Annotated in this window: 105 protein-coding genes, 7 tRNA genes, 3 rRNA genes and 1 riboswitch (2 of these 116 cut by a window edge); of the genes, 79 read left to right on the top strand and 36 right to left on the bottom strand. The window is 59.9% G+C overall.

Translation table 11 applies throughout. The annotated features are described in order from the left end of the window. Positions 1-92, bottom strand: partial view of an HIT family protein gene (locus CCANI_RS11755; protein ID WP_146324382.1) — the 5' end (the start) only. The gene continues 322 nt to the left of window position 1, outside the view; 92 of the gene's 414 nt are visible here — the first part of the coding sequence; the start codon lies at positions 90-92; its stop codon lies beyond the left edge, outside the window. Positions 93-662: 570 nt separating this feature from the next. Here CCANI_RS11755 and purD point away from each other — a divergent pair. From purD to dmpG, 13 genes are all read left to right on the top strand, one after another. Then, on the top strand, positions 663-1,925 hold the full coding sequence (purD, locus tag CCANI_RS11750) for a phosphoribosylamine--glycine ligase (protein WP_146324381.1): 1,263 nt from the start codon (positions 663-665) through the stop codon (positions 1,923-1,925). A 245-nt stretch (positions 1,926-2,170) separates the two neighbouring features. Then, entirely contained in the window at positions 2,171-4,579 is a 2,409-nt protein-coding gene (locus tag CCANI_RS11745) for a DUF5979 domain-containing protein (protein WP_146324380.1), read from the top strand. A 57-nt stretch (positions 4,580-4,636) separates the two neighbouring features. Continuing rightward, positions 4,637-5,152 carry a GNAT family N-acetyltransferase gene (locus CCANI_RS11740; RefSeq protein ID WP_146324379.1) on the top strand — a complete coding sequence of 172 codons (516 nt, stop codon included), beginning with the start codon at positions 4,637-4,639 and terminating at the stop codon, positions 5,150-5,152. A 416-nt stretch (positions 5,153-5,568) separates the two neighbouring features. Next, positions 5,569-8,187: a DUF5979 domain-containing protein gene (locus tag CCANI_RS11735; protein ID WP_146324378.1), complete on the top strand. Its 2,619-nt coding sequence runs from the start codon at positions 5,569-5,571 to the stop codon at positions 8,185-8,187. Between the two features lie 24 nt (positions 8,188-8,211). After that, positions 8,212-9,348, top strand: a complete 1,137-nt coding sequence (locus CCANI_RS11730) for a pyridoxal phosphate-dependent aminotransferase (protein WP_146324377.1) — start codon at positions 8,212-8,214, stop codon at positions 9,346-9,348. A gap of 109 nt (positions 9,349-9,457) precedes the next feature. Then, on the top strand, positions 9,458-10,888 hold the full coding sequence (purB, locus tag CCANI_RS11725; protein WP_146324376.1) for an adenylosuccinate lyase: 1,431 nt from the start codon (positions 9,458-9,460) through the stop codon (positions 10,886-10,888). Positions 10,889-11,263: 375 nt separating this feature from the next. After that, complete coding sequence (locus CCANI_RS11720; protein WP_146324375.1) at positions 11,264-12,157, top strand: phosphoribosylaminoimidazolesuccinocarboxamide synthase; 894 nt, start codon at positions 11,264-11,266, stop codon at positions 12,155-12,157. An 88-nt stretch (positions 12,158-12,245) separates the two neighbouring features. Continuing rightward, on the top strand, positions 12,246-14,348 hold the full coding sequence (locus CCANI_RS11715) for a S9 family peptidase (protein ID WP_146324374.1): 2,103 nt from the start codon (positions 12,246-12,248) through the stop codon (positions 14,346-14,348). Positions 14,349-14,504: 156 nt separating this feature from the next. Further along, the gene (locus CCANI_RS11710; protein WP_146324373.1) at positions 14,505-15,374 is read left to right on the top strand and encodes an alpha/beta fold hydrolase; all 870 of its coding nucleotides are present in this window, start codon (positions 14,505-14,507) and stop codon (positions 15,372-15,374) included. Between the two features lie 10 nt (positions 15,375-15,384). Continuing rightward, complete coding sequence (locus CCANI_RS11705) at positions 15,385-16,308, top strand: 3-carboxyethylcatechol 2,3-dioxygenase (protein WP_146324372.1); 924 nt, start codon at positions 15,385-15,387, stop codon at positions 16,306-16,308. After that, positions 16,305-17,081 (top strand): 2-keto-4-pentenoate hydratase, encoded by a 777-nt coding sequence (locus CCANI_RS11700; RefSeq protein ID WP_146324371.1) that lies wholly within the window; start codon positions 16,305-16,307, stop codon positions 17,079-17,081. Before CCANI_RS11705 ends, CCANI_RS11700 begins: the two co-directional genes overlap by 4 nt. Positions 17,082-17,101: 20 nt before the next feature. Beyond that, the gene (locus CCANI_RS11695) at positions 17,102-18,028 is read left to right on the top strand and encodes an acetaldehyde dehydrogenase (acetylating) (protein ID WP_146324370.1); all 927 of its coding nucleotides are present in this window, start codon (positions 17,102-17,104) and stop codon (positions 18,026-18,028) included. Next, the gene (dmpG, locus tag CCANI_RS11690) at positions 18,021-19,022 is read left to right on the top strand and encodes a 4-hydroxy-2-oxovalerate aldolase (RefSeq protein ID WP_146324369.1); all 1,002 of its coding nucleotides are present in this window, start codon (positions 18,021-18,023) and stop codon (positions 19,020-19,022) included. Before CCANI_RS11695 ends, dmpG begins: the two co-directional genes overlap by 8 nt. 153 nt (positions 19,023-19,175) lie before the next feature. Here the strand turns inward: dmpG and CCANI_RS11685 are convergent, their stop codons facing one another. After that, complete coding sequence (locus CCANI_RS11685) at positions 19,176-19,961, bottom strand: IclR family transcriptional regulator (protein WP_146324368.1); 786 nt, start codon at positions 19,959-19,961, stop codon at positions 19,176-19,178. A gap of 159 nt (positions 19,962-20,120) precedes the next feature. Between CCANI_RS11685 and CCANI_RS11680 the strand changes: the two genes are divergently transcribed. The 24 genes from CCANI_RS11680 to CCANI_RS11565 all read left to right on the top strand — a co-directional run bounded on the left by CCANI_RS11680 (position 20,121) and on the right by CCANI_RS11565 (position 43,667). Beyond that, the gene (locus CCANI_RS11680) at positions 20,121-20,672 is read left to right on the top strand and encodes a cysteine hydrolase family protein (protein ID WP_146324367.1); all 552 of its coding nucleotides are present in this window, start codon (positions 20,121-20,123) and stop codon (positions 20,670-20,672) included. Between the two features lie 84 nt (positions 20,673-20,756). Beyond that, the gene (locus tag CCANI_RS11675; protein WP_425457327.1) at positions 20,757-22,139 is read left to right on the top strand and encodes an aromatic ring-hydroxylating dioxygenase subunit alpha; all 1,383 of its coding nucleotides are present in this window, start codon (positions 20,757-20,759) and stop codon (positions 22,137-22,139) included. A 2-nt stretch (positions 22,140-22,141) separates the two neighbouring features. Beyond that, on the top strand, positions 22,142-22,483 hold the full coding sequence (locus CCANI_RS11670) for a non-heme iron oxygenase ferredoxin subunit (RefSeq protein ID WP_146324366.1): 342 nt from the start codon (positions 22,142-22,144) through the stop codon (positions 22,481-22,483). Between the two features lie 4 nt (positions 22,484-22,487). Next, positions 22,488-23,690 (top strand): NAD(P)/FAD-dependent oxidoreductase, encoded by a 1,203-nt coding sequence (locus CCANI_RS11665; protein WP_146324365.1) that lies wholly within the window; start codon positions 22,488-22,490, stop codon positions 23,688-23,690. A gap of 11 nt (positions 23,691-23,701) precedes the next feature. After that, complete coding sequence (locus tag CCANI_RS11660; protein WP_146324364.1) at positions 23,702-24,259, top strand: aromatic-ring-hydroxylating dioxygenase subunit beta; 558 nt, start codon at positions 23,702-23,704, stop codon at positions 24,257-24,259. Between the two features lie 11 nt (positions 24,260-24,270). Beyond that, positions 24,271-25,089, top strand: a complete 819-nt coding sequence (locus CCANI_RS11655) for an SDR family NAD(P)-dependent oxidoreductase (RefSeq protein WP_146324363.1) — start codon at positions 24,271-24,273, stop codon at positions 25,087-25,089. After that, a complete protein-coding gene (locus CCANI_RS11650) occupies positions 25,086-26,687 on the top strand; it encodes an acyl-CoA synthetase (protein ID WP_146324362.1) in 1,602 nt (533 codons plus the stop codon). Before CCANI_RS11655 ends, CCANI_RS11650 begins: the two co-directional genes overlap by 4 nt. Continuing rightward, on the top strand, positions 26,684-26,998 hold the full coding sequence (locus CCANI_RS11645; protein WP_146324361.1) for a hypothetical protein: 315 nt from the start codon (positions 26,684-26,686) through the stop codon (positions 26,996-26,998). The genes CCANI_RS11650 and CCANI_RS11645 overlap by 4 nt, the downstream gene beginning before the upstream one ends. Beyond that, the gene (locus CCANI_RS11640) at positions 26,995-27,411 is read left to right on the top strand and encodes a PaaI family thioesterase (RefSeq protein ID WP_146324360.1); all 417 of its coding nucleotides are present in this window, start codon (positions 26,995-26,997) and stop codon (positions 27,409-27,411) included. The genes CCANI_RS11645 and CCANI_RS11640 overlap by 4 nt, the downstream gene beginning before the upstream one ends. A 253-nt stretch (positions 27,412-27,664) precedes the next feature. Then, positions 27,665-29,014: an aromatic ring-hydroxylating oxygenase subunit alpha gene (locus CCANI_RS11635; protein WP_146324359.1), complete on the top strand. Its 1,350-nt coding sequence runs from the start codon at positions 27,665-27,667 to the stop codon at positions 29,012-29,014. An 11-nt stretch (positions 29,015-29,025) separates the two neighbouring features. Next, positions 29,026-29,559, top strand: a complete 534-nt coding sequence (locus CCANI_RS11630) for an aromatic-ring-hydroxylating dioxygenase subunit beta (protein ID WP_146324358.1) — start codon at positions 29,026-29,028, stop codon at positions 29,557-29,559. Positions 29,560-29,574: 15 nt separating this feature from the next. Beyond that, positions 29,575-30,546: a VOC family protein gene (locus CCANI_RS11625; RefSeq protein ID WP_146324357.1), complete on the top strand. Its 972-nt coding sequence runs from the start codon at positions 29,575-29,577 to the stop codon at positions 30,544-30,546. Continuing rightward, entirely contained in the window at positions 30,543-31,181 is a 639-nt protein-coding gene (locus CCANI_RS11620) for a putative quinol monooxygenase (RefSeq protein WP_146324356.1), read from the top strand. Before CCANI_RS11625 ends, CCANI_RS11620 begins: the two co-directional genes overlap by 4 nt. Before the next feature lie 19 nt (positions 31,182-31,200). Further along, positions 31,201-32,610 carry an MFS transporter gene (locus CCANI_RS11615; RefSeq protein ID WP_146324355.1) on the top strand — a complete coding sequence of 470 codons (1,410 nt, stop codon included), beginning with the start codon at positions 31,201-31,203 and terminating at the stop codon, positions 32,608-32,610. Positions 32,611-32,922: 312 nt separating this feature from the next. After that, positions 32,923-34,128 carry an AAA family ATPase gene (locus CCANI_RS11610; RefSeq protein WP_146324354.1) on the top strand — a complete coding sequence of 402 codons (1,206 nt, stop codon included), beginning with the start codon at positions 32,923-32,925 and terminating at the stop codon, positions 34,126-34,128. Between the two features lie 63 nt (positions 34,129-34,191). Continuing rightward, positions 34,192-34,812 carry a 5,6-dimethylbenzimidazole synthase gene (gene bluB, locus CCANI_RS11605; RefSeq protein ID WP_146324353.1) on the top strand — a complete coding sequence of 207 codons (621 nt, stop codon included), beginning with the start codon at positions 34,192-34,194 and terminating at the stop codon, positions 34,810-34,812. Positions 34,813-34,816: 4 nt separating this feature from the next. Continuing rightward, a complete protein-coding gene (locus CCANI_RS11600) occupies positions 34,817-35,293 on the top strand; it encodes a glutathione peroxidase (RefSeq protein WP_146324352.1) in 477 nt (158 codons plus the stop codon). Between the two features lie 206 nt (positions 35,294-35,499). Continuing rightward, positions 35,500-35,745: a phosphoribosylformylglycinamidine synthase subunit PurS gene (purS, locus tag CCANI_RS11595; RefSeq protein WP_146324351.1), complete on the top strand. Its 246-nt coding sequence runs from the start codon at positions 35,500-35,502 to the stop codon at positions 35,743-35,745. Next, positions 35,742-36,413, top strand: coding sequence for a phosphoribosylformylglycinamidine synthase subunit PurQ (purQ, locus tag CCANI_RS11590; protein ID WP_146324350.1), 672 nt, complete (start codon positions 35,742-35,744; stop codon positions 36,411-36,413). Before purS ends, purQ begins: the two co-directional genes overlap by 4 nt. A gap of 19 nt (positions 36,414-36,432) precedes the next feature. Further along, positions 36,433-38,709, top strand: coding sequence for a phosphoribosylformylglycinamidine synthase subunit PurL (gene purL, locus CCANI_RS11585; protein WP_146324349.1), 2,277 nt, complete (start codon positions 36,433-36,435; stop codon positions 38,707-38,709). Between the two features lie 266 nt (positions 38,710-38,975). Beyond that, on the top strand, positions 38,976-39,770 hold the full coding sequence (locus CCANI_RS11580) for a hypothetical protein (RefSeq protein ID WP_146324348.1): 795 nt from the start codon (positions 38,976-38,978) through the stop codon (positions 39,768-39,770). Between the two features lie 474 nt (positions 39,771-40,244). Beyond that, a complete protein-coding gene (locus CCANI_RS11575) occupies positions 40,245-42,557 on the top strand; it encodes an ABC transporter permease (protein WP_186750237.1) in 2,313 nt (770 codons plus the stop codon). Positions 42,558-42,684: 127 nt separating this feature from the next. Further along, complete coding sequence (gene trhA, locus CCANI_RS11570) at positions 42,685-43,380, top strand: PAQR family membrane homeostasis protein TrhA (protein ID WP_353959410.1); 696 nt, start codon at positions 42,685-42,687, stop codon at positions 43,378-43,380. Then, positions 43,377-43,667 carry a hypothetical protein gene (locus tag CCANI_RS11565; RefSeq protein WP_146324345.1) on the top strand — a complete coding sequence of 97 codons (291 nt, stop codon included), beginning with the start codon at positions 43,377-43,379 and terminating at the stop codon, positions 43,665-43,667. The genes trhA and CCANI_RS11565 overlap by 4 nt, the downstream gene beginning before the upstream one ends. On the opposite strand, the gene CCANI_RS11560 is transcribed toward CCANI_RS11565, so the two are convergent. Then, entirely contained in the window at positions 43,664-44,629 is a 966-nt protein-coding gene (locus CCANI_RS11560; protein WP_146324344.1) for an acyl-CoA thioesterase, read from the bottom strand. The two genes, CCANI_RS11565 and CCANI_RS11560, sit on opposite strands and share 4 nt — an antisense overlap. A gap of 54 nt (positions 44,630-44,683) precedes the next feature. Here CCANI_RS11560 and CCANI_RS11555 point away from each other — a divergent pair, with 54 nt between their 5' ends. Genes CCANI_RS11555 through purM form a run of 4 tightly spaced genes read left to right on the top strand, consistent with a single transcriptional unit; the run spans position 44,684 to position 48,535 of the window. Next, on the top strand, positions 44,684-45,070 hold the full coding sequence (locus CCANI_RS11555) for a sterol carrier family protein (protein ID WP_146324343.1): 387 nt from the start codon (positions 44,684-44,686) through the stop codon (positions 45,068-45,070). Between the two features lie 57 nt (positions 45,071-45,127). Further along, positions 45,128-45,847 carry a VIT1/CCC1 transporter family protein gene (locus CCANI_RS11550; protein ID WP_146324342.1) on the top strand — a complete coding sequence of 240 codons (720 nt, stop codon included), beginning with the start codon at positions 45,128-45,130 and terminating at the stop codon, positions 45,845-45,847. A 55-nt stretch (positions 45,848-45,902) separates the two neighbouring features. Next, entirely contained in the window at positions 45,903-47,417 is a 1,515-nt protein-coding gene (gene purF / locus CCANI_RS11545) for an amidophosphoribosyltransferase (RefSeq protein WP_246118219.1), read from the top strand. Between the two features lie 47 nt (positions 47,418-47,464). Next, positions 47,465-48,535: a phosphoribosylformylglycinamidine cyclo-ligase gene (purM, locus tag CCANI_RS11540; RefSeq protein ID WP_146324340.1), complete on the top strand. Its 1,071-nt coding sequence runs from the start codon at positions 47,465-47,467 to the stop codon at positions 48,533-48,535. Positions 48,536-48,741: 206 nt separating this feature from the next. On the opposite strand, the gene CCANI_RS11535 is transcribed toward purM, so the two are convergent. Both CCANI_RS11535 and ygfZ read right to left on the bottom strand, forming a co-directional pair. After that, the gene (locus tag CCANI_RS11535) at positions 48,742-48,945 is read right to left on the bottom strand and encodes a DUF3073 domain-containing protein (protein ID WP_146324410.1); all 204 of its coding nucleotides are present in this window, start codon (positions 48,943-48,945) and stop codon (positions 48,742-48,744) included. Between the two features lie 148 nt (positions 48,946-49,093). Further along, on the bottom strand, positions 49,094-50,104 hold the full coding sequence (ygfZ, locus tag CCANI_RS11530; protein ID WP_186750235.1) for a CAF17-like 4Fe-4S cluster assembly/insertion protein YgfZ: 1,011 nt from the start codon (positions 50,102-50,104) through the stop codon (positions 49,094-49,096). 21 nt (positions 50,105-50,125) lie between these two features. Between ygfZ and CCANI_RS11525 the strand changes: the two genes are divergently transcribed. Next, positions 50,126-51,007, top strand: a complete 882-nt coding sequence (locus CCANI_RS11525; protein WP_146324339.1) for an aminodeoxychorismate lyase — start codon at positions 50,126-50,128, stop codon at positions 51,005-51,007. A 568-nt stretch (positions 51,008-51,575) separates the two neighbouring features. Here CCANI_RS11525 and CCANI_RS11520 read toward each other — a convergent pair. Beyond that, complete coding sequence (locus CCANI_RS11520) at positions 51,576-52,217, bottom strand: heme-binding beta-barrel domain-containing protein (RefSeq protein ID WP_146324338.1); 642 nt, start codon at positions 52,215-52,217, stop codon at positions 51,576-51,578. 14 nt (positions 52,218-52,231) lie between these two features. After that, positions 52,232-52,930, bottom strand: a complete 699-nt coding sequence (locus tag CCANI_RS11515) for an LmeA family phospholipid-binding protein (protein WP_146324337.1) — start codon at positions 52,928-52,930, stop codon at positions 52,232-52,234. Positions 52,931-52,955: 25 nt separating this feature from the next. Here CCANI_RS11515 and mshD point away from each other — a divergent pair, with 25 nt between their 5' ends. Then, positions 52,956-53,825 (top strand): mycothiol synthase, encoded by an 870-nt coding sequence (mshD, locus tag CCANI_RS11510; RefSeq protein WP_146324336.1) that lies wholly within the window; start codon positions 52,956-52,958, stop codon positions 53,823-53,825. An 819-nt stretch (positions 53,826-54,644) separates the two neighbouring features. Here the strand turns inward: mshD and CCANI_RS11505 are convergent. The 7 genes from CCANI_RS11505 to dusB all read right to left on the bottom strand — a co-directional run bounded on the left by CCANI_RS11505 (position 54,645) and on the right by dusB (position 59,654). Further along, a complete protein-coding gene (locus CCANI_RS11505) occupies positions 54,645-55,259 on the bottom strand; it encodes a putative endonuclease domain-containing protein (RefSeq protein WP_146324335.1) in 615 nt (204 codons plus the stop codon). Positions 55,260-55,380: 121 nt separating this feature from the next. After that, the gene (locus tag CCANI_RS11500) at positions 55,381-56,295 is read right to left on the bottom strand and encodes an IS3 family transposase (protein WP_146325788.1); all 915 of its coding nucleotides are present in this window, start codon (positions 56,293-56,295) and stop codon (positions 55,381-55,383) included. Between the two features lie 14 nt (positions 56,296-56,309). Then, the gene (locus CCANI_RS11495) at positions 56,310-56,504 is read right to left on the bottom strand and encodes a hypothetical protein (RefSeq protein WP_290211245.1); all 195 of its coding nucleotides are present in this window, start codon (positions 56,502-56,504) and stop codon (positions 56,310-56,312) included. 59 nt (positions 56,505-56,563) lie between these two features. After that, positions 56,564-57,421, bottom strand: coding sequence for an IS3 family transposase (locus tag CCANI_RS11490; protein ID WP_246118325.1), 858 nt, complete (start codon positions 57,419-57,421; stop codon positions 56,564-56,566). 71 nt (positions 57,422-57,492) lie between these two features. After that, positions 57,493-57,783, bottom strand: a complete 291-nt coding sequence (locus tag CCANI_RS11485) for a transposase (RefSeq protein WP_290211243.1) — start codon at positions 57,781-57,783, stop codon at positions 57,493-57,495. Between the two features lie 204 nt (positions 57,784-57,987). Beyond that, positions 57,988-58,302 (bottom strand): hypothetical protein, encoded by a 315-nt coding sequence (locus tag CCANI_RS11480; RefSeq protein ID WP_146325642.1) that lies wholly within the window; start codon positions 58,300-58,302, stop codon positions 57,988-57,990. A gap of 206 nt (positions 58,303-58,508) precedes the next feature. Next, on the bottom strand, positions 58,509-59,654 hold the full coding sequence (gene dusB, locus CCANI_RS11475; RefSeq protein ID WP_146325643.1) for a tRNA dihydrouridine synthase DusB: 1,146 nt from the start codon (positions 59,652-59,654) through the stop codon (positions 58,509-58,511). A gap of 245 nt (positions 59,655-59,899) precedes the next feature. Between dusB and scpC the strand changes: the two genes are divergently transcribed. Beyond that, complete coding sequence (gene scpC, locus CCANI_RS11470) at positions 59,900-61,417, top strand: succinyl-CoA:acetate CoA-transferase ScpC (RefSeq protein WP_146325644.1); 1,518 nt, start codon at positions 59,900-59,902, stop codon at positions 61,415-61,417. A gap of 409 nt (positions 61,418-61,826) precedes the next feature. Further along, positions 61,827-61,899 (top strand) — tRNA-Lys (locus CCANI_RS11465). Between the two features lie 340 nt (positions 61,900-62,239). On the opposite strand, the gene CCANI_RS11460 is transcribed toward CCANI_RS11465, so the two are convergent. The 6 genes from CCANI_RS11460 to CCANI_RS11435 all read right to left on the bottom strand — a co-directional run bounded on the left by CCANI_RS11460 (position 62,240) and on the right by CCANI_RS11435 (position 69,620). After that, entirely contained in the window at positions 62,240-62,593 is a 354-nt protein-coding gene (locus CCANI_RS11460; protein WP_146325645.1) for a DUF6463 family protein, read from the bottom strand. Positions 62,594-62,933: 340 nt separating this feature from the next. After that, entirely contained in the window at positions 62,934-65,267 is a 2,334-nt protein-coding gene (locus CCANI_RS11455) for an alpha-amylase family glycosyl hydrolase (RefSeq protein WP_146325646.1), read from the bottom strand. A gap of 319 nt (positions 65,268-65,586) precedes the next feature. Continuing rightward, positions 65,587-66,330 carry an NAD-dependent deacylase gene (locus tag CCANI_RS11450; RefSeq protein ID WP_146325647.1) on the bottom strand — a complete coding sequence of 248 codons (744 nt, stop codon included), beginning with the start codon at positions 66,328-66,330 and terminating at the stop codon, positions 65,587-65,589. 1,022 nt (positions 66,331-67,352) lie between these two features. Then, a complete protein-coding gene (locus CCANI_RS11445; protein ID WP_146325648.1) occupies positions 67,353-68,054 on the bottom strand; it encodes a hypothetical protein in 702 nt (233 codons plus the stop codon). 124 nt (positions 68,055-68,178) lie between these two features. After that, on the bottom strand, positions 68,179-69,147 hold the full coding sequence (locus CCANI_RS11440) for a 2-dehydropantoate 2-reductase N-terminal domain-containing protein (protein WP_186750429.1): 969 nt from the start codon (positions 69,145-69,147) through the stop codon (positions 68,179-68,181). A gap of 38 nt (positions 69,148-69,185) precedes the next feature. Continuing rightward, a complete protein-coding gene (locus CCANI_RS11435; protein WP_186750432.1) occupies positions 69,186-69,620 on the bottom strand; it encodes a hypothetical protein in 435 nt (144 codons plus the stop codon). Between the two features lie 107 nt (positions 69,621-69,727). Between CCANI_RS11435 and CCANI_RS11430 the strand changes: the two genes are divergently transcribed. After that, a complete protein-coding gene (locus CCANI_RS11430; protein ID WP_146325650.1) occupies positions 69,728-70,288 on the top strand; it encodes a TetR/AcrR family transcriptional regulator in 561 nt (186 codons plus the stop codon). Positions 70,289-70,353: 65 nt separating this feature from the next. Here the strand turns inward: CCANI_RS11430 and CCANI_RS11425 are convergent, their stop codons facing one another. Both CCANI_RS11425 and CCANI_RS11420 read right to left on the bottom strand, forming a co-directional pair. Continuing rightward, the gene (locus tag CCANI_RS11425; protein ID WP_290211236.1) at positions 70,354-70,770 is read right to left on the bottom strand and encodes a CHAP domain-containing protein; all 417 of its coding nucleotides are present in this window, start codon (positions 70,768-70,770) and stop codon (positions 70,354-70,356) included. A gap of 174 nt (positions 70,771-70,944) precedes the next feature. Beyond that, on the bottom strand, positions 70,945-72,324 hold the full coding sequence (locus tag CCANI_RS11420) for an MFS transporter (protein WP_146325652.1): 1,380 nt from the start codon (positions 72,322-72,324) through the stop codon (positions 70,945-70,947). A 209-nt stretch (positions 72,325-72,533) separates the two neighbouring features. Here CCANI_RS11420 and CCANI_RS11415 point away from each other — a divergent pair, with 209 nt between their 5' ends. The 3 genes from CCANI_RS11415 to CCANI_RS11405 all read left to right on the top strand — a co-directional run bounded on the left by CCANI_RS11415 (position 72,534) and on the right by CCANI_RS11405 (position 73,460). Then, complete coding sequence (locus tag CCANI_RS11415; protein ID WP_146325653.1) at positions 72,534-73,190, top strand: GNAT family N-acetyltransferase; 657 nt, start codon at positions 72,534-72,536, stop codon at positions 73,188-73,190. A 95-nt stretch (positions 73,191-73,285) separates the two neighbouring features. Further along, positions 73,286-73,358 (top strand) — tRNA-Glu (locus tag CCANI_RS11410). Positions 73,359-73,386: 28 nt separating this feature from the next. Then, positions 73,387-73,460 (top strand) — tRNA-Asp (locus CCANI_RS11405). A gap of 96 nt (positions 73,461-73,556) precedes the next feature. Here CCANI_RS11405 and CCANI_RS11400 read toward each other — a convergent pair. Beyond that, on the bottom strand, positions 73,557-73,700 hold the full coding sequence (locus CCANI_RS11400) for an ATP-binding cassette domain-containing protein (RefSeq protein WP_146325654.1): 144 nt from the start codon (positions 73,698-73,700) through the stop codon (positions 73,557-73,559). A 199-nt stretch (positions 73,701-73,899) separates the two neighbouring features. Between CCANI_RS11400 and CCANI_RS11395 the strand changes: the two genes are divergently transcribed. From CCANI_RS11395 to CCANI_RS11385, 3 genes are all read left to right on the top strand, one after another. Then, a tRNA-Asp gene (locus CCANI_RS11395) sits at positions 73,900-73,973 on the top strand. Between the two features lie 19 nt (positions 73,974-73,992). Further along, positions 73,993-74,065 (top strand) — tRNA-Phe (locus CCANI_RS11390). Between the two features lie 166 nt (positions 74,066-74,231). Beyond that, positions 74,232-74,555, top strand: coding sequence for a GNAT family N-acetyltransferase (locus CCANI_RS11385; RefSeq protein WP_146325655.1), 324 nt, complete (start codon positions 74,232-74,234; stop codon positions 74,553-74,555). On the opposite strand, the gene CCANI_RS11380 is transcribed toward CCANI_RS11385, so the two are convergent. From CCANI_RS11380 to CCANI_RS11365, 4 genes are all read right to left on the bottom strand, one after another. After that, a complete protein-coding gene (locus tag CCANI_RS11380; RefSeq protein WP_146325656.1) occupies positions 74,552-75,232 on the bottom strand; it encodes a GNAT family N-acetyltransferase in 681 nt (226 codons plus the stop codon). The two genes, CCANI_RS11385 and CCANI_RS11380, sit on opposite strands and share 4 nt — an antisense overlap. Before the next feature lie 3 nt (positions 75,233-75,235). After that, positions 75,236-75,826 carry a serine O-acetyltransferase EpsC gene (gene epsC, locus CCANI_RS11375; RefSeq protein ID WP_146325657.1) on the bottom strand — a complete coding sequence of 197 codons (591 nt, stop codon included), beginning with the start codon at positions 75,824-75,826 and terminating at the stop codon, positions 75,236-75,238. A 100-nt stretch (positions 75,827-75,926) separates the two neighbouring features. Then, positions 75,927-76,862 carry a cysteine synthase A gene (cysK, locus tag CCANI_RS11370; RefSeq protein ID WP_146325658.1) on the bottom strand — a complete coding sequence of 312 codons (936 nt, stop codon included), beginning with the start codon at positions 76,860-76,862 and terminating at the stop codon, positions 75,927-75,929. Between the two features lie 328 nt (positions 76,863-77,190). Further along, positions 77,191-77,445 (bottom strand): hypothetical protein, encoded by a 255-nt coding sequence (locus CCANI_RS11365; protein ID WP_146325659.1) that lies wholly within the window; start codon positions 77,443-77,445, stop codon positions 77,191-77,193. A 44-nt stretch (positions 77,446-77,489) separates the two neighbouring features. On the opposite strand from CCANI_RS11365, the gene CCANI_RS11360 reads away from it, so the two are divergent. After that, positions 77,490-78,863, top strand: coding sequence for a helix-turn-helix domain-containing protein (locus tag CCANI_RS11360; RefSeq protein WP_146325786.1), 1,374 nt, complete (start codon positions 77,490-77,492; stop codon positions 78,861-78,863). 452 nt (positions 78,864-79,315) lie between these two features. On the opposite strand, the gene CCANI_RS11355 is transcribed toward CCANI_RS11360, so the two are convergent. Beyond that, on the bottom strand, positions 79,316-79,558 hold the full coding sequence (locus CCANI_RS11355; protein WP_146325771.1) for a hypothetical protein: 243 nt from the start codon (positions 79,556-79,558) through the stop codon (positions 79,316-79,318). A 124-nt stretch (positions 79,559-79,682) separates the two neighbouring features. Further along, positions 79,683-79,835: riboswitch (cobalamin riboswitch) on the bottom strand. Positions 79,836-80,490: 655 nt separating this feature from the next. Between CCANI_RS11355 and ramA the strand changes: the two genes are divergently transcribed. After that, on the top strand, positions 80,491-81,333 hold the full coding sequence (ramA, locus tag CCANI_RS11350; RefSeq protein WP_146325772.1) for an acetate metabolism transcriptional regulator RamA: 843 nt from the start codon (positions 80,491-80,493) through the stop codon (positions 81,331-81,333). Positions 81,334-81,379: 46 nt separating this feature from the next. Here ramA and CCANI_RS11345 read toward each other — a convergent pair whose 3' ends face one another. After that, a complete protein-coding gene (locus CCANI_RS11345; RefSeq protein WP_146325773.1) occupies positions 81,380-81,952 on the bottom strand; it encodes a cob(I)yrinic acid a,c-diamide adenosyltransferase in 573 nt (190 codons plus the stop codon). Between the two features lie 26 nt (positions 81,953-81,978). On the opposite strand from CCANI_RS11345, the gene murA reads away from it, so the two are divergent. After that, positions 81,979-83,229, top strand: a complete 1,251-nt coding sequence (gene murA, locus CCANI_RS11340; RefSeq protein WP_146325774.1) for a UDP-N-acetylglucosamine 1-carboxyvinyltransferase — start codon at positions 81,979-81,981, stop codon at positions 83,227-83,229. Between the two features lie 157 nt (positions 83,230-83,386). Here murA and CCANI_RS11335 read toward each other — a convergent pair whose 3' ends face one another. Beyond that, positions 83,387-83,593 carry a hypothetical protein gene (locus tag CCANI_RS11335; RefSeq protein ID WP_146325785.1) on the bottom strand — a complete coding sequence of 69 codons (207 nt, stop codon included), beginning with the start codon at positions 83,591-83,593 and terminating at the stop codon, positions 83,387-83,389. A 16-nt stretch (positions 83,594-83,609) separates the two neighbouring features. On the opposite strand from CCANI_RS11335, the gene CCANI_RS11330 reads away from it, so the two are divergent. The 4 genes from CCANI_RS11330 (at position 83,610) to CCANI_RS11315 (ending at position 91,009) form a co-directional block, all read left to right on the top strand. Further along, positions 83,610-85,154 (top strand): 16S ribosomal RNA (locus CCANI_RS11330). Positions 85,155-85,472: 318 nt separating this feature from the next. Beyond that, positions 85,473-88,602, top strand: a 23S ribosomal RNA gene (locus CCANI_RS11325). 56 nt (positions 88,603-88,658) lie between these two features. Then, positions 88,659-88,775 (top strand): 5S ribosomal RNA (gene rrf / locus CCANI_RS11320). The 16S, 23S and 5S rRNA genes sit together here, the layout of an rRNA operon. Before the next feature lie 1,838 nt (positions 88,776-90,613). Beyond that, a complete protein-coding gene (locus CCANI_RS11315; protein ID WP_146324413.1) occupies positions 90,614-91,009 on the top strand; it encodes a hypothetical protein in 396 nt (131 codons plus the stop codon). 56 nt (positions 91,010-91,065) lie between these two features. On the opposite strand, the gene CCANI_RS11310 is transcribed toward CCANI_RS11315, so the two are convergent. Continuing rightward, entirely contained in the window at positions 91,066-91,539 is a 474-nt protein-coding gene (locus tag CCANI_RS11310; RefSeq protein WP_146324414.1) for an SRPBCC family protein, read from the bottom strand. Positions 91,540-91,971: 432 nt separating this feature from the next. On the opposite strand from CCANI_RS11310, the gene CCANI_RS11305 reads away from it, so the two are divergent. The 4 genes from CCANI_RS11305 to CCANI_RS11290 all read left to right on the top strand — a co-directional run bounded on the left by CCANI_RS11305 (position 91,972) and on the right by CCANI_RS11290 (position 95,330). After that, the gene (locus tag CCANI_RS11305) at positions 91,972-92,217 is read left to right on the top strand and encodes a hypothetical protein (protein WP_146324415.1); all 246 of its coding nucleotides are present in this window, start codon (positions 91,972-91,974) and stop codon (positions 92,215-92,217) included. Positions 92,218-92,378: 161 nt separating this feature from the next. After that, on the top strand, positions 92,379-94,037 hold the full coding sequence (gene pgm, locus CCANI_RS11300) for a phosphoglucomutase (alpha-D-glucose-1,6-bisphosphate-dependent) (protein ID WP_146324416.1): 1,659 nt from the start codon (positions 92,379-92,381) through the stop codon (positions 94,035-94,037). A 69-nt stretch (positions 94,038-94,106) separates the two neighbouring features. Continuing rightward, positions 94,107-94,592 carry a MauE/DoxX family redox-associated membrane protein gene (locus CCANI_RS11295; RefSeq protein WP_246118220.1) on the top strand — a complete coding sequence of 162 codons (486 nt, stop codon included), beginning with the start codon at positions 94,107-94,109 and terminating at the stop codon, positions 94,590-94,592. An 18-nt stretch (positions 94,593-94,610) separates the two neighbouring features. Next, entirely contained in the window at positions 94,611-95,330 is a 720-nt protein-coding gene (locus tag CCANI_RS11290) for a DsbA family protein (protein ID WP_146324417.1), read from the top strand. Here CCANI_RS11290 and CCANI_RS11285 read toward each other — a convergent pair. Next, entirely contained in the window at positions 95,327-95,512 is a 186-nt protein-coding gene (locus tag CCANI_RS11285; protein ID WP_146324418.1) for a hypothetical protein, read from the bottom strand. The genes CCANI_RS11290 and CCANI_RS11285 overlap by 4 nt on opposite strands. A 10-nt stretch (positions 95,513-95,522) precedes the next feature. Here CCANI_RS11285 and CCANI_RS11280 point away from each other — a divergent pair. Both CCANI_RS11280 and CCANI_RS11275 read left to right on the top strand, forming a co-directional pair. Next, a tRNA-Ala gene (locus CCANI_RS11280) sits at positions 95,523-95,595 on the top strand. A 34-nt stretch (positions 95,596-95,629) separates the two neighbouring features. Beyond that, positions 95,630-95,705 (top strand) — tRNA-Ala (locus tag CCANI_RS11275). Positions 95,706-96,572: 867 nt separating this feature from the next. Here CCANI_RS11275 and CCANI_RS11270 read toward each other — a convergent pair. Then, the gene (locus tag CCANI_RS11270; protein ID WP_146324419.1) at positions 96,573-97,091 is read right to left on the bottom strand and encodes a flavodoxin family protein; all 519 of its coding nucleotides are present in this window, start codon (positions 97,089-97,091) and stop codon (positions 96,573-96,575) included. 65 nt (positions 97,092-97,156) lie between these two features. Here CCANI_RS11270 and CCANI_RS11265 point away from each other — a divergent pair, with 65 nt between their 5' ends. Next, a complete protein-coding gene (locus tag CCANI_RS11265; protein WP_146324420.1) occupies positions 97,157-98,011 on the top strand; it encodes a hypothetical protein in 855 nt (284 codons plus the stop codon). A 58-nt stretch (positions 98,012-98,069) separates the two neighbouring features. Further along, on the top strand, positions 98,070-98,492 hold the full coding sequence (locus tag CCANI_RS11260; protein WP_146324421.1) for a pyridoxamine 5'-phosphate oxidase family protein: 423 nt from the start codon (positions 98,070-98,072) through the stop codon (positions 98,490-98,492). A gap of 16 nt (positions 98,493-98,508) precedes the next feature. Here the strand turns inward: CCANI_RS11260 and nadE are convergent, their stop codons facing one another. Next, entirely contained in the window at positions 98,509-99,342 is an 834-nt protein-coding gene (gene nadE, locus CCANI_RS11255) for an NAD(+) synthase (RefSeq protein WP_146324422.1), read from the bottom strand. Positions 99,343-99,512: 170 nt separating this feature from the next. On the opposite strand from nadE, the gene ykgO reads away from it, so the two are divergent. The 5 genes from ykgO (at position 99,513) to nrdE (ending at position 104,122) form a co-directional block, all read left to right on the top strand. Next, the gene (gene ykgO, locus CCANI_RS11250; protein WP_005511141.1) at positions 99,513-99,635 is read left to right on the top strand and encodes a type B 50S ribosomal protein L36; all 123 of its coding nucleotides are present in this window, start codon (positions 99,513-99,515) and stop codon (positions 99,633-99,635) included. A gap of 507 nt (positions 99,636-100,142) precedes the next feature. Next, positions 100,143-100,376 carry a glutaredoxin-like protein NrdH gene (gene nrdH, locus CCANI_RS11245; RefSeq protein ID WP_027013567.1) on the top strand — a complete coding sequence of 78 codons (234 nt, stop codon included), beginning with the start codon at positions 100,143-100,145 and terminating at the stop codon, positions 100,374-100,376. 51 nt (positions 100,377-100,427) lie between these two features. Further along, a complete protein-coding gene (nrdI, locus tag CCANI_RS11240; RefSeq protein ID WP_146324423.1) occupies positions 100,428-100,877 on the top strand; it encodes a class Ib ribonucleoside-diphosphate reductase assembly flavoprotein NrdI in 450 nt (149 codons plus the stop codon). Positions 100,878-100,976: 99 nt separating this feature from the next. Next, entirely contained in the window at positions 100,977-101,885 is a 909-nt protein-coding gene (locus CCANI_RS11235; protein ID WP_146324424.1) for a carbohydrate kinase family protein, read from the top strand. Positions 101,886-101,965: 80 nt separating this feature from the next. Beyond that, positions 101,966-104,122: a class 1b ribonucleoside-diphosphate reductase subunit alpha gene (gene nrdE / locus CCANI_RS11230; RefSeq protein WP_146324425.1), complete on the top strand. Its 2,157-nt coding sequence runs from the start codon at positions 101,966-101,968 to the stop codon at positions 104,120-104,122. A 601-nt stretch (positions 104,123-104,723) separates the two neighbouring features. Here the strand turns inward: nrdE and CCANI_RS11225 are convergent. After that, complete coding sequence (locus tag CCANI_RS11225; protein WP_146324426.1) at positions 104,724-105,227, bottom strand: ferritin; 504 nt, start codon at positions 105,225-105,227, stop codon at positions 104,724-104,726. A 326-nt stretch (positions 105,228-105,553) separates the two neighbouring features. Here CCANI_RS11225 and nrdF point away from each other — a divergent pair, with 326 nt between their 5' ends. The 7 genes from nrdF (at position 105,554) to CCANI_RS11190 (ending at position 113,355) form a co-directional block, all read left to right on the top strand. Beyond that, entirely contained in the window at positions 105,554-106,567 is a 1,014-nt protein-coding gene (gene nrdF / locus CCANI_RS11220) for a class 1b ribonucleoside-diphosphate reductase subunit beta (protein WP_146324427.1), read from the top strand. 440 nt (positions 106,568-107,007) lie between these two features. Then, positions 107,008-108,702, top strand: coding sequence for an aa3-type cytochrome oxidase subunit I (ctaD, locus tag CCANI_RS11215; RefSeq protein ID WP_146324428.1), 1,695 nt, complete (start codon positions 107,008-107,010; stop codon positions 108,700-108,702). 119 nt (positions 108,703-108,821) lie between these two features. After that, complete coding sequence (gene serB, locus CCANI_RS11210) at positions 108,822-110,099, top strand: phosphoserine phosphatase SerB (protein ID WP_425457332.1); 1,278 nt, start codon at positions 108,822-108,824, stop codon at positions 110,097-110,099. After that, complete coding sequence (locus tag CCANI_RS11205; RefSeq protein WP_146324430.1) at positions 110,062-110,775, top strand: aminoacyl-tRNA hydrolase; 714 nt, start codon at positions 110,062-110,064, stop codon at positions 110,773-110,775. Before serB ends, CCANI_RS11205 begins: the two co-directional genes overlap by 38 nt. 58 nt (positions 110,776-110,833) lie before the next feature. After that, on the top strand, positions 110,834-111,706 hold the full coding sequence (locus CCANI_RS11200; RefSeq protein ID WP_146324431.1) for a hypothetical protein: 873 nt from the start codon (positions 110,834-110,836) through the stop codon (positions 111,704-111,706). 83 nt (positions 111,707-111,789) lie between these two features. Beyond that, a complete protein-coding gene (locus CCANI_RS11195) occupies positions 111,790-112,515 on the top strand; it encodes a hypothetical protein (protein ID WP_146324432.1) in 726 nt (241 codons plus the stop codon). A gap of 90 nt (positions 112,516-112,605) precedes the next feature. Next, positions 112,606-113,355, top strand: a complete 750-nt coding sequence (locus CCANI_RS11190; protein WP_146324433.1) for a YwiC-like family protein — start codon at positions 112,606-112,608, stop codon at positions 113,353-113,355. On the opposite strand, the gene CCANI_RS11185 is transcribed toward CCANI_RS11190, so the two are convergent. Beyond that, a protein-coding gene (locus tag CCANI_RS11185) for a class I adenylate-forming enzyme family protein (protein WP_146324434.1) crosses the window boundary here: on the bottom strand, positions 113,352-114,281 show its 3' portion. It continues 489 nt past the right edge of the window; only the last 930 of its 1,419 coding nucleotides appear in the window; its start codon lies beyond the right edge, outside the window; the stop codon is at positions 113,352-113,354. The genes CCANI_RS11190 and CCANI_RS11185 overlap by 4 nt on opposite strands.

Here is a 114,281-nt window from a genome sequence, read left to right as displayed (position 1 = left end):
TCGATGGTAAGGAAGGCGACTACATCGTCGGAACGGTACACGAACCGGCCGGGAAGTTCGCCGTTGATGATCTTGGTAAATATGGTGCTCATGACTCAAGAGTAATGGTGTAGGGCAAGAAACACAGGTAAAGCTAGCCGGAATAATCGCGGAGTATGCCTAGATGTGGGGGCCGAGCCGTCGGGTGGGCGTGTCGGCGGTGTGATGTGGAGGGGTTGAAGTGGCTGGCCGAGCTTCGCGCCCAGGCAGATTCGACATGTAGGCCGCTGCGCGGTGGTGTTTCCGCAGGACGCCGAATTCGAGCTGTCAGATCTGCCTGAGGCAGATCCGGTGGGGCCGATCGCTGGCAAAGGTTCAGTCTTTCACGCGCTTCGAGGCCTTGCCGGCAGCTTGCCTTGATAGGTTGTGTGCTACCGCTGACCTGCGATCGTCCGGAATTTCTTCATTGGGGTGTCCAACGAAGAATGGAAGGACGAGCTGCGGCGTTTTTGGGCCAGATTCGTCCGGAATTTCTTCGTAAGACCCCCGAATGAAGAATAGAAAGACCAGCCCCAGCTCGGCGGTTGCGCACAACCCTTCGGCGCAGGCGTGCGTAACGGGAGCGGCCGTGCGGCGTATCGGCGCTTCGGTACCGTGCGTCGAAGGTGTTTACACTAATGTGCATGCGCATACTTGTTATCGGTTCGGGCGCCCGTGAACACGCCCTGTTATTAGGACTCTCGCAGGATCCCAGCGTTTCCGAGCTGCACGTGGCCCCGGGAAACGCGGGCATGGAAGCCCTCGCCCGTCAGCACAAGGTGCAGGTGGATGACCCCGCGGCGGTGACCGAATTGGCCCAGGAATTGGGCGTTGACCTTGTGGTTATTGGCCCGGAGATTCCGTTGGTGGCTGGCGTCGCGGATGCGCTGCGGGCCGCGGGGATTGCGGTTTTCGGCCCGAACAAAGATGCGGCGCGCATTGAAGGTTCGAAAGCCTTTGCTAAGGATGTAATGGCGGCCGCCGGGGTGCGTACCGCGCACGCGGAGGCCATTGCGCCGGGCGCCGCCGATGCCGAGATCGAAGCTGTGCTCGATCGCTTTGGCCCCACTTGGGTGGTGAAAGACGACGGCCTAGCGGCGGGTAAGGGTGTAGTGGTAACCCCAGACCGCGCGGCCGCCCGAGCGCATATCGACGCAGTGCTCGCCGCCGGCAACCCCGTGCTGCTGGAAAGCTTCCTCGACGGCCCCGAGGTTTCCCTATTCTGCCTGGTTGACGGCGAAACGGTGGTTCCGCTGCTGCCCGCGCAGGATCACAAGCGTGTGCGAGACAACGACGAGGGCCCGAACACGGGCGGCATGGGGGCGTATTGCCCGCTGCCGTGGTTGCCGGCGGATGGCGTCCAGCGGATCGTCGAAGAGGTGTGTGTGCCGGTAGCCAAGGAGATGGTCGCGCGCGGTTGCGCGTACTCCGGCCTGCTCTATGCGGGTTTGGCGTGGGGCGCGGAGGGCCCGGCCGTGGTGGAGTTCAATTGCCGGTTCGGCGATCCGGAGACCCAAGCCGTGTTGGCGATGCTGAAAACCCCGCTGGCAACCTTGCTGAACGCGGTGGCCACGGGCACGCTGGCAGATCAGCCGCCGCTCGAATGGGAAGACGGTTACGCGCTTACCGTGGTGCTTGCCGCCTTTAATTACCCAGATTCTCCGCGCACCGGCGACGTGATTACGGGTGCCGAACACGCGTCCGTGCGTCACGCGGGAACCGCACGTAATGCCGACGGGGAGTTGGTGTCGGCGGGTGGCCGTGTGCTTAACGTTGTGGGCACCGGCGCAACGCTTGTCGACGCCCGCGACTCGGCGTACGCGGTAATCTCCGGCATCGAACTACCCGGCGGGCACTATCGAAGCGATATCGCATTGCCTGCGGTGGAGGGTCGAATCTCCGTGTAACCGCCTTGCGCCGAGATGGGCTGTGCGCAATCCGCCGATGCGGGTCGCGCACAGCCTTTTCGCTTTCTGGGGGTGTGTGCGCGGGTGGCGTGCGTTGGATTGTGCATGACACAAGCGGGGGTGCTCGACTTTCGCGTGACGTGAAGCTTATTGCTGTTTAAGTATCATCTTATTAAACTGATCGTGTCGAAGCTGCTATCGCTGGGTGCGCCTACTCTCAGCACAGCTGAAAGGAATTGAGTTTCATGCGATTAGATGGGGTCACGTGGAAAAAGGCGTGGGCGCTGGTCGTGGCGCTCGCCGTAACGTTGGCGCTCTGCGTCGTTCCGGACGCTAGGGCGCAAGATGATTCCGATGAGCAAAACGCGATCGATGCCGCCCCGCTGGTTGCCGCAAAGACTGTCGAATTCGGGGCGATTCAGATCTCTCGGGTGCTGGGCAATCCGGACGATTCGTTGCGGCAATGGGAATTCGCGGCCTTCGATTTCGATTGGAAGGCGCCCGAGGGCGTTATCAAAGGGCAGAAATTCACCGTCCGTTATCCCGATGGTTTCCATCTGTACGGCAATGAGATCTTTCAGCTCAAGAGCAAGGAAGGCGAAATCGGCGGCGATTGCCATGTGCGTGCCGATAATCAGTCGGTAACCTGCGTCTTTAACGACGAGTTCGAGGGGCGCCTCGACGTGTACGGCTCGCTGCACACGGAGGTTCAGGCGCAGAAAGCGACGTCGGAAAGCTACATTGATATGACCATCGACGGCGTCGGCTATCGTGTGGCCCTGCCGGGGGCGGGTGGCATCGTTGGCGTTGTGGATCATGCCGCCGGTGAGCTGCATAAACAAGGGTGGTACAACGACGATTACACCACGAGCGGGTGGCGCGTAGACATCCCAGGTTCTTTGCTTGTGGAGGCTGGCGGCGCCCGCGTCACCGTCACCGATTCCTTGAGCGGGCACCCGCACAGGTTTGATGCCAATCAATCGCCAAAGATCACGGCCCACACCGTTCGACAAAACGGCGATAGGCAGGAGGTGGACGCCCAGGTTGGGGAGCAGGCGGTGTTGGGCTATAAGGTGAGCGTCGACGGCAAGACCGCAACCTATGAGATCAGCCCGCCAAACGCCAGTGGGCAGTGGGAACCTGGCTTGCTGTACCGCGTGCGATACACGACGAAAACTGAGGACGGCAAACCCGCCCCGAAGGACGTGGGAACCACCAATACCGTCGTGATCAATAGCGGCAGCAAGGAGTTTATGGACCAAGAGACGATCAAGAACTGGCAGAGCAGCAGGGGCACCATCCATGGCGTGAAAAAGGCCTCCTACGAGGTGAAAAAGGCCCTCGCAGACCCCGAAATGGCGGAGCTGATTCCCGCGAACACCATGTTCACGGTCAAGGCGCACATTACAACCTCGGACGGCAAGCAGCGCGCAGAGGAGATTCAGGTTTCCCTCGACGGGAATACCAGCGGGCCCACCGAATTGCCGGAGGGTTCTATCGTTGAGCTGAGCGAGGTGAATACGCCTGAGATTCCGGGCGTCACTTTCGGCGAACCCCGGTTTTCCGCAGATGACGGCCAGAACGGCGCCGACCTTGAGCTTTTGGAAGGCGATACGAAGGTGCGCTTTACCACCGTTGCGTCCCGCAATATAAAGGTAATGCTCACAAACACCATTGCCGGCGCCAACGCTCCCTTTGCCGTGGTAAAGAAGGCCAGCGGCATTGACGACGCCGCCGAACACGAGTTCAAGTTCGCCTACAGCTGCAAGGTCGGCGACAAGGTTGAAACGGGCGAGGTCATGGCCAAGGGCAATGGCATCCCCGTGCTGAGCGACAAGGAATTCCCGGTAGGCACTGAGTGCGTGGTAACCGAAGACGTGAAGGCCGCAACCAAGGACGGGTACCGCCTGATCACGGAGCCGCAAAGCCTGAAGCGCACCGTCAAGATCGGCACTAAGGAAAACGTTGTACAAGCGAATTTTGTGAATACCTATGCGCGCATGGTCGGCGGCCTTGCCATTACTAAGGAAATGAGCACCGATGCCCTTGCCGAACTCATGGGTGATCAAGAGTTTTCCTTCGAGGCCACCTGGGAGCTTCACGGCACCACGGAGAAGCGACGTTTTACCCTGCGCGCCGGCGATGTGTTTTCAGACTTTCCGAAGTTGCCGCTGGGTACCAAGGTGACCGTGCGCGAATTGCTGCCGGAAGATAGCCCTTGGGAGACGCCGATTTTTAAGGGAAACGTCGGCGGCGCGGTGGAAGACCACGGCGATGGCAGCGCTACCATAACTGTTCTATCGCAGGACGCGGAATTATTGATCACCGTGATCAATAACACCGGGTCCGGGCTTGGCGGCTTCGGTTGGCTTTCGCTACTCAGTGTGATTCCACTGCTAGGTACCCTGACCTCCCCGAGCGCAGGATCGGTGGACTTGGCGCAAAAGGGAGCCGCCCCCGCCGGCGCGCCGCGCTCCCCGGGCGGGCCGCCGCCCGGCATGTCCCAAGAAGCCTCTGAGCAGCCAAAACGCAGCGCCGTGCGGAGCGATAGGCAGCTTGCCCAGACCGGTGCCAGCGTGCTTGGCATTGTGGTTATCGCGGTGATTGTCATTGCCGTGGGCGTGTATTTGATCCGTAACGGCCGCCGCAAATAACCCGTTTGTTGCGCACGTGTTTGCGGGCGCGCGCCTATCCCTGGTTAGGATGGCATCATGACTGAACCAAGGTTGGCCACGCCCGCCGATGTGCCGGAGATTCGAACGTTGGAGCGTGCCGCCGGTGAGGTGTTTCGTTCCGTCGGGCTCGCGCGCATTGCCGATCACGAGCCGCCACATAGCCAGGTGCTTTGCGACGCCGCGCGCGCTGGCGAGCTGTGGGTGATGGACGTCGATAAGCAACTTGCGGCGTGGGCGTGGTTTGTGCTGCGTGACGACGCCCTGCATATCGCCCAAGTCTCCGCCCATCCGCGTTATCGGGGGCAACGCTATGGCACGCGGTTAATCGAACATGCCTCCGAGGTTGCGGCTGGTCGGGGGATCGAGTTAGTTACGCTGACCACGTACACGGAGGTCCCGTGGAATGCGCCGTGGTATCGCACGTTGGGGTTTGCAGAATTCGCGCCACAGGAATTGTCGGCGTTTTTGGCGGAGATTCGGGAGCAGGAATTGCATGCCGGTTTGGACATCGCTCCGCGCTGCGCGATGTATAAAAAGGTTAAGAAGCTTTAAGTTATAGCGCAAAAATATAAGTGCCGCATTAATAGGCTGTGGCCCCTATTATGTGGGGCCTCGTATGGGTGGGTTGGTTCCTCTTAGGCGCGTCTTGGGCGCCATCGATGCGCCGGGAGGTTGGCGGCAATAGTTGGCTGACATGCAGATATAGGGGGTAGTGTTAAATCTACCCCTGTCGTGCTGGGTGTGGGTGCCCCCGAGGGTGGTAAATGTGCAGCTTGGAGCCAATTATACAAAAAGGTTATCTGTTTGAGATGTTGCAGCAACTTGTCGGGGCTTATCCTTTAAGAGTTAACTAATGGGCGCGTGAGTATTGAATCCGCTGTTCTCAGGCGTAGGTGTGTGCAGATGCTTCGGGGCTGCCGTGGCTACGACGTCGGGGCATGCGGAATTTTTGAAAGGAATGTCGTCGAATGCGACCAACTACGATTACCTGGAAGGCCGTCTGGGCCGTTCTTGCCGTAATCGCCGTGACGCTGGCCATTTTGGTTGTGCCCCGCGCCACGGCACAGGAGGCTGATCCAGCTTCGCCTCCAGCGAACTCTGAAACCACCGATCAACCAGCGGACACGTCGAACGGACGATCCGGCGAGGGGACCGATAACGCAGGCGGCACCCCTGCCGAGACCCAGCCTGAAAACCCCGCTGAGACCACGCAGCAGCAGACGGACCAAGCTCCCGCAGAGCAGAACGCCGGGGCGAACGCTGAAAAGACCGTAGAACTCTCCAACGTAAGGGTTACTAATGCCAGTGGCGGGCTGAAGCCGGACGACACCCTGAAACAATGGGGCCTAGCCAAGTTCGAGGTGGATTGGTTCGCGCCGAACGGGATAGTGAACGGCCAGCAGTTTAAGATTGTTTACCCGGAAACCTTTAGCTTGTATGCGAGCGAGAGCTTCCCGTTGTTAGATAAGGACAACAAAAAGGGTGGTACGTGCGTAGTGGAGCTCGGTCCGCGCACCATCACCTGTACTTTTGACGCTGCCTTCGAAGGTTTGGACGAAGTTGGCGGGACGCTGAAGACCACCGCCCAGGCGACCAAGGCATTGGAATCCCGTGAAGTCACCTTGCGGTTGAACGAGGTGGATACCAAGGCATTTCTCCCCGGTGAAGGCGTCGGCGTGATCGGTGTGCTTGACTCATTCCCGAATAGCGTGCGCAAATGGGGTTGGTACAACAAGGAAGGCAAAAAGGCGACTTGGACCATCAATATCCCCGGTAAACTCTTGGCGGAAAAGAGTGTGGGTACGCTCCACGTAACGGATACGCTGGGCGGGTACGCACACAAGTTCACTGGGGATGTTCCGCGAATTACCGAGTACCCTGTCACTCAAGAGAATGGCCAGAACATTGTCACCCCTGAGAATGAAAAGGCAAGCGTTAAGCAAGACGCAACCAACGTTGTACGTGATGGTAAGACCATCAAATTCGATGTAGATCCGCCGAATCCGGAAAAGCAGTGGAAGAGCGATCGTTTCTACCGTATTCACTATTGGACTGAAACCGAGAACGGGCAGATCGCTCCGTCCGTTGCCGTCACTCAAGCGGATGGCAAGACGGTGTACACCCCTGAGGACGGCGTTACCACCAATAAGGCGACCATTGATGGCGTTGATACAACGAACGAAGTGAAGCTGTACCGAAGCCAGCACAGCGAAGGCACGATCAGCGGTGTGAAATTTGGTTCCTACACCGTGGGTAAGTTCGTTGAAGGCGTGGACCCGAGCCTGATTCCAGCTGGAACGACGTTTAAGGTTCAGGCCGAGGTTTTCGATGCAGCTAACAAGAAGCTCGCCACCGAGGTAATTGATGTGCCTTTGAATGGCCGGGCCAGCGGTCCGAAGAGCTGGAAGGCTGGCACCACGGTGCAGCTTACTGAATTGGAGACCCCGACCATTCCTGGCGTGAAGTTTACCGGCCATCATTTCAAGGTCAGCGAGGGCGGCGACCCGAATAGCGTCGAGGTGCTTGATGGCGGCAAGTCTGTCAAATTCAAGACCATTAATAATACGAATATCTCGGTAGACCTGACGAATGTGGCCGAAATTCCGGAAGCTCCGTTTTCCATTGTGAAGCACACCGCGGGAATCGACGCTGTGAAGAACAAGGAATTCTGGTTCAATTACACCTGCCGCGTCCCCGGCAGCGATGAAGTTGTCACCGATGAGATTTCCGTCAAGGGCGATGGCGTTGCGGTGAAATCCACTAAGAAGTTCAAGGTGGGTACCAAGTGCGAAATCGTTGAAAACGCCGAAAAGGCCAAGATGGACGGTTACGACCTCGTGGCAAACCCCGTGGATTTCAAACGTGAAATCGAGATCAAGGCGGATCCTGATATCGCGGTAGCAGAGTTCACGAATGCCTACACTCGCATGACGGGCAGCCTGGCAGTAACCAAGAAGCTCGACAACGAGCGCGCCGACGAGGCGCTGCAAGATGAAGAGTTCAAGTTCGAGGCAACCTGGGAATTGGACGGCAAGACCGAAAAGCGTGAATTTACGCTGCGCCCGCGTGAGGCCTTCCCCGGTTTCCCGAAGCTTCCCTTGGGCACGAAGGTGACCGTCAAGGAGATCCTGCCCGAGGATTCGCCGTGGGCAACTCCGAAGTTCGAAGGCAATATCGAAGGTGCGGTGCACGATAATCGCGACGGTACCGCCACGGTCACCGTGGCTCCCGACGAGGTCGGCGTGCTGCTCACCGTAACCAATACGCTGAAGAGCCCGGACATGCCGCCCCCCGGCGGTTGGTTGGGATTGCTCGCCCTGGTCCCGTTCTTGGGCAGCTTCGGCTCCTCCGGTTCGAGTGGTAACACCACCCAGACGACTGCGCCGAACAGCCCGGCTGGAGCGCAGCAGTCGAACCAGGCGCAGCAAAACGGCGGTGCGCAGAACACCGGCGATACCACCGCTTCCAAGTCTTCCCCGCGCCAGTTGGCGCAAACCGGTGCCAGCGTAATCGGCCTGGTTGTCCTGGCGATCATTATCGCGGGCGTGGGTGTGTTCTTGGTACGGAGGTCCCGCCGCAACAACTAGTGCGAAGGCACTACGATAGCCACTATGAGCTATGTGAGCGCCCGTAGTCAGGTCCAACCATTTCGGGTCATGCAGATCCTTGCGGCCGCGCAACAGCGGCCCGGATCCATCATGATGTGCGTGGGGCAACCGGCTACGGGCGCTCCGCGTGCCGTGGTCGAACAGGCACAGCGCAGCCTCGCGGAACACCAGCTGGGCTACACCGCCACGCTGGGCACGCCGGAATTGCGGGAACGCATCGCGCGGTGGCATCGCGACACCTACGGTTCGAATACGCAGGCGGCCAATGTGGTGGTGACCACGGGCTCTTCCGGCGGGTTCGTGGCGCTCTTTCTCGCCGCTCTCGACCACGGGGATTGCATCGCCATGACCCGCCCCGGGTACCCAGCGTATCGGAACACGTTGCAGGCGCTGGGGGCACGCATTGTCGAAGTCCCGTGCGGCCCCGAAACCCGATTCCAACCCACCGTGGAACAATTGGAGAAATTGCCGGAACCACCGCGCGCACTCATTGTGACCAGCCCGGATAACCCGACCGGGACGATTATCGACGCCGCGGAATTAGCACGCATCGCCGAATGGTGCGAGGCCCGTAGCTGCTTGCTGATTTCCGATGAGATCTACCATGGGATCAGCTACGGCAGGCAATGCGCCACCGCGCGGAACTATTCCTCCCAAGCCGTGGTGGTAGGCAGCCTGAGCAAGTTCTTTTCCATGACGGGGTGGCGGCTCGGCTGGTTGATCGTCCCCGATGAGCTCGTGAAACCTTTGGAAAACCTGCAGGCAAACCTGGCGCTATGCCCGCCGGCGATCTCCCAATACGCGGCCTTGGCGGCGTTCGATGAGGAGGCGCAGTCCGAGGTAAGGGGGCACGTGGAGCGGTACGCGGCGTCGAGAAGCATGCTTTTGGAACGGCTGCCGCAATTGGGGCTGGATCGCTTCGCGCCGCCGGACGGGGGCTTCTACCTGTACGTGGATGTTTCGCACCTGACGGCGGATTCGGAGGTGTGGTGCCGCGAGGTGCTGGAAACCACCGGCGTTGCCTTCGCTCCGGGCGTGGATTTCGACCCCGTTGACGGGCACAAATACATTCGGATCAGCTTCTGCCTTCCGCTGGAGCAAATCGAAGAAGCGTGCGAGAGGATCGCAAAGATTTTATGAGCGCGGCGGCCGGCTGCGGGTGTGGAATTTCGCGTTAGGGCAGTACCGTAAAAGCCGCGGGAATCGTGTAGGCGCGTAACGCGCAACAGATTCGTGCGATAATCAATATGTGGCTGAAACCAACAATATCGCGAATGTCTTGTCCAATCGTTACGCTTCGGAAGAGCTGAATAGCTTCTGGAGCGCGGAATCGAAAATTATCCTCGAGCGACAGCTCTGGATCGCCGTGATGAAAGCCCAAAAGGACCTCGGGGTGGACATCCCAGTGGAAGCCATCGAAGCATACGAGGCCGTGATAGATAAGGTCGATCTCGCGTCCATCGCGGCGCGGGAGCGTGTTACCCGGCACGATGTAAAGGCGCGCATTGAGGAATTTAATGCGCTCGCCGGGTTTGAGCACATTCATAAAGGCATGACCAGCCGCGACCTGACGGAAAACGTGGAGCAACTCCAAGTGGTCCGCTCGCTCGAACTTATTCGCGATAAAGCGGTTGCCGTGGTGGCGCGCATCGGGGAACGCGCGGCCCAATACCAAACGGAGGTTATGGCGGGGCGTTCGCACAATGTTGCGGCGCAGGCCACCACCTTGGGCAAGCGTTTTGCCAGCGCCGCCGATGAAATGCTGGTGGCCATCGAACGCGTGGAGGAATTGCTGGGCCGCTACCCGCTGCGCGGCATCAAGGGGCCGATGGGGACCTCGCAGGACATGCTGGACCTGATGGGCGGCAATGAAATGAAGCTGGCCTCCCTGGAAACCCGCATCGCGGACCATCTTGGCTTCCATCGCGTGTTCGATTCCGTGGGTCAGGTGTATCCGCGGTCTTTGGATTTTGACGCCGTGTCTGCGCTGGTCCAGCTCGGCGCGGGGCCGTCCTCGCTCGCCACCACCATCCGGCTGATGGCGGGCAATGAGATTGTTACGGAAGGCTTTAAGGAGGGCCAGGTCGGGTCCTCGGCGATGCCGCACAAAATGAACGCCCGCTCTTGCGAACGCGTATGCGGTTTGCAGGTGGTGTTGCGGGGCTACCTGACCATGCTCGCCGACCTGTCCGGGCAGCAATGGAACGAGGGGGACGTGTTCTGCTCGGTGGTCCGCCGCGTGGCCCTGCCGGACGCCTTCTTTGCCATCGACGGAATGTTTGAAACCTTCCTTACGGTGCTGGAGGAATTCGGTGCCTTCCCCGCCATGATTTCCCGGGAGCTGGAACGCTACCTGCCCTTCCTGGCCACCACCCGCATCCTTATGGCGGCGGTGCGCGCGGGCGTGGGCCGCGAAACTGCGCACGAGGCAATCAAGGAAAACGCCGTGGCGGTGGCCTTGGACATGCGCGAAAAAGGCGCCGAACAGGACCTGATCCAGCGCCTGGCCAAAGACAAGCGCATTCCGCTGAACCGCAAGCAATTGGAGGAAGCGCTGGCGGACCGAAACGCCTTTATCGGTGCGGCGGAAACCCAAGTTTCGCGCGTGATCACCCGGATTCAAGAATTGGTGTACCGCCATCCGGAGGCGGCGGAGTACACGCCGGGCGAGATTTTATAGGGGCGGTGCGGGAGGTCGCGGCGTCGATAAGCGATGCCGTGAGCCTCAAGGAAAGCTGAGGCCCTCTCAGGTTGGTTGCGCGCAATTATTATGTCTTGTGCCGCGCCTTTCCGCGCGCTTGTGGGTGCGATCGCGCGGCTGCGTGACATAGGGCGTTTGCGCGGCCGCGGAGTGATCGAGACGACACCCTCCGAAAGGGGTGAGTCGGAGGGGCCCAAGTGTGTGGCTCGCCGCCGTTTACCTCGCGTTTTGGCGTTGTCTGAGGCGGCGCAATACACCGCGAAACATGTGGCTAATTTGCTGGGTTGCGCATTTCCGTTGCGGATGCCGGAGCTGAATGACATTGGGGTATCGGGAGGACTAGAATCTTTTCGTATGCGTCCAGAACTGTCCTCGTATAACCACCTTTCAGCAGGTAAGGTTCGCGAGATTTATGAAATCGACGATGAAACACTTCTCATGGTGGTTTCAGATCGCATCTCGGCATTCGATCACATTTTGGAAACCGAGATTCCCGACAAAGGTCGTGTCCTCACCGCGATGAGTATGTTTTTCTTTGACACGATCGATTTTCCCAACCACCTTGCCGGCCCGATCGATGACCCGCGCATCCCGGAGGAAGTGTTGGGGCGCGCCATGGTGTGCAAGAAACTCGATATGGTGCCGTTCGAATGTGTGGCCCGCGGCTACCTGACCGGCTCGGGGTTGGCGGAGTACAAGGAAACGGGTGCGGTGTGCGGGGTGGAATTGCCCGCTGGGTTGCGTGAAGCCTCCAAACTTGCGCAACCTATTTTTACGCCCGCGACAAAGGCGGAGCTCGGCGACCATGATGAGAACGTGAGTTTCGACGCCGTGGTGGAAAAGCTCGGCGAAGCGCGCGCCGAAGAGCTGCGCAAGGCGACGCTTGATATTTATTCCCAGGCGGCGGAAATCGCCTTGGAACACGGCTTGATTTTGGCCGATACGAAATTTGAATTTGGGTTGGATAGCAACGGCACCTTGGTGCTCGCCGATGAGGTGCTCACCCCGGATTCTTCGCGGTACTGGCCCGCGGACGGCTATGCGGAGGGGCGGGTGCAACCAAGTTTTGACAAGCAATATGTGCGGAATTGGTTGTTGAGTTCTAAATCCGGGTGGGATAAAAACGGTGCTACCCCGCCGCCCCCATTGCCGGGTGCCGTGGTGGAAGCGACCCGGGAACGCTATTTGGAAGCGTACGAACGCATTTCCGGCCGAAAGTTTTCGGAATGGATCGGGTGCTGCGTGTAGCGCACTTTGTTGGGTATCGCGCGGAGGCGTTGTGTATCGCGCGGAGGCGATGTGCCAGCGGTGACGCCGCTGGGTACCATCGGGTTGCATGACTGAACGCGCAACCCCGCCCACGGCGAAAAAGATCCCGTTTGTCCGCAGCCATCACGGCAAGGAATTCATAGACAACTACGAATGGTTGCGGGACAAGGAATCGCCGGAAACCATCGCCTATTTGGAGGCGGAAAACTCATACACCGCAGCCCGCACCGCGCACCTCGGCGAGCTGCAGGAACATGTGTTCCAAGAGATCAAAGGTCGGGTGAAGGAGACGGACATGTCCGTTCCCGCTCGTTCGGGGGACTGGTGGTACTTTGTGCGCACCGAGGAAGGCAAAAGCTATAGCTTGAGCTGCCGGGTGCCCGCCCAGGATTGGAATCCGCCGGAGGTTACCGCGGAGCCTTTGCCCGGCGAGCAAGTCATCCTAGATTCGAATGCGCTAGCGGAAGGCCACGAGTTCTTTGCTTTGGGCGCCGGTTCGGTCACACTTTCGGGCCGCTACCTGGCCTATTCCACCGACGTGGAGGGCGACGAGCGCTACACTCTGCGCATCAAGGACCTCGAGACGGGCGAACTCTTAGGCGATGAAATCCCCGGCATTGCCGCGGGCGCGGTATGGGCGGGCGAAGATTACGTGTTTTACCAGCGTGTCGACGTCGCGTGGCGCCCCGACTCCGTCTGGCGGCACCGCGTGGGCACGCCCGCCAGCGAGGACGTGCAGGTGTTCCACGAGCCGGACGCACGGTTCTGGGTGGGCGTGGATTCGACCCGCAGCGAGAAATACCTGCTGATTGAGCTCGGCTCCAAAACCACGAGCGAATGCTGGGTGCTGGAAATGGACAACCCTACCGGCGAATTCCGCTGCCTAGTGCCGCGCCAGGAACACGTGGAATACGGTGTGGACCACGCGGTGGTGGCCGGCGAGGATCGCTGGTTGGTGGTGCACAACGCTAGCGGGCCCAACTTTGAGCTCGGCGAATGCGGGGTGGATGAGCTAAGCGCCTTGGACAAGTTAAACGTTTTGATTCCGCACCGAGACGATGTGCGCATCGAGGGTGTTGACCCGTTTGCCACGCATATCGCTGTGGGCTACCGTTCGGGCGGTATCGGGCGCCTGGCGTTGATGAAGCTCGACCCCGGATACACCGCGTTCACCGAACTGGAGTTCCCCGAGGAGCTGTATAGCGTGGGCGCGGGCAATAATCCCGAGTGGAAAACTCCGCGGTTGCGCTACACGTACACCAGTTTTATTAGCCCGGCGAGCGTGTACGAGCTCGACGTGCAAACAAACGAGCGAACTTTGCTGAAGCGGCAGGAAGTGCTCGGCGGTTACGACCCCAGCGAATACACCGCCTCGCGCGTTTGGGTCACCGCCCGCGACGGTGTGGAGGTGCCGGTGTCGCTCGTGCACCGTGTGGACCTGGACTTTGAAGAACCCCGTCCCACTTTGCTGTACGGCTATGGCTCGTACGAAACTCCTATCGATCCCAGCTTTTCCGTCGCCCGGCTGAGCATGCTCGATCGCGGCATGCTCTTCGCCATCGCCCATGTCCGTGGCGGCGGCGAAATGGGCCGAAATTGGTACGACACCGGCAAAATGCTGGCCAAGAAAAACACCTTCACCGACTTTATCGACGTCGCCGACTACCTGATCGAACGCGGCTTTACCGTCCCGCACCTCCTCGCCGCCAATGGTGGGTCCGCGGGCGGTTTGCTCATGGGTGCGGTGGCGAATATGGCACCCGATCGGTTCCGGGCCGTCGCCGCGATCGTGCCGTTTGTGGACCCCCTGACCAGCATCCTTATGCCCGAATTGCCGCTCACCGTGGTGGAATGGGACGAGTGGGGCAACCCGCTGGAAAACCCCGAGGTTTACCACTATATGGCTTCCTATGCGCCCTACGAAAACGTAGAAGCCAAGGAGTATCCGAACATTTTGGCGGTAACCTCGCTGAACGATACCCGGGTGCTGTATGTGGAGCCCGCGAAATGGATCGCCGCGCTGCGAAACCAGGCGACCGGCGGGGAATTCCTCCTGAAAACCGAGATGGCTGCGGGCCACGGCGGGGTTTCTGGCCGCTACGATCAATGGCGCCAGACCGCCTTCGAATTCGCCTGGATTATTCACCAGGTCACGGGCCTGACCAGCTAGGGCCGGTGGCCGCGACGTAAGTCGGTTCACACGCACGCAGGGTTGTTCCAATAGGTGGAACAGCCCTGTTGGTTGGACAGGTGTTCCTCTTACCATCACAAAGTGTGTGGTGCATCACTATTGATGTCATTATCTCGCCCTTGGATCGGAGGAACTATGAAATACACCAGCGTCTGGGACGATCTCGCAGAGGTTGAATTTAGCCAAGGCTATTTTCATGCGGGAGGCTACCGCACCCGCTACCTGCATGCCGGGTCCCCAGATAAGCCCACCTTGTTGATGCTGCACGGCATTACCGGACACGCCGAAGCATATGTCCGTAACCTGCAGGCTCACGCGGAACACTTCAATGTCTACGCCATTGATTTCATCGGCCACGGTTATAGCTCGAAGCCGGATCATCCCCTAGAAATCCAGCATTACATCGACCAGGTGCTGGCTATTCTCGATCACCTCGGCGTGGAAAAGGCCTACTTCTCCGGGGAATCCCTCGGCGGCTGGACCACCGCCCGCCTCGCGCAGCAGCATCCGGATCGAGTGGCCCGCATCGTGCTCAATACCATGGGCGGCACCATGGCGAACCCGCAGGTCATGGAGCGTTTGTATTCGCTTTCCATGGCGGCTGCGGAGGATCCCAGCTGGGAGCGCGTCCAGGCCCGCCTCGAGTGGCTGATGGCGGACCCCAGCATGGTCACGCCTGATTTGATCCGCACCCGCCAGCGCATTTTTGAGCAGCCGGATTGGAAGAAGGCCTGCGAAATGAACATGGCATTGCAAAACATGGAAGTGCGCAAGCGCAATATGCTTTCGGACGATGACCTGCGCGCCATCCAAGCGCCCGCCCTCGTGCTGTGGACCACCAAGGACCCGTCCGGCCCCGTCGATGAAGGCCGCCGCATTTCCGAATTGATCCCCAACGCTCGTCTCGCGGTGATGGAGAATTGCGGCCACTGGCCCCAATACGAGGACGCCGCAACCTTTAATGCACTGCAACTCGAATTCCTGCTGGAGGGTTCCGATGTTTAAATTGCTTGCGATGTCGCACAGCCCCCTGCTGCACATCAACGATCCCGGCAATGAGGTCAAGGCCGAGCTCGAAGCGGCGTTCGAAACCGTGCGCCAGCAGGTACATGCGTTCGACCCCGACCTGGTAGTGACCTTCTCGCCGGACCACTACAACGGCTTTTTCTACGACCTGATGCCGCCCTATTGCGTCGGCTACGAGGCGCTCGGCGTCGGCGACTACGATTCCCAGGCGGGGCCGCTCGATGTGCCCACGTCGATCAGCGAAGATTTGGCGCAATTCGTACTGGATCACGGCATCGATATGGCCATTTCCCGCCGCATGGAACTAGATCACGGGGCCGTGCAGCCAATGGAAATCCTGTACGGAGACATCGCCGCCAAGCCCGTGGTCCCCATCTACGTCAATGGATTAGCTCGCCCGTTCGTACCCATGGAGCGGGTGCGCCGCATGGGCCAGGCCGTCGGTGAATTCCTAAAGAACCGCCCCGAAAAAATTCTGATTATCGCATCGGGCGGCCTGAGTCACGACCCGCCGGTGCCGCAATGGGTGTCCGCCACCGAGGAGCAGCGCAAGCTGTTGCTCGACGGCCGCCATCCCACGGAGGAGGCGCGCAACGCGCGGCAAGAACGCGTTATCACCACCGCACAGGCGTTCGCCCGCGGCGAGGCGGATATCCAGGACCTCAACCCCAATTGGGACCGCGGGTTTATGGACGCCTGCGCATCCAATGACCCCTCCCGCTTCGATGCCTACACGGCCGATCAGATGGACATCGATGCAGGTCACTCCTCGCACGAGGTGCGCAGCTGGGTCGCGGCTTTTGCCGCCCTGCACTCCGCAACCGGTGGCTACGACGTCAGCTATGAGTACTACCGGCCCATCAAGGAATTCATCGCGGGCTTTGGCATCATGTTCGCCGAGGAGCGCGAATGACCCCGCAATTCGAACGCGTTGCCGACGCGCTGTTTGGCGCCTACGCGACGCGCCAGCCGATCGAACCCCCGCGCCTGACGCTCCCGGAACTCGATCTCGCCGGCGCCTACGCCATCCAGCAATTCCAGGAGCGGGCGTTCGAGTCGCAGGGGCATCGCGTGGTCGGGCGCAAGATCGGCCTGACCTCGTTGGCGATGCAGCAACAGCTCGGCGTGGATAGCCCAGACTTCGGTTTCTTTACCGACCGTATGGTCTATTCCGAGGGCGATAGCATCGACGTTTCCCAGTTCATCGACCCCAAAATTGAACCCGAACTAGCGTTCAGATTGGGGACGGATCTCGCGCCGGACGCGGACTTCGACGCCGTTGTCGCGGCCGTCGATAAGACGTACCTTGCGGCCGAAATCATCGACTCCCGCGTCCGCGACTGGGACATCCGCCTCGTGGACACCGTCGCCGACAACGCTTCCTGCGGCGCCGTAATTATCGGCAAAACCCCCGTTGACGTGCCGGTTTCCGAGCTTCCCGAGGTGGCCGTCACCATGCGTATCGACGGCGCGACCCGCGGCGCAGGCACTGGGGCCGACGTGATGCGCCACCCGCTGAATCCGCTGGTGTGGCTGGCGCGGACCCTCGGCGAACAAGGCGTTACGCTGCGAGCCGGGGATCTCATACTCACAGGCAGCTTCTGCGGCGCAGCCCCCGTCGCAGCTGGCGCCACCGTGCTGTGCGACTACGGCCACCTAGGTGCGCTGACGGCACATTTCCAATAACCCAAGGACACACTACACCCATGACAAAATACACCGCAGCCGTCGTCGGGCCCGGCAATATCGGCACCGACCTTTTGATCAAACTCCTGCGCAATTCCCGCAATGTGGAACCCGTCTATATGATCGGCGTGGACCCCACCTCCGACGGCCTGGCGCGCGCCGAAAAACTCGGCGTTACCGCCTCCGCCGGCGGCGTGGACTGGCTCCTCGAGCAGCCCGATCGGCCCGATCTGGTGTTCGAGGCGACCTCCGCGTACGCGCACCGGGCAAACGCGCCCCGCTACCAGGAAGCCGGCATCCGCGCTATCGACCTCACCCCGGCGGCAGTGGGACCTTACTTCTGCCCTTCGGTAAACCTTGACGCGCTGAAAACCGTGGACAATGTGAACATGATCACGTGCGGTGGGCAGGCAACCACGCCGATCGTCGCCGCGGTCTCGCGCGTGGTGGAGGTAGCCTACGCCGAGATCGTGGCGTCGATAGCCTCGAAATCGGCGGGCCCCGGCACCCGCGCCAATATCGACGAATTCATGGAAACCACCGCCCGCGCCCTCGAACAGGTTGGCGGAGCGCGGCGTGGCAAGGCCATCTTGATCCTGAACCCGGTCGAGCCGCCTATGCTGATGCGCAACACCGTGTACTGCTCGCTGCCCGCGGCCGCCGCCGAGCCGGGCGAATTGCAAGACCGAGTCCGGCAATCCATCGACCACATGGTGGAAACCGTGCAAGGCTACGTGCCCGGGTACCGGCTTACCGCCGAACCACAGTTCGATCACGCGCGGCCGGAGTGGAACGGTTGGGGGCGCGTCACGGTGCTTATCGAAGTCCGCGGCGCCGCCGACTACCTGCCGGAATACGCCGGCAACCTCGATATCATCACCGCCGCCGCCGTCGCTACCGCCGACCGCTACGTGGACCTGCTCGAAGAAGGGAAAGTCCATGCCTAAGATTCGCCTCAATGACACCACCCTGCGCGATGGGTCGCACGCAATCCGGCATCAGTACACCGAGGACCAGGTCCGCCGCGTGGTGCGGGCGCTCGACGACGCCAAGGTACAAATGATCGAGGTCACCCACGGCGATGGCCTCGGCGGATCCTCCTTTAACTACGGGTTTTCCAAGGTTTCAGACCTCGATCTGATCTCCGCAGCGGTGGATGAGGCCAAGCACGCCAGCATCGCCTGCCTGCTGCTGCCCGGGTTGGGCACGGTCGCGGACCTGAAGGAAGCCCGCGAGCGCGGCGCCAGCATGGTGCGCATTGCCACCCACTGCACCGAGGCCGACGTGTCCATCCGGCACTTCCAGGCCGCCCGCGAATTGGGCATGGAAACCGGCGGTTTTCTGATGCTTTCGCACCGCATTTCGCCCGCGGAATTGGCACAGCAGGCGCGCATTATGGTCGACGCGGGCTGCCAATGCGTCTTCGTCGTGGACTCCGCCGGTTCCCTCATAATGGAACAGGCGAGCGACCGAGTGGCTGCCCTTATCGACGAAATCGGCGACGAAGCCCAGGTGGGATTCCACGGGCATCAAAACCTGTCGTTTGGGGTGGCGAACTCGGTGCTGGCGGTGCGGGCCGGGGCGTCGCAAATCGACGGCTCGCTGGCCGGGCTGGGTGCGGGCGCCGGCAATTCGCCCACGGAAGTGCTCGCCGTTGCGTTCGAACGTCTGGGGATTGAGCACGGCGTGGACCTCGATGGAATCCTCGCCGCCGCCGAAGATGTGCTCAAACCTATGGTCGAACGGATCCCCGCTATGGACCGCGGCTCCATCATTCAAGGGCATCGCGGCGTGTACAACTCGTTCCTTCTGCATGCCGAACGCGCGGCCGCCCGGTACGGCGTGCCGACGGCGGATATCCTCGCCGAAGTTGGACGCCGTGGCTACGTCGGCGGGCAGGAAGACATGATTATCGACGTCGCGGTAGCGCTGCAGAGCTGACAAACTGCGGCGTGAGCTGGGGTTTTTCTAGCTGCGGGTGCGTGTGGGGGTGGGGGTGCCGCAGCTGCCTCAGGCAGATCTGACATCGGGAGGGCGCAACCCTTGCGTTTCCGCAGGTGGCCTAAACCCCCGTGTCAGATCTGCCTGATCGGGCTACGCTGTGCGCTCGAGATTGCGTTGGTGCTCCAACGCGGCGCGGCCCGCGGCGGCACAAATGCGCTTGAGTGCGAGGATGTGTTCCTCCGGTTTGAATTGCGAGGATGCGCCGGAAACGGACATCGCGGCGATGGGTTCGTTGTTGCGTCCGAAAATAGGTGCGGCGATGCAGCTGAGGCCGAGGGCGATCTCCTGACGGTCGTGCGCGATGCCGTCCTTGCGAATGGTGGCGAGCTCTTCGCGGATTTCCTCGGGGTCCGTGATCGTGTACGGCGTCCAGCGGTGCAACCCGCTGGAAATGGCTGATTCCGCGCGGACCGGATCCCACGCCAACATGGCCTTGCCAACCCCGGTGCAATACGCGGGGGCGCGGCCGCCGATCCGAGAGGGGCTGGCGATGCGGCGCGCCGAAAATAGCTTATTGATATAGACGACTTCGTTTCCCTGCAGGGCCGCCAGGTGCACGGTTTGCCGCGTGCGCTCGAACAAGACGGCGAGGAATGGGGTGAGGATCTCGCTCAGAATATCGCTGGTGCGGGTGCCGCGATCGCTGGTGAGTTCGAAGCATAGGGGGCCGAGGCGGTACACCTCGCCGGAACGTTCCACCGCGCCATTGGCAACCAAGGTGGCCAGCAGGCGGTGCGCGGTGGATTTGGACATTTCGGCGCGCCGGGCAAGTTCACTTACCCCGACCCCGGCGGTGTCGTGATCGCTAAAGCTGCGGAGCAGGCTGAATGCCTTGTCCACGGCACTTCTTGTATCGGCTGGTTTTGCGCTGTTCATGGTTCTTTCCTTGGGTGGGCGAGTCAGGTCCATTGTGGGTTAGAACACATCGTCTGTGATGGGTGTTGTTCCGCTGTGCGGCACGTGATGTGAAACACATTAGAGCTTGTTGTAAATCTTGCTCAAAACAATAACCCCTTTTGAGGGAAAGGATTCGGTGTGAAAGCGCTGCTGATAGTGCACATGCAAAAGGACATCGTCGAGGCGGACGGTGCATTCGGCCAGTTGTTTGCGGGCGAGGTGGAGCGGCGGCAGGTGGTCGCCGAAGTGACCCGCTGCGCTGCAGAAATGCGGGAGATTGGCGGCTTGGTGGTGTGGTTGCGCATCGCCTTCGACGGCGACTACCAGGCCAATATGCCGCTCTTGCAGGCGGCCGAAAGCATGGCTTGCCTCGCCGAAGGCAGCCCCGGTGCGCAATTGGTGCTGCCGGTGGCTCCAGGTGACAAGGTGGTGACGCATCGCCGACCGGGGCCGTTTACCGATTCGGAGCTGGAAGTGCTGCTACGCGAGCACCAGGTGACGGACGTCTATGTGGCCGGTGTGGCCACAAATGCCTCCGTAGAAGGTTGCGTAAGGCAGGCCGCTGACCTGGGGTTTCGGGCGTATGTGGTGGAGCCGGCGTGCGCGGCTGCGGACGCGGATTCGCACGCGGCGTCGATAAGCACGATGACGGCGCTATTTTGTTGTTCCGCTGTACGGAACGTGAGCTAGAACACGCTATGTGTTTCGGGGCACAGTGTGAATTGGACACCAGGTTCGCCGTGACAGTCCCACGGCAGTCTTAGGAGAAAGAACGTGTGTACACCTGATAACCCAATGCCTAGGGGAGGGCTCACCCGCCCCGAGGCGTTAGATTCAAACCTTGATGTGAGCGGCATGGTCGACCCCGATGGCGGGCTCGTCGATCGCCGGATCTTTTCGGACACCGCGGTCTACCGCCAGGAAATGCGGCGCATCTTCGCCCGCAGCTGGCTGTTCATCGCACACATGGATCAATTCCAGAAGCCGGGTTCGTTTTTCCAAACCTATATGGGCGAGGATCCGGTCATCGCGGTGCTAAATAAAAAACGCCAGGTCCGCGTGCTGCTGAACAATTGCCGCCACCGTGGCGCCCGCGTTTGTCGTGCGGACGAAGGCGCGACCAAAAACTTCATCTGCACCTACCACGGTTGGGCCTATGACCTCGACGGAAACCTCGTGGACGTGCCCGCGCAGGAAGCCTACGCCAGCGATTTCAACCCCGCCGATTGGGGGCTGGTGAGCGCGCCTCGCGTGGAAAGCTACAAGGGCCTCATCTTTGCGAACTGGGATGCGAATGCGGAGCCGCTCGAAGACGCGCTCGGCGATATGAAGTGGTACATCGACGCCTTTATGGACCGCGACCCGGAGGGGACCTGCGTGGTCGGCGGCGTGGCCAAATGGGTGCTCGAAGGCAACTGGAAGCTCGCCGCCGAGCAATTCGCCACCGACTGGTACCACGTGAACATGTCGCACGCGTCCGCGCTCATGGTGCTTTCGCCGACCGGCAAGGGGCCGAAAAAGGAAATCGCTATGCGAACGGGTGTGCAATTCACCGATGATCGCGGCAATGGCGCAGGGTTCCCCGTCCACCCGCGCAACCGGTTCGACGCCCAGCCCGTCCACGAATACTACGACTATGACTTCCTGCGGGAACGCCTTTCCCCGGAGCAGGTCATGGGTCCGCTGACCAACGGTCACGCCACCGTGTTCCCCAATTTCTCGTACCTGCCGGTGAACGGTTCCATCCGTGTCTGGCATCCGAAGGGGCCCAACAAGATGGAGGTGTGGTCGTGGACCGTGCTGGATAAGTCCATGCCCGAGGAAGTGCGGCGCGCGCAACGTTTGTACAACCTGCGCACCTTCGGACCGTCCGGCATTTTCGAACAGGATGACGGCGAAAACTGGTCCGAATGCCAGGCCAATGCCCACGCCTTCATGATCGGCAATACGGCGCTGAACTACCAGATGGGCCTAGGCACAGAAACGCAGCGTGACGGCTTCCCGGGCACCACCTCGGGGCTGTATTCCGACGCCGCAGGCCGTGGCGTGTACCGCCGGTGGCGCGAACTGATGTCCACCCCGGCGTGGCACGAAACTCCGGCCGAAAACCAGGCCGCAGATCCAGCCGAACTCCAGCAAGAACCCCTAGGAGCATAACCATGACACAGCCCGTCAAAATCGGCAGCATCGATGACTTCGAGCAAGAAGAAGGCACCGTTATCGAATCCGATGTGAGCGGCGTCGACGTAGCCATCGCGGTGTTCCGCACCGAGGACGATGAATTCTACGCACTCGACGATATTTGCACCCACGGCAATGCCTCCCTCGCGGACGGCTGGGTCGAGGGCGCCGAGGTGGAATGCCCCCTGCACTCCGGGAAATTCTGTTTGAAAACCGGCAAGGTGCTCAGCATGCCCGCCGTGGAGGATATGCCCACGCACAAGGTAGAGGTGCGCGGCGACGAGGTGTGGCTCTACCCCGGCACGCCGGCGGGGGAGTAGCGCCATGACCTCTACAACCATTATTGGCGGCGGCATCGGCGGATTCACACTAGCGAGCGAATTGCGGTCCCGGGGTTACACCGGCGACGTCACCATTATCGACCCGCACGGCCTGCCCTACGATCGCCCGCCGCTGTCCAAGGAAATCCTGTCCGGGGAAAAGAACGCCGAGCAACTCCTGCTCGCCCCGCGCAGCTGGTACGAAGAGCACAATGTGAGCATCGTGCGCGGCACCGTCGGGCGCATCGACCCGGACGAACGCGTGTTGGTTCTCGAAGATGGGACCACACGTCCATTCGATAACCTTGTGCTGGCTACCGGCGGTGTGCCGCGCAATATCCCCGGCTTCGACGACCCCACCCTGCACGTGCTGCGCACTGTCGATGATGCGGAACGGTTGAAAAAGACCCTCCGCAGCGGCGTGCACCTTGCCATTGTGGGCGCCGGCCTGATCGGGGCTGAGGTGGCATCATCGGCGCGGGAACTCGGGGCCGAGGTAACGCTTATCGACCCCGCGCCGGTCGCCCTTGTGCCCGCGCTCGGCGACGCTTTGGCGCATCGCTTACATGATCTACACGCCGCCCACGGGGTGCGCACGATCACGGGTCTGACCACGGGGATCGAAAACACCGGAAATGGCTATGTGATCAGCATCGATGGGGCGGAATCCGTTACCGCGGACCAGGTTCTTATGGCCGTGGGGATCGTCCCGGAAGAGCGGCTTGCCCGCAGCGCCGAACTGGATTGCGATGGCGGCGTGCTGGTAAATCACGCGCAACAAACCAGTATGGATCGGGTTTGGGCGCTCGGCGATTGCGCCCGTACCCGAAATGAAGATGGCACGTTGCAACGCCGGCACGAGCATTGGGAGTCGGCGGTATATGAGGCGCAAACGGTCGCGGCGTCGATATGCGGCGAAGAGTTGCCGCAGCACGGTGCGTCGTGGTTTTGGACGGACCGGTACGGCGTGCACGTGGAGGGCGTCGGTTCGATGACGGAGGACGGCGAGACGGTGCTTCGGCCCGACGCCGATGGGCAGCCGCAGGTGGCGTTTCGGGTGCGGCCCGACGGCACGCTCGCGGGCTGCGCGGCGATCGATAGTGCAATGGCTGTTCGAGCCGCGCGCCGATTGATAGATAAGCGGATTGTGGTCGACCCGGCTCAATTGCAAGACCCTTCCATCAACCTTAAAAAGCTTGCACGTTAGGAACTACGGCAATGACTGACTATCTCAGTAAAGAAGGCGTTGAGCTGGGCGAACGTGTAGACATCCAGCTCTACTATGAACTCCAAAACTTCTACTATGACGAGGCGGACCTGCTCGACGAAGGCCGCTACGTGGACTGGTTGGAGCACTTCGACCAGGACCTGTACTACTGGGCGCCGACTCGAACAAATCGTCTACGCCGGCAGCAGGCCTTGGCCATCGCAGGTCCGGAAGACACCGCGTTTTACGACGAAACCAAGGAATCCCTCGCCTGGCGCATCCGGCGTTTCGACTCCGGCATGGCGTGGGCCGAGGACCCGCCGTCGCGCACCCGCCACTTGATCACCAACCTCACCGCGCGTCACGGGACTCTCGACGGCGCGCCGGTTGTGGAGGTCCGCACAAACTTCCTCGTGTGGCGCACCAGGCTCGAACGGGAGCGCGATATCTTCGCTGGCACTCGAACGGACGTTTTGCGGCAGGTTGAGGGGCAGTGGAAGATCTTTGACCGCCGTATCCTGCTGGACATCAATGTCCTGCCCTCTAAAAACATCTCCACGTTTTTCTAAGGGGCCGGACGATGGTTACAGGAACGACCGTATTTATCACCGGGGCGGGCTCCGGGTTAGGTGCGGCATTAGCAAGAAGATTCGGCGCCGAGGGTGCCCGCGTCGCGGTGGTGGACATGGACCTCGACCGCGCGCGTGCGGTGGCCGCGGAACTGCCCGCGGGCCAGGGGCTGGCGCTCGCGGCCAATGTGTGCAATCCGGATGAGCTCGCCGCCGCCGTAGCTCAGACCAAAGAAACGTTCGGACGCTTGGACACCGTGATTCCGAACGCCGGGATCTGGGATTATCAGCGCTCCGTCACGCGGCATTCCGGCGCGGAGCTCGCTCAAGTGTTTGATGAGGTCTTCGCGGTCAACGTTAAAGGATATCTGCTGACCGTGGCGGCGACCTGGCGGGAATTGGTGGCGACCCGCGGGTCCATCATTATGACGCTTTCCAATGCCGCCTTCTATGCGGCGGGCGGCGGGCCGGTGTATACGGCCAGCAAATTCGCGGACCGCGGGTTGATGTTGCAGTTCGCCTACGAGTTGGCGCCAAAGGTGCGGGTCAATGGCGTCGCGGTTGGCGGGATGCGAACTGATCTTCGAGGCCCGGCGGCGTTGGGTTTGGAGGGCCGCAGCTTCAGCGACACGTTGGACAGGCGGGCTTCGACAAGTAATCCCTACATTCCGCTGCACGACATACCGACGGATCCGGCGACGTTCACCGGGCCGTACGTGATGCTCGCGTCGCCCACAGAAGCCGGGAATATCACCGGCGCAATCATTAACGCCGACGGCGGTATTGCCGCACGCGGTTTCGAACACGCGGCAGGAGGAGATGACCTGTGATTATCACCGGCGTCAGCCATAATCCAGACACGATTGATATCAACCCGTGCGCCCAGATCGTGCGGCACGCGGCCTATCAACCCGATCGAATCGCACTCATATACGAGGGTGAGGAGATTACCTATGCGGAATTGCAAGACATTGTGAAATCGTGGGCGGCGCACCTCGACGAGGCGGGCGTTCGCCAGGGTGATCGAGTTGCTTATCTGGGCATGAACTCGCGGTCCTTTATCTACACAATGCTGGCCGCGTGGTGGCTTGGTGCCACGTTTATGCCGTTTAACTTCCGGCTTTCTGAATCCGAGGTATCCCAGCTGTTGATGCAGGGTACGCCGCATACCGTGGTCGTCGAGGGCACGCATTTGCCGATGGCCAAGCATATCTACGGCATTGAGCGCCACCACGTGATTATCGTCGACGACGATGCCCACGCGCCGGTGGAGGGACGGGTGCCGCTGTATTGGCACACCTCTACGAAAGCCGCCGCGACCGATTGCCGCGATTCGGGCAAGCCGCGCCCGATGACCATGAACGACCTCGCGCTGCTGCTATTTACATCCGGGACCACCGGGCTGCCCAAGGGGGCGCAGCTGACCTTTGGAAACCTGTGGTGGAACTCCATCAATGTGGACACCATGGTGGATTCCCGCCCCGGCGATGTCACCTTGGCTAGCGCGCCGCTATTCCACGTCGGCGCCTTGAACTCCTTTGCTATTCGCGCGTTGGTGCGTGGCAATACCGTGTTGATCCACAGGCATTTCGATCCCGGCGTGGTGATGCGCGATATCGCGCACTATCAGGTCGGTTCCGCCTTCCTCGTGCCCGCACAATTAGAAGCTATGTACGCACACCCGGACTTTGCGGAAGCGAAACTCGATTCCATGCGCGCCACCATTTGCGCGGGTTCCCCGGTGCCGCCGGTGCTGATCCGGCGATACCTGGAAAAGGGCGTGAACGTGCAGCAAGCGTGGGGCCTGACCGAAACCGCGCCCTTTGCCACCTACCTGCCGCCGACGATGACGGAGGCGAAGGTCGGATCCTGTGGCATCCCGATGCCTTATACACAGATTCGATTGGTGGATCCCGATAGCGGCGAGGAGGTGCGCGATGCCGGCATCACCGGCGAGCTGTGGGTGCGCGGACCTAACGTGGCCACCGGGTATTGGAACAACCCGGAAATCACACAGAAGTCCTACACCGCGGGCTGGTTCCATTCCGGCGACCTTGGCCACCGCGACGAGGAAGGCTTCTACTACATCGTGGACCGCCTGAAGGACATGATTATCACCGGCGGCGAGAACGTGTACCCGGCGGAAGTCGAACGTGTGGTCGCCGAGATGGACGGTGTGCGCGGCAACGCTGTGATTGGCCTGCCGGACGAAAAATGGGGCGAAAGCGTGGTGTCCGTGGTGCAGCTCGACCCCGGCGCCGAGATCAACCTCGAACAATTGCGCGAACACTGCGAGCGTCACCTGGCGCGCTACAAGCTCCCGAAGCGGCTTGTCATCGTCGATGAGATCGCCCGGAATTCCGCCGGCAAGATCGACAAACTCGCCATTCGCCGCCATGTGTACGACCTGCTGGAGGACGAGCAATGAACACCATCCCCGTAGCGAACTCGCCGCTGCGCCACACGTATCCATTCGGCCAACACGATGTAGAACTCACATACGGAACAGCCGATGAATTGCGTACCGATACCGCAGCGATTTTCGCCGCAGAGCCGCGCTGTCGCCGCGTGGTGGTGGCCGTCCCGGAGGGCGATTTAGAGGCTATCGCCGAGTGTGAAAGCGCAGGTTACCGGTATGTTCTCGACGTGCAGCTGCGCGACGGCAAGGAGGTTTCCCTGATGGTCAACGAGCCGGAATGGGTGACCAGCAAAGACAAGGAAGAGGTGGAGTTGTCATGACCTTCATCGAACAATGGGACGACTTCTACTCGCGCGTCGATGACGTCGCCATTACGCTCAAGCTTTATCCGATCTCAGGTTCGAAAGAAGCGGTAAGCGTGGGCATGCCGCTGCACAAAGCGGTCACGCAACCTGCGGGTATGTTCTCCGCCCCAGCGCTCTTCGGGCTTGCGGATATTTGCGGAACCTGGCTGGCGATGCAGCAAGTGCCGGCCGGCGTATTTCCACTTGCGGTCAGTTCATCGGTGAACGTAGTTGCGAATAAGCGCGAGGGTGACGCCATCGCCACCGCGACCATTGTGCGCGCCGGGCGAACCGTTATCGTTACCGATACCGTGGTGCGTTCTTCGCTTGACGACGCCGTGCTCGCCAAGATTGTTACCACCTACACCGTTCCGTCACCCAAGGCGTAGTTAGAACGCAGTATCGAACCCTTGCCGAGTGCCTCAAAAGGTATTTGGCAGGGGTTTTTGCGTGCTTGGACGGCGGCTTGCGTGTGGCGTATCCGCAGGTCATAGCCGATACGTTCCAACCTCCGGAACAGTGACTTAAAACACATGGTGATCGCGGTTACTTTAGTTTTGCAAGCTGATTCACCCACCCGACATTCAGGTTGCAAATCCCCGATGAACCCACGCGCAAGCACGCACACACTAGGAGGAACTTGTGCCTGATATACACCAGCTCATAGATCCTGTTGGAGGCTATGTATCCGGCAGAATCTTTGTAGACGATGATATTTATGCCCAAGAGCTTGAAAACGTTTGGCAACGCACCTGGGTATTTTTAGCCCACGAATCGATGCTACCCAAAAAGGGAAGCTATATTCAGACCTATATTGGCGAAGACCCGATTGTGGTTGTGCGCCAGCGTTCCGGGGAAGTCATTGCTTTCCTGAATCAGTGCCGGCACCGTGGAATGCGCATTTGCCGCGCTGACCGCGGCGTCGCTAAGAGCTTTATGTGTTCCTTCCACGGTTGGGCCTATGACCTGCAAGGAAACCTCGTGGACATCCCGCACGAGGACAATGCGTACCCGGCGGGATTGGACAAGTCGAAGCTGAGCGCCATTCGTGTGCCGCGCATCGAAAATTACAATGGATTTATTTTCGGCTCGTGGGATGAAACCATTCCGCCGCTCGAAGAGTATCTCGGTAACGCCAAATACTACCTGGACGGTTATATCGACCGTTACGAAGGCGGCATGGAAGCAATCGCGGTACATAAATGGGTGTTGCCCGCGAACTGGAAGTTCAATGTCGAGCAGCCCACTTCCGATATGCAGCATTCGGAAATCAGCCACGTTTCCGCAGTGGAAGCGTTGGCCAGCGGCTCCGATACTTTTAACCGGAAAACCGGGCGGGAAAAGGTCCCAACCGGCCGCCAATTCTTCAGCCCGTACGGCCACGGCGGAGCTTTCTTTGGCAAGCGCGGCGCTGAAATCCCCAACACCGCGCCGGCCCTGGTGGAATGGGAAAACACGGTGCGGAGCAGCATCGAATCCCGGCTAGGCGAGTTCCGCGAAGTACGCGGGCACATGAACGTGTTTCCGAACTTTATGTTGCTGGGCAATTACACCTTCCGTGTCACGCATCCGCGCGGCCCCCACGAAATGGAGATTTGGTCCTGGGCGTTCGTGCCCAAGGACGCGCCCCAGGAAGTCAAGGAAGCCATTCGCGTCGACGTGATGCGCACCTTCTCGCCCGGCGGCATGTTCGAACAGGATGACGCTGAGAACTGGGAGGAGATGCAACGCATCCTCCGCGGCGCCAAGGCCCGCAAAACCGGGTTTACCTACAACATGCGCGGCGTCGCCGTGACCACTGATGACGACGGCTACCCGGGCGGCTCGACCGCACATGTGTACTCCGATAACGCGGCGCTCAATATGTACGGTTTTTATCGCGACCTTATGGCGGGTCACAGCTGGGAAGAACTCAAAGCCATGCGCGGCGGCACCCCCGAAGTTGCCATCGCCGATTTCAGCGCCGTCATGGACAGCGCAGTGCTGGGATAAGGACACACGTCATGCTTTCACAAAAACTCCGCGTCGATGCGGAAACCGAACGTGCAATCACCCGATTCCTTTACGACGAAGCTGAGCTCGTAGACAACATGGAATGGGACACCTGGCTGGAGTGCATGCACCCCGATATTTACTACTGGGCACCCGTGCGAGAAAACCGCGTCGCCCGCGAACGCTCCGAGGAGTTCTACCCCAAGGGCACCTCGGTGTATTTCGAAGAGGGCCACGAGTACCTGCGGCAACGCGTGTTTCGGCTGCAGACCAATATGGCTTGGGCCGAGGAGCCGCCTTCACGCTCCCGCCACCTGGTTACCAACATTCGAATTGATGCTCGAGAAGACGGCAACTTCAATGTGCGGTCCAATTTCCTGATTTACCGCAGCCGTGGCGAGCGGAGCCAGGACACCATCGCTGGCGAACGCAGGGACATCATCGTGTCCGCACCTGAGTTCGAATACGGCTTCAAGGTCCTCGAGCGGGAAATCCGCTTTGATATGGCGACGATTCTGGTGAAAAACCTCAGCCTGTTCTACTAGAAACATTGGTGCAACGTGAAAACACTGCAATTACATCGCATCGGTGTGGTCGTATACGACCTCGAAAAAGCGATCCAAAACTATTCCACGATTTACGGCATAACCAATTGGCAGCGAGACGAGCATGCGCCAGACCAGGCCGTGTCCTATGGCCGCACCGTCACCGGCGCACGGTGGCTGAGCGCGCGCGGCGCTACCAGCACACTTGCGTTCGAGCTCATCCAACCGCTGGCGGGGGAGTCTCCGTTCCAGGAACACCTGCGCACCAAACGCGAAGGCATCGCCTTTTTGCAGATCGTGGTATCGGGCGATCCGCAACAGCATTTCGCCGGTCTTGGCATCCCCCTCGCCTACCGCGCGGGCGAACGTGAGTTCTACGATACGCGCGACGCGCTAGGCGGATTCCTAATCGAACCCGTGCTCGAAGCCGACCCCACGCGCCTGCCCGCCGAAACGACCGACGTGCCGCTGCCAACCGAACGTATTTACCATTTCGGGGTCATCGTTCACGATGTGCTGAAAACCCTCCCCGCATACCGCGATATCTTTGGCATCCAGCGTTTCGAATGCAAAACCTGGGAAACCGGCTGGGGGCGCCTCGACGCCCCGCAATACCGCGGCGAGCGCGTCGACCACGGCTATTTCACCGCGCAGGGCATGGTCGCCGACTTCGGCTTCGAGATCATTCAAAGCAACCACGGCCCCAGCCACTACAACCGGGAGTTTTTCGACGCCCGCGGCCCCGGCATTCACCATTTCTTCCCGTGGTTGACCTCCGAAGACCAATCTTGGGACGCCGTAGTTGAGCGCATGGAAGCGCTCGGATATCCGCTGTGTATGGGCTCAACGCTCCGGGGCGAGGCCGCCGAATTCGGCTATTTTGACACCTTTGATGCGCTCGGCGGTTACCTCGTAGAAGTGGTGATTCGGCGTCGTCCCCCAGCCCCAGAATTCGCCCAACCAGATTGGGTGGTGGAGTACACATGATCCGCATTTTGCACCAAGCGGGTGCGATCTCGGCGCAGCTGGTCGAAAGCCTGCCTTGCCCGGCGGACGCGTACCGTTCCGTCACCGGCGGCGACTCCGCGCTATTGCTTTCGGTGACAGATAGCCAGCTGGAACAGCTGCTCGCAAGCCCCGAGTATCGCGACTTTGTCACCCACGCATCCACCGAAATCTATCACCAACAACAGTTCGAATTGCGCGAAAACACGTGGGCACCCAAGGCCCCAACGTCGGCGCTGATCCGCTGGCCTGCACGAGGGCAAGTTCGAATCATTATCCAGGGCAGCTACCGGCCGAATCCCAAACGTCAAGAGCTCACGCTGCGCGAGGTGATGGAAACCCGCCGGGAGCCCGGCTGCGTTGCCTATGACTGGTATGCGCACACCCGAGACGTCGATAAGCTCCTGCTGCTGGAGGTGTGGCAGGACCAGCAATTATACGACGCACACTGGCTCGGGCGCGTCGAAACTACGGCCTATCGGGGCGATTCCGGCCGAACGCCCGCCGGCGACGCCGAACGAGAGTTCTATAGGCGCGCGGAGTTCGACCTCCTGTACGGACGCTTCCTGCCTCAAAATCCCGCCCACTATTCGCACACTGTCGTGTGGCCAGACTAACGCCAAAGGAACAACCATTATGACCGCTACAACCCATGAGTCCACGTCACCGCCGCCTTCCACGCCGAAGGCGAGCACTCCGGACGCTGCGGAACGTCGCCGCGCCGTCTTGTCGAGCTTCCTTGGAAGCACCGTGGAATACTACGACTTCCTCCTGTATGCAGCTGCGGCAGGCCTGGTCTTTCCCAAACTGTTTTTCGGTAGCTTGAGCCCGGCGATGGGGACGACGCTGTCCTTTGTCATTCTCCTTATCGGTTATATTTCGCGCCCGATCGGCTCCATGGCATTCGGACATTTTGGCGATAAGTACGGCCGCAAAAACGTCCTCGTGATTACGCTGCTCACCATGGGTATCGTGTCGGTGGCAATCGGCCTGATGCCATCCGCAGATATGATCGGTGTCGCGGCCCCGATCCTGCTCGTGGTCCTGCGCACGGTGCAGGGTGTCGCGGTGGGCGGCGAATGGGCCGGCGCCACGCTCATGGCCATGGAGCATTCCCAGGAAGGCAAAAAGGGTTTCGGTGCGTCGCTCGCCATCGCGGGCGGCCCAGCGGGCGCGGTCCTGTCCACGCTGGTCCTTTCGGTATTCTCCACAATTTCCGGCGACAATTTTGCTAACCCCGAACAGTATTTCGTTACCGACTGGGGTTGGCGCGTGCCCTTCCTGTTCTCCGCTGGCATCGTTGTGTTCGGCCTGTACCTGCGTTCGCGCGTGACTGAGTCGCCGGAGTTCGAGGAAGCCCGCCAACGCGGCGACGTTCATACAGGTGTTCCACTGATGAAAATGCTTCGGGATTCCCCGAAAGAGCTCGTTACGGGTTCCCTCGCGGGTATGGCCGGCCTGTTTATCCAAGGCCTCCAAGCGTCGTTTATGGTGCCGTACATGGTTGCGAAAACCGCCGATTCCGAGACTCCGATTTCCCGCGCGGACGGCCTGATGATGGTCACCATCGGCTCCGTGATCGCCATTTTCGTCATGCCCTTCCTGGCCTGGCTTTCAGACCGCTACGGTCGCCGTCGCGTCATGGTTGCTGGCGGCATCGTCTCTGTTATCGGCCTGTGGATTGTTATCCGCATGATTGACACCGGCGACCCGGCCCAGGTGTGGCCCGCCCTGATCCTTATGGTGTGCGTGGTGCAGCCCGCGCAATACGGCCCGATTGGCGCCTTCCTTTCCGAGAAATTCGACGCCGCTCACCGCTACACGGGCGCCGGCATGACCTTCCAGATGGCTTCCATTTTGGGCGCGGGCACGGCACCGTTGATTGCGAACCGACTGGTCACGCCGGAGACCGGTCTGGACCCCGTGGCCTGGTACGCGACGTTGCTGTTCCTGGTGAGTTCGCTGGCCATCCTCGCGTCCAAGGAAACCGCCCGCCAGGAAACCCACGCGCAACGTTTCCAGGAAACCTCCGTGGTCAAGGCTTAGCCCGCTTTTCGACGCCCCGTCCGCCGCGCCGCTACCCCCATCGCGGCGGGCGCGCCACGCCGACCACCATAAAAAAGTGATAAGTGTTACGTGAGTGGCTGGCTGGGCTTCGCCATTCGCAGGTTTTTGCCCCATTATGAGGGGGCTTTTCCGTTTCTGACAAGGGAAGAGTCCCAGATATTACGTGCGTACTAAAGTTCGACGTGGCGGGTGGGAGTGCCTTCGCTATTCTCAGCTTTCCCGCCCCGAAACTGAAAAGTAGTGCACAATCTGTGCTATAGCGACCTTGTTCTTTTTGCTACCGTGGCGCTTATGATCACTCACCTGCGATTGACCCAGTGGATGACATTCCACGAGCAGGCCCTAGAGCTAGGGTCTGCTGCTTTGTTGGTGGGACCTCATCACGTTGGGAAGACAAACGCGCTGCTAGCGCTTCGTACATTGGGCAGGCTGGCTGCTGGCTGGCCCATCGAATCCGTCGTAGAAGACTTGGAATGTGCGCCCCGCGGACGAGACGAGTTTCGGATCGGCTGCAGCGTTGGAAACCTAACCTATGACATTGTCGTAGAGGTTCGCCCCGAGCTCCGCATCACCGAAGAGGTTTTAGGCATGGGCGAGGGCGAATCCCTGAATCTAGCTGAACTTTCGTTCGATGGTCGGCATTCCTCCTTATTCAAGCTCGCGGGGTTACCCGTGGTCGAGGACTGGGCGATCGACGAACTCTCCCAAACCTTGCGCTCGATCACGGAATTCGTGCCGCACCCAGAGCGAATGCGCGAATTCAGCCCAGTGAGTGACACCCTCGAGCCCGATGCCTCCAATATCTCCGGCGTGCTCTATCAATTGGCCTCTACCGACCCCGAATCCTTTGCCCGCATCGAAACCATCGCCTGTGATCTTGGCGGTCCTTCCGCCCGCTCCCTTGGCTTCGCCACCACCGACCTTGGCGACGTCATGATGGTCCTCAACGAACAATTCCAGGGCCAATTCGTGGGCACGCCCGCCCGCCATCTTAGCGACGGTTTCCTTGGCGAACTTGCCCTTGCCACCGCCCAGCTCAGCGGCAAAACCCTGCTTATCGACACCCCGGAGCATTTCCTCCATCCCCAACACAGCGATCTTTTCCTCGCCATGCTCCACGGCATCCAATCCATCGTGGCAACCCGCAGCCCCGACCTGGTTAACGCAGGTCAAGCCGCCGGAAACGAACACATTGTGATCGTCGGCCGCGATTCCGACACTGGAACCAGCTACCTCACGCCAATCGCCCAAATGGCCGAGCCCACGGAACCCGACGCCGCAACCGAGGAGCCTCCCGCCCCCTCCGACGTCGACGCTGATGAGCTTGCCGAGGATCACCCCACCCTCAATCCCGCCGACGCCGAAACCGCCGAGCCCGAATCCGCCGAGCCCGAATCTGCTGAGCCACCCGCAGCCGAATCCGCCGATGCCATGGATGCTCTCGGCGAAGACGCCGCAGATGCGCCCGCAGGTAAAGAATCCGTGATGTCACGTTAGCCTTTCCGCTCGGCGCGACGAGGTCAGGGTTCACGGCAGCGTCGTGCAACCTATGCTCGAAGCATGATTGATGTGTATCAGGCGATTGCCACCCGCCGCGATGTGCGAGCCGAATATACGGGCGAACTTATCGGTGAGGAACAATTGCGCCGAGTCCTCGCCGCTGGGCATGCGGCCCCTTCCGTAGGCAATTCCCAACCGTGGGATTTTGTTGTGGTTCAGCAGCAGCAGCGGTTGGCAGCCTTCGCCGAGCACGTGGCGGGGCGTCGAAAAGCGTTTGCGGAGAGCTTACCGGAGGCGCGTAAGCACACCTTTGAACCCATAAAGATCGAGGGTATTTGCGAATCGGGAACGGGCGTTGTGGTTACGTACAACCCGGAACGAGGCGGGCCGCACATCTTAGGCAGGCACACCATAGACGAAACCGGCCTGATGAGCGTCGCGCTGGCAATTCAAAACATGTGGCTAGCTGCGACGGCAGAAGGGCTCGGCATGGGCTGGGTGAGCTTCTACGAGGAGCAATTCCTCGCCGAATTCGTCGGCTGCGTCGCCCCCGTGCGCCCTCTAGCGTGGCTCTGCCTCGGGCCCGTCACTCACCTCGAACAAGTGCCCGATCTCGAGCGTTTCGGTTGGCGCGACCGCAGGCCCTTGGATAACGCGATTCACCGCGAGCGCCTACGCTGAAACCATGACGCTATACGACATCCCCGTAACCACTATCGACGGCCGCGACACCACCATGGGCGATTGGGCCGGGCACGTGCTACTCATCGTAAACACCGCCTCCAAATGCGGACTCACCGAACAATACGATAGCCTCCAACACTTGTTCGATGAGTATGCGATGCGAGGTTTCTTTGTTATCGGCATGCCGTGCAACCAATTCGCGGGGCAAGAGCCCGGCAGCGAAGCTGAAATCGCCGAGTTTTGCCGCGTGAACTACGGTGTCAGCTTTCCGCTGCTCGCCAAGGCCGACGTCAACGGCCCGAACACTCACCCGCTGTATGCGTTCCTGAAAGAGGCAACCGGCGGCGAGGACATCGCCTGGAATTTCGAAAAGTTCGTCGTGTCCGACTCCGGCGAAGTCATCGCGCGCTTCGGGCCTAAGATCGACCCCGAGGACGACGCAATCGTTGACCTCATCGAGGAGCTCCTACCGATCTAGTTTTCGGTCTCGCCTGGGGCGTGGGTTGCGGCCGCCTACCGTGCGCCCCTCGCTCAGCAACACGTGGCAAATGTTACATCCGCAAAAGATTTCGTTCTTCGAATAGGCGCTCCCTTGTGCTTCTCGGTATGCTGTGTGCGTCCGAGTTCTGCGTTATTTTTGTCGCAGGATTGCACGCTGTACCTACTGCGAGTAAGGGAATTGTTGTGGCCCGTGTAGTTGTCAATGTGATGCCGAAGGCAGAGATTTTGGATCCTCAGGGGCAGGCGGTTGGCCGTGCCTTGGGTCGTATCGGGGTTGAGGGGGTGACGGATGTTCGCCAAGGTAAGCGATTTGAGCTTGAGGTCGCGGATTCCGTGACCAAGGAAGACCTCGAAAAGGTTGCCGAAATCCTCCTGGCCAACACTGTGATCGAGGATTTCGAGGTTGTCGGTTTTGAGGTGTCCGAGTGACCGCGAAAATTGGCGTAATTACGTTCCCCGGCACCCTTGACGATGTCGACGCCGCGCGCGCCGTACGCATCGCTGGTGCTGAGGCGGTGTCCTTGTGGCACGCAGACACTGATCTTCAAGGTGTGGATGCTGTGGTGATCCCCGGTGGGTTTTCCTACGGGGATTATTTGCGTTCTGGAGCGATTTCCGCACTTGCCCCCGTCATGCAATCGGTGATCGAGGCCGCGGGCAAAGGCATGCCTGTGCTGGGCATTTGCAATGGTTTCCAGATTCTTACGGAGGCTCGTTTGTTGCCGGGGGCGCTCACCCGCAATGAGGGGCTGCATTTCTACTGTGAGGATATTTATCTCACCGTCGAGAACAACACCACCGCGTGGACGAACACTTTTGCTAGCGGCCAGCGGATTCTGATTCCGAGCAAGCACGGCGAGGGGCGATTCCAGGCGTCTGCCGACGTCGTGCATATGCTTGAGGCCGAGGGGCGCGTGGTGTTCCGGTATGTCGAAAACTTTAACGGTTCGTTGAATTCAATCGCGGGGATTTGTTCGGAGAATGGCCGCGTCGTGGGGCTCATGCCGCACCCCGAACATGCAGTCGAAAAGCTGACTGGCCCTTCGGTGGATGGTCTCGAGCTGTTCTTGTCCGCTGTCGGCTCGATCGCCGCTTAACCCGGAAGGTGTTTGCACAATGACTGTTCCCTTCAACGATACTGTCGACGCCGCGACGGCCGACCCCGATGCCACCCAACCGTACCGTGAGCTCGGGCTTAAAGACGATGAATATGCGCGGATCAAGGAGATCCTTGGGCGCCGCCCCACGCATGCCGAATTGACCATGTATTCGGTCATGTGGTCCGAGCATTGCTCATACAAATCTTCGAAGGTTCATCTGCGCTACTTTGGCGAGACCACGACGCCGGAGATGGGGGAGAAGATCCTCGCAGGTATCGGCGAAAACGCCGGTGTGGTGGATATTGGAAATGGGCACGCGGTGACCTTCCGCGTGGAATCTCACAACCACCCGTCTTACGTCGAGCCGCACCAAGGCGCGGCCACCGGCGTGGGCGGCATCGTCCGTGACATTATGGCGATGGGCGCGCGCCCAGTTGCCGTCATGGATCAGCTTCGCTTCGGCCCCGCTGATGCGCCGGATACTCAGCGCGTCTTGCCGGGTGTGGTCGATGGCGTCGGCGGTTACGGCAACTGCCTCGGCCTGCCGAACATCGGTGGCGAAACCATATTCGATGAGTCTTATGCCGGCAACCCGCTCGTGAATGCGCTGTGCGTGGGTACCCTCAAGGTCGATGAGCTCAAACTGGCTTTCGCTTCCGGTTTGGGCAATAAGGTGATGCTGTTTGGTTCGCGCACCGGATTGGACGGCATCGGTGGCGTGTCCGTGCTGGCATCCGATACGTTCGAAGATGGTGCCGAACGCAAGCTGCCCGCGGTGCAGGTTGGCGACCCATTCGCGGAAAAAGTCCTGATCGAATGCTGCCTTGACCTGTATAAGGCGGGCGTTGTGGTGGGCATTCAAGACCTCGGTGGTGCCGGCCTTTCCTGTGCCACTTCCGAGCTTGCGGCGGCCGGTGACGGCGGCATGTTGGTAAACCTCGACATGGTCCCGTTGCGCGCCGAAAATATGACCGCTGCCGAGATTTTGGCCTCGGAATCCCAAGAGCGCATGTGTGCGATTGTGACGCCGGAAAACGTAGATAAGTTCAAGGACATCTGCGCCCACTGGGATGTCACCTGTGCCGAGATCGGCGAGGTGACCGACAACGACCGATTGGTGATCACGCACCGCGGTGAAGTCGTTGTGGAGGCCCCAGCTCACACCATCGCTCACCAGGGTCCCGTGTACGAACGTCCGTACGCACGGCCGGAATGGCAGGACGAACTGCAGGTATTCCAGGGCGTCGAAAAGCCGAGCGATTTGCGCGCGGCCTTGCTGGACATGGTGTCGTCGCCGGCGCTGTGTTCGCGGGCGTTTATTACGCAGCAATACGATCGCTATGTGCGCGGCAATACGGTGCTCGCACAGAATTCCGATGCTGGCGTGCTGCGCATCGACGAAGAAACCGGCCGTGGCGTCGCGATCTCCGCGGATGCGTCGGGTCGATACACCAAGCTCGATCCGAACACAGGTGCGCGCCTTGCATTGGCCGAGGCGTACCGAAATGTTGCGGTAACTGGTGCGCGTCCGGTCGCTGTCACGAACTGCTTGAACTTTGGTTCGCCCGAGGACCCGGACGTGATGTGGCAGTTCCGCGAGGCCGTACATGGACTCGCCGATGGCTGCGTTGAGCTGGGGATCCCCGTCTCTGGCGGCAATGTTTCCTTCTACAACCAGACTGGGAGCACGCCGATTCTGCCGACCCCGGTCGTGGGTGTTCTTGGTGTGATTGAGGATGTGCATCAGAGGATCGGGCACGACCTCGGTACTGTCGAGGGCGTCGAAACGCTATATCTACTGGGTGCAACCGAAGACGAGTTCGGTGGCTCCATTTGGCAGCAGGTATCCGGCGGCGGTCTCAACGGCATGCCTCCTGAGATCAACCTTGCGAATGAGATGGCGCTTGCCGATTTCTTTACCGGACCCCGTGTAGTCACCGCTGCGCACGACCTTTCCGAAGGCGGCCTTGCCCAGGCGGTCGCGGAGCTGACGATCACCTCGAATGTCGGTGCGGACATTGATGTGGCATCCGTACACGCGGACGCATTTGTCGCGCTGTTCTCCGAGTCCGCGTCACGCGTCATAGTGGCCACCCAAGACGGTGCCGCGCTCGAAGCACGCGCGGCGGAATTGGGGATCCCAGTCGCGAAATTGGGCACCACCAACGCCGACCGCACCCTGCGTGTCGCCGGGCAGTTCGAAATCGGTATCGATGAGCTGCGCACGGCTTGGGAAGCTACCCTGCCGAAGCTGTTCGGTCACGCTGCCGGCGCAAACTCCGTCGTGGAGTAGAACACAAGCTCGAATAGCGTTGGGGCACCTGGGAATCCCTGGGTGCCCCTTTTGCACCAGTTTGTGGCGCGATCGTGTCAGAGTTGACGTGACGGAGACCAAGTTGGTGCAGGCGCTGGTGCCGACGGATTATTGTGATTGCCCTGGCGAGGGCATAGCTCACCTTGGCGCCGCCAACCTTACGCAGGCGACGAATTTAAGACGAAGGAAGTTGGAGATAATTGATTTCGCACCCTCGGGCCCTTAATTTTATAACCAATCTTGTTTTGACGATTGTTGCACTGGTATTGGTTTTCGATTTAGTATTCTATTTAATGGGCTGGATCGAACTCCGGCAAGCTTTCTGGATTGTCGTTTCAATTAATGGTTCGTTGATTCTTGCGCTGTTTGCAGTTCATTTCTGCTTCGCCCTTGTTTTGTCGCGCCGTAGCCAACGAAAGCCCTTCGATATATTTGTCGAGTTACTAGAGCTTTCTAAAATGGGTAGGTTGGTAATCGCGGAATGTCGAAGTTATAAGGCTATGTATCTCTGCGTGGTTCGCCGTCCCGATGTTGAGGGCCACGGCAACCTTCCTTTTCGTTCGGATCGTGGTACCTGGGGGGTATCAATTGCGTTTATTGCTGCGGCGATGATTGAGCTTCTGGTAGTACACTTTATTGTTGGCAATTTCCATCTCCGGATGGTTTTGCTGATTTTGTCCCTGTCCGGCATTATTTCATATATTGGGCTTTGTTGCGCCAAAGTGGCTTTCCCACACTTTGTTTCGGCGGAGGAATTGGTTTTAAGAAGATACGGTAATGTGCTAGCCCGCATTGCGCGTGCGGACATTGAGTCGGTCTCAATTTCGCGTAACGTAAGTTTAATTGATGACAGTGTGTCCGATGGCGACCTTAGTCTTGGCTCGCCCGACGGGACAAATGTCGCGATTGTTCTTCGCGAACCGATTTACGTTGAAATTCATTCATTTCTTCCCTCTCGGCGAAGCGCTGGCGACGTCGAGAGGCTTTATATTTTTGTCAATGACGCAGAGAGTTTTTGTGACGCATTGTGTGAGACCTAATTGATTCGTGTGGATTCGCTGATTGGCCCTTTGTCGCCAGTTGGTTTGGGGCTGCGTCATGCGGCTGCGTCTAGATTGCGCTTTGGACCGCTTTGGAAGGTGCCGAGCCCGATGCTGGAATCGAGGCGTTTGTTTCTGTTGCTGGCTATCCATGTGTTAATCCAGTAGTGGGTTCTTATGAGCGCGGCGGCGATAGCAACTTACGAGTATTCGGAGAAGCTCACGCTCACACGCTTACACGCTTGCCCTGAGGTCCGATTCTTGCGGTGCTTCTCTGCCTCATTGGTGAGATGCCCATTTGGGGACTGAGTGCCAAGTAGCGATACACTTAGGTATGGCTGCATGCACGCTCGTTCGGCGTAAGGTGGGGTGTATGCACACGCGCTACGCTCCGCAGGGGGCTTTTCGGGATGGTTTTCGTGTTCTTCGCAGCGGCGGGGGACGTTGTGCCATTGAGGGGGCCTATTAATGCGCATGCCTTTGCTGAACGCATTGCGGCAGATGCGTTTACAAATCAGCTCTTTGCTGGGTTTGATCATTATCATCGGCGTGGCCGTAGGATTTTACGCAACGTTAAAGTCGAATTCGGTCAACTTTGAGCAAAGCTCGCATCAGTATTTCCAAGACTATAAGATGCCGGATCTTATCGTAGATGGCATTGATTTCACGGAGGAAGACGCCGCGAACCTTGAAAAGATTGCGGGCGTTGAGGCGGTGCAGGCGCGTGCCACGGTAGATGCGCGTGACGGTGACATTACGTTTAGGTTGCTGTCTTACGATATTCACAATCCTCGTGTAAACCGGCCTTACCTGTACGAAGGTGAGGAGCCAAAGACCGCCGAGGAATGCCTTGTCGCCGATAAATACGCGGTAAAGCACAACGTGCACCCAGGCGATACCCTTTCGTTTGAGAATCGGGCGTTTAGCGCGGAGTGCAAGGTGTCCGGCATCGCTACGACGCCGGAGGACATGTACCTGAAGCAAAGCGCCACGGAATCTATCGCCGATACCAGCGAATTCGGCGTGCTGTATGTGGATACGGAGTTTCTATCGCAGCGCAAGATTCCGATGAATCAAATCGCGTTAGTTTTCGCGCAAGATTCCGATGAAGAACGCATCTACGATACTGTTGAAGATGAACTCGGAGATAGAATAGTAAAGCTCACCAAGCGGGAAAAGGTGAGTAGTTATGATGCGTTTTCGGCGGATGTTAGCGATTTCAATCGCATGGCGTATATCTTCCCCATCGTATTCCTTATTATCGCTTCCGTGGTGGTGTTTGTCGGGCAACGCCGCAATGTCTTGCGCGATCGCAGGCAGATCGGAGTTCTCAAAGCGATGGGTTGTGGCAGCGCCCAGATTATGTTCTTGTATTGCGCAATCTCGGTGGTGGCTACGGTAGTGGGTGCGGCATTGGGGGCCGTGATTGCGAGCGTCGCAGGGCCATCCTTGGTGAACACATATCAATCCATATTTAGTGCACCATTTTTCACATTTGGGGGGCTCGCGCACCACATTTGGCTGCCGACAATTTTCGCATTCATCGTGACGATCGTGTCCACCGTTATCGCGGTTTGGGGCGTGGTTACGATCATGCCCGCCGAGGCCATGCACGCGGAACAACCGAAAACCGGCCGCGATATCCTGCTGCAACGTACCCGCTTGTGGAATCGCCTCACGTTCCATTCCCGCTACGCCGTCAAATCCGCGCTTCGAAATCGTGGTCGGTTTTTCGCAATGGTGTGCGGTGTTGTGGCGTCCGTGACGCTGACCGTGATGTCTCTTGGTTTCCAAGATTCTTACAAGTTCATCACCACCGATTATTTCGATACTGCTATCGATTATGATTTCGCCGTCCGAACCCAGCCCACGCCGAGCACGCAACCGCCGGCGTTTCTCGACGCCGTGGACCTCACCCAGCAGCAACAGGCGCTGGTGCTGCCGGCCACGCTCACCGCAGGGGACAGGGATGAAGAATTACCAGTGGTGATCGTGGACGACCCAGAAGCCGTATATAGTTTCAAAGCCGACGATGGTGGCGAGCCGGAGTACGGTGATGGATTGGTGCTGTCCCACTACTACGCCGATAAACTGGGCGTTTCGGTGGGTGACGCGGTGGAAATCACCACTCCCAACGGTGTGGTTGAGGGGACCATTAAGGTGTCGGACCGAGTGCGGCAGAACCTTGGATTTATCGCCATCGCCACCTATGCGCAGGCGGAAAAACACTTGGGCCTCGAAAACCCGTCCTACAACACGATCTTCGCCAATGCGGACGGAGATCGCAACGAAGTGGAAAAGGAAATCGAGCGCCAAGAAGGCGTGCTGGCGATAAGCTCCATCGGCGATGAACGGGAGAGCTTTCAGAAGCTTTCCGCTACGTTAAACATGTATATCGAATTGCTGGTGATGTTTTCCATCGTTCTCGGCGTGGCTGCCCTCTATTCGGTGTCCACGATTGCGCTGCTGGCTAGGCAATACGAGTTCGTGATCCTGCGCGTCATGGGCTATTCGCCCCGCGAGATTTCCTTGGCGTACCTGAAAGAGCTCGTGATGCAATTCCTAGTAGGGCTGCCGCTTGGCCTGGTCGGAGGCTATTATCTCACCAGTTTCGTGTCGCGCCAGTTCGCCAACTCGCAATTGCTCTTTGCGTCGTTCATTGATTGGGATACATACGTGTACTCGGCCCTCGCAGCGGCCCTAGTCATTGGGTTTGTTTGGTTAGTTTCGCTTCGAAAGATTGCACGATTGCAGCTGGTGGAAGGCCTCAAAGGACGCGACGAATAGCCCAACGATCGCTGCGCGCGGCGCTGACGTTGCTTGTCGCGGCGTCGATAAGCCTAGCGGTGGTGCGCTGCGGCGATTACACTTTACGCAATCGTAGGTTACGTCTTTGAAGGTCTCAATTGTGGCAGTGATTCAACAACCCCAGCTTGTGCAACGGACCCGGTGGGTGCTTGATCGCGGGCCGCGACCTAAAGCGCGTGGCTGGTATCATTGCGCGGCTGCGGTGCTGGCGGCATTGTCCGGAGCCGTCTTGACCACGTTCGCTTGGATGACCCTGCCGTGGTTGCCCGCGCTTGGCGTCACGATTTACGCCGTGGGATTAACACAGTTGTTCGGGGTGTCGGCGGCTTATCATTGCGGCCCCTGGCGGTCCGAACGTGTTGTCGCTTGGTGGCGGTGGGCGGACCACTCCACGATCGCGGTTTTTATCGCCGCTACCTATACGCCGATGTCGTTATTGACGCTGTCTGGGCCCATTGCAACGGGGTTGCTGGCGGCGGTTTGGTGTGGCGCCTTGCTGAGCGTGGTGCTGTCGTTGCTGCCGCATCCGCGATGGCTCCACGTGGTTGTTTACCTCCTGTTGGGGTGGCTCGTGGTGCCGCTGATTCCGCAATTGTGGCTGCATGCGGGGCATGTTGTGGTGTGGTTACTGTTCGCCGGCGGGGTGGTGTATTCGCTCGGCGCGGTGCTTTACGCATTGCGGTGGCCGGGGCGCAATGCGCGTTGGGTTGGCTACCATGAGCATTTCCACCTCGCTACGATTATTGCCGGCGTTTTGCACCTGATCGCGGTGTGGATGGTGGTTGTTCAAGGCGGAGCATGACCTACCGAATAGCACTCATTTTCGTTGCCGGGATGCTCGTGTCCTGCGGCGCCCCGTCGAGCGAAACTACGTTCACAACGCAGCCGCCCGCGGATCAAGATTATTGGAGCAGCGAGCGCATGCATGAGGCGGAGCCGATACCAATGCCAGCACCGCAGTCGTGGTGGCAGCGCCTCATAGAGTACGTCGCTCGCATGTTCGACGGCTCCGCTGACAACGCCCCGGCTTCCGAAGCCCCCGCTCCCAAGACTTCCGGCCCCAGTACTCCAGCCCCCAGCACTTCCTAGCGCTGGATCAGCGGGTGGGGGGAATACCGCGCGCGCAGTTCGCGCAGCTTGGCCGCGTGTTCGGATAGTCGAACATCCTCGCTAGCGCGCGGGACGAATTGGCGGGCGGGGAGCGGGTGGCCGTCGATATCCACCGCGATATAGGAAATCGTGGCGTGAATCGCGGTTTCCAGGGCGGAGCGGCCGCCCCGCGGAGCCCCAGACCGCACGTGAACAGACATTTGCATCGAGCGGGCATCGGTGCGCATCAGGCGGGCGTCAACTTCAATGAGATCACCGATCTGGATGGGCCGGTAAAAGCGGATCCCGCCAGCGTACACGGCCACGGTGTGCTCGCCCGACCATTCCATGGTGCAGGCCGCGCCGGCCTCGTCAATCCATTCCATTGCGGTGCCGCCGTGGACCTTGCCGCCCCAGTTCACATCGGTTGGTTTCGCCAGGAAGCGGGTAATCAACCGGGGTGCTTCCGAAGGGCCGACGTATGTCTGCTCTTCCATCTCCTGTTCGATCGCCTTCCGGAGTTCGATGCGGGACAGCGCGGCGTCGAAAACGCGGCGTTCCTCATCCGTGCTTGGGACGAATTCCGGCACCGGTTGGGGTCGCCCCGTTTCCGCGTTTTTGGCCACGAAGATCACAAGGCAATCGCACGCACGAGTGAATACCCCCTCGCGCGGGTCGGCCGAAAGCACCTCATTAACAATGTGCATGGACGAGCGCCCCGTCATGGCGATCCGGGAACGCACTTCCACCATGTGCCCGCTGGGAATCGGCCGCGTGAAATGGATGTGGCCAACGTATGCGGTTACGCAATACGCCCCCGACCAACCGACCGCACAGGCGTACGCGGCTTTGTCTATCCATTCGAGGACGCGGCCGCCGGATACGCCGTGGTTACCGGCCATAATGATGTCCGTGGGGGCGGCGAGAAAGCGGAGCGTAAGGCTGGGGGAGCGTGATGTCATGAGGGGTTCCTTTCGTGTGTAGCTTTAGCTTATAGAACGGTAAACTCGCGCCCTGTGAAGCGTTCCATTTCCCTCGCAGACACCCGCGCCGCCGTGCTTGCGGTTGCCGATTGGTTGCGCGATGATTCCGCCCCGCAGCCGCCCCGCGCCGCGATTGCTCAAGCCGTTCGGATGACCGCTCGTAGGCTCGAGGCCGCAGCACCCGGCCACAGCGTAGAAGTCCGCATACCCCCGTTTGTAGGTATCCAATGTATCGACGGTCCCCGCCACACGCGCGGCACCCCACCGAACGTTGTCGAGACCGATGCTCGCACGTGGCTTCGACTCGCCACCGGGCTTACGCAGCTTGCCGACGCCGCGACCGTGGACATTTCCGGAAACCGCGCCGCCGAAATCGCGCGATGGCTGCCGTTGGTATCAATAGAAGGGGACAAAACCTAAGGTCAGGCCAACCTTTCCAAGTGTGCGCACTTATGCACATATCGATATGATGGGGTCATGATTGAAACAACACATATTATTGAAGAACCTCACAATTCCGGCCTGAACAATAAGCTCAATTGGCTTCGCGCAGGTGTTCTAGGTGCCAACGATGGCATCGTGTCCACGGCGGGGTTAGTTATGGGCGTTGCGGCTACCGGGGCGTCGACAAGCGTTATAGCCACGGCGGGTTTTGCGGCGGTGGTTTCGGGCGCGGTGAGCATGGCGCTCGGCGAATACGTGTCGGTGTCCACGCAGCGCGATACGGAAAAGGCGCTGATCGATAAGGAGCGCTGGGAGCTTGCCACCATGCCCGCGGCCGAGCACAAAGAGCTGGTGGAAATCCTGCGCAGTAAGGGCCTTTCCAAACATACGGCCGAAATGGCCGCCCTCGAACTCGCCGAGCACGACGCGCTCGGAGCGCACCTCGACATCGAACTCGGGCTCGATAGGGAAGAGCTCACAAATCCGTGGATCGCCGCCGGTTCGTCCGCGTTTTCGTTTGTGCTTGGCGCGGTGCTGCCGTTGATCGCGGTGCTGATCGCACCGGTCGATTGGCGGGCCGCTGTGACGCTTATCGCCACGGTGATTGCGTTGACCGTCACGGGCAGCGTATCGGCGTTCCTTGCGGGCGGTGAGCAGGGACGATCCGTCGCACGCCTGGTGTTTGGCGGCGCGCTGGCCCTCGCTATTACCTATGTAATCGGCGTTGTGTTCGGGGTCGCGGTGGGCGGTTAAACGGGATTATTAGGGCGTAACCCAATGAGCCGCTACGATAGCTTCCGTGGCAGCTTTGGAGAAATCCCTCAGCGCGGCGGCCCCGTGTCCCGCGCCCACCGATCGCGACGGATTCGATGACCACGGCGAGCAGAACCCTAGGGAGGAATGCGGCGTCTTTGGGGTTTGGGCACCTGGGGAGGAGGTCGCCAAGCTCACATATTACGGCCTGTATGCGCTGCAGCACAGAGGGCAGGAAGCGGCCGGCATCGCGGTCGGCGACGGAGACCAGATTTTGGTGTTTAAAGACATCGGCCTCGTCTCCCAAATCTTCGACGAACAAACTCTCGATTCCCTGCGCGGGCATATCGCCATCGGGCATACCCGCTATTCCACCGCGGGCGGTGGCTGTTGGGAAAACGCGCAGCCGATGTTCCGCGTCACCCCCGATGGCACCGACGTCGCGCTCGGGCACAACGGCAACCTAGTCAACTACATTTCCTTGCTGGAAGAGGCGGCTGCGCGAGGGCTCGTAGATAAATCAAACAGCCCTTCGGATTCGGATGTGATGTGCGCATTGCTCGCCGACGGCATGAAAGGCGGCCGCAGCATCGTCGAATCGGCGCAGGAACTCCTCCCGCGAATCGAAGGTGCGTTCTGTCTTACGTTTACCGATGGCACTACGCTTTACGCCGCCCGCGACCCGTACGGCGTGCGGCCGCTGTCCATCGGCAGGCTGGAGCGCGGTTGGGTGGTCGCCTCCGAAACCGCAGCGCTGGACATAGTCGGGGCGTCGTTTGTGCGCGAGGTCGAACCCGGCGAATTGATCAGCATCAGCGAGGCTGGCGTGCGCTCGGAACGCTTCGGCGTCACCCAGCACAAGGGCTGTGTATTCGAATACGTGTACCTGGCGCGCCCGGATTCCGTGATTCGCGGCCGCGCGGTGAACGCCACCCGCGTGGAGATCGGCCGTCGCCTGGCCCAGGAGTGCCCAGCGGACGGCGATCTCGTGATCCCCGTCCCCGATTCCGGCACCCCCGCCGCCGTCGGCTACGCGCAGGGCTCCGGAATTCCGTTCGGACAAGGCCTGGTCAAAAACGCCTATGTCGGTCGAACGTTTATTCAACCTTCGCAGACGATCCGGCAGTTGGGCATCCGGCTGAAGCTAAACCCATTGCGCGAGGTGATCGCAGGCAAACGGCTCGTGGTGGTCGATGATTCCATCGTCCGCGGCAATACCCAACGCGCCCTGATCCGCATGCTGCGGGAGGCTGGCGCGGCGGAGGTTCATGTGCGCATCGCCTCCCCGCCGGTGAAGTGGCCGTGCTTTTACGGTATTGACTTCGCCAGCCCCGGCGAGCTGCTGGCGAATTGCGTCGAAGGCGACGACGAGGAGGCGATGGTGCGCGCCGTGGGCACCGCCATCGGTTCGGATTCGCTGGGCTTTGTGTCGGTGGAGAACATGGTCGAGGCCACCCGCCAGGATCGCGAGCAATTGTGCTGCGCCTGTTTCGATGGCGTGTACCCGCTGGGGCTGCCGGAGGGTAACCACAACGCCGACCTTGTGCGTACGATGCAGGCTACGATATAGCTGCGTTCACCATTGATTTTCAGTGACTTTTAGAAAGCCATAATTGTATGAGCCAACACTCAAATTCCGAGATTTCTTACGCCGCCGCCGGGGTGGATATTGCCGCGGGCGACCGCGCTGTCGAGTTGTTCGCCCCCCACGCCAAGCGCGCCACTCGCCCAGAGGTTCGAGGCGGGCTTGGGGGTTTCGCGGGGCTTTTCGCGCTCGGCAAATACCGTGAGCCGCTGCTGGCCGCCGGTTCGGACGGCGTCGGCACGAAGCTCGCCATCGCCCAGGCCATGGACGTGCACAACACCATCGGCATCGACCTCGTGGCCATGTGTGTGGATGACCTCGTGGTGTGCGGCGCCGAACCGTTGTTCCTGCAGGACTATATCGCCGTCGGCAAGGTGGTTCCCGAACACGTGGCCGAGATCGTTGCCGGCATCGCCGAGGGCTGCGTGCGCGCCGGCTGTGCGCTGCTGGGCGGCGAAACCGCCGAACACCCGGGCACGATGGACCCCACCCATTACGATGTTTCCGCCACCGCCGTGGGCGTCGTTGAGGCGGACAGCGTCCTTGGCCCCGAACGTGTGCGCACCGGCGACGTGGTTATCGCCATGAAGTCCTCCGGGCTGCATTCAAACGGGTATTCGCTCGTCCGCCACGTGTTACTGGAGAAGGCGGGCCTGCCCCTCGACGGGTATATGGAGGAGCTCGGCCGCACGCTCGGCGAGGAGTTGCTCGAACCCACCCGCATTTACGCCCTCGATTGCCTCGCCCTCGCTTCCGAATGCGAGGTACATACGTTCTGCCACGTCACCGGCGGCGGCCTAGCGGGCAACCTCGCGCGCGTGATCCCGGACGGCCTGGTCGCAGAGCTTTCCCGCGCCACGTGGACCCCGGATCAGATCTTCCGCACCATCGCTTCCCTCGGCAAGGTCCCCCAAGCCGAGATGGAAAAAACCTTCAATATGGGGGTGGGCATGGTGGCCGTGGTGGCTCCCCAGGACCGCGACCGCGCGCTTGCCATGCTGACCGCCCGCCACATCGAAGCGTGGGAGCTTGGCACCGTCCGTAAGGCGGCTCCGGGCGAGGAGCAGCTGGTGGTCCTTACCGGCGAACACCCCGGGTATTAAACGCGCCCCGCGCACCCTGCCGCCGCCGTCGCTTCTCTACGCCGCGCGTGCGGCCGGGCCAGGCGGCTTCTCGCGGTACCCCCGCCACACCGTACGACAAAAACAGGTGTGCACACCTGTTTGGTGCGCCACCTGCAGCAGACATGGCGAAAGCGGGGCATGGGCCCAAGAGCCCTTGGCCCTACCTCACGGTGACCCTTGAGGGTTTACCGCCAAGACCGCTCGTCCTCGTCATCGTCGTCTTCCCAATCCGCCCATTCGGCGTACTGGTCATCCTCACGATGAGAGGAGTCTTTCTCAGACTTCCCAGCGAGCTCCCGCTGCAGTGAAGCGAGGTCCATTTCTGGAGAGTTGTACTTCAGTTGACGAGCAACCTTGGCTTGTTTTGCCTTGGCGCGGCCGCGACCCATGGCCTGACCCCCTTGGTGTGAGCGAGGAGTGCGCGGGGAATTCGGCACTCCCTTGAGTGTTCTTAAGTAAATGTATTCCTGTTAGACACAATAGCGGTTGCGAGCGAAAAAGTCCGCACCGAGTCGCTCACCTGCATGTTTGCGGGGGTTACCGCCCCCGAAGTCGGTTTTGGGCGGCGCGTCCCGGTCGTTCCCCGTCGTCTGTGGGGATGGTGTCGGGGTCGATTTGCAGCGCCACATCCTCCACCGCCAGTCCGGGCACGCCCACGGCACTGCGTTTGATCAGCGCTAGCCCGATCGGCCCGTAATCGCAGTCATGTACGACCGTCCCCAGGCGTCCCACCTTGCGGCCGCCCGCAGTGATCGCCGATCCCGGTTCGGGCAATTCCGGCGCGGAGCCGTCGATGTGCACCATCACGAGCACCCGCGGCGAGCGCCCCAGATTGTGCACGCGCGCCACGGTTTCCTGCCCGCGATAGCAGCCCTTATCCAAATGTACGGCCGATTCGATCCAGCGCGGCACTTCGTGGGGGATGGCCTTTTCGTCGAGGTCTGCGGTGACTTCCGGCTCCACCGCTTTCACACGTTCCGCGGTAAACGCCATCAACCCCGCCAACGGCAGCCCTAGCTTATCGACGGCCGCCCCCAACCGCTCCCGGGGCACCAAGACGTCCCAGCGCTCGGGGCCGCCCCATTGGACTCGTCGTTTCATCCCGGTGGTGGGTTCCTCGCCGATGACGGTGAGCAACGCCAGATCTGCCTCCTTAATCTCCACATCGGACCAAAACACCATGCGGAGCAGGTAGGGCTTTAAGGTTGCGATCTCAGCGGCGGGACCTTCTAGAAAGAAAGTGTCATTATCAAGCCAAATCCCCACATGATGGAGGATCCGCCCTTGCGCGTCGAGGTTTAACGCGGCGGTGGAGGGCGGGGCGTCGATAAGCTGCTGCGAAAGCAGGTTGTTAAGAAACGCGGCGGCGTCCGGGCCGCTGACTTTCAGCACACGGTGGTGCGAACGGTCGACCACAAACGGGCCGCGTTGCTCGCCTAGCGGGTTGCCATAATGCCAGGCCACGCCAACATTCGGGGTTGCCGGCGCCGCGCCAGGGCGAGCCATGAACGGGGACACATATGCGCAAACTTCAGCCACAAGGCACATGGTAACCCGTAATCTAGACATATGAAGCCCACAATCGTCGTGTTGGAACCGTATGGAGGTTCGACTCGCCACCATAACCCCGAACTACCCTTTATTTTTTGGGACGACGCAGCCGTGACACGCGGCGACGGAATATTCGAAAGCATGCTCGTGCGTGGCGGACGCGTGTGCAACCTACAGCCGCACATCGACCGCTTCTGCGCCAGCGCCGAACTCCTTGGCCTCCCCGCGCCGCGCCCCGAACATTGGCTCAAAGCCACGGAAGAGGCGCTGGGCAGCTGGGGCGAGGCGGAAGGCACCTGCGTGTGGACCTACACCCGCGGCCGCGCCGCCACCGGCCACCCCAGCGCGTGGATCGTAATCAAACCTATTGACGAAACCACGCTGCGCCTGCGTATCGACGGCGCGCGCGTCATGACCGCCCCCCGCGGCTACACCGTGAACACGGAACTGCCCACCAATCTCTCCGGGCCCGCAACCGCGCCCTGGCTTACCGTCGGCGCGAAAACGCTCAGCTACGCCGCGAACATGGCCGCCAAACGCTACGCCAACGCCAATGGCTTCGACGACGTTATCTACGTGGAAGACGGGCGCGTGCTGGAGGGCACCACGTCGACGATCGTGGCGGTGCGCGGCACCAACCTGTACACGCCGCCGCCGGGTGGCGATATTCTCCCTGGTACCACCCAGCACGCCCTGTTCGAGCACGCCAGCTGGAAGGGGTGGCGCTGCCACGAACAGGAGCTTAGCGTGACCGATCTGCTCGAGGCGGAAAGCGTGTGGTTGCTCAGCGCGCTGCTTATTTCCGCGCGCGTGACCCGCATCAACGAAGTGGAGCTTGCCGACCCCGGTGAGGAGGCCCGCGATCGCTTCGCCCACATGGTGGACAAGGCCCTCGGGTAGCGGGTTTGGTACGCGGCAAAAGACAGAGTGAAGGCCCCAGAAACTTTTGTTCCTGGGGCCTTCCTCCCCCCGAGGCCACCTTTTCGGTGCACCAGCAGAATAGCTCGCTTCGGCGCCTTGAGGGAAGGTTTCTGCCGTGGAGAAAGTGATAAGGACGAAGCTATTAAATCGTATCCATTTCTAATTTCACAGAAAGCAATATTGCTAGCTTCTCGCTTGTTGCTGGTGCTCGGTGCCGACGCCTGCCGGGCAAAACGATTGCAGGGCAGGGGTTATAAATTCACGCCCGCGCGGCGGGCGTCGAGGGATCGGTACACAGGGCGGGCTGCGGCGTGAATTGCGCGCCTTTCAAGGGTGCGAAACCAGTTTGTAAACACTCGTTTCGCCCGACGCCGATAGCTCGCGCGGCGTGCTAATTTTTGGGTTTTATCAGCGAATCCTTCGCACCAGAAAGTGCCCTTAAAACACCCCCGTAAAGCGCCCCCGATGCTCACGGGCGGGAGGGGGTGCGGCGGCGGCGGTGTGCGTGGCTGTGGTGCTGGCGGGCGGGGCGTCGATACGCGGAAGCTTAGCCCACCACGCGCTTGAGTTGGGCGGACAGCCGAGGTTGCAGCGCGCCATCGTGCAACCGTTCCTCCACCCAGCCCAGCTCGTTCGAGGGGAGCAGGCCGTACAGGCGCTTGCCAGGGCCCAAATCTGCCGGCCCGGTATCCGTGACCAGCGTAGACGCGCTTTCCAGCTGCCACGCGCGCTCGTTGAGGGGGTTGCCGTAGAAAATCTCCACCACGCCGGCGGCGCCGCAGCACACCACCGAAATCTCGTCTTCGAGGCTAATCCGCCAGAAACCGGTTTCCCGCTGGTCATGGCCGGTCGGGGAGCCCGTTTCGTCGAGGCGCCACACGATGGACTCATAGGAAAGGTAATTCTCGCCGTTGTGCCGGAACGTCAGCTGCTGGCCGAACGCGTACTGGCCGCGCGCCGAATCCGCCTGCCCCTCGCCGCGCCACACGCCCACCAGCGGGAGCAGCGCAAGGAGGCCATCGTGCAGGTTCGGGCCGTGGCGCAGGTTCGCCGTGTCCGCCGCAATGGCTAGGTCGGCGAGGCCTTCAATACCCGAAGGAATGTTCAAACCGGCGGTGTTTCGCGATTGCTCCGCCGCCAGATTTACGGCTTCGCTGCCATCAATTTTAGGGGTGTTTTCTTCAGACATGGCCCCCAGCCTACTCACGTTGAGCGCGATAACGGCGACAGGTCGGTGGCGTCCAGCAATACGTTGCGTTCCAGCGATTCCACGTAGATTGAGCCGCCGGCGACGAAAATCTTGCTGGCGGGGGCGGTGAGCGGCATCTCCGCGTTTGTGAACGTCAGTGCGAATGCGTCGTTGTGCTCGGGGATGATATTGATGGTGTCGCCGATAATCCGAAGCTTGGCCAGTTCGGTCACAGGTTCGATTGCGCCGGGCGGCGTGCCGCGGAGCCGGACCTCAGCCGCGTCACCGCCGTTTGGCGACATATCGTAAGGTTGCGTAATATCCAGGTCAGTCATATTTAGCAGGTGCCCCAGCGCCACGCCGTCCATGCTGATGCGCCGCGTAAGCAGCCCCGCGCGCGCACCCGTAATGTTCCCTTCGCGCACTTGTTCGGGCGTGACTTCGACGCCGCGCGCTTCCGTCCGCGCGTTGACCATGCCGAGCCGCGGCACGTCCACGTCTAGAACTTCTGAGCTAATAATGGGGATTTCGCCGGTGATCAACGCCTGCGCGTACGGCACGCCGCCGAGGTAAATCTTTGGCGTTGCGTCGAGGTGGGCGTGCTGCCGCGTCTCCTCACCGATACGGCGTTCGAGGTTCGCCGCGTATGCGTTATCCACGGCGTACGCGCCACCGAGGACGATCGCTACCGCAAGGGCAATTGTGCGTTTCACCCTTTCAGGTTACTAGGGTAGGTTCATGGAGCTTCGACAAGTCACCGCCCTGCCCGAACCGTTGCTCGCCCAAGCCTTCGCGCTTTGCGACGCCGCGACCGCCGCCGACGGCTTCGCACCCCTGTCCGAACAGTTTCTTCGCGGGCTGGCCGAAGGCAACACGCACGTCTTGCTCTTTGCCCCGAACCTCGTCGCGCTCGCCGCGTACGACGGTGCCACGATAGAACTGGTGGTCCATCCAGATCATCGTCGCAGAGGTTACGCCACCGCGCTTCTCGACGCCCTCCCTTCCGCCAGCATTTGGGCCCACGGCAATCTGCCTGCCGCACAAGCGTTCACCGCCGCCCGGAATATGCGGCCGGTGCGAACACTCCTAGTCATGGGCATTACCGGCGCCCCCTTAGCGGACGCTGCCCGTCGCGCAGAATCTGCCTTGCCCGCAGGTTTCCACGAATCCACCTACGCCGCCCTCGGCGAATCTGCCTTGCCCGCCTGGTTGCGCATCAATAACGAAGCGTTCTCTTGGCACCCCGAACAAGGCGGCTGGGATTTAGCCCGCCTGCGCCACGCGCTCGATGTGCCTTGGTTCTCCGCCCCCGGCGTTCGCTTCCTGATGTCCGATTCCGGTGACATGGCGGGTTTCCACTGGACAAAGCAGCATTCCAACCGTTTGGGCGAAATCTACGTCGTCGGCCTTGGTGCCGCCTACCGCGGCCAGGGCCTGGGCACCCCCCTGATCTGCCTGGGCCTAGCTCACCTTGTCAGCATTGGTTGCGACGAAGTGATCCTCTACGTTGAAGCCGACAATGAACCCGCCGTCCAAGCCTACGAACGCCTCGGCTTCACCACCAAGGAGGAACACGTCGCCTACGATCCAGCACACGATCCCGCCTAACCCACCCGCGGAATCTGCCTGCCTTTCCACCCGCGACAGATCTGCCTGAGGCAGATTCGTCGCGGCCGCGTTTCCCCAGGAAAACTCGGCCCAAAAATCAGGCAGATCCTGCGCGGCCAGGCAGATGTGACGGGGCCGGACAGCTGCCAGGCAGATTGTACGTGGCTGGTGAGTGCGGGCTTCGGTGGTTCGCAATCGATTGGTGTTCCAACGTGTTCAAGGCCGCCGTGACCTATCGCCGGTAACAATGCATTACGCCGGGTGGCCTTTTGTTGGGGCGGTGATGCGGATCTGCCTGAGCATGGAAAATCCTCGGCCTTGAGCACGGAAAATTCCGGCCTCCACTCGCCGCATCACCTGGCGTGGTGGTGAGGATTTGCCTGGTTTCCTGCCGTGTCAGATGTGCCTGAGGCAGATTCGTCGCGGCCGCATTTCCCCAGGAAAACTCAGCCGAGAAACCAGGCAGATCCCGCGCGGCCAGGCAGATTGTACGTAGCCGGAGCGCGAACAGGCAGATTTAACGTGGCCGGGGAACAGGGGTGCTGCAACTACGGGCAGCTACGGGGTGCCGGGGGCAGACGGAAGTAGCAGGGCAGGCGCGGAGCGTAAAGATGGGCCAGGGGTGCGCCGGGTTTCGGGGCTCACCGAACAGTGTTTGGCCTCACCGTGCCGGGTGCGGGGGTGCGGTGGGCGCGCAGCAACAAAGGCAGGTCGGCAAACAAAGCCGAGGTAGTTGAGGTGCAGCGAACGATCGCCGTGAGAAATCTGCCGTTCGGATTCGGCCGTGAGTATTCGGCCGTTAAGGTTCGCCGTGAGGATTCAGCCGTTCGGATTCGCGTCGGGTTTTGGCGGTGTGGTGTTGGTTTCGGCGCGGTGGATGGCGCGGCGCAGGGTGGTGATCAGGTCGCGGGGTTTTTGCAGCAGCCCGTGGGTGATACGTAGTGGTTCCCAGCCGAGTTCGCGTAGCCGGATCAACACTTTCGCGTCGTAGTCGCGTTGGCTGCGTTGGAGGTGGTGGGCACCGTCGTAGAACAAACCAACGCGGATATCGGGCCAGCCGGAATCAAGCACGGTCAGCAGGGGTGTGCCATCGTCTGCCAGCGCACCGGAGTTATAGATCGGGATTTGCACCTCCAGGTGTTGGCGAAGCTGCTCGGCAATCAGGCGTAGTACGGTTTCCGGGGGCGACTGCGCCCCGGTGCGGGACAGGTTCAGCAGTTTTTTCAGTTGGCGGGCGCTGAAAATATTGCGGGCGATGTCGCGCACCAGCTGAAAGTTCAGTGTGGTGCATGCGCGCAGCGCGTCGATCAACTGGATGGCGCGGACTTCCCAGTTAGCAAGGTTGGGTACTTGGTAGACCCACCAGGAGTGGCGGTCGCGCTGCAGATCAATCAGGCAATCCACCAACGCGTATTCGGGGGCAACGACCTGCATGCCGGGCAGTTCCTGATCCGGTGTCCACACCCTGGTGCCCGGCCGCAGTCTGCGGCGGGTGGCGTCTGGGCTGTGTCAAATTTTGTGGACGGTAAAACCCGGTTGTGTTCGTTGTGTGGGGTTATGCTGCGGAGTTTGGGGGGTGGTCGTTGTGGCGGGCGAAGAATTGGTGCATGGCATCGGCCGGGACGGTGCCGGTGGCTGAGTGCGGTCGTTGCCGGTTGTAGTACGTTTCGATCCATTGGCCGGTTTCAAACCGAGCGGCGAATTTGGTTGGAAATTGTTTTCGGTCGAACAGTAGATGGAGTTTCAGCGTTGAAAACAAGGATTCAGCGACGGCGTTGTCCCAGCACACTCTTGTTTCACCGACGCTTAAACGTACATCCATTTGGGCGGCGATGCGGGTGAAATGTTGAGAGGTGTATTGGGAGCCGCGATCGGAATGAAAAATGGCGTTCCCGGCGACGTACCCGGCGTGATAGGCCATGGCAAGTGCATCGACGACAAGTTGGGAGGTCATGCGATCTGCGATCTGCCAGCCAACGACCATCCTAGTGGTTAGGTCGATGACTGTCGCTAGATACATCCAGCCCTGGCCGGTACGAAGGTAGGTGATATCGCCGCACAGATGCGTCGTGGCCACCGGCGGCTGAAAGTTCCGTTGCAGCAGATCAGTGCGGGCAGCAGCCTTTGGATCAGGGATTGTTGTCCGTTTGAATGGGCGCCGGTATTTCGTAATCAAATGTTCTTGGGACATGATGACTCGCACGGCATACAGGGTTGTGGCGATGCCTTCCCGGCGAAGCTGTCGATGGATCGTGCGCGCCCCAGCAAACCCATTGTGACCATGGAAAAGTTCCTTGACGTGTGTGGTGATCTGGGCTCTGCGGCCGCGTGGTGTTGCCGGTGCTGGTGGGCAATCCACCCGAGCCCGCCATGCATAGTATCCCGAGGTAGAAACCTCCAAGAGCCGACACATCATCGTTACGGGAAACCGGGGATTTGGTGTGCCCAATGCATCGAAATGGAAAATCACCGGATAAATCTCGACTACGGTTGCGTCTTTGCGAAGAAGGCGGCCGCTTTCTTTAAAAAATCATTCTCGCGTTCCAACTCCATAATCCGCTTACGCAATTGCGTCGGATCATCCGAGGTAGTATCCGCGGCGCGTTTGTGACTGCCGGAACCAGTCCCCAGTGTGCCCTGGGCTTTGGCCACCCACCGGCCCAACGACGACGAAGACACGCCGTGGGCTGTGTCAAATTTTGTGGACGGTAAAACCCGGTTGTGTTCGTTGTGTGGGGTTATGCTGCGGAGTTTGGGGGGTGGTCGTTGTGGCGGGCGAAGAATTGGTGCATGGCATCGGCCGGGACGGTGCCGGTGGCTGAGTGCGGTCGTTGCCGGTTGTAGTACGTTTCGATCCATTGGCCGGTTTCAAACCGAGCGGCGAATTTGGTTGGAAATTGTTTTCGGTCGAACAGTAGATGGAGTTTCAGCGTTGAAAACAAGGATTCAGCGACGGCGTTGTCCCAGCACACTCTTGTTTCACCGACGCTTAAACGTACATCCATTTGGGCGGCGATGCGGGTGAAATGTTGAGAGGTGTATTGGGAGCCGCGATCGGAATGAAAAATGGCGTTCCCGGCGACGTACCCGGCGTGATAGGCCATGGCAAGTGCATCGACGACAAGTTGGGAGGTCATGCGATCTGCGATCTGCCAGCCAACGACCATCCTAGTGGTTAGGTCGATGACTGTCGCTAGATACATCCAGCCCTGGCCGGTACGAAGGTAGGTGATATCGCCGCACAGATGCGTCGTGGCCACCGGCGGCTGAAAGTTCCGTTGCAGCAGATCAGTGCGGGCAGCAGCCTTTGGATCAGGGATTGTTGTCCGTTTGAATGGGCGCCGGTATTTCGTAATCAAATGTTCTTGGGACATGATGACTCGCACGGCATACAGGGTTGTGGCGATGCCTTCCCGGCGAAGCTGTCGATGGATCGTGCGCGCCCCAGCAAACCCATTGTGACCATGGAAAAGTTCCTTGACGTGTGTGGTGATCTGGGCTCTGCGGCCGCGTGGTGTTGCCGGTGCTGGTGGGCAATCCACCCGAGCCCGCCATGCATAGTATCCCGAGGTAGAAACCTCCAAAAGCCGACACATCATCGTTACGGGAAACCGGGGATTTGGTGTGCCCAATGCATCGAAATGGAAAATCACCGGATAAATCTCGACTACGGTTGCGTCTTTGCGAAGAAGGCGGCCGCTTTCTTTAAAAAATCATTCTCGCGTTCCAACTCCATAATCCGCTTACGCAATTGCGTCGGATCATCCGAGGTAGTATCCGCGGCGCGTTTGTGACTGCCGGAACCAGTCCCCAGTGTGCCCTGGGCTTTGGCCACCCACCGGCCCAACGACGACGAAGACACGCCGTACTCGGCGGCCACTGAAGCTCTGGACTTTCCAAGGACTATGACAGCGTCAACACATTGCTGACGGAATTGCTCAGAATAACTAGAAGTCATGATTCCTATCCTCTCAGGATGTGGGTTTTACTGACCACAAGAATCATGACACCTCACCGTACTCGGCGGCCACTGAAGCTCTGGACTTTCCAAGGACTATGACAGCGTCAACACATTGCTGACGGAATTGCTCAGAATAACTAGAAGTCATGATTCCTATCCTCTCAGGATGTGGGTTTTACTGACCACAAGAATCATGACACCTCAGTCGAACACGCTGTGGCTGCGTTGGAAATTACTGGCCACATGCACGGTGATGTGGGCATCATCCACCCAGTACTTCAAACCGGCATAGGCTGCGGCGGCCCAGCCGCCGATAATGACATTCGGGCTTTGGGTGAAATGCGCCCGAGCCCGCAGCATGATCGGGGCGGCAAACCCGAGGCGCTGCGGGTGATACCGCGAACCCCACTCCACCTCACGGGAAGCCCGACAATACCCACGCGGCATCGCAAGCCTACGAGTGATGTTGACGAAAGAGGTATCAAGCAGTTTGGTGCGACGCTGAAACAAACCCATAGCACCAGGCATAACCCCAAAACAGCACAAAACCCAGGGTTTTCCCAGACACACCCCACCAACCTGTGGATAACTTGAAACTATCCACAGGCACACAGGGTTTCAGCGGCAACAAGGTGGCGCCCAGCAAAACAAACTGGTATAAGCCGAACGCCACCGCAGGTCTGCGCATTAACCCGCGCCAAGCTCACAAATGAGTACGATTCCTACCCGCCGGAGTGCATGATTTCGGCCCCTTCGGGGACGGTTTCGTCTTCTGGGTTGTCGAGCCACCCTTCGGGGAGCACTACTTTCGCGGGCGATCCTTGCCTCCCACGTGCGCCCTCGGAATCCTCGGCGAGCGCGGTGGAGTGTTCCCAGGGCGCTAGGGCCGCCGCGACGTCGGCAAGTGAACTTACCCGCGCTAACTGTGCTCGGGCGTCGCCGCCGACGGGGAAACCGCGCAGATACCAGCCCATGTGTTTGCGCAGATCGCGACACCCTTTCGCTTCGCCCTCATGTGCGATCAATAGCTCGGCGTGGCGAAGGATTATGCGGGTGACTTCGCCGAGCGTCGGCTCTGGGGGTAATGGCTGGCCGCGCAGTGCGGCGGAGAGCTGCGCAAAAAGCCAGGGGCGGCCGAGGCAGCCGCGACCTACGACGACACCGTCGCAACCCGTTTGCTGCATCATTGCCTGAGCGTCCGAGGCCTTGAAAATATCACCGTTGCCTAGCACGGGGATGCCGGTGTCGGCCAAATGCTCCTTTAACCTGCGGATTTCATTCCAGTCTGCGGCACCGGAATAGCGTTGCGCGGCGGTGCGGGCGTGCAGTGCTACGGCGGCGGCGCCTTCCGCGACGGCGATGCGCCCGGCGTCGAGATGCGTGTGGTGAGCGTCGTCGATGCCTACGCGGAATTTAACGGTTACTGGAACGTTTGTTCCCTCAGTCGCACGTACGGCCGCAGCGACGATATTGCCAAACAGCCGCCGTTTGTAGGGCAACGCTGAGCCACCCCCGCGCCGCGTGACCTTCGGCACCGGGCAGCCGAAGTTCATGTCGATGTGATCGGCCATGTTTTCGTCCACGATCATCTTCGCGGCCTCGTACGTATATTTGGGGTCGGTCGTGTAAAGCTGCAGCGAACGGGGGTCCTCGTCCGCCGCGAACGTCGTCATGCGCAGGGTTTTCTCGTTACGTTCAACCAGCGCGCGGGCGGTGACCATTTCGCACACATATAGGCCAGCCACGGTGCCCATCTTTTCGCGCTCTTGTTCGCGGCACAGCGTGCGGAACGCGACGTTGGTCACGCCCGCCATCGGCGCCAGCTCCACGGGAGATTGCAGCTCCAGAGATCCGATCATCAGTGTCACCGCTGTATTGTCGCATGCTTAGCGACGCCCGCGCACCTCGACGTCGCCGCAACGTTTCTCGCGAACGGGGGTAATAAGTGGGGAGTGGATTGTAAAGATTTGCGGAAGTAGGGGCGTGCGGCGGGGGGATTTGGGATACTGTGGTCACCACAACTTGGGTTCCATCGTATAGGGTGCGTCACAGTACCCGGTGGGGTCTACGTCACATGAAGACATGTAATAGGTCAGAACTCTCAGGAGGATAAATGTCCGATCGGATCGCAAACGCCAAGCTTCGCGGCAAGGTCATGAGCGCGGAAGAGGCCGCACAGCTGGTAAATCACGGCGACAAGGTCGGGATCTCCGGCTTCACCGGCGCTGGTTACCCGAAGGCGCTTCCCTCCGCCATCGCAGAGCGCGCCAAGGAAGCCCACGCACGCGGTGAGGAATACATGATTGACCTCTTCACCGGCGCATCCACCGCCCCGGACTGTGATGGTGTACTCGCAGAGGCTGACGCGATTCACTTCCGCACCCCGTATCAGTCCGATCCGATTCTGCGTTCGAAGATCAATGACGGCACTACGTTCTACGCCGACTACCACCTGTCCGAGTCCGGCCTCTACGTTGAGCAGGGCTTCTTCGGCCAGATGAACGTTGCCATCGTTGAGGTCGTTCGCATCACCGAAGACGGCCACCTCGTGCCCTCCTCCTCCGTGGGCAACAACGTGGAATACCTCGACGCCGCCGAAAAGATCATCATCGAGGTCAACTCCTGGCAGTCCGAAGAACTCGAGGGCATGGCGGACATTTGGCGCAACAACAAGTTGCCCAACCGCACCCCGATTCCGATCACCGAGCCGGGGCAACGCATCGGCACCACCTACATCGACATCGATGTGGACAAGGTTATCGCAGTCGTGGAAACCGACCTGCCGGACCGCAATGCGCCGTTCAAGCCGATCGATGACCAATCCAAGCAAATCGCCGGCCACTTCCTCGACTTCCTCGAGGGCGAGGTAGCTGCAGGACGCCTCACCTATGACGGCTACCGTATGCAGTCGGGCGTCGGCAATGTTCCTAACGCTGTGATGAGCGGCCTGCTGGACTCGAAGTTCGAGAACATCCAGGCGTACACCGAAGTTATCCAGGACGGCATGGTCGACCTTATCGACGCCGGCAAAATGACCGTCGCCTCCGCCACCTCCTTCTCCCTCTCGCCGGAATACGCAGAGCGCATGAACCGCGAGGCCTCGAAGTACGCCAAGCAAATCATCCTCCGCCCGCAGCAAATCTCCAACCACCCGGAGGTTGTGCGCCGCCTCGGCCTGATCTGCACCAACGGCCTGATCGAAGCCGACATCTACGGCAACGTTAACTCCACCAACGTGATCGGCTCCCGCATGATGAACGGCGTTGGCGGCTCCGCGGACTTCACCCGCAACGGCTACATCAGCTCCTTTATTACGCCTTCCGACGCCAAGGGCGGCGCCATCTCCGCGATCGTGCCGTTCGTGTCCCACGTCGACCACACCGAGCAGGACGTCAAGGTTGTGATCACCGAATTCGGCTACGCTGACCTGCGCGGACTCGCTCCCCGCCAGCGTGTGCAGAAGATGATCGCCCTCGCACACCCCGACTACCGCCCGCTGCTCGAAGAGTACTACGAGCGCGCCCTCCACATGGCGGAGAAGAACAAGACCATGCAGACGCCGCATGATCTCGCGACCGCATTCAGCTTCCATCAGCGTTTCGCAGAGACCGGCACCATGAAGAAGAGCTAATTGCTTCTTCCGTCAGCGCCGTAGCCCACCACCCTGGGTTGCGGCGTTTGTCGCGTTTCGGGGCAGGGTTTGGCGGGGGAGGGGATTCCAGGGCGCGTGGGGCAGCGGGGAACCCCGTTCAGGCAGATTCGACATGGCTGCCCGCTGCGGCCGACGTTTCCGCAGGAGCGCAAACACCCCATGTCAGATCTGCCTGACGCGCCTCCATGCAAGGCCGCCGCAGCGTTTAATCCGCCTCTCCGCCGCCGTCGCTCTGCCGACGCCCCACGGCCGCCCCTTCGAACGCCTCGCCGCATCGCCCCGCATACGGGTTCGCCGCCACCGAAAAAAGCGCAGGTAAAGGGGCGATTTCCTAAGTTTCCATTCAATCGCTAGAATGGCAGAGTGTTGGTTACTTTGTCGTAGCCAAGGGCCTTTAGCTCAGTTGGTAGAGCTACGGACTTTTAATCCGCAGGTCGTGGGTTCGAGCCCCACAGGGCCCACAATTGCCTCTCCCCTCGACGCCAGGTGAGGGGTTTCTTTCGTTTCTGACCAGCGGTTTTCGCTTTTCGACGCCGCGCCAGCCCGCCCTCCACCGCCCACCTTACCGTGAGAAATATCACACCGTTGCCAACGCTGGCTTGGGGCCCACCCAGGCGGCCGTCCTATTTCGCACAATGCGCTGTCTCGGCGGTGTTGCTCGGGGCTGTCGGTTGGCCACATTGTAATACGCATTCCGAGCCTCGCATAAGGCCCTGAATAAGCCGCATGGGATTCGAATTGCGCCCACTCCGCATGGGGCTGTATTGCGCGCGGGTTTTGTGCGCGATAATCGGCGAGCGTTCAGGCGGCGTTGTTGGTTCGCTGGGTGGGCAGGAGGTTGCCCAATAGCAGGAGTAGCCCGGCGATCACACCTATGCCCGCGCCCAGTAGTCCGGTTCCCGTGTAGAGGACGAGCATGAGCAAGAGGACGAGCATGGCTGCCGCTAGGCGAGTGGTCAGGGAGTTGAGCGCCAGCAGGCCGATAATGATCAGCGCGATACCTGCCACGAAGAACCATAGCGCCCTGCTTTCCGGAAGCGTGTCCACGCTCATCCACCAGCCTTGCCGCGCCGCCGCATTGAGGTGCGCCCAGTCGGAAAGCATGCTGTGGACGACCCCCATGCATACCAAGAGCAGTCCCGCCCATTTCTGCATATTTTTCATTGTAGTTTCTTTCAGTCTTCGGCTGTCTCCTCACCATGATAAATGACGCTCACTGAAATCGCGGAAAATATTATTGTGGCCATTTCACACGGATATTTTTCATTCGAGAATCACTTTTATGCCGCCCCACCCAGTCCGAAATTGCCCTATATTTTGTGTGCAAATAAGTCAAGTGTGAATGCCAATAAGTCGCAGGTCGCCCCAATAAAAGTTGCGCATGCATAAAGCCCGGGCGAATGTTGCATCACAAACGCAGCTCGCCCGCGCCAATGCGCCAGCACCCGCCGCCGCCCCCGACACGGCCGGCACCCCCGCCCCCGCGGCCGCTGTGTCACGCGTTTCGCTTGCGGTGCCACACGGCTATCGACCATGGATGCACGGAATTGTGGTCGTGGACCACGGCTCCTTCGTCGTCGGGCCAGTAGTTGTTCACCAGTTCGGCCCACGCTGCAGTGTCTAGCACGTAGCGCCATTCGGAGGTGCGGAATTCCTCGGGGACGTGGAAGTCCACGGATTCGCCGGACATATTGATCATCACCCAGAAGTTTTCCTCTGGGGAGTCGATATATACGCCTAAGGCGCGATCACCCTCTACCGGTCGGCCGTCGCCGCTCGGGTTGTAGAACAGGTAGGACACGTCGTGGTTGTTGGCGGTGAAGTCGCCCCATTCGGACTGTTGTAGGCAGCTATGGCGATGGCGCATCCGCATCAGGAAGGTGGCGAAGCGGAACAACCCGTTCACATTGGGTGCGTCGTTTGCGAATTCGCCGAGGTTATCGTGGTAGCTGGCGGTCACGGCGTCGGCAACCGGGGTGCGTTGCGGGGCGTTGGTGGCGATCATGGCGTAGTTATTGCGCATGGCCACGGAGTGCAACGCCCAGGGATTGTTGTTGCCGTTTTGCGTGCGGCCGAATTCGTCGCCGGCGACCAGCATGGGCACGCCGCGGGAGAACATAAGTACGGTCCACAGGTTGCGCAGGCGTTGTCGACGCAGCGTATGGTCGCCGCCCGAGTCCCACGAAAGGTTGTTGTCGCTGCCGCCGTCGGACGGGCCGAAGGGGTACGGCTGGTCATTTATCTTGGTTTGGTAGCTGACCAGGTCTGCGAGGTTGAAGCCATCGTGGGCGACGATAAAGTTCACCGTCTTTTGGGCGCCGCCGTTGTCGTGGAAATGGTGGTAATCCCCATTGAACATGTCTACGAACTCGCCGACATTGCCCGCGCCCTTGGTGAAGTTACGCACGGCGTCCCGGTAGCGGCCGTTCCACTCGCCCCAGCCGCGCGGGAAATTGCCCACCTCGTAGCCCCACAAATCCCAGGCCTCCGCGATCACCTCAAGGTGGTCCTCCTCCGCCAGCTCGGCGATGGCCACCAGCAGCGGGTGGTCGGTGAAGAAGCGCTTTTGGTTGCCCCAATCGTCCGGCGCGGCGTCTTGGGGGCGGCGGCCCAGCACCGTGGCCAGGTCGAAGCGGAAGCCATCCACGTGCATTTCGCGCGACCAATAACGCAGCGAATCCAGCACCAGCTGTTGCGCCGCCTCCGAGGAATAGTTCAGCTGATTCGAGGTGCCGGTCGCGCCGTCCACCAGGATCTTTTCGCCGGTCATCTGGTAGTACTCGGCGGTGGCGAACCCGCCCAGGCTGGTAAAGCCCGTGGTGTTTACGTCGCCGTTCCAGTTGCCGCCTTCCGCCGTGTGGTTGTACACCACGTCCAGATACACCTCGAGCCCGGCGTCGTGGAATGCGGATACCATTGCGCGGAATTCGCGGGTGGGCCCGCCCCAGCTTTTGTCCGCGGCGTAGCGGCGGTTCGGGGCGAAGAAGGCGAGCGTCATGTACCCCCACGAATTGGTGGCGCTATCCCGGCCGCTTTCTGAAACATTGGTTTCGTGCACCGGCAGCAATTCCACCGTGGTCACGCCCATCGCCTTCAGGTACGGCGCGAGCATGCCGGCGCCCTTATACGTGCCCTGGAACTCCGCCGGAATATCCACCACTTGTTCGAATCCGGGTTCGCCGCTGAGGATATCCGCAAGCCGCGCCACCGACGGGTGACCGGTCAATTGTTCGATGCTGGCTTCGTAGATTATGGCTTCTTCGGCGGGCAGCTTCGGCTTCGGCGTGACGGGATTCTCCTCCGCGGTAATCACAACGCCTTTTGGCGCGTACGGTGCGGTGTCGATGAGGCGTCGGGGCACGACGTCGATAAGCTCACCGCCGGTGCCGAAGACGCCGTCGTTCACGCCGAAGCGCTGCAATTCGTCGGTGTAAACGTTGTGCGTGATTTCGCGGGCGTACGGGTCAAACAAAACTTTGTTCGGATTGAAACGGTTGCCGTGCTCATCGAGGTCGGCGATAAAACCTGCGTCCGAACCCGGGGTCCACGCCTCGTCCCACGGCCAGTTCGGGCCCCACGCGCGGAAGCCGATGAGCGCGCCGAGTTGCAACCCCTGCAGCTTGCCGCGCCACACACCGTCCTCACAACGGGCGAGGAGGAAGGTGTGCGACGCCGTGGCCCCCAACGCCTCCGGGTACACCTCGAGCTGAATGCGCGTGGCGGCTGGGGCGAAGACAGCGAATGTCACCCCGTCCGCGTGCGGATGAGTGCCAAGCGGCCAGGTGGCGGTTGACCACGTTGCTTCGTCGAATGCGATGATTTCGGTCATGGGGGCCATACTTCCATGGATAGCTACCGCGCGACTGCCCCCAGCGCCAAAATTTCCGCAACCGTGCTGCTGGCGGCGTCCCGAAATCCCCGCGTTGGCCGCAGTCGCGGTCCGCGTGCGCCGCACATCTGGGCGAGTCTGCATTGTGCCACATATATCCCGTGCATGCGCGGCGCTCACTGCTGCAACCCCGCGCGCGGCACGCGACGTCGATGTTCGCAGACCCATGCGAGGACGTAGCGGGGCGCGGCGCCGAGGTTTAGCCTTCCGCGTTCCCCCGCCGATGGGGGTATCGACGTCGCTTTCCTCGCCGCTCGCGTTACGCGTTGAGGGCGGCCACGAGATCCGGCAGCCCCGTCGCGGCGGTGGTGCGCCAGGAAACGTCCGCGAATCTTGTTAATTCAGTCTCCGCCGGGGATAGCTCTAGCACAGGTATTCCCATTTCTAGTGCGATCAGCGGCAACGATGCCGCTGGCTGCACGACGCCGGACGTGCCCACGATCACAAGCAAATCTGAGTTCGCAATCGCCGTTTCCGCGCGCGCCCATTCCTGCTGCGGCAGCGGCTCTCCGAACCATACGACACCAGGGCGAATGGCGTTGCCGCACAGCGGGCAGGCGGGCGGGGTAAGGCGCTCGACGGGTTCCTCTAATAGCTCACGTATTCGGTAGGGGCGGGAGCAGATAGTGCAGCGCCAGGCGAATAAACTCCCGTGCAAATGAATCACGTCGGGGGTACCCGCGCGTTCGTGCAAGTTATCGATATTTTGCGTAACCACGGTGACATTGCCGTGCCGTGCCCAAGTGGCCACCGCGGCGTGTCCCGAGTTCGGCTGCGCACGCTGCGCCAATGTAGCGCGCCACAGGTACCAGGCCCACATCGGTTCCGGGTCTTGTGCCCAGGCGGAAATGGAGGCCATGGCTTGCGGATCGACGCGTTCCCACAGGCCGGTAACGTCATCGCGATAGGTTTCCAGGCCGCTTTCCGCGCTCATCCCGGCGCCTGTGAACACGGTCACGTTGCGGGCGTTGGTGGCGAGTTTCATTGCTTGTTCGAGGCTCATACTTCCGAGGGTAGCGTGAATGAAATTCCGGTAGCCCCTATTGACACAAAAACTTCGCGCTTCTTATAGTGAACAGCAGAAAATGGGTTTATCCCGTTTTCTGCGGCCTGACGCAATAGGGGCGTGTGAGCGTCCCGAAAGGTGTGCCCGACAAGCCACCGCCAGCGCGGCCTCCCTTGGGTGGCCGTTGTTGGAACCTCAGGCAATCCGCAAGCTTTAGCTTTATCGGGGGATTTCCCCTAGTGAGGCAGCCATCGCAAGCATTACCAGGAACCCGAGCACGGTTCACTTGGGTAAGAACGCAACCCAGAATGGTATGACCGCGACCGGTGGTGTGCGGGCGGCAGGCTCAGAAGTCCGAGACTGTCAATCGAGGGCGGGGGCCAGAAACATGGCACGTGGGTTGGCGAATTCATTTGCAGTGTTTGAATGCAAGTAGTGTGACAGCGAAAGCTATAAGGACGTGAAGCATTTTGTTGGCGGAAACGCGAACAAAACTTCGAGAGGAAGCGCGTCTTACGTCGGCGAATACACTCATTTGGGAGTGCCTTATAGGTATTTGGTTCGAGACCATTTGTATCGTTTCTTTTTGGTGCAAGCAGAAGCCTTCCTCCGTGATAACTGAAAGTGCCTTAATGGTTTGCAGGGAAACTTGAACAAACCCCGCGTGTTGGCGGCAAACCAGCGCGCGGTTCATGCGGAAGTAACGCAGCTCAGGGGCTTGCTACCCCACGAGCGAGGTGAAACCCGTGGAGTAAGGAATCACGTAAAGAGCGGTGGGCTTAACCCACTAGGCACGGTGAATACCGCAGCGATGCGGTGGATACATTGCGAACCCATAATGCAATAAAAGTTCACCACCTGGAGCGTCGAATCTAGGCAATCCGATTCAATGCAAGGGCGCAACCCCGGAGCGGCTCGGCATCCCAGCTGGCCGCCCCGGGGTCTTGCTTTGCCCGCCGCACGCGCCGCGTTCAGGCAGATTCGACCGCGTGCAGTGCATGGGGCGGCGACGCGCCGACCTAGTCGAGGCTGGGATGCTCCACGTTCATGAGCCGGGTGTTCTCCAAAAGCTGGTTCAGGTCCTCTTCGTTGTATGCCTCGGCGGGGCAGGTGTATTCCAGGGTCATTGTCATAGGTTTCGTCCCGGTGGCAAAAGTTCGGAACCAGGTGGTGGAGCGGCCGGGCTTTGCGTCGGCGCCGGTGTAGGTGGCGTCGGCACGCAATGTGGTGACGGTGCTGTCGCCGATGCCTCGTACGTCGCTGGAGTCCGCCACGGTAAACACGGGGTCGGTCGTCTCGGCGGCGAGCTTGGCTTTCCATTCGTCGGCCTGCCGTTGGGTTTCGTCTCGGTCGTTGGCTTTGGGGTCGCCGGTCCAGGGGTTTTGCGTGGCGGTGTAGCTGCAGCCGGCGTCGCTGTCGAGGCGCAGGGTGGTTGCGTCATTGCGCGGTGCCATTGTCCAGTTTTCGAACACTAGTGGGAAATTCCAGGCGGGTGCGCCGCCGTTGAGGGTTTGGTCGATGTAGGTGTCGCCGGAGGTTCGGTTGCTGGATTGCGTCTCCGTGGTGCCGCTTGCCGATTGTGTGTTCCGCATCGTGGACAGCACGGGTACTGTCGCCTCTGGGTCGCTTTCCGCGCTGCACGCAGTGAGGGCAAGTGCGGCGAACGCGAGGCTGGCGAGGAGTGCGGGGGTGGAGCGATTTCGTCGGTGTTGAGCGTTCATGGGCTCATTCCTTTGGGTGTGCTGCCATCAAATGCAAAAACGATTGGGCACAAGTGTATCGGGGTGTGTTTGCAATTTGGGGGACCAAACCGCCAGGATTGCTACTTCGTAGGTTTGTTGCAGCTTAGCTTTGGGCTGCGTTGAGCGTGGGCGTAACCCATTCGCGGAATTCGACGGCGTCTGGTCCGACGAGCTGCAGCGCTTGCCGGATCAGCACCAGCAGCTCGGTGTTCGCAGATGCTTTCGCATTCGGTTCGATGGTGATAATGCCGAGTTCGGAGGTCAGCTGCGTTTGCCAATAACGTACCGCGACGATGGGCGGCATGCGGCGCGTCAGGAAATCCAGCGCGGGTGGCCGAATGCGCCCGCCGTTTTTGTGGTAGCCCAACAGGCCCGAACGTATGGCTATCGACGCCGCGGACACCAGCTCCATGTCACGTGCGGCTTCGCGCACCCCGCCGATCGGTCGCAATACGAGGATGCGCAATACCGAGGCGAGAATTGCATGTGTGTTCAACCAGTCGGCCATGTAGGGTTCGCGTTTTACGGCGAGCCCAGTGCTCGCAAAGAGTTCGTATATTTCGTCTGCGTGTTCGGCTTTCGTATCGACCAGGGTGGGCTGCTGAGGCACGGGCATCCAGGAGATAGATCCGTTTTTGTTGCGGCGGCCGCCGATGCCGGGAAAGGCCAGCACCACGCGGTCGCGGCCGATGCGATCCAGGAGGGCCTCTCGCTGGTCCCCGAGGTGCATCAGCGGGACGACGATCCGGCATTCCAAGTCGTCGAGGGCGGTGAGTACCGGCTCGAGGTGGTGCGCTTGGAGGGCGAGGATCGCGACGTCGATACGCGGGAGTTGGTCGATGGTAGCGGTGGGCACGTGCACGCGCTGTTCGCCAAAGTATTTGAGGTGCGAATCGAGGTGAATGCCGTCGGGGAGGGCGTCGGAAGTGCGCGTGACCAGCGTGACGTCCACACCCGCATTGTGTAGCTGCGCTGCGTACACACAGCCGATCACGCCGGCGCCAATCACCGCAACTTTCGCATCGGTCCGCTTCGCGTGGCGCGCCACCTTGAACTCCTCACGCTTAATCATGTGATGTTGATTAAGTGTTGCCGAGGCGGGCGAGGCAGTCAAGGGGGCTGCGGCTCCGGCGGCTGGTTTTGGGGGCTTTCGCTGAGCAGCGCAAGTGTGAGTCCGGCGACAAGCCAGCACAGTAGTATGGTGATTGGCCAGAATTGATTTTCGAGGGCGTTGAAACCGTAGTACAGGGTGGCGGATGCGGCGAGTCCGCCGATGATTGCAACGCCCACGGCGCCGATCAATTGTTTGGCTTTAGAGTTTTTGAACATCATGGCGAAGACGGCTGCCGCAGACATGCCGCCAAAGACCATTGGCGCGGCATAGCCCAGCAGCATCAGCAGTAATACTGCACTGAGGCCCAGGATCAGGCCGGTGAGCTTGAGGTATTGCTTGTCGATGCCCCGTTGTTCCGCCTGCTCACGATCCGTTTCCGAAGGTTGCTTAGCGGCGTTACTCAGGTTCCGGGGGAGTGTGGTTGTAGCCATGACTTGTCCTTTCTGGTTGCCTGACGTTTCGGGGGCCGGGCCTGATAAAACGGAGCGACTTGTTCCGTTTAAATGGAGCATAATGTTCCGGATGTTAGCATGCGAGCATGCGGAAAGATGCCGAGACGAATCGGTTGGAAATACTCAAGGTGGCGCGGTTTTTAATCGCTCAGCAAGGTAGCGATATTTCCATGCGGGCGATCGCTTCTGCCGCTGGCGTTGGCGTGGCTACGCTGTATCGCAATTTCCCAACGCGGTCGGATTTACTTCGAGGCATCGCCGAACAAGTCGCACAGGAGTTCCAGGAAATCGCCACCGAAACCTTGGGTGAATGGGATGGGGATCCGGAAAGTGCGTGGCGGCGTTTTGTGTATCGAGTTGCGGCGCTGCAAGTAGCCGGGGTGGTGAACAACCTTGCAGGGAATGGAGAGCTAGAGCAGCTTGTCGAAGAATTGGGCGAATTGCAGCGTCAGCGAATTGTTCCGAAATTAATCGCGGTCTTGGACCGTGCGAAAGCATCCGGGTTGGCTACCCAGGACCTTGACATTGATAGATTCCGGGAGGGTGTGGCTACGATTACCCGCCCGTTGCCGCACTTGACTACGCTCGGCATTTCGCAGGAGCAATCATGGCTTATCGATGTATTTTTGCGCGGTATCCGGCCCTAAGTGTGAGCAGGGACATGCGCGGATTTGAGCGAGGACGTGCGCGGCGTGGGAACGCTGGCGCGCAGCTATTGAAGTGAACCGAAGCCGATGAGTCCGGTGTAGTTTTGTTCCGCATTTTCATACACACGTATGCGCCCGGCTTCATTGCCGCCGACCGTGGTGAGCACGCCATTGACGTTTGTGAGCACGATATTGGCGTGGTCGCCAAAGATAGGGGAACCCTGATAGATGGCCACATCGCCGGCACTTGGCTGGTAGCCTTCCTTAGCGGGGTGAAAACGGCCATTGGCTTGGTAATAATCCCGAAGTGTAACGGTTCCAGGGATGCGCCAACCACCAGTATTTGGGTTTTCAAGCGGGATCCCAGCTTCGCGGAATGTCCAGCTAATAAAATCAACGCACCAAGCTTCTGATATCCCTTCGCTGTACTTTGTGCCAGGCGGTTGCTCCTTGTATTCACGTTCGGTGAGGGAGATAATCATAAGTTGCGTGGGAGTTAGGTTCGCGCCAAAATCGTGGGGAAACTCTGCCATTTTTGGCTGTTCCTGTTGGATTTTTGGGGTGCACGCGGCCAAGGTGGAAGCTCCACCGATCACTATCGAAACAATCGCAACGAGCGTGACCAAGGCGCGAGTACCGCGCATTACTATCTCCTCCTATTCCGAAGCTGGCGTGTCCGTAGTAGTAGCGGGTGTGTCTGTAGCGGTCTCATTCAGCTTAGTAAGGAAGTTTGCTTGCAAGGCGCGGGCGCTCCGCGAGCGTTGCAATAGCCCGGCTAGCCCGATTAGCAATGCGCCCACCACGATAAACATCAAGCCGATGCCGCGGGTATTGCCGACGCCGATCACCGTACCGACACTATGTGCTAACGCGCCGTCGGGGCGCAGCAGGGGATTGAACACCTGATCGGCGAGCGGCCCGGCTAGGGCGTAGGCGAACAAATAGCCGATTTGCGAGATTAGCGAGATGAGCCCCCACACCCTGCCCTGTGTTTCGTTTGGGATCGCGGCGCGGACCAGCACCTCGAGGCTCGTGTTGAGCACGGGCAGCGTCATAAAGAAGGCGAACGCGAACACGCCGATCAAAATTACGTTCGGTGTTGACCCCAGTGCGGCAAGCGCGATGCCGGTGCAGGCGAGCCCGCACGCCAGATAGCGCAGATGATTATTGCCTGTCCCGAGCCCGCCGATCACCGCGCTGGATACCAGCATTCCGCACGCGGATACGGACGTCAGAATGCCGAGCACACGTTCGGTTGTCAGGTCGAGCAGCAGCGGCGTGAACAGGGTCTGCGCGAACCCAATGCAAAACGTCACCAAAGTGATCAGGCACAGCATAGTGACCACGCCGCGCTCTCCCGCCAGCCACCTAACCCCCAGGCGGAACCCTTCCCAGAAGCCTTCCTCGCGGGCGGATGTCGCGGTGACCTTCGTGCGCAGGTTCCGCCACACTATCCCCATGGCCAGTACCGTTGTGGCCATTGTGCAAATGTCTATCGTGATCAGCGCGGTTACCGCAGCGTGCGCCAGGATCGCGCCGCCGAGCGCTGGGGCGATGAGGTATTGGCTGGCGGATGCGAGCTGCACGAGCCCGCCCGCGCGAGCGTATTCGTCGGGAGTCAGGAGGTCAGAAACCGTCGCCCGGTATGCCGGATCCATCACGGATTGGCACACAGAGCCGAATGCCACGCAGCCGCACAGAATTGCGATCGAAGCGTGGTTGTGCAGCGCAAACAAGAGCAGGATTAACCCGATGGCGGAGCTGGTGTCGCCCAGGATCATGACCAAGCGCCGATCAAAGCGGTCCGCGATCACCCCGCCGATCGGGGCTAATAACACAGAAGGCAGAAACGCCGCCATCGCCACCATTGCTACCGGCGTTGCGCGCCCGGTGACGCGGAAGACGTGCACGCCGAGGCCGAATGCTGTGAGCCCGTTGCCGGTGCGCGCGATTAGCTGTGCTGCCCAAATGAAAAGAAACGTGCGGAAACCGGCGCTTTGTGTACTTTGTGTGCGCGGGGAAGTCGTGGTGTCCATGGGGATCTGTCCAAGGGTCGATGTGGTCTGCTTGCCTTAAGCTTAACCCTAAACCGACTGTCAGTCGATAGCGAATGTGTGGGTCTCGGAGTTTTCCCGCCAGAACCCCCAGACGGGCTGCTGTTTTGTGTCAAAATTAACGGTATGGAGCGCCGCGCCTGCTAGACCCCCATACACACGCGGCACCTACTCGAAGGGAGTGAGTCCAAATGTTCAACCCTGAGTATTGGCCGCACGCCGGGCTGTCCATCAGCGTGGGGCACATGCGGCTCTGCTGGGCTACCGATGACATGCTGGCCACCTTGGCCGAGGTCGCAGCCCAAGGTGAACAGCCGCCGCAAGAACACCCGTTCCATTCGGAATGGTCCCTGTCCAGCCCAGAAGATCGCGCCCTGTGGGTGCTGCAGCAGCAGTGGAAGCACCGCGGCAACGTCACCCACGGCGTGCTGAATTTCCAGCTGGCGGTGCTGTATAAGGACGAGCCGGTCGGCCTGCAAATCGCACGCAGCGTCGATTGGCCGGTCACCCGCATCGCCGAGACCGGCGCTTGGCTTGGCCACCAATATCAACGCCGCGGCTGGGGCACTCAGATGCGTGCGCTGATTTGTGAACTCCTTTTCCAAGGGTTCGACGCTCAAGAGGTTCATTCGGCGGCGTTTGTGGATAACCCCGGCGCCCTCGGGGTGTCCCGTAAGCTCGGGTTTTTCCCCAACGGCAGCACCTGGGCCGACCGCGCCGGCGAGCGTGTGGAGGTTCAGCGGTACCGCCTGCCGCGCGAAAAGTGGGCCCAGCGCCGGCTTGAGGCCTTCCCCGCCCCAGTGCGTATGGAAGGTGTTGCGGCGGTGCGTGAACGCTGGGGTTTATAACCCCAAAAACCCCAGTTCAAGTGCAGATTTGCGTAGTTTGTTGCGGTTGCGTATATTTCTGTCCAGTCGCAACAAGCACGTCTTGCCGCGACAAAGCTCCCATCGTCTAGGGGCCTAGGACACCGCCCTTTCACGGCGGCGACACGGGTTCGAATCCCGTTGGGAGTGCACGGCTAATCTCACTAGATTAGTTTTTGGCCCTGTGGCGCAGTTGGTTAGCGCGCCGCCCTGTCACGGCGGAGGTCGCGGGTTCGAGCCCCGTCAGGGTCGCAAAGTTCACACCCTTGTGCGAGTAACGTGCAGGGGTGTTTTTGCGTGTCACCGCCACGCTTATCGACGCCCCGCTCCGCACCGTCGCCACACACGTCACCGGATTCCGCGCCTTAGCGCTTGCTTTGGCGACACACCGAACGTATTTACGCTCCCGTCGGTGGGGTTAGTGAGCCCCAGAATCATGTCAATCAGTGTGCGTTTGCCCGTGCCGTTGTGCCCGAGCAGCCCCCGATACACACCCTAAAAGTCACGATTTCAAAATGACAATTGCCATGCATCTAGGTCTGGCACTCGGATCATGCCGGCTGATTTGATCCTTGTATGGATGTAAGAAAGGTTTGCTGACATGCGGGTTTGCGCCACTTCGAGAACCCTCTGTATAGTTATATCCCGTGCACAACGCGGCCGTAGTTGCTGGTCGTATTGTTTCACGCACGGCCCTGTGGCGCAGTTGGTTAGCGCGCCGCCCTGTCACGGCGGAGGTCGCGGGTTCGAGCCCCGTCAGGGTCGCCGAGTGGATTATCACTCTGGCCAGATAGCTCAGTCGGTAGAGCGTCCGCCTGAAAAGTGGAAGGTCACCAGTTCGATCCTGGTTCTGGCCACAAACCCCAACACCGCAAGGTGTTGGGGTTTTGAGCGTTTGCGGTGAGAGATAAAGCTAACATTGCCGGCCATTCGGGGGAGAATCGGGGTATTATCCTTGTTCTTACTCGTGGGTGCCGCGTTCCATGGGGCGTGCCCCTATAGCTCAAGAACGGTTTATGAAAGATGAATAACGTATCCCAAACCCCCGAAGTATATATCACCCACGATGCCCCCGGTTCCCGCTTTGTGCTCACAGTCGACGGGGTGGAGGCGGGATTCGCGGAATACACGCTGGTCCCCATCGGACAAAGCAATGCGGCACGGGAGTTCCACCACACCGAGGTTTACCCCCGATTCCAAGGTCATGGCTATTCGGCGCCCCTCGTCAAGGCGGCACTCGAGGCGACCAAAGTGGCGGGCCTTAAGGTGCAGCCCACATGCTCCGCGGTGAGTGGGTTTATCGCCAAAAACCCCGAATATTCGGACCTCGTGGTGCCCGGGTTCTAGGCCTCCACGCCCATCATCGCCCGCAATTCGGGGGTAAGACCAGAAACCGTGACCGTGGGCGCATCCGGGTGGATCTCTCGGTAGCGTTCGCGGGTCAGTTCGGCTAATTCGCCGGGCAGTGGGATGCTGTCCGGACCGGCGGGCACCTGGATATTTTTTACCTTGACGTACCCCAATTTCGCGCTCACGCGCGCCGAGGCGTCATTGCCGAGTATCCAGCCCGATTCGACGCGTTCCGCCCCCAAATGGTCGAAGCAGAACCCCGCAATGGCGTGCCGTACGAGTGTTCCAAAGCCCTGCCCCTGGAAACGGTGAAATATCCACGAACCGGTGGCGACGGTGCGTCGAAAAGCAAAATCGGTGGCGCGCAAGTCTACAGCGCCAATCAATGTGTCGCCGTCAAACACCACGAGGTCCAGTGACCACGCCGCGGGCTGGAAATTCACGCGGTTTAGCCATCGAAATTGTGCGCTATTGCGGGCGCGCTCGGAGTCCGGCGCGAAGAGCCAGGGGAACGCATGGTCGGGCGTATTGGGGCCGTACACGGACTCCTCGGAAGCGTGGGCGAGCAGCGGCAGATGCGCGTCCGTCAAACCCAGCAACGCGATGCTGCGCTCGGGCGTGGCGACCTCGATGCGCACCCCAAACGGCGGCCACACCTGGGTCAGCGAATCCATGTGCTAAATACCGGCTCCCCGTTCGAGGGCCACATAGCGGTCCGGGTCCACGAGGTGGAGGCACTCATCCTGGTGACGCGGGCGATTCTTGGCGGGGATGCCAACGGCGATGTTATTGGCGGGCACGTCCTTGGTCACAACTGCGTTCGCCCCGATTGCGCTCCCCTCGCCGATGGTGATGGGGCCGAGGATCTTCGCGCCGGCGCCCACGGTGACATTGTCCTCAAGGGTCGGGTGACGTTTCGTCTGGGTGAGCACCTGGCCGCCGAGGGTGACGCCGTGATAGAGCATCACGCCATCGCCAATCTCTGCGGTTTCGCCGATGACCACGCCCATGCCGTGATCGATGAAAAAGCGCCGGCCAATGGTGGCACCGGGGTGAATCTCCACACCGGTCAGGAACCGGGTGAGCTGGGCAAGAACGCGGGCCGGGCCCTTGATGCCGCGCACCCACAACGCATGCGCGACGCGGTGGGACCAAATCGCATGAAGGCCGGAATAAACGATCGCATTTTCGACATCGCCGCGGGCCGCCGGATCGTGGTCACGGGCATTGGCAAGGTCTTCTCGGAGCATCGAGATGAGTCGGTACATAACGGTCAATCCTATCAGCGTCCAAATATGCAGAAGGCCCCCCGCTGGCAGCCGCGTGGCGAGCTGCGGGAGGCGGAGGGCGAAACGCAACGTGCGTGAGTTAGTTGCGGATGTCGTCGTAAAGCACGGTGGAAACGTAACGCTCGCCGTAATCGCAAGCGACGGTGACAATCGTCTTCCCCGCGTTTTCTTCAAGCGCGGCGAGCTGCAACGCTACATGCACGTTTGCGCCCGTGGAAATGCCGCCCAAAATGCCTTCCTTCGCCGCCAGTGCGCGCGAAGCGGCAATCGCATCCTCGTTCGAAACGGTGAAAATATCGTCGATGACCTTGCGATCCAGCACCTCGGGGATAAAGTTCGCGCCAATGCCCTGAATCTTGTGCGGGCCAGCCTTGCCCGTGGTGAGCAGCGCGGAATCCGCAGGCTCGACGCCCACGATCTGCACGCCCGGCTTGCGGTCCTTGAGCACGCGGCCAACACCCGACACCGTGCCGCCAGTGCCAAAGCCCGCAACGAAAATATCGACGCCGCCCTCAGTGTCCGCCCAAACTTCCTCGGCGGTGGTCGCGCGGTGAATCGCCGGGTTCGCAGGATTAGAGAACTGACGTGCGAGGATCGCGCCCTCGCGGCTAGCCACAATCTCGTTCGCCTTATCGACGGCGCCCTGCATGCCGGCAGAGCCCGGGGTCAGGATGATCTCCGCGCCGTAGCCACGCAGCATCACGCGGCGCTCGAGGGACATGGTCTCCGGCATGGTGAGAACCACATCGTAGCCGCGAGCAGCACCAACCATGGCCAGCGCAATACCAGTGTTGCCGGAGGTTGCCTCGACGATGGTGCCGCCCGGCTTCAGCGAACCATCGGCCTCAGCGGCGTCGATGATGGCGCGGCCGATACGGTCCTTCACGCTGTTCGCCGGGTTGAAGAACTCCAGCTTGACCAAAACCTCGGCGGGCAGCCCTTCGGTGAGCCGGTTCAGGCGAACCAGCGGAGTATTGCCGATGGTTTCGGTGATGTTTGCATGGATACGTCCCATGTGTTCGTGCTCCTAGAAATCCAAAAAACGATGAGCGCGGCGGTGGGCCGCGCGGTGGCTACAGCACAGAATACATGTGCCGTTAAAGAAAATCTAGACCGTTCGGTCTAAGGGTCGGTCTGTTTGGTGGGGCGGAGGGCGAAACAGGTGGTAGGAGGCAGGTTTTGTGGGCGGTTTTGGTTTTGCAAAGGTTGGTGCCGAGCGGCGCTCAGGCAGATTTGACACGCCGACCGCTGCGCGGCGGTGTTTCCGCAGGTGGCCGAATTCGGTATGTCAGATCTGCCTGAGGTGGATGTGGCGGGGTAGATGGTGCGGGAAGATTCGACCCTCATCGTCTGGGAGGTTCTGCCGGCCCCTGCTTGCCGATAGCTTGCCCTGATAGGTTGTGTGCAGCCGTTGACCTGCGATCGTCCGGATTTTCTTCATTGGACACCTCAACGAAGAATAAAAAGACGATTTGCAGCGTTTTTGGGCTGTCATCTCTCAGGACCTTGGTAACAACCTGTTTCATCACCTTGGTGACAACCTGTCTCATGTCCTTGGTAACAGTCTGTCTCATGGCCTTGGATGCAACGAGTCTCATGACCGTGGAAACGATTTTGGTGGTGTTCGTTTTCAATTAGGTGCATGGTTCGTCCTCTTTCGCCGAATGTGCGGCGTTTAATTGTTGAATTTGATCCGTGTGCCGCGAACGGCATGAGTATTACGGAGTTTTGTGCGGTTCATGGCATTAGCCGGAAAACGTATTATGCGATCAAAAAGCGTTTTGAGCAGGAAGGATTTGGGGCGCTGCATCCGCGGTCGAGTGCGCCGCATAAGCCTGCGACTACCTATGATGAGGCTACGGTGTCGATGGTGCTTGCGATGCGGGAGCGGCTTGGCCAATTTGGTTGGGATAATGGGCCGCGATCCATTTGGTATGCGTTGATTGATCAGCCGAATGTGGTGCAGCCGATTCCTTCGGTGTCGACGATTGCTCGGATTCTGGCTGCTGCGGGTGTGGTCGCGAAGAATCCCCGGAAGCGGCCTCGCTCATCGATAGTGCGCTTCGAGCGATCCTGTGCCATGGAGTTGTGGCAGCTGGATGCGTTTTCCTATCGGCTCGCTACTCCGGCGGGCACTGTGATCACGATTTACCAGCTCATCGATGATGCAACCCGATTTGATGTGGGTACTACGTATGGCACCAAGCCGGAAAATGGGGCAGATGCGTTGAACTGTGTAGTTAACGCGATCCGTGTCTATGGGGTACCGCGCCAATTGCTGAGCGATAATGGTGGCGCGTTTAATCAGATTCGCCGGGGCCGGATCACTGCGCTGCATCGGTTTCTTGCCGTCAAGGGTTGTGAGGCCATTACTGGCCGGGCGGATCATCCCCAAACTCAAGGCAAAAACGAACGCTCCCATCAAACCTTGGTGAAGTTCCTTGATGCGCACAAGCCCAGTACTGAGGCCAAATTGAAGGAATTGCTCAGTGAATACCGGGAGTACTACAACAACAAGCGGAGGCATCAAGCACTCGGGGGTATGACCCCGAAACAGGCCTGGGACAGCATCGAACACCGCCCTAGTAGCGGCGAGCCCATCACCCAGGAGCAATTGACTGCAGAGATTGAAAAATACCGGCAGGCCCGTTCGAGCGAGTCCCCCAGCGCTGCAGATGGCCTCGACCAGGATCCAGCAATGCTGTACATCAAACCCTCGTCCAGACCACGTTTCGCGCTCGCGGGGTACTACATCAATATCCCCAAACGGCTTACCGATAAGCACTACTACGTCGTTCACACCGACGATGAATACGCGCTATTCGATTCCGTCGACGGCGTCATGGTCCTGCGAATCCCACTGCCACTAAACGTGCTCGGCGAACCGATCGGCGCCACCGTACCCCTTTGGAAAATCATCGGCGCGTACCTCCACGAGGCCCCGCCGTGGTTTCTCAAACGACAGCAGCAATGGCTACAACAACACCCCACCGCCGCTGCTGAACTAGAGGATTAACTACCCGCTCGCGCGTTACCAAGGTAATGCTACTGGTTGTCACCAAGGTGATGATACTGATTGTTACCAAGGTGATGGCACAGAGTGTTACCAAGGTCGCGAGATTCTACACAGCGTTTTTGGGCCAGATTCGTCCTGAATTTCTTCGTTAGACCCCCGAATGAAGAATAGAAAGACGAGCCCCAGGTCGGCGGTTGCACACAACCCATTGGCGGTGTGATGTGGAGGGGTTGAAGTGGCTGGCCGAGCTTCGCGCCCAGGCAGATTCGACACGCCGGCCACCGAGTGACGGCATTTCCGCAGGACGCCGAATCCGCCAGGTCAGATCTGCCTGAGGCAGATTTGTCACTGGGTAAGCGCGCAGCAAAGCCGCAGCTGAGAAGGGTTTTCGCGGCCGTTTCTGCGATGCGCGGCGCAACCCAACGCCAAGCGCTACGCAAACTAAAGCGACGTCACGCCGCACCGTCCCCCACCAAAAAGAACGCCCCATCCCCCACCAAAACGAACGCCCCATCCCCCACCAAAAAGAACGCCCCATCCCCCACCAAAAAGAACATGCCCGCGGGAAGGCGTTCGGGCGCACCTCGCGAGGAGGGCTTGGCTGGGCGGGAACGGTCCGAAGGGGCGGGCCCAAGCCGAGGCGTCGCGTGCACGCGGGCTTCCTCGCGATCCGAACTATGCCTATCCGCGGGCATGGTCGGGCTATAACATCACCGTGTTTCCGCAAAGCTTGCCGCCGGGGGCTTCGGGTCAATTGAAAGGGTGCCGCCTTTTGGGGTGAAGCGTTTCCTAGCGTTGGGCCGTTGCTGCAACAGGGGTGGAGTTATAGCGCAACTGGCAGGTATCGGACTTCCGGCGCGTGCGCCGATTACCGTTGCGGGACAGTCCCAGATTTGCACTGGATTCCCTGTTGTCCTGCGCGCGGGGTTCCGGGTGGAGTTTCGCGGGCAGACCGGTTGCGTTCTCTAGGATAGCTGGTCTCCGTGTGGCTCGTGGGGCGGGGGAGTTCGATTGGGGGCGATTGACACCCTCCGCACCCCTCCAAAAGACCGCTTTTCGACGCCCCGTCGGGCAAGATTTGCGCCCGAGGCAAGGCCCTGCGGGCGTCCGGCGGCGTGATATTGATTACGCTGTGTCCGCGCTTTGAGATTTTGAAACTCAATAAGCGTTTTCGGGATGGTGGAAAATCGTTTCAAACTGAACGGCGATAGTAAGGGCGCTGCGTAACGGAAATCGTGTTTTGCATTTCTCTGGTAGCATGCCCGCCAGCGGCGAGACGGCGCGCACCCACCTGCAAAGATGCAGCGTTGTTCTACAATTTACCCCCATAATCCACATGAATAATATGCGAAACTTGGAAGGCAATGGAAAAATATGGGGGCACCTTTTAAGGGGGAGATGTTCGATTAAGGGGGCGGCGGGTTACCCCTATTGCAAAACCAAGTGGGCAGCGTCGCCGAAAATTCTCCGGAAAAATGGGCTATGCGCACCCCCGCTGTGGCATTATACTTCACCTCTAAGAGTTTTCTTAAGTTCGAGGCGGGTGTGTTCGCGCGCGGCGCGCAGGGTGCATCCGATTACATACAGGCGTGCCGGGTACGCCGTGTAATTGTTGCAGGAGGTAAGTGTGGATTCTCAGCGCATCAAGGACGATGAGGATGCGATTCGCGCGGCGTTGACGTCGCTGAAGACTGCGACGGGTATTCCCGTGACGATGTACGCTACCGCGATGCCAGATGGGCGGTTGCAGATCGGCGCGTGGGTGGGGTTGCGGACCCCGGCGTTGCAGAACCTCATCATCGAAGCTGGGTGCGGCGTCGGCGGCCGGGTGATGACCACTCGCCGTCCCGTGGGCGTGAGCGATTACACTCGCGCCAATGTGATCAGCCACGAGTATGACAACGTCATTCAGGATGAAGGCCTGTTTTCTATCGTGGCCGTCCCAGTGATCGTGCAGCGCGAGGTTCGCGGCGTGCTGTATGTGGGCGTGCATTCGCCGGTGCGGCTGGGCGATAAGGTCATCGAAGAGGTCACCATGACGGCCCGTAGCCTCGAGCAGGATCTCGCCGTGAATGCGGCGTTCCGGCGCGCCGATGGTGGCCGTTCTGGGGCGTTGAAGTCCGGCCGCGTGATGAACGGCGCGGAGTGGGAGCAGGTGCGTTCCACGCATTCGAAGTTGCGAATGTTGGCCAACCGCGTGGGCGACGATGACCTCCGCAAGGAGTTAGAAGATCTGTGCGACCAGATGGTTACCCCTGTGCGCGTGAAGCAAACCACGAAGTTGAGCGCCCGCGAGTTGGATGTGCTCGCGTGCGTGGCGCTGGGCCACACCAATGTGGAGGCGGCCGAGGAGATGGGCATTGGCGCCGAAACCGTGAAGAGCTATCTGCGTTCCGTGATGCGCAAGCTGGGCGCGCACACCCGTTATGAGGCGGTAAACGCAGCTCGACGGATCGGCGCATTGCCGTAACCGGGGGCTTATCGACGCCCCGCCACCCCCGCGGCGTCGATAAGCGTTACCGTTGTCCGCCGGGCACCCATTGAACGTCTTCGCCGTTGTTTTCGACTCGGGCGAGGATGAACAGGAGGTCGCTGAGGCGGTTGAGGTATTTTGCGGGCAGGGTGGTCGTGGTTTCGGGGAACGCGCGGACTGCGGCCCAGGACGCCCGTTCGGCGCGACGAACGATTGTGCGTGCGGTGTGCAGCAGGGCGGATGCGGGGGTGCCACCGGGGAGGATGAACGAGGATAGTTTCGGTAGTGCAGAGTTGAAGTGGTCGCAATCCGTTTCGAGGCGATCAATGTACGCTTGTTCGATGCGGAGCGGGGGGTACTTGGGGTTTTCTTCCACGGGGGTCGCTAGGTCTGCGCCTGCGTCGAACAGCTCGTTTTGCACGCGGCGAAGGACCGCCGCAACCTCGGGCGAGGGGGCGCCTAATGCGAGCACTTGTCCTATTGCGCTGTTCGCTTCGTCGCAATCGGCGTAGGCGACGAGGCGCGGGTCGTCTTTGGGAACGCGTTCAAAGGAGGCGAGGCCGGTTGTGCCGTCGTCACCTGTGCGTGTGTAAATCTTTGTTAAATGCACAGCCATACATTCACGCTACTAGTGTAGGAGGGGTGAAAGAACGTTTTTTGGTAACCGGTGGGGCGCGGCTACAGGGCACGGTGCAGGTTTCTGGCGCGAAAAACAGCGTGCTGAAGCTGATGGCGGCGGCGTTATTGGCGGAGGGCGTAACCACCATTCATAATTGCCCCGAAATCGATGACGTTGCGCTCATGCGTGCGGTTCTTGAGGGGTTGGGGTGCGAAGTATTTATCCGCGGCACATCCGTGTATATCAAAACCCCGGCGGAGCTGCGCAGCGACGCGGACTTCGATGCGGTGCGGCAATTCCGCGCCAGCGTGTGTGTGCTCGGGCCGCTGACCGCGCGGTGCGGGCGCGCCAAGGTCGCCTTGCCTGGCGGCGACGCAATTGGCAGCCGACCTTTGGATATGCACCAAAGCGGCCTGGAGAAAATGGGCGCTACCACCCGCATTCACCACGGTTGCGTGGTGGCGGAGGCGGAGAAGCTTACCGGCGCGGAGATCCGGCTGGACTTCCCCTCCGTGGGGGCCACCGAAAACATTCTTACCGCCGCGGTGTTGGCGGAGGGGGTGACGCGGCTGGATAACGCCGCGCGCGAGCCCGAGATCGTAGACCTGTGCGAAATGCTGAACGAGATGGGTGCGAAGATCGAAGGTGCAGGTTCGAACGTGCTTACGATTACGGGGGTTTCGAAACTACATCCGACCACGCACAAAGTGGTGGGGGACCGCATCGTCGCAGGCACGTGGGCGTATGCGGCGGCCATGACACGCGGCGACCTCACAGTGGTGGGGGTGCCGCCGAAGCTGCTGCACCTCCCCTTGGAAAAGCTGAAGTCCGCCGGCGCGGAGGTGGACGCCTATGAAACGGGGTTCCGCGTGCAGATGCGCAAGCGTCCCGTGGCTGTGGACCATCAAACTTTGCCCTACCCGGGCTTTCCCACGGACCTGCAGCCGATGGCGATTGGCCTGGCCGCGGTCTCCGAAGGCTTCAGCGTAATCACCGAGAACGTGTTCGAATCCCGGTTCCGCTTCGTGGATGAAATGCAGCGCCTGGGTGCGGACGCCACCGTCGATGGCCACCACGTGAGCGTGCGCGGCGTCGAACAATTGTCCTCTACGGCGGTGTGGAGCTCGGATATCCGCGCGGGCGCCGGCCTGGTGCTGGCGGCGTTGTGTGCGGACGGCGTGACCGAGGTTCATGACGTCTTCCACATCGACCGCGGCTACCCGCACTTTGTCAGCTTGCTGAACTCGGTGGGCGCAAAGGTGGAGCGCGTCTAGCCCGCTTATCGACGCCGCACCCTACCGCAACTACGCTTCTGACCTGCGGGTTTGTTGGTTTGTGGTGGGGTGTGTAGATTGGTTCGAGTCACCGCGGCGGGGTCCTTGTTGGTTTTGGTTGTGGTTTGGCTGTGTTGTTTGAGAACTCGATAGTGTGTCATGTTTGTTTTGTTGTTGTTGGCTGGTTGTGGCTGTTTTGTTGTGGTTGGTTTGGTTGCTGGCGGGGTTTGTGCTTCGTGAGCTGGCTTTGGGCTGGTCGCAGTGGGATGGTTGGGATTGGTTTTTCAACTGTTTTGTTTTTGTTTTTTTGGACAACTGATTGTTTTGTTGGTTGTTTGTTTTTTGTTGGGGTTTGGCTTTTCATTTAAGCTGATTTTGTTTTTGTGGAGAGTTTGATCCTGGCTCAGGACGAACGCTGGCGGCGTGCTTAACACATGCAAGTCGTACGGAAAGGCCCTGGCTTTGGTTGGGGTGCTCGAGTGGCGAACGGGTGAGTAACACGTGGGTGATCTGCCCTGCACTTTGGGATAAGCCTGGGAAACTGGGTCTAATACTGGATAGGACCATGCTTTTGTGTGTCATGGTGGAAAGGCTTCTGTTTTGGGGGCTGGTGTGGGATGAGCTTGCGGCCTATCAGCTTGTTGGTGGGGTAATGGCCTACCAAGGCGTCGACGGGTAGCCGGCCTGAGAGGGTGTACGGCCACATTGGGACTGAGATACGGCCCAGACTCCTGCGGGAGGCAGCAGTGGGGAATATTGCACAATGGGCGCAAGCCTGATGCAGCGACGCCGCGTGAGGGATGACGGCCTTCGGGTTGTAAACCTCTTTCGCTGGGGACGAAGCTTTTTTGGTGACGGTACCTGGAGAAGAAGCACCGGCTAACTACGTGCCAGCAGCCGCGGTAATACGTAGGGTGCGAGCGTTGTCCGGAATTACTGGGCGTAAAGAGCTCGTAGGTGGTTTGTCGCGTCGTCTGTGAAATTCCGGGGCTTAACTTCGGGCGTGCAGGCGATACGGGCATAACTTGAGTGCTGTAGGGGAGACTGGAATTCCTGGTGTAGCGGTGAAATGCGCAGATATCAGGAGGAACACCGATGGCGAAGGCAGGTCTCTGGGCAGTAACTGACGCTGAGGAGCGAAAGCATGGGTAGCGAACAGGATTAGATACCCTGGTAGTCCATGCCGTAAACGGTGGGCGCTAGGTGTGGGGGTCTTCCACGACTTCTGTGCCGTAGCTAACGCTTTAAGCGCCCCGCCTGGGGAGTACGGCCGCAAGGCTAAAACTCAAAGGAATTGACGGGGGCCCGCACAAGCGGCGGAGCATGTGGATTAATTCGATGCAACGCGAAGAACCTTACCTGGGCTTGACATATGCAGGATCGCGCCAGAGATGGTGTTTCCCTTGTGGCTTGTATACAGGTGGTGCATGGTTGTCGTCAGCTCGTGTCGTGAGATGTTGGGTTAAGTCCCGCAACGAGCGCAACCCTTGTCTTATGTTGCCAGCACGTGATGGTGGGGACTCATGAGAGACTGCCGGGGTCAACTCGGAGGAAGGTGGGGATGACGTCAAATCATCATGCCCCTTATGTCCAGGGCTTCACACATGCTACAATGGTCGGTACAGTGGGTTGCGAGACCGTGAGGTGGAGCGAATCCCTTTGAAAGCCGGCCTCAGTTCGGATTGGGGTCTGCAACTCGACCCCATGAAGTCGGAGTCGCTAGTAATCGCAGATCAGCAATGCTGCGGTGAATACGTTCCCGGGCCTTGTACACACCGCCCGTCACGTCATGAAAGTTGGTAACACCCGAAGCCCATGGCCTAACCAGCGTTTGCTGGGGGGAGTGGTCGAAGGTGGGATTGGCGATTGGGACGAAGTCGTAACAAGGTAGCCGTACCGGAAGGTGCGGCTGGATCACCTCCTTTCTAAGGAGCTTTTTTGTGTGGTGCTGTGTGTGGTGGTTGCTGTAGGTGGTGGCCGCTGAATATGTGTGCAGCACTGTTTTGTTTTTTGTTTTTTCCAGGTGGACTTCCAAACTGTTGGTTACTACTTGATGGTTGTGGTTGGTTGATGATGATGGGGCATTCGTGGCGCGCTGTTGGGTGTCTGGGGCAGGCACAGATATATGCATGTTCTGATTGATCTGATGTGTTTGTTGGGTTGGTTGGGGTGTGTGTTGTGGTTGTTTTGGTGTTGTTTGTGGAACTGTATAGTGGACGCGAGCATCTTTATTGTTTGTGTGTGTTGTTGTGTTGGAAGGGCACACGGTGGATGCCTTGGTATGCTGAGCCGATGAAGGACGTGAAAGGCTGCGTTAAGCCTCGGGGAGTTGTCAATTGAGCGTTGATCCGAGGGTGTCCGAATGGGGTAACCTGGCCATGGTTGTGCATGGTCGCTGTGCTGGTGAATGAAATAGCTGGTGTGGTGGTGACGCGGGGAAGTGAAACATCTTAGTACCCGTAGGAAGAGAAAACAATRTGTGATTCCGCTAGTAGTGGCGAGCGAACGTGGATGTTGGCTAAACCATGCGCGTGTGAGACTCGGCAGGGGTTGCGTGTGTGGGGTTGTGGGATGCGGTTGTTGCAAGTGCTGCCGTGCTTGTGGTGTGGTGCGTTGTGTTAGGGGAAGTGGCTTGGAATGGTCTGCCGGAGTGGGTGAGAGTCCCGTACCTGAAAATGTGGCGTGTTGTGCTTGATCGTATTCCCGAGTAGCAGTGGGCTCGTGGAATCTGCTGTGAATCTGCCGGGACCACCCGGTAAGCCTGAATACTCAGTGTGACCGATAGCGGAGAAGTACCGTGAGGGAATGGTGAAAAGTACCCCGGGAGGGGAGTGAAAGAGTACCTGAAACCGTGTGCCTACAAGCCGTCAGAGCATGGYCYGYYGCSTTKKGTGGYCTGGGTGTGTGATGGCGTGCCTTTTGAAGAATGAGCCTGCGAGTCAGCGGCATGTCGCGAGGTTAACRCGTATGGTGTGGTAGCCGTAGCGAAAGCGAATCCTAAGAGGGTGTGTCAGTGGCATGTTCTGGACCCGAAGCGGAGTGATCTACCCATGGCCAGTGTGAAGCAGCGGTAAGACGCTGTGGAGGCGCGAACCCACTTAGGTTGAAAACTGAGGGGATGAGTTGTGGGTAGGGGTGAAAGGCCAATCAAACTCCGTGATAGCTGGTTCTCCCCGAAATGCATTTAGGTGCAGCGTTGCGTGTTTCTTGCTGGAGGTAGAGCGACTGGATGGTTGATGCGGGACTATCATCTTAGCGATGCCAGCCAAACTCCGAATGCCGGCAAGGTGAGAGCGTAGCAGTGAGACTGCGGGGGATAAGCTTCGTAGTCGAGAGGGAAACAGCCCAGATCGCCGGCTAAGGCCCCGAAGCGTGTACTAAGTGGAAAAGGATGTGGGATCGCGAAGACAGCCAGGAGGTTGGCTTAGAAGCAGCCATCCTTGAAAGAGTGCGTAATAGCTCACTGGTCGAGTGGTTCTGCGCCGACAATTCAGTGGGGCTCAAGTACACCGCCGAAGCCGCGGCACCGGCCCTTGTTGGGGTTGGTGGGTAGGGGAGCGTCGTGTTTGCGTGGAAGCTGCCGAGTGATCGTGTGGTGGAGTGGATGCGAGTGAGAATGCAGGCATGAGTAGCGAATGACGAGTGGGAAACTCGTCCGCCGGATGACCAAGGGTTCCTGGGTCAAGTTCATCTTCCCAGGGTGAGTCGGGACCTAAGGCGAGGCCGACAGGCGTAGTCGATGGATAACGGGTTGATATTCCCGTACCCGCATGTGTGCGCCCATGGTGAATCAGTGATACTAACCACCCGGCCTAGGTTATGTGTGCTGCCAGCTTTTGTGGTTGGTGGTGTGTGTGGCTTGTGGTTGCGTGGGATCTGAGCTGGTAGTAGCCAAGCGATGGGGTGACGCAGGAAGGTAGTCAAGCCACTGATTGGATTGTGGTGTAAGCGTGTAGCCCGTGTGGTAGGCAAATCCGCCACACAGGTATGGGTGAGACGTGATGCGTACCCAACTTGTTGGGGATGTTGATGATCCTCTGCTGCCGAGAAAAGCCTCTAGTGAGTGCATGTGCGGCCCGTACCCCAAACCGACACAGGTGGTCAGGTAGAGAATACTAAGGCGATCGGGAGAACTGTGGTTAAGGAACTCGGCAAAATGCCCCCGTAACTTCGGGAGAAGGGGGGCCTGGTTGGGTGGCCCACCCTTGGCGGTGGGTGCGCGTGGCCAGGCCGCAGAGAATAGAGGGAAGCGACTGTTTACTAAAAACACAGGTCCGTGCGAAGACGATAAGTCGAGGTATACGGACTGACGCCTGCCCGGTGCTGGAAGGTTAAGAGGACCCGTGAGCGTCAAGCGAAGCGGAGAATTTAAGCCCCAGTAAACGGCGGTGGTAACTATAACCATCCTAAGGTAGCGAAATTCCTTGTCGGGTAAGTTCCGACCTGCACGAATGGCGTAACGACTTCCCTGCTGTCTCAACCACAGACCCGGCGAAATTGCACTACGAGTAAAGATGCTCGTTACGCGCGGCAGGACGAAAAGACCCCGGGACCTTCACTATAGCTTGGTATTGATATTCGATACGGTTTGTGTAGGATAGGTGGGAGACTGTGAACACGCCACGCCAGTGGTGTGGGAGTCGCAAGTTGAAATACCACTCTGATCGTATTGGGTATCTTCAACCTCGGCCCGTGATCCGGGTCAGGGACAGTGCCTGGTGGGTAGTTTAACTGGGGCGGTTGCCTCCCAAAGAGTAACGGAGGCGCCCAAAGGTTTCCTCAGCCTGGTTGGCAATCAGGTGGCAGAGTGTAAGTGCACAAGGAAGCTTCACTGCGAGACTGACACGTCAAGCAGATACGAAAGTAGGGACTAGTGATCCGGCACCGGCTTGTGGAAGCGGTGTCGCTCAACGGATAAAAGGTACCCCGGGGATAACAGGCTGATCTTCCCCAAGAGTCCATATCGACGGGATGGTTTGGCACCTCGATGTCGGCTCGTCGCATCCTGGGGCTGGAGTAGGTCCCAAGGGTTGGGCTGTTCGCCCATTAAAGCGGCACGCGAGCTGGGTTTAGAACGTCGTGAGACAGTTCGGTCTCTATCCGCCGCGCGCGCAGAAACGTGCGGAACGCTGTCCCTAGTACGAGAGGACCGGGACGGACGTACCTCTAGTGCGCCAGTTGTCACGCCCGTGGCACGGCTGGTTAGCTACGTACGGACGGGATAACCGCTGAAAGCATCTAAGCGGGAAGCCCCTTCCAAGATAACGTTTCATCAACCAGGTGCCCCACAGAACATGGGGTCGATAGGCCGGAATTGCACGCACCGCAAGGTGCTCAGATGACCGGTACTAATCCACCGAACACCAACAACCACCACGCGTCCACTACACAGTATCCACCACCAACACCACCCCAAAAACCAAAAACTTGTCGGTGGCAACAGCGGCGGGGAAACGCCCGGACCCATCCCGAACCCGGAAGCTAAGCCCACCAGCGCCAATGGTACTGCACACGGCAGTGTGTGGGAGAGTAGGACACCGCCGACACCAAAACCAAACACACTAACGGCCCGGACACACCAACCGGGCCGTTTTCGCGTCTACACCCACCAAGACAACACAAACACGAAAACACAACAGGAATCAGGGCGCGATAGGGGGCCGCGCCCACGCAAACCCGACACACCAACCACCGCGCCGCGTCACATCCGCCCCAGGCAGATCCGACACACCGCTTCTCAATCGGCAACAAATCCCCAGGACGCCAAACCGCCCCTGTCAGATGTGCCTCAGGCAGATTCGCCCCCCACCTCGTAACCATTGTTTCCGCAGGTCGCCGAAGCTCTTTAACGTCCCGACTTCGCCCGCGCGCACCCAGCTCAGGCAGATTCGACACACCGGCCGTCGAACGGTGGCATTTCCCCAGGAATGCAGAAGTGGCCCGTCACATCTGCCTGAGCAGACTCAACGATCGGACAACAGTCGGCAACTACCGCACCACAACCTGTATCGGCAGCCCCGATGCCGCCGCAGAGTGCGGATCGCACACCACCCTTCGGCCGGCCGCACATATCCCGATCACCAGATCAACAGCCTAGCAACCATGATCGTACGTGATTCAACAGGCCGCCATAACCCGCGCCCAGGCAGATCCGACACGCCGCTTCCCAATCGGCGTCGTTTCCCTAGGTCGCCAAAACGCCCATGGCAGATGTGCCTCAGGCAGATTCGCACCCCACCCCCAGACATTGTTTCCGCAGGTTGCTACAGCTTTTCGGCGCCCTAACCTCGCTTGTGCACCTCTCGCCCAGGCAGATCCGACACGCCGCGTCCGAAGCAGCGTCGTTTTCCCAGGTCGCCAAAATACCCCTGTCAGATCTGCCTCAGGCAGATCCACACCCCCACCCCGGAGACATTGTTTCCGCAGGTCGCCGAGGCTTGTCGGCGTCTCGACCTCGCCTGCGCACACCAGAACAATCGGTACCTACCGAACCACAACTCGTGCAAGCAGCCCCGATGCCGCCGCCGGGTTTGAATCGCACACCATCATGGACCGGCCGCATACGCCCCAATCACCAGATCAACAGCCTAGGAACGATGATCGTACGTGATTCAACAGGCCGCCATAACCCTTGCCGAGGCAGATCCGACACACCGCTTCCGAAGCAGCAGCGTTTCCCCAAGTCGCGAAATCACCCTTGTCAGATCTGCCTCAGGCAGATTCGCATTCCGTCCCGTAAATATTGTTTCCGCAGGTTGCGACAGCTGGTCGGCGTTTCGACCTCGCCCACTCGTACCCAGCTCAGGCAGATTCGACACACCGCTTCCGAAGCAGCGTCGTTTTCCCAGGTCGCCAAAATACCCCTGTCAGATCTGCCTCAGGCAGATCCACACCCCCACCCCGGAGACATTGTTTCCGCAGGTCGCCGAGGCTTGTCGGCGTCTCGACCTCGCCTGCGCACACCAGAACAATCGGTACCTACCGAATCACAACTCGTGCAGGCAGCCCCGATGCCGCCGCCGGGTTTGAATCGCACACCATCATGGACTGGCCGCATACGCCCCGATCAACAGCTCAACGGCCAACCAATAACCCGCGCCCAGGCAGATTCGACACACCGCTTCTAAATCGGCGTTGTTTCCCCAGCTCACCAAATCACCCATGTCAGATGTGCCTCAGGCAGATCCGCACCCCACCCCGCACACATTATTTCCGCAGGTCGCCACAGCTCTTTAACGCCCCGACCTTGCTCACACGCACCCCGCCAGACAAACCCGACGAAGAAGGGTTGTGCACAACCTACCGGAGAGTGACCAGCCGACCACACACCAAGCCCCCGCGCCCCTCCGTGTAACTTTTTCAGCCCGCCGTCACTCTAAGAGGTATGAATCGTTATGTTTCCGTTGCTGTAACTTTAGGGTTTGCCGCCGGGAGTTTATCGGCGTGCGGCCTCACGGATGTGAATAGTATCCAGTTCACCGCGCAGAATTCGGCGAGTTCGTTTTCGGGCGCGAGTGTGAAGTGTGAGCATGGCCAGTCGGGTTCGATTCATGTGGTGTTGGATGCGTTGCAGGATTCGGAACGCCCGAGTTTGATTGAGATTGCGTATGCGGATGACGCGGTGGACGTGTATGCGGACCGTTCTGGCCTGGTGGTGGAGGCGTTGGGCGTGCCGGCGTCGAAGCGGGGGGAGGAGATTGTGTTTGACGCGCCGGCTACGTTTACAGACGGCCGTTCGGGCCAGGTGAAGGGTTCCGTCCGCTGCGTCGGCTTTGGTTAGCTTATCGACGCCTCGCCTCCCGCCCCGCTCCTAAAACCCCGCCGGACGTGGGCGGGTCAGGATTCTAGGATTTCTTTGATGCGGGCGAGGGTGGCGGGGATGCCGGAGAGGGCGGCCTGGCGGCGGTCTTCGAGTGCGGTGTCGGCCTCCTCGCCGTATTTATTCCGGAAGAATTCGAAGCCCTTTTCGGTGACTTCCCAGGTTTCGGTGAGGGTGGATCCGACTTCGGCGGGAGCGATGTGGAAGCCCCAGTTGACTACGCCGTCGGCTACGCTCCAAGCGAAGGTGTGGGGGCGGTCGGCGGCGGTGACCACGCAGCGGGTTTCCCAGGTGCGCTCGGGCGTGACGTTGCGCCCGTGGAAGGCGTCGCCGATGTGCGGGTCGCCGTCGCGGGGGTCTTCCCACCAGCAGGTTTCTACGATGGGGCTCCATTCGCCGGTGCGGGTGACGTCGCTGACGGTGTCGTAGATGGCGTCGGGCGTGGCGTCGATGACAATGGATTCTGTTGCGCGAAAGTTTTCCGGGTTCATGGTTCCGATTACACCACGAGTCCCGCGCGATTGCTTCCCGGCGTTGTTTTCCGGCCCCTTTCGGCGTGCCGTGGATTTGTCAACCTGTCGCAAGTTTTCTGGGTCGTTCGAATTCTTATTCCACAACGAATGCGTTTTATGTTGATGGCTACATTACCCAAATGCAAACGCGCTCCCGCAGCCCGCCGGCGCTGTTATTGAATTGTGTCCTTAAGCAATCACGTACACAATTTGCCGTGCGTGTAGCAAGCAGCGAACGCGCTGCCATATTAAGGCTATTTCATGCTGTTATCATTTCCATTTCATTGTTTATTTGCGTGCGATTATGCCTATTGTTAGTATCGCGGTATGTTAGCGCGATTTTATACTCACCGAAAACGGAAGTTCGGTGCAGCATTCGCCGTATTTGCGGTCGCAATGGGCGGGGGATTGATGTGTTCAATTTGGCGCAGCGCGATGATCTACGGCGTGGCACCGCTGCACGGGGGTGCGGTAGGCGTGGCGTCGATAAGTGCGGTGGGGCGCCCGGAGCTGCCGCAAACCACGCCTCCGAACGGGAGTTTGCAAGTGACGGTGGACTTGGTGCGGGACATGCCGCTGGTCATCGCGGGGCTTGTGGTGCTGCTGTTGGTGCTGTGCGTGTTGCTCGGGCTGCTGCTGCGGCGCCGCGATAAATAACGGCCGGGGGAGCGGGGCGGACGCAGCCGGGCAAATTCGGGCGGCGAAACAAAAATCCTGTGCGCGGGCGGGCAAAAGGGAGGAAGATGGTGGAAAGGGTGTCGCCGCCACGTGGACACGCACTTTTGACTATTCGCCTCTGCAGGATTTGGAAGGACACTATGGCACACGAACGCGCAGGTCAACTCGCTCAAGACCGCGATTTAATCGATATTGCCGAGCTGGTCACGGCATACTACACTCGTCAGCCGGATGCGGAAAATCCGGACCAGCAGGTTGTTTTTGGTACGTCGGGGCACCGGGGGAGCTCGCTCGACAGTGCATTTAATGAGAATCACATTTTGGCCACCACGCAGGCCATCGTTGAGTTCCGTCAGCGCGCCGGCATCAGCGGGCCCGTGTTTATCGGCCGCGATACGCACGCGCTTTCGGAACCCGCGATGGTTTCCGCGTTGGAGGTACTGCTCGCGCACGGCCTCACCGTGTTTGTCGACGCCGCGGGCCGCTACACGCCGACCCCTGCCGTATCGCATGCCATCCTGGCCCACAACGCCAAGCTGGATGGCGGCGTCACCGGCACGGACCCCAAGCGCGCGGACGGCATTGTGATCACGCCTTCCCACAACCCGCCGCGGGACGGTGGCTTCAAATACAATCCCCCGAACGGCGGGCCGGCGGACACCGACGCCACGGATTGGATCGCCGCGCGCGCTAACGAAATCCTGCGGGGCGGCCTCGCGGACGTGAGCAGGGTGCCGGTCGAAGGGGTGTTGGATCCGCGCGCCACCAAGTACGAGTATCTGCAAACCTATATCGCGGATCTGCCGAACGTGGTCGACCTTGAGGTGATCAAAAACGCCGGCGTGCGTATCGGCGCGGACCCGATGGGTGGGGCCTCCGTGGATTATTGGGGCGCTATCGGCGAGGCGCACGGCCTGGATTTGACGGTGGTGAACCCGCGCGTGGACGCTACCTGGCGTTTTATGACGTTGGACACGGATGGCAAGATCCGCATGGATTGCTCTTCGCCGAACTCCATGGCCTCGCTGGTGCACAATCGGGATAAGTTCGATATCGCCACCGGCAATGACGCAGACGCGGACCGCCACGGCATTGTTACGCCGGACGCCGGGTTGCTGAACCCGAACCACTACCTCGCCGTTGCAATCGAGTACCTGTTCGGACACCGGCCGGGTTGGGGGGCGGATACCGCCGTGGGTAAGACCTTGGTTTCCTCCTCCATGATTGACCGCGTGGTGGCCGAGCTGGGCCGCACCCTTATCGAGGTGCCGGTGGGCTTCAAGTGGTTCGTCCCAGGCCTGATCGACGGTTCGGTGGGCTTCGGCGGCGAGGAATCCGCGGGGGCTTCCTTCCTCCGCCACAACGGCACGGTGTGGTCCACGGACAAGGACGGCATTATCCTTGACCTCCTCGCCTCCGAAATCATCGCCGTGACGGGCAAGACGCCTTCGCAGCGTTACGCCGAGCTCGCCGAGAAATACGGTGCCCCCGCCTACGCGCGTACTGACGCCGAGGCGAATCGCGAGCAGAAAGCGCTACTGAAGAAGCTCTCTCCCGAACAGGTCACCGCATCGACCTTGGCGGGCGAGGCGATCACCGCGAAACTTACCGCCGCCCCCGGAAACGGTGCGCCGATCGGCGGCCTGAAGGTTTGCACAGAAAACGCCTGGTTTGCGGCGCGGCCTTCCGGGACGGAGGATAAGTACAAGATTTACGCCGAGTCCTTCCTGGGCGCGGAGCACTTGGCTAAGGTGCAGACCGAAGCTCAGGAATTGGTAAGCTCCGTTCTCGGTGCTTAGTTGATATATCTATCATTCGCCAAAACTCCTCTCCTGTGATAGGAGGGGAGTTTGCTATTGTGGGGGACTGTGTCTACAGCCGTAAAAAACGTATCGACGCCCTCGTTGGGCACCGTGAGCGAGATTGTTTCCGCGATTGCGCGGTTTGGCCTCGCCGCCGTGTGGATTGTGAGTGGATGGCTGAAAATTATCGACCCCATGGAAACCCGCCAGTCGGTGGTTGCCTATGAGATATTTGACGCACAAACCAGCTACCTCATTGCTGAGATTTTGCCGCCGCTAGAGATTGCGCTTGGTGTACTTCTTATCCTTGGGGTATTTCTGCGGTGGACTGGGATTATTTCCGCCTTAATCTTTCTTGGATTCATTGGAGGAATCGCCTCCGCTTGGGCCCGCGGTCTTAGCATTGACTGTGGTTGCTTTGGCGGTGGCGGTTACGATGAATCCGTGACAGGGTGGACTTACCTGTGGGAGATTCTCAGAGACCTGGTGTTCATTGCAATGGCGGCGTGGACGGCTTATCGTCCGTTCCGGCGATTCGCCATTTACCCCTAAAACGTTAAAAGGAACCAAGTGAGCAAGAAAGTAAAAAACCCTAACGAGAAGGGCAACGGATTCCTTTGGGCGTTGCTTGTTGTGCTGCTCCTCGCAGTCGCGCTCGTGGGATACATTGTGATCAGCGGAAAGGACGCGAAGACGGACGTCTTTGTCGATCGCGAGCAGGAAAACGTTTCATTCGACCTGAAGTACGAAGACAACGCCACGGTGTTGAAGTCCTCGAAGGCGAACGATTCCACCCCCACCGTTGATCTTTACGAGGACTTCTCCTGCCCGGCTTGCGCCAAGCTCGCCGAGTTCACTGACGCCGACATGAAGAAGGCCATCGAGGATGGCAAGCTCATCGTGAAGGTGCACAGCCTGAACTTCCTCGACCGTGGCAGCACGGACGGCCAGTCCTCCCGCGCAGGTGCCGCAGCGCAGCGGATCGCCCAAGCTGGCGATGCCAAGAACTACTGGAATTTCCGCGCCGCGCTGATGGCCGAGCAGGCAAACCTGAGCGGTTGGGGCGACGCCGAATTCGCCCGCGCCGCCGAGAAAATGGGCGTTGCCGACGACGTGGTGAAGAAGATCTCGGAGGGCGGCGAAAAGCATGAGGACTACGTCAAGTCCGCCGAAGCCGCCACCAAGAAACTCGAAGGCGAAATCGGCAAGGTCTCCTCGCCGCACGTGATCTACAACGGCGAAGACGTCCCGCTAGATAACTGGGTTGCCACCGTCACCGGCGGCAACTAACCCCCTTTTTCAAAATCACCAAAGCCCTTACGCTGCCGAAAGCACAGCGTAAGGGCTTTTGCGTGGCCGACTGCATTTCCGCTAAGTGCCGCAGGCTTGATCGTTGCCTTTGCCGTGGCAAAACTGTTGAGCAGCGGATTTGGCTGCGCCCCTTCCTGCGTGTAAATTGTGGAGAGTCGCATACGACACCTAGGGGCTATGGCGCAGCTGGTAGCGCACCACACTGGCAGTGTGGGGGTCACGGGTTCGAATCCCGTTAGCTCCACTACAAGCAACACCGCTTGTACAACCTAATACTTGGGGCTATGGCGCAGCTGGTAGCGCACCACACTGGCAGTGTGGGGGTCACGGGTTCGAATCCCGTTAGCTCCACCAAATCCAAGCTTTCGAACCTTGTCCTGGGATTTCCCTGGGGCAAGGTTCTTTTGCTGTGCCGCCAAGTGCTCGACGCGGCGAAGTGCTCGACGCGGCGAAGTGCTCGACGCGGCGAAGTGCTCGATGCCGCTTCGTTGCTGTCGTTGCGCCGCGGTCGCCACCCTTGGAAAACTGCTGGTCAGGCAGATTTGACATGCCGGGGTGCTCGGGACGGTGTTTCCGCAGGAGCGCAAAACGGCCGTGTCAGATGTGCCTGAGGCAGATCTGGCAGGGCCGATGGTTCGAAAAGATTCAAAGTGCGCGCGAGAAAATCGAAATCCGGAGGTTCAGGATTTTGTGCCCGCTGCGTGCCCAGACTCCGGCGGTTGCGCTTCGTCGTTGTGATTTTGCTGCCGTCGGCGGCTCACGAATCCTTGGTCAGGCAGATTCGACATGCCGGGATGCTTGGGGCGGTGTTTCCGCAGGAGCGCAAAACTGCCGCGTCAGATGTGCCTGAGGCAGATCTGGCAGGGCCGATGGTTCGGGAAAATTCGACCTTGCATGTGTGGAACGGCCGCGCTGGGGCTGGTCAGTGATTGGTCTCGTGTGGGCCCACGGTTGCACAAACCCCAATGGTGATGTGGTGATTTGGGGGCCGAAATCAGTCGACGATTTTCCACGCTCAGGCAGATTCGACACGCCGGGATGCTTGGGACGGTGTTTCCGCAGGAGCGCAAAACTGCCGTGTCAGATGTGCATGAGGCAGATCTGGCAGGGTGGGTTGTGCGCAACCTATCGGTGTGGGAGCGGAGCTAGGGGTAGGAAGTATTAAGGCCCGCCGAACTCATTGGCTCGGCGGGCTGGCGCGGTTGAGGTTACCGCGGAAACTCATTGATTTTGGAGGTGCTTTTGGCGGGCATCGGCGGCGAGCAAACGGCCCCAGGTGCGGGCGGCGTCGAGTTCCCCGTCGGCGAGAGGGCCCTCGTTGCCGGAAACCAGGAAGGTTTTGAGGATGGGTTTCAGCGGGGGCTTGCGCTGGCCGAGGAGTTTTGCCATGCGTTTGGCGGCGGAGCCGCTGAGCCAGTTCTTGCCGGTGGAGGTATCGAATACCGCGATATAGAGGTGTTCGGGCAACTCCGCTTGGTCGAGCCAATCCGCCACGCCGCGTGAGGTGGGTGCGCCACCGGCAGCAACGGCTTTGTCGCGCGACGCGGCGCTGGGGAGTTTCCGGTCGTGGGTCGGAGCGCCGAGGATCAGAATGTCTAGGTCTTCGGGTAATTCGTCGGGCGCGTCGGCGATTGGGGTGACTAGGGTGGTTACGCCGCGGTCGCTGATTCCGGCGGCGATGGATTCGGCGACGGTTTTGGTGTTGCCGAAGTAGGATTCGTGGAGAATTAGAGCCTTCATGTTTGCCTAGCCCCTTTCGTGGTACTTGACCTCGATTCGTTTATCTCTCATGCTACTTTGGCCACATGAGTGATGCCCGGTTCCAAGATGGGGAATTAGAATTCTGCATGGTTGATGCAGTGATCGAGCTTGCATATGAGCGTGGGATTTCCCGAGGGGTGGACGGCATACCGTTCGAAGATGTGGTCAAGTGCGCGGGTGTGCCAATGACCAAGGCCAAAAGCCGGTGGAAGGGGCGCAGGCACCAATTGTATTGGGATGCGCTGGAACAATTGTCGCAACGCATTGATTTGCCGTACCCGGATGAGGAATCGCTGATCGGGGACGCGGTGGAGCTGATCCAGGAGCATGCCGGAGTATTGGGGGATCGGCAGATTCGTCGCGATCTGGCGGTGGAATTGATCCGGGCGAGCGTCATGGAGGATGTGCGCCTGCTGCACGCTTCGGAGGAGTGGTGCGCGTTCCGGATGCTTTTAAAGGCAAAGGACGCGATCGATGATGCCAAATTGCGCGCCTCGATTATCACCAAATTGACGCAGGTGTTCGAAGAGTCGATGAAGGAGCGGGGCCGGACCTACGCGGCGTTTGCGGACCTATTTGGCTTCCGCCTCGTGCGCCCCCTTTCGGGGCCGGATGGGTTCGAAACTTTGGCCCAATCGGTGTCTGTGTCGCTCTTGGGATTGCTGTCCATGGAGGAAGTGGGCCAGCAAGCGTTATTTGACACCTTCCCGCTGCGGGCGTTCGGTAGTTCGAATACGGCGGAGTGGTCGCGGGCGTCGATAATTGTTGCGACATCGATCTTCTCGCACATTGAGCAGCGCCCAACTGAAAAGTGGACCGATCAACGTATTGTGGACTTTATGAACAGCGTAAATAGGCTTAGCGGCGGCGTTTCCGAGTCTGTGGGGCACGCCCGTTAGTGCCCCCCGAGCGGGGGTTTCTGCCACGAACGTTCGACTTGGGTGGAACAATAGGTTTATGGCTGAGCAGAATGAAGTAGTGAAAGTCCTGAACGAAGATGAGTGCTATCAGCTCTTATCGTCGCAGGAATTGGGTCGCATTGTGGTGCGCCGCAAGGACGAAATGGACATTTTCCCGGTGAATTATGTCGTCGACCAGGGATGTGTGTACATACGTTCGGCGGAGGGGAACAAGGTGTTCACCGTTGCGCTTAATAGCGACGTCTTGTTCGAGGTCGATCATGTGGACGTGGAAACCGCCTGGTCTGTGGTGATCAAAGGCAATGCCAAATTGCTCACCCGCAGTGAGGAGATTTCCTACGCGGATAGCTTGCCGCTCAATCCTTGGCTTCCTACGCTCAAATACAATTACGTGAAGATCACTCCGAACGAAATTTCGGGACGTTCTTTTCTGCTGGGCGATGAACCAGAGCGGTACTAGCTTCCGTTAACCCAGCTCAGCGCCGCCACCAACTGTCGTGAGGGGTGACAGGAAGGTGGCGTTTGTGTTCGCCAACCAGCCACAAGTGTTCGAGACGTTCGGCGGTTTGCGTATCGACGTCCTGCCCCTCAATGTAGGCGTCAATCTGGGGGTAGGTTACACCCAGGGCTACCTCGTCGGGGAGGGCCGGACGGTCGTCCTCAAGATCGGCGGTGGGCACCTTATTCCAGGTGGAGGGCGGTGCGCCCAAATGTGCGAGAAGGGCGGCGCCTTGGCGCTTGGATAGCCCGGCGAGCGGCAGGATATCGGCGGCGCCATCGCCGAACTTGGTATAGAACCCAGTGATGTTTTCGGCCGCATGATCGGTGCCAATGACGGCGAGACCAAGCTCCCCGGCGACGGCGTATTGCATAATCATGCGCTGCCGCGCCTTGATATTGCCCCGATTGAAATCTGTGAGCGAACGCTGGCGGAGGGCTGCGGCGGTGGCGGCGGACGCGGCGTCGACAGCCTCCTTAATATTGATGGTGCCGGTGTAATCGGGGCGGATAAATTCGAGCGCGATCTGGGCATCCTTCTCGTCCGCCTGCACGCCGTAGGGCAGCCGCAACGCCCAAAACTCGGCGTGGAACCCGGCGGCGCGAACACGCTCCACGGCAAGCTGCGCGAGGCGGCCCGCAAGGGTGGAATCCTGGCCCCCGGAAATGCCGAGCACGTAGCCCTGCAAACCGGTGGTGCGCAGATAGTCGGCGAGGAAGGCCACGCGTTCCACCACCTCAGCGGCGGCGTCGATGGTCGGTTTTGTGTGCAGGCGTTCGAGTATTTCCTGGCGAATCGGGAGTTGAGGCATGTATTCCAGTGTAGGCGCTGGGTTTGGTGTTTTCTCACGGCATGGATTAATATGTTCCCTCGTGTCATAGCTGGATATTTTGTGGTATCCGCTCATGCGAATCGAACATGCAAAGCTGCGCGTGCGCGCGCGTGCGGCCTGCGAAACGCGAATGCAGAAAGGAGCGCCCGATGAAGGTCCGTAAGTCACTTCGGTCGCTGAAGAACAAGCCGGGCGCCCAGGTTGTGCGCCGCCGCGGCAAAGTTTACGTGATTAACAAGAAGGAGCCGCGCTTCAAGGCTCGCCAGGGCTAAGCTGGTTCCCGTTCACCACCCTTCGCACAAGCTTTCAATCTTTGTGCGGAGGGTGGTGTTTTTATGCCGATAATCAGGCATTCTTAAGGTGGTGTGGGGAGGGGGGAGCGAGGGCGGGCGGCGATTTGTGGAACGTGAGAAGATGTGCTGTGGCATTTCCTACACCGATGTAATTATGGCATGAGTCACATTTTTGCCTGGTTTTTCGGAGGCGAGCAGGGGCTTTCGTGTGCGCCGCCGCAACGCCCACCCGCCGCGTTTAGGTTGTGCACTACAAATTCTGAAAACTGAGGGCAACATGTTGTGTGGTATCGAATTACATGCTGGGGATTCCTCGGGCGGAGCCACTACATATTGTGGAGGTTGCGCTATTTTGCCACAAAGTATAGTGTTTCTTCATGTCGTCGGGAAGATTCCCGCCGAGGTTTGGGACCCGCCTCCAAGGGGCGAAGCGTCCGGTTTGTTTCTTAAGTTTTTAGTCCAGTTGCTGATGTAAAGGAAGAGATCATGGCTATCACCGTCTACAGTAAGCCTGCCTGTGTTCAATGCACCGCCACCAAGAAGGCTCTTGACCGTGCCGGCCTCGACTACACCCTCGTAGACATCAGCATGGACGATGACGCCCGCGACTACGTCCTCGCGCTGGGCTACCTGCAGGCACCGGTCGTCGAGGCGAACGGCGAGCATTGGTCCGGTTTCCGCCCAGAGCGCATCCGCGGGCTGGCAGCCCAGGTCGCCTAGAACGAAGGTGCCGCCTTGATGTGATCCGCATCGGGGCGGTTTTTGCTTGTTATGCTCATCGTGTATTTCTCATCCGCCACCGGAAACACCCATAAATTCGTGTCCAAGCTGGGGTTTCCCAGCGCGCGGATCCCGTTGCACAAGTCCGAACCGCCGCTCGAGGTCAATGAACCCTACGTGCTGGTATGCCCCACCTACGGCGGCGGCGTCTCCATCGCCGGCGGCGACCCCCGCCCCGTGCCGGTGCAGGTGATCCGCTTCCTCAACAACCCCCACAATCGGGGTTTGTTGCGGGCCGTGATCGCCGGCGGCAACGCCAACTTTGGCACCGACTTCGGCAAGGCCGGCGACCTGATCGCCGCCAAAACCGGGGTGCCGTACGTGTACCGATTCGAGCTGATGGGCACCGATGAAGACGTCCGGCTAGTCCGCCAAGGGCTGCTGGAAAACGCGGAGAAGCTCGGGCTCGTCGCGGCCGAGCAGGCGCCGCAGGATGCGTGAAATTGTGTGGCTACGCGGGGCGAATCCGGCCTAGACTTGGTGCCAGTTCGTCTTGCCAAATCTCACACATCTCACGGGGAGCTCTCGAAAGGAGCAACAATGATTACCATCTGCGGCGAGGGTCTGGTGGACCTAGTGCCCGTCGAAAAGGCGCCGATGGCGCCGCTGCAACCAGCGCTTGGCGGCGGCCCATTTAATGTGGCGATTACCGCATCGCGGTTGGGTGCGCGCACACGTTTCCTGTCGCGGGCGTCGATAGACGCCTTCGGGGAGGCACTGGTGGCGCGGCTGCAGGCGGAGGGCGTGGACACCACACACGTACAGCGCGGGCCGGAGCCAACAACCTTGGCGCTTACCTCGATCGGGGTTGACGGCAGCGCAAGCTACACCTTTTATACGGAGGGCACGGCCGACCGCTTGGTAGACCCGCCCGCCGACGTCACCACGGACATTGCCTGCTTTGGCACGTGTTCGCTGGCGCTGGAGCCGGGTGCAAGCCGGTACGCCGAGCTTTTGCATCGCCTCGCGGGAGAGGGCACACTGATTGCGCTCGACCCAAATATTCGCGAATTCTACGCAACCGATGCCCACCGCGCGTTTTTGCATTCGCTGCTGCCGGATGTGACGCTGCTCAAGCTCGCCGAAGAGGAAGTTGATTTCCTAGGTGAAACGGACGTGCCTGTGCGCGTGATCACCCGCGGCGCGGCTGGCTTAACCGTGGAAACCCGCACAGGTTTGCGTATCGACGTCCCGGCTCTCAGCGTTGACGTCCAAGACACCATCGGCGCGGGCGACACCATTATGGGCGCGTTGTTAGCCCAGATTGCGGCGCGCAGCGATGGTGATGTAAAGCCCGCCGAGGTTATCGAACGTTTGGGCGCCGAGGAGTGGCGGGACATCCTGGAGTATGCCGCCACCGCAGCCGCAATCACCTGTTCGCGGGTGGGTGCGCAGCCGCCGACGCACCAAGAGGTGGAGGCGTTCAGGCTTGCTCATCGAGGCCGCTAGCTTGGTTAGGGCCGAGTGATACGCTCGAGACTCGATAGAGTTTTCGGGCATTGTTGTTGAATTAAGGAAGGAAGAACACCGTGACTGAGTTGGGGAAAACTGTTGCAGAGCCGGTCAGCGCCGCCGAGCAGCTTGACTATCACGCGCTCAATGCAATGCTGAATCTGTTCGATGAAAATAGGCAGATCCAGTTTGACAAAGACCGCCAGGCTGCGAACCAGTATTTCCTCCAGCACGTGAATCAAAACACGGTGTTCTTCCACGATTTGGAAGAAAAGTTTGATTACCTGCTGGAGAACCACTACTACGATCCGGCGGTGGTGGAGCAGTACGACTTTGCCTTTATCAAAGAGCTATTTAAGCGCGCCTACGCGGTGAAATTCCGGTTCCCCACGTTTTTGGGCGCCTACAAGTATTACACCTCCTACACGCTCAAGACTTTCGACGGCCGCCGCTACCTCGAGCGCTACGAAGACCGCGTGTGCATGGTGGCGCTGACGCTCGCCGCCGGTGACGAACAAATGGCCGAACATCTGGTGGATGAGATCATGTCCGGCAGGTTTCAGCCCGCCACGCCGACCTTCCTGAACTGCGGCAAGGCGCAGCGCGGGGAGCCCGTGTCCTGCTTCCTGCTGCGCATCGAAGACAATATGGAATCCATCGGCCGCGCCATCAACTCTGCCTTGCAATTGTCCAAGCGCGGCGGCGGGGTGGCGTTGCTGCTGAGCAACCTGCGGGAATCCGGTGCGCCGATTAAGAAGATCGAAAACCAGTCTTCCGGGGTGATCCCCGTGATGAAGCTTTTGGAGGATTCCTTCTCCTACGCCAACCAGCTGGGCGCTCGGCAGGGCGCGGGCGCGGTCTACCTGCATGCGCACCACCCGGACATCATGAAATTCCTGGACACTAAGCGCGAAAACGCCGACGAGAAGATCCGCATTAAGACCCTTTCGCTGGGCGTGGTTATTCCCGATATTACGTTCGAACTTGCCAAGCGCAACGACGATATGTACCTGTTTTCGCCTTACGACGTCGAGCGCGTCTACGGCGCACCTTTCGCCGACGTCTCCATTTCGGAGCACTACGAAGAGATGGTCGAAGATCCGCGGATCCGCAAAACCAAGGTAAACGCGCGCAAGTTCTTTGAAACCCTCGCCGAGATTCAATTCGAATCCGGTTATCCCTATATTATGTTCGAGGATACGGTAAACCGCGCGAACCCCATCCAGGGGCGTATCACCCACTCGAACCTGTGCTCGGAAATCCTGCAGGTCTCTACCGCCTCCACCTATAACGCCGACCTTTCCTACGCGCACATCGGCGAGGATATCTCCTGCAACCTGGGTTCCATGAACATCGCCAAGGCGATCGAATCTCCCGATTTCGCCATGACGGTAGAAACCGCAATCCGTGGCCTGACCGCCGTTTCCGAGCAAACGTCGATTGACTCGGTGCCGTCGATACGCGTGGGCAATGAAGCTGCACACGCGATCGGCCTTGGGCAAATGAATCTGCACGGATTCCTGGGCAAAGAGCGAATTCACTACGGGTCCGAAGAAGCCCTCGACTTTACAAACGCCTACTTCGCGGCGGTGATGTACGAGGCGATACGCGCATCGTGCCTGATCGCGAAAGAACGCGGGAAACACTTTGAAGGCTTTGAAACATCCAAATACGCCGACGGATCCTTCTTCGACGGCTACGACCCCGCGGACTTCGCGCCGCGTACCGAGCGGGTGAAGGAGATCTTCGCTGGGTCCTCGATCAAGGTGCCCACCGTGGAAGATTGGGCGCAACTGAAGGCGGATGTGGCGGAGCATGGGCTGTTTAACCGCTACCTGCAGGCCGTGCCGCCCACTGGGTCGATCTCATACATTAATAATTCGACCTCGTCGATCCACCCGATCGCCGCGCCCATCGAAATCCGCAAGGAAGGCAAAATCGGGCGCGTGTACTACCCGGCGCCCTACATGACCAACGAAAACCGGGAATACTACCGGGACGCCTACGACATCGGGTACGAAAAACTCATAGACACCTACGCCGTGGCCACAAAATACGTTGACCAGGGACTTTCGCTAACCCTGTTTTTCAAAGACACCGCCACGACGCGCGACATCAACCGGGCGCAAATCTACGCATGGAAGAAAGGCATCAAAACCATCTACTACATCCGGTTGCGCCAAACCGCCCTGCAAGGCACCGAACAGCAAGATTGCGTGAGCTGCACTTTGTAAGTGTTTGGGTTTGCGGCGCGTTGACGCCTGCTGGGTTGCGCGGGCTGGTGCGGAAAGGCCTGTTTGGGAGGCGTGATAGATTGTGCGCAAAGCATTCTTGCCGTTTAAGGCCTTGAATTGGGCTTTGGGTACCTCAGGTACCCCTGCATTTTGACCCGCGACCTGATTCGGAGCCGGTGTGTTGTCCGCGACCTATTCTCGGAGACGAGTTGAACGTTGTCTACCGATATTTTTTACATCAAAATCCCGAAATCGGTGTAAAAAATATCGCGGCGGCGGCCCTGGGCGGCCCCGGATGATGAAAATTACACCGAATCGGCGATTTGTGTGTAAAAAATTTCATGTGAAGTGCGCTACCTAAATTTGGCTCGGTAATTTCGGGTGTCATGCCGCACTGGGAAGGGCGTTAGCGGCCCCCTAGGGGACGATCGTGGGAAAACGTCCCTTCCCGACCTCGCCCACCGGGTGGCCGAACCCCCAGGCCGCCCGGCCTCGCCTCGAATCCTCGCCGCAACACCACACCCCGCGCTCCCGAAGAAACTTGATGCACGGCAATAGAAAAAGCCCCGCGCCAATGGCGGGGCTTTTCGTGGATCAACGTTTAGTCGGAGTCGCGGGAGCTCAACTCGGCGTCGATACGCAGCAGGCCGGAGCCGTCCTGGCCGTGGCTGACCAAACGCAGGCGGTCGAGGATCTCCTTGACGGTAGCCTCTTCTTCGATCTGCTCGGAAAGGAAGGTGTCAAGCAGCGGGCGGGAATCAAAGTCGCCCTCTTCTTGGGCGAGCGCCGCCAGCGCGCGAATCTTGCCGGAAATCTTGCGCTCGTGAGCCAAGGAAGCTTCGAACGCATCTTCGGCGGTTTTGACGGACAGGGCCGGGGCTTCGATCGTCCCGATAGCCGGAACAAAGTCGCGGTCCAACAGGTGGTCTGCGAACATTTGTGCGTGGGTGAGCTCTTCTTCAGCTTGAGCCTTCATCCAGCTGCTCATGCCTACCAGACCAAGGTCGTTGAGCACGTAGGAGAGCTGGGTATATACCAAGGATGCCTCGAGTTCGGCGGTAACTTGAGCGTTCAGAGCTTCTGCGAGTTTTGCTGGAATAGTCATGCTGGTCATCGTACCTGCCCGCAACTGGTAATTCACCTAAAGAACGCCCGTGAAGTGCAGTTTTAGGGTTGCATTGCTTTCGTAAGTGTGTCCTTGGTTGCAATGTTGCGTCAAATTGAGGCTTGTCTAAAGGGTGTGGTCATTTAGGGTGAAAACTGTCAAATATAAGTGCGGTTAAGTTGCGCACACCACACCCCCAACCCCATAAAAGTGTGACGCATTTAACATGCGAATTTTGTGCAAACAGGGCGTTATGTGCGCAATGGCAGGCGATCCGATCCCAGTGCTAGTCTCGAGGGTCAAGTCAACCTTGGAGGATGCAACGCATGGCAAAGTACTGCCCACCGAGCTCGCCGGCGCATCGTGAGCGCCACCCCGAAGCCCGCGAATGCCCAATCGCCGCCATCAACTGGAACACCATTCCGGATGAAAAAGATCTAGAGGTATGGGACCGTCTTACGGGCAATTTCTGGTTGCCGGAGAAGGTCCCGCTCAGCAACGATATTAAAAGCTGGGAGACCCTCAACGATGTTGAGCAGCGCGCAACCATGCGTGTGTTTACGGGTTTGACCATGTTGGACACCATCCAGGGCACGGTCGGCGCGGTGTCGCTGATCCCTGATGCGTTGACGCCGCACGAGGAGGCTGTCCTTACCAATATCGCGTTTATGGAGTCCGTTCACGCGAAGAGTTATTCCTCTATATTCATGACCCTCGCGTCCACCCCCGAAATCAACGATGCCTTCCGCTGGTCGGAGGAGAACTTCAACCTGCAGAAAAAGGCGGAGATTATCCTTTCGTACTACGAGGGCGATAACGGCTTGAAGCGCAAGGTTGCTTCCACGTTGTTGGAGTCGTTCCTTTTCTATTCCGGTTTCTATTTGCCCATGTATTGGTCGAGCCACGCGAAGCTCACCAATACGGCGGACATTATTCGGCTGATTATCCGCGACGAGGCGGTGCACGGGTATTACATCGGCTACAAGTATCAGAAGGGCCTGGAGCTTGTCAGCGAGTCCGAGCGTGAGGAGATGAAGGAGTACACGTTCGATCTTTTGTACGACCTCTACGAGAACGAATCCCAGTACACGGAAGACCTTTATGATGACCTCGGCTGGACGGAGGACGTGAAGCGTTTCCTTCGTTATAACGCGAATAAAGCGTTGAACAATCTCGGTTATGAGGGCTTGTTCCCGGCCGATGAGTGCAAGGTTTCGCCGGCGATTTTGTCCGCTCTGTCGCCGAATTCGGGCGAGAACCATGACTTCTTCTCCGGCTCCGGCTCTTCGTACGTGATTGGCAAAACTGAGGCAACGCAGGACGAGGACTGGGACTTCTAGCCCCCTCCGGCAGACGCTTTTCGACGCCGCGGCCTGCCCGCCGCCCCCAGTGCAACGGCCCCCGCCACATTGGTGGGGGTTTTCCGCATTCTTTGTCGCTTTGCGCTTTGAGTCGGCCGGGATAACTTCCGACTCATCCTAAAGTATCAACCCGAGATGGGGGGATCGGGAAGATAAGACTTCCTTGAAAACAGCCCCGGAAAGGAGGGGTGAAAAGTGTTTCCGATCACACATTTTTAGTGAACTCTTAGCTCAGAGGTGTGAATAGCGCATATTTCCCGGAAAACCGCTACCGGAATTCACAGTGAAGCCGTTACACTCAACCCCTGTGACTGGCCTTTTGGGCTGGAAAAACGCCGTACGCTTCCATTACGATCAAGGCAGCGTAACACTTTGGTGGCCTTGTGAGGGCAAGGCCATTGCGTAGTCAGGAGGAACGTATGACCGCTGTAGAGCCTAGGGTCGGCCATGAGGTCGCACCTGAAAGGCCTGCGCCTTCGGGCAACTCCCGGAAGGGGAGTCTTGCCTGGAAGATGCTCACCACCACGGACCATAAGACGCTGGGCATTATGTACATCATTATGTCCTTTATGTTCTTCTTCCTTGGTGGCTTTATGGCACTGTTGATTCGTGCCGAGCTCTTCACTCCCGGGTTGCAGATCTTTTCGAACGAACAATTCAATCAGCTCTTTACCATGCACGGCACGGTGATGCTGCTGCTGTACGGCACCCCGGTCGTGTGGGGCTTTGCTAACTACGTCATGCCGCTCCAAATCGGCGCGCCTGACGTTGCTTTCCCGCGTTTGAATGCACTTGGTTTCTGGTTGACCACTGTCGGCGGCATCCTGATGCTGTCTGGGTTTATGACCCCCGGCGGCGCAGCCGACTTCGGCTGGACCATGTACTCCCCGTTGTCGGATTCCATCCACTCCCCGGGTGTCGGTTCTGACCTGTGGATCCTCGGCGTCGGCGTCGGTGGTATCGGTACCATCGCTTCCGCGATCAATATGACCACCACGATCTTGTGCCTGCGTGCCCCCGGCATGACCATGTTCCGCCTGCCTATCTTTACGTGGAACATTTTTGTCACCTCGCTGCTGGCGCTGCTGATTTTCCCCATGCTCACCGCGGCCGCGCTCGGCGTGCTGTATGACCGCAAGCTGGGCGGCCACATTTACGATCCGGCCAACGGCGGCGCCATCCTGTGGCAGCATCTGTTCTGGTTCTTCGGACACCCCGAGGTGTACGTCCTCGCCTTGCCGTTCTTCGGCATCGTGTCCGAGGTTATCCCGGTCTTCTCCCGCAAGCCGATGTTCGGCTACGCCGGCCTGGTGTTTGCCACCTTGTCCATCGCGGCCCTGTCCATGGCTGTGTGGGCGCACCACATGTTCGTCACCGGTGCGATTCTGTTGCCGTTCTTCTCGTTCATGACCTTCCTGATCTCGGTCCCCACCGGCGTGAAGTTCTTCAACTGGGTGGGCACGATGTGGCGCGGCCATATCACCTGGGAAACCCCGATGATCTTCGCCTTCGGCTTCCTGATCTCCTTCCTGTTCGGTGGTCTGACCGGCATTATGCTGGCCTCCCCGCCGCTGGACTTCCACGTGTCTGACACCTACTTCGTGGTGGCGCACTTCCACTACACCCTGTTCGGCACGATCGTGTTCGCCTCCTACTCTGGCGTGTACTTCTGGTTCCCGAAGATGACCGGCCGCATGCTCGACGAGCGCCTTGGCAAGATCCACTTCTGGATGACCTTTATCGGCTTCCACGGCACCTTCCTTGTGCAGCACTGGCTGGGCAATATGGGTATGCCGCGCCGTTACGCGGACTACCTTGATACCGATGGTTTCACCCTGCTTAACCAGGTTTCCACCGTTGCGTCCTTCTTCCTCGGCCTGTCCGTGATCCCGTTCATCTGGAACGTGTTCAAGTCTTGGCGCTACGGCGAGGTCGTTACCGTGGACGATCCGTGGGGCTACGGCAACTCCTTGGAGTGGGCTACCTCGTGCCCGCCGCCGCGCCACAACTTCGTGTCGCTGCCTCGCATCCGGTCCGAGCGTCCCGCGTTCGAGTTGCACTACCCGCACATGGTTGAGCGCATGCGCGCCGAGGCTCACGTCGGTAGGCATTAATCTGACACCGAATTAGTTTCTTCGGCTACGCGCTCTTACACCCCAGTGGTTTTTCTCCGCTGGGGTGTACGCATGTGTGCGCTTCGTGTTTGGGGCCAGTACGTGCGACAATGAGCATCGTGTCTGACTTTGATAAATCCGCCCCGCATGACATTACCGTCAATTTGAGCGAGGGCTTTTTGCCAGCCGTGATCACCGTCGCAGGCGCCGACCGTCCAGGCGTCTCGGCGGCGTTTTTCCGTGTGCTGAGTTCCTATAATGTGCAATTGCTGGACGTCGAGCAGTCCCAGTTCCGCGGCCGTCTCAGCCTCGCGGCGTTGGTGGGCATTCGGCCGCAGCACGCCGATGTCCTGCGCCAGGGTTTGGAGGATACGCTGAAGGCCCACGGGCAGCGCGTCACGCTCGAGATTGTGCCGCACCTGCGTTCTACTCGCCCCTTATCGACGCACGCGGTGGTCGTCCTCGGCAACCCCGTTACGGCTTCCGACGTCTCCCGCATCGGCCAGACCCTGGCGGATTATGGGGCGAACATTGATACGATTCGGGGGATCGCGGACTACCCGGTGACCGGCCTCGAACTCAAGGTCACGGTGGCGGATCCGAAGCCGGGCGGCGGCGTGAGCCTGCGCAAGGCGCTGGCGTTGTTGACCCAGGAGATCGGCGTGGATATCGCCATCGAGCGTGCCGGTTTGGTGCGCCGCTCCAAGCGCCTGATCTGCTTCGATTGCGATTCCACCCTGATCACCGGCGAGGTGATCGAGATGCTGGCCGCCCACGCCGGCAAGGAGGCCGAGGTAGCACAGGTGACCGAACGCGCCATGCGTGGGGAACTGGATTTCGAGGAATCCTTGCGGGAGCGCGTGGCCACCCTCGCGGGCCTCGACGCCTCCGTGATCGCCGAGGTGGCGGAGCAAATCCGACTCACCCCGGGTGCCCGAACCACCATTCGGACATTAAAACGCATGGGCTACAAGACGGCCGTGGTGTCCGGCGGCTTTATCCAAGTTCTGGAGGGCCTTTCGGAGGAGCTGGAGCTGGACTATACCCGCGCCAATACCCTGGAAATCGTGGACGGAAAGCTCACCGGCCGCGTCATTGGCAAGGTCGTGGACCGCGCCGCCAAGGCGGAGTTCCTGCGGGAGTTCGCCGCGGATTCCGGCCTGCAGATGCATCAAACCGTCGCTGTCGGGGATGGCGCCAATGACATCGATATGCTCTCCGCCGCGGGCCTGGGCATCGCGTTTAACGCCAAGCCCGCATTGCGCGAGGTTGCCGACGCGTCCGTGAACTACCCCTTCCTCGACGAGGTGCTTTATATCCTGGGCATCTCCCGGGACGAGATCGATGAGGCCGACCTCGATGACGGATCCTTCCGCCGCGTCCCCCTGGCTCAGTAGGCAGGCCTACGAGCGCCTGCGCACCTGCCTCGCCGTCAGCCCGGACCGCGAAGATCCGAGCGATCCTTCGACAGTATGGTCAATGCCGATCGTGTTGAATATCCCGCGGCAGGATCCGCCCCCGCGCCACGAATTGCTTGCCGATGCCGCCCGCGCCGTCGTCGCCTGTTGCCTGTCCCCGGATCCTGCTTTCGCTGATGCTTTGACCAGCTGGTATGGCGCGCGAATCCGAAAGGTCGCGCGGCGGGCTCGCAATGTTCAATGGAAACGCGTGCAAGATGTGCCCGGTGTCACGGTGGGCAATGCGCGGGCTTGCGTGCCCAGCGCGGTCGTCGATACGCATCCGGAGGTGCGCAAATTGCAGATCAGCGGCACGGACCTGCCCCCGTCACCTGCGCCGCCCGCCGCTCGTCCTGAGGTGCTTATCGACGCCGCGTTCGGTATGACCGTCGGTAAGGCTGCGGCTCAGGCGGGGCACGCATCCATGCTGCTAGCGGCGCAATTATCGTATGAGGAAGTGGCTGCCTGGGCCCAAGATGGGTATCGCTTACAGGTTCGAGAGGTGGGGCGCGCGGAAATCGCCGAAGCGCGGGCGCTCCCCGGGGCCGTGTGTGTGCGCGACGCCGGTTTTACGGAGGTGGCCCCGGGATCTGTGACGGCCATCGCTTTACACTAAAAATTTCGTAGGAGAATGAGTAGGCTGGACGGGTGGCAATCTTCGAAAGGACCCGAGTATGAACGATTTGCGGATCGAGCAGGCCCACTGGGCGCCGGCGGATATTGGTAAAACATGGGACGCTACCTGGAAAAAGTTTTCGAGCAGTCCGGTCCCTTGGATCGTAAGTTCGTTGATTTACACGTGCATTTTCGTCGCGCTGGCGGTGGTGTACTTCATCGGCGTGGTCTTCTTGGCAAACACTTCTCCGGAAAGCGGCTCGCTCTATGATCCCGCCGCGCCGCCCGCCACGGAGGCGGCCCCCGGCATCGGATTCTTCGTGTTTATCGCGCTGATTATGATCGCGTTTTTCGTCGTTGGGATCCTGTGGATGGCAAACGTGTACCGCTGCGCCACGCACGCCGTGCTAGGCGGGGAACTCACGATCGGCTCTTTCTTTAAGTTCGAACGCGTTGGCGGCTTCTTCGTCATCGGGCTGTTGGTCGGCCTAGCCACGTTTATCGGCATGCTCTTGTGCATCATTCCGGGTTACATCGTCGCCATATTCTTGGGTTTTGCGCAGGTCGCGTTCTTTAATATCCAGCAGCCGAGCGTTGGCAACGTGTTTAAAGCCTCCATCGAAATGGTCAAGCGCAACCCGTTGGCCTCCATCTTGGTGCTGTTGTTCTGCCAGGTGATTGCCGCCGTGGGGCAATTGGTGGTGTTCGGCGCGGTGATTACCGTCCCGCTGGCCGCGCTCTTTACCACCTATGCGTTCCGTGGTTCCGTGCTCGGTGACCCGGTTGGCTTCGGTGCTGGTGGCCCCGCTGGCCCCGCTGGTTTTGGCGGCCCCGCTGGGCCTGCTGGTCCCGCTGGTTTTGGTGGGCAACAACCGCCGTACCCGCCGCAGCAGCAGGAGCCTCCCTACCCGCCGTTGCCGCCGCAGCAATAGGCTGGGGGAAACGGATTTCGTCTCATGCGTCCGAGGTTAACGGTGTTCGTGGCCTTGGGCGCTTTCGTATAACGGGGTTGAGTATGAACGATTTGCACTTGGAGAACGCACGCTGGGCACCCGCCCAACTCGGCCGCGCGTGGGATCAGGCGTGGGGCGCGTTTATGCTTGCGCCGGGCTTATGGCTGCGCAGCGGACTCGTGTACTTAGGCATTGTGTTCGCCCCAGCGCTGGTGTATGTATTCGCATGGATATTTCATGGTGCCGTGGCGGGGCGGTATGCCTTGGATGATCTGTTGTACCTTCTCCCCAGCTTCGCCTTCCGGGTCAACCTCGCGGTCTTTGTCGTTTTCCGAATCCTGAACGTTTGTTCGGTCATTGCGGTGATCCTGTGGAGCGTGATCATTTACCGAAACGCAGCGCGTGTCGCCGCCGGAAAACGGCTGACGTGGCGTGATTTTTTCACTTGCTTTGATATCGTTCGCGGTTGCGTCGTTGGATTCCTGTGCCTAGTGTGCGTCGCGATTGGGGTGAAGATGTTTATCATCCCCGGTGTCGTGGTCTTTTGTTGTTGCTACTTCGCCCCAATGGCCGTGTTTTCGATGGCCCAGCCAACGGTGGTGGGTGCGTTCGCGGCGTCGATACGCATGCTGAAGGCCAATCCCGCGGCGACGTTGCTGGTCATCGCGGTGAGTTACGCGCTTTCGGCGGTCGGCGGAATATTCACCGTGGCCATGGTTTTGACGCTGCCGTTGGGGGTATTGCTAGGTACGTTCGCATTCCGAAACTCCGTGGTCGGCGCCCGCTGAGCCGCCGCGCAACGGTACTTAGGTGACACTCAGTTTTCGGGGCGTTACACTAGGACAGGCATTATTCACGGGATTTTCGGTGGTTAAACGATGAAGAAAAACAATGGTTGGGTGCCCGATCAGCACGGCGCTTGGGTCATGGTCCTCGTGCCAATCTTGCTTGGCGTGCTGTGGCATCCGGCCTGGGTGCACATTCCGTTGTTTATCGCATGGATGAGCGGTTACTTCGCGTTCTTTGCGCTCTCCCTGCTGTTGAAAGTGCGCGGCCCGCGGCGCAAGCGTTACCTGCCGGCATTGGCCACTTATGGCGTGATTTCCGCCGTATTTAGCCTCGCAAGCTTGTTCGTTGCTCCCCGCTTGCTGTGGTTCGCAATCGTGTTCGCGCCGCTCGTGGCGGTCGCGGTGTGGGAAGCGTATCGACGCCGCCCCCGCTCCCTCGTGTCCGGCCTGTCCACCGTCCTCGCCAGCAGCGCAATGCTGCCGGTCACGGCCGTCGCCGCCGGGAAATCTGCCGCCGATGTGTGGGTGCCCACCTTGGTCATCGCCCTGTATTTCTGCGGCACGATTCCCTACGTGAAAACCCTGATCCGCAAGAAAGGCGACCGGCATTGGCTTATCGGATCCGTCGCTTACCATGTGGCGTGCGTCATAGCGATGGGCGTGCTTGCGTGGTTGGGGCTGGTGCCGTGGTGGGGCGTACTGATTTTCGCATTGTTTGCGCTCCGCGCCTGGTGGATGCCGTATTCCGCAGGTCACGGCCGCAAGTGGCGTCCGCGCGACGTGGGGATCGGCGAAATGTTCGCAACCGTGGCGCTGCTTGCCGTGCTTTTTGCCAGCTAGCGGAACTCCTCGGCGAGCACGCGCCGCAGCGTTTTCCCGGCGGCCGAGCGGGGGATCTCCGACACATACCGCACCTCGCGTATACGTTCGTATCGATTGACGCGTTCGGCCATATATTCCATAATCTCCTGCTCGCTGGCGGTGCCGACCACCACCGCCACCGGCCGTTCCTCCCCGTTCGCAGCGTAGCCGCGCACCACCGCGCAATCCGCCACGCCGGGGCAACCCAGCAGGATCTTCTCCAGCTTCACCGGGGACACCTGAAAGCCGTGCGACAGGATCAGGTCCTTGAGGCGGTCCACGATATAAAAATTATCGCCATCGCGCCGCGCGAGGTCGCCCGTGCGCAACCACCCACCTTCGACAATGCTTTCGGTTGTCGCCTGGGGATTGTGCAGATAGCCGAGCATCACCTGCGGCCCCCGAATCCAAAGCTCGCCCTCCGCCCGCGCATCGTGCTTATCGACGTCGCGCCGGGTCACCGGATCCACCAAGCGCACCTCCGTCGCGGGCAACGGTGAACCAATCGAATCTATTGGCGTATCCGGCAGTTGTGCGATGTGGGTTACCGGCGATGCCTCGCTCATCCCATACCCTTGGTAAATCTTTGCGCCCACGCGGCGCTCCGCAGCCGCGCCGACCTCGGGGTGCAGCGCCGCTGCCCCAGAGACAATCGTACGTAGTCGCGAGAAATTCGTGTGTTCGACGGCCGGATGCGTGGCCAGCAGCCGGGCCAATGGCGGGGCGATAAAGGTGACTGTCACGCCGTGCCGTTCGTGGGCCGCCAAAAACGAATCCACCGCGAAACTTTGTGCGATTACCGTGGCATCGAGCAGGAGCGGAGTGTTCATCAGCGCGGTGAGCCCATAGATGTGCGTAAACGGCAGCACCGCCAAGCAGACATCGCCCGCGTCAACCGGCACTAC

Source organism: Corynebacterium canis (assembly GCF_030408595.1).
GTDB lineage: Bacteria > Actinomycetota > Actinomycetes > Mycobacteriales > Mycobacteriaceae > Corynebacterium > Corynebacterium canis.
Note: the sequence above shows the minus strand (reverse complement) of the source record. Positions and strands in the feature narration are given on the sequence as shown.

Bases quoted from the DNA above. Each gene is read 5' to 3' on its own strand.
- purD (WP_146324381.1), top strand. From the start codon at position 663: ATGCGCATACTTGTTATCGGTTCGGGCGCCCGTGAACACGCCCTGTTA.
- CCANI_RS11745 (WP_146324380.1), top strand. From the start codon at position 2,171: ATGCGATTAGATGGGGTCACGTGGAAAAAGGCGTGGGCGCTGGTCGTG.
- CCANI_RS11740 (WP_146324379.1), top strand. From the start codon at position 4,637: ATGACTGAACCAAGGTTGGCCACGCCCGCCGATGTGCCGGAGATTCGA.
- CCANI_RS11735 (WP_146324378.1), top strand. From the start codon at position 5,569: ATGCGACCAACTACGATTACCTGGAAGGCCGTCTGGGCCGTTCTTGCC.
- CCANI_RS11730 (WP_146324377.1), top strand. From the start codon at position 8,212: ATGAGCTATGTGAGCGCCCGTAGTCAGGTCCAACCATTTCGGGTCATG.
- CCANI_RS11720 (WP_146324375.1), top strand. From the start codon at position 11,264: ATGCGTCCAGAACTGTCCTCGTATAACCACCTTTCAGCAGGTAAGGTT.
- CCANI_RS11715 (WP_146324374.1), top strand. From the start codon at position 12,246: ATGACTGAACGCGCAACCCCGCCCACGGCGAAAAAGATCCCGTTTGTC.
- CCANI_RS11710 (WP_146324373.1), top strand. From the start codon at position 14,505: ATGAAATACACCAGCGTCTGGGACGATCTCGCAGAGGTTGAATTTAGC.
- CCANI_RS11705 (WP_146324372.1), top strand. From the start codon at position 15,385: ATGTCGCACAGCCCCCTGCTGCACATCAACGATCCCGGCAATGAGGTC.
- CCANI_RS11700 (WP_146324371.1), top strand. From the start codon at position 16,305: ATGACCCCGCAATTCGAACGCGTTGCCGACGCGCTGTTTGGCGCCTAC.
- CCANI_RS11695 (WP_146324370.1), top strand. From the start codon at position 17,102: ATGACAAAATACACCGCAGCCGTCGTCGGGCCCGGCAATATCGGCACC.
- dmpG (WP_146324369.1), top strand. From the start codon at position 18,021: ATGCCTAAGATTCGCCTCAATGACACCACCCTGCGCGATGGGTCGCAC.
- CCANI_RS11685 (WP_146324368.1), bottom strand. From the start codon at position 19,961: ATGAACAGCGCAAAACCAGCCGATACAAGAAGTGCCGTGGACAAGGCA.
- CCANI_RS11670 (WP_146324366.1), top strand. From the start codon at position 22,142: ATGACACAGCCCGTCAAAATCGGCAGCATCGATGACTTCGAGCAAGAA.
- CCANI_RS11665 (WP_146324365.1), top strand. From the start codon at position 22,488: ATGACCTCTACAACCATTATTGGCGGCGGCATCGGCGGATTCACACTA.
- CCANI_RS11660 (WP_146324364.1), top strand. From the start codon at position 23,702: ATGACTGACTATCTCAGTAAAGAAGGCGTTGAGCTGGGCGAACGTGTA.
- CCANI_RS11655 (WP_146324363.1), top strand. From the start codon at position 24,271: ATGGTTACAGGAACGACCGTATTTATCACCGGGGCGGGCTCCGGGTTA.
- CCANI_RS11645 (WP_146324361.1), top strand. From the start codon at position 26,684: ATGAACACCATCCCCGTAGCGAACTCGCCGCTGCGCCACACGTATCCA.
- CCANI_RS11640 (WP_146324360.1), top strand. From the start codon at position 26,995: ATGACCTTCATCGAACAATGGGACGACTTCTACTCGCGCGTCGATGAC.
- CCANI_RS11630 (WP_146324358.1), top strand. From the start codon at position 29,026: ATGCTTTCACAAAAACTCCGCGTCGATGCGGAAACCGAACGTGCAATC.
- CCANI_RS11620 (WP_146324356.1), top strand. From the start codon at position 30,543: ATGATCCGCATTTTGCACCAAGCGGGTGCGATCTCGGCGCAGCTGGTC.
- CCANI_RS11615 (WP_146324355.1), top strand. From the start codon at position 31,201: ATGACCGCTACAACCCATGAGTCCACGTCACCGCCGCCTTCCACGCCG.
- CCANI_RS11610 (WP_146324354.1), top strand. From the start codon at position 32,923: ATGATCACTCACCTGCGATTGACCCAGTGGATGACATTCCACGAGCAG.
- bluB (WP_146324353.1), top strand. From the start codon at position 34,192: ATGATTGATGTGTATCAGGCGATTGCCACCCGCCGCGATGTGCGAGCC.
- CCANI_RS11600 (WP_146324352.1), top strand. From the start codon at position 34,817: ATGACGCTATACGACATCCCCGTAACCACTATCGACGGCCGCGACACC.
- purL (WP_146324349.1), top strand. From the start codon at position 36,433: ATGACTGTTCCCTTCAACGATACTGTCGACGCCGCGACGGCCGACCCC.
- CCANI_RS11575 (WP_186750237.1), top strand. From the start codon at position 40,245: ATGCCTTTGCTGAACGCATTGCGGCAGATGCGTTTACAAATCAGCTCT.
- CCANI_RS11565 (WP_146324345.1), top strand. From the start codon at position 43,377: ATGACCTACCGAATAGCACTCATTTTCGTTGCCGGGATGCTCGTGTCC.
- CCANI_RS11560 (WP_146324344.1), bottom strand. From the start codon at position 44,629: ATGACATCACGCTCCCCCAGCCTTACGCTCCGCTTTCTCGCCGCCCCC.
- CCANI_RS11550 (WP_146324342.1), top strand. From the start codon at position 45,128: ATGATTGAAACAACACATATTATTGAAGAACCTCACAATTCCGGCCTG.
- purM (WP_146324340.1), top strand. From the start codon at position 47,465: ATGAGCCAACACTCAAATTCCGAGATTTCTTACGCCGCCGCCGGGGTG.
- CCANI_RS11535 (WP_146324410.1), bottom strand. From the start codon at position 48,945: ATGGGTCGCGGCCGCGCCAAGGCAAAACAAGCCAAGGTTGCTCGTCAA.
- ygfZ (WP_186750235.1), bottom strand. From the start codon at position 50,104: ATGTGCCTTGTGGCTGAAGTTTGCGCATATGTGTCCCCGTTCATGGCT.
- CCANI_RS11525 (WP_146324339.1), top strand. From the start codon at position 50,126: ATGAAGCCCACAATCGTCGTGTTGGAACCGTATGGAGGTTCGACTCGC.
- CCANI_RS11520 (WP_146324338.1), bottom strand. From the start codon at position 52,217: ATGTCTGAAGAAAACACCCCTAAAATTGATGGCAGCGAAGCCGTAAAT.
- mshD (WP_146324336.1), top strand. From the start codon at position 52,956: ATGGAGCTTCGACAAGTCACCGCCCTGCCCGAACCGTTGCTCGCCCAA.
- CCANI_RS11505 (WP_146324335.1), bottom strand. From the start codon at position 55,259: ATGCAGGTCGTTGCCCCCGAATACGCGTTGGTGGATTGCCTGATTGAT.
- CCANI_RS11490 (WP_246118325.1), bottom strand. From the start codon at position 57,421: ATGTGTCGGCTTTTGGAGGTTTCTACCTCGGGATACTATGCATGGCGG.
- CCANI_RS11485 (WP_290211243.1), bottom strand. From the start codon at position 57,783: ATGACTTCTAGTTATTCTGAGCAATTCCGTCAGCAATGTGTTGACGCT.
- CCANI_RS11480 (WP_146325642.1), bottom strand. From the start codon at position 58,302: ATGGGTTTGTTTCAGCGTCGCACCAAACTGCTTGATACCTCTTTCGTC.
- scpC (WP_146325644.1), top strand. From the start codon at position 59,900: ATGTCCGATCGGATCGCAAACGCCAAGCTTCGCGGCAAGGTCATGAGC.
- CCANI_RS11460 (WP_146325645.1), bottom strand. From the start codon at position 62,593: ATGCAGAAATGGGCGGGACTGCTCTTGGTATGCATGGGGGTCGTCCAC.
- CCANI_RS11455 (WP_146325646.1), bottom strand. From the start codon at position 65,267: ATGACCGAAATCATCGCATTCGACGAAGCAACGTGGTCAACCGCCACC.
- CCANI_RS11450 (WP_146325647.1), bottom strand. From the start codon at position 66,330: ATGAGCCTCGAACAAGCAATGAAACTCGCCACCAACGCCCGCAACGTG.
- CCANI_RS11445 (WP_146325648.1), bottom strand. From the start codon at position 68,054: ATGAACGCTCAACACCGACGAAATCGCTCCACCCCCGCACTCCTCGCC.
- CCANI_RS11440 (WP_186750429.1), bottom strand. From the start codon at position 69,147: ATGATTAAGCGTGAGGAGTTCAAGGTGGCGCGCCACGCGAAGCGGACC.
- CCANI_RS11435 (WP_186750432.1), bottom strand. From the start codon at position 69,620: ATGGCTACAACCACACTCCCCCGGAACCTGAGTAACGCCGCTAAGCAA.
- CCANI_RS11430 (WP_146325650.1), top strand. From the start codon at position 69,728: ATGCGGAAAGATGCCGAGACGAATCGGTTGGAAATACTCAAGGTGGCG.
- CCANI_RS11425 (WP_290211236.1), bottom strand. From the start codon at position 70,770: ATGATTATCTCCCTCACCGAACGTGAATACAAGGAGCAACCGCCTGGC.
- CCANI_RS11420 (WP_146325652.1), bottom strand. From the start codon at position 72,324: ATGGACACCACGACTTCCCCGCGCACACAAAGTACACAAAGCGCCGGT.
- CCANI_RS11415 (WP_146325653.1), top strand. From the start codon at position 72,534: ATGTTCAACCCTGAGTATTGGCCGCACGCCGGGCTGTCCATCAGCGTG.
- CCANI_RS11385 (WP_146325655.1), top strand. From the start codon at position 74,232: ATGAATAACGTATCCCAAACCCCCGAAGTATATATCACCCACGATGCC.
- CCANI_RS11380 (WP_146325656.1), bottom strand. From the start codon at position 75,232: ATGGATTCGCTGACCCAGGTGTGGCCGCCGTTTGGGGTGCGCATCGAG.
- epsC (WP_146325657.1), bottom strand. From the start codon at position 75,826: ATGTACCGACTCATCTCGATGCTCCGAGAAGACCTTGCCAATGCCCGT.
- cysK (WP_146325658.1), bottom strand. From the start codon at position 76,862: ATGGGACGTATCCATGCAAACATCACCGAAACCATCGGCAATACTCCG.
- CCANI_RS11365 (WP_146325659.1), bottom strand. From the start codon at position 77,445: ATGAGACTCGTTGCATCCAAGGCCATGAGACAGACTGTTACCAAGGAC.
- CCANI_RS11360 (WP_146325786.1), top strand. From the start codon at position 77,490: ATGGTTCGTCCTCTTTCGCCGAATGTGCGGCGTTTAATTGTTGAATTT.
- CCANI_RS11355 (WP_146325771.1), bottom strand. From the start codon at position 79,558: ATGCCCGCGGATAGGCATAGTTCGGATCGCGAGGAAGCCCGCGTGCAC.
- CCANI_RS11345 (WP_146325773.1), bottom strand. From the start codon at position 81,952: ATGGCTGTGCATTTAACAAAGATTTACACACGCACAGGTGACGACGGC.
- CCANI_RS11335 (WP_146325785.1), bottom strand. From the start codon at position 83,593: ATGAAAAGCCAAACCCCAACAAAAAACAAACAACCAACAAAACAATCA.
- CCANI_RS11315 (WP_146324413.1), top strand. From the start codon at position 90,614: ATGAATCGTTATGTTTCCGTTGCTGTAACTTTAGGGTTTGCCGCCGGG.
- CCANI_RS11310 (WP_146324414.1), bottom strand. From the start codon at position 91,539: ATGAACCCGGAAAACTTTCGCGCAACAGAATCCATTGTCATCGACGCC.
- CCANI_RS11305 (WP_146324415.1), top strand. From the start codon at position 91,972: ATGTGTTCAATTTGGCGCAGCGCGATGATCTACGGCGTGGCACCGCTG.
- pgm (WP_146324416.1), top strand. From the start codon at position 92,379: ATGGCACACGAACGCGCAGGTCAACTCGCTCAAGACCGCGATTTAATC.
- CCANI_RS11285 (WP_146324418.1), bottom strand. From the start codon at position 95,512: ATGCGACTCTCCACAATTTACACGCAGGAAGGGGCGCAGCCAAATCCG.
- CCANI_RS11270 (WP_146324419.1), bottom strand. From the start codon at position 97,091: ATGAAGGCTCTAATTCTCCACGAATCCTACTTCGGCAACACCAAAACC.
- CCANI_RS11265 (WP_146324420.1), top strand. From the start codon at position 97,157: ATGAGTGATGCCCGGTTCCAAGATGGGGAATTAGAATTCTGCATGGTT.
- CCANI_RS11260 (WP_146324421.1), top strand. From the start codon at position 98,070: ATGGCTGAGCAGAATGAAGTAGTGAAAGTCCTGAACGAAGATGAGTGC.
- nadE (WP_146324422.1), bottom strand. From the start codon at position 99,342: ATGCCTCAACTCCCGATTCGCCAGGAAATACTCGAACGCCTGCACACA.
- ykgO (WP_005511141.1), top strand. From the start codon at position 99,513: ATGAAGGTCCGTAAGTCACTTCGGTCGCTGAAGAACAAGCCGGGCGCC.
- nrdH (WP_027013567.1), top strand. From the start codon at position 100,143: ATGGCTATCACCGTCTACAGTAAGCCTGCCTGTGTTCAATGCACCGCC.
- nrdI (WP_146324423.1), top strand. From the start codon at position 100,428: ATGCTCATCGTGTATTTCTCATCCGCCACCGGAAACACCCATAAATTC.
- CCANI_RS11235 (WP_146324424.1), top strand. From the start codon at position 100,977: ATGATTACCATCTGCGGCGAGGGTCTGGTGGACCTAGTGCCCGTCGAA.
- CCANI_RS11225 (WP_146324426.1), bottom strand. From the start codon at position 105,227: ATGACTATTCCAGCAAAACTCGCAGAAGCTCTGAACGCTCAAGTTACC.
- nrdF (WP_146324427.1), top strand. From the start codon at position 105,554: ATGGCAAAGTACTGCCCACCGAGCTCGCCGGCGCATCGTGAGCGCCAC.
- ctaD (WP_146324428.1), top strand. From the start codon at position 107,008: ATGACCGCTGTAGAGCCTAGGGTCGGCCATGAGGTCGCACCTGAAAGG.
- CCANI_RS11205 (WP_146324430.1), top strand. From the start codon at position 110,062: ATGACGGATCCTTCCGCCGCGTCCCCCTGGCTCAGTAGGCAGGCCTAC.
- CCANI_RS11200 (WP_146324431.1), top strand. From the start codon at position 110,834: ATGAACGATTTGCGGATCGAGCAGGCCCACTGGGCGCCGGCGGATATT.
- CCANI_RS11195 (WP_146324432.1), top strand. From the start codon at position 111,790: ATGAACGATTTGCACTTGGAGAACGCACGCTGGGCACCCGCCCAACTC.
- CCANI_RS11190 (WP_146324433.1), top strand. From the start codon at position 112,606: ATGAAGAAAAACAATGGTTGGGTGCCCGATCAGCACGGCGCTTGGGTC.